The following is an 89,514-nucleotide window of genomic DNA, read 5'->3' on the forward strand; positions in this document are numbered from 1 at the left end:
TAGCTCCACCGTTTCGGGGCCCGCGGCGGGCACCTCGAAAGTCATGAGCAACTGCACGTAAAAGGTAAGCGGGTTCTCGAACGAGACGTAGTAATGAATCATGGAAAAGGAAGGCGGGAGAGGGCGGAAAACCCAAAACAAAGGTACATTTCTCCGGCCGGAAAAATGCGGGAAAATAGCCGTTTCTGGTCTGCCGAAAGAGATGGGGCAATTATCTCTAGCTGCCTAATTCTTAGTGGGTGATAAAGACAGGGAATGGAAAAAGAAGATATAGGCTTTGTCATTTCCGACTCAAGCGCTTACCTTTGCCGGCCCTACCTGTAATTGAGTCACTAGACATACCATGAAACGTACTTTTCAGCCCTCGCAGCGCAAGCGCCGCAACAAGCACGGTTTCCGCTCGCGCATGGAAACTGTTAACGGCCGCCGCGTGCTGGCCTCCCGTCGTGCCAAAGGCCGCAAGCGCCTGACCGTATCCGACGAAGGTCGTCATAAGCGCTAACCCGCTGACCACGGCTGGGGCCGTGCTTCCCACCTCTGGGCTGGTGGAGCGCTCGTACTCGTTTCCGAAAGAAGAACACTTGTGCCGCAAGAAGCTCATTGACGAGCTTTTCGGCCGGGGTTCTTCTTTTGGTTTATACCCCTTGCGGCTCATCTGGCTGCCCACCGAAGCCCCCACCTCCGCACCACCACAGGTACTCGTGAGCGTGAGCAAGCGCAATTTCAAGCGCGCTGTCGACCGAAACTACTTCAAGCGGCTGCTACGCGAGGCATATCGGCTCAATAAATACCGCCTGACAGAGGCCGAAGGAGGCCATGCTGTCGGGCTTTTGGCAATTATCTACACTGGGAAGGAAAAAAAGCCTTTCACGGTGGTTGAAAAAAAATTAATTTCAGGGCTGGAGCGTTTGCTGACCAACGCAACCCCGTTGACCGGGGTAGCGTCTGCTTCGTAGGGTCGTTTATTTGCTCCTCCTGATCTATGCGCAAAAAGTCTATCGTGGCCGGGGCTCTGCTGAGCGGCGCCGCACTGCTGGTTTCCTTCCGCTCCGACAATGAGCGGTATTTCGAAATCGCCAAAAACCTCGACATTTTCGCCACCCTTTTCAAGGAGGTGAATACGTATTACGTGGACGAGGTGCCACCCGCGAAGCTGGTCAAGACCGGCATCGACGCGATGCTTAAGTCGCTGGACCCCTACACCAATTACATTCCCGAAGACGATATCGAGGACTTCCGCACCCTCACGACGGGCCAGTATGGCGGTATTGGGGCGGTAGTGGTGAAGCGCAACAACAAAACCGTGGTGCAGGCTGCTTACGAAGGCTACCCCGCGCAAAAAGCAGGGTTACTGCCCGGCGACGAGATTCTGACTATCAATGGTGTCAACCTTGATAAGAAGAACAACTCCGATATCAGCAAGCTGCTGAAGGGCCAGGCCAACTCGCAGGTGAAGCTCATGGTGACACGCTATGGTCAGCCTGCGCCAGTCGAAGTAAACATCACGCGCGACAAAATTCAGGTCGACAACGTGCCGTACTACGGCATGATTACCAACGATATTGGGTATTTCCAGCTTTCTGGTTTCACGGTAGATGCCGGCAAGGAAGTGCGCATCGCGCTTACTAAGCTCAAGGAGCAAGGCGCCAAGAAAGTGGTGTTCGATATCCGCGACAACCCTGGCGGATTGCTCAATGAAGCAGTAAACATCTCCAACCTGTTCGTGGAAAAGGGCCTCGATATCGTGAGCACGAAAGGCAAAGTGACCGAGTGGAACAAGACCTATAAGGCGCTCGATATGCCGCTCGACACGCAAATGCCGGTGGTTATTATCACGTCGAACCGTTCGGCTTCGGCTTCGGAAATCGTGTCAGGGGTGCTACAAGACTATGACCGCGCCGTGGTAGTAGGCGAGCGGACCTTTGGCAAGGGGCTAGTACAAGCTACCCGGCCGCTGAGCTACAATTCGCAGCTCAAAGTAACGACCGCCAAATATTACATTCCTAGCGGCCGCTGCATCCAGGAAATCGACTACGCGCACCGCGCCGACGATGGCTCGCTGGGCAAAGTACCGGACTCACTACGTACGGCGTTCAAAACGCAAGCCGGCCGCACCGTGTACGACGGTGGCGGCGTAGCGCCCGATGTGGAAGTACAGGACCGCGAAATTGCTGACATCACCCGCGTGTTGTTGCAAAAAAATTACCTCTTCGATTACGCCACGCGCTACCGTGCTGAGCACGCCACCATCACCCCGGCCCGGCAATTCAAGCTCACCGATGCGGACTACCAAAAGTTCACCGAATTCCTGAAGGGCAAGGACATCAGCTACAGCACCGACGCCGAGAAAGCCATCAGCGACCTAACCAAGAAGGTGAAGGAAGAGAAGCACTACGACGACGTGAAAAACGAGCTGGAAGCCATGCGCCGTAAGGTTTCCACCAACAAAAGCAACGACTTGATCCGCTTCAAGCCCGAAATCAAGGACTTGCTGGAGCAGGAAATCGTGTCGCGCTACTATTTCCAAAAAGGCCAGATTGAAGCCACTTTCGACGACGACCCGAATATCCTGATGGCCATGAACGTGCTCAACGACCCAAACCGCTACGCGGCTTTGCTACGGCCCAACGGCCGCGCCGCCAGCGCCGTGAAGGGCGGCAGTACCAGAAGGTAGTTCTGTATTTTGGTATAACGAAAAAGCAGCTTCCTAGTGAAGCTGCTTTTTTCATGGTGGCTTATGAGAGTAACTGCTTACTGCTGGGGGCTGCTGTTCCTTTTTATTGGTTCCTGTAGTGGGAAGACCGAAGGGAAGAAGGAGGTTATTTCAACTGTAGCTGCGGATTCTTGCAGCACCAATTTTAGTATTGACACCATCCGGTTCATCAATTCGCTAACGGAATGCCAGAAGAGACAAGCGTTTTATAAAAGATGCTTCGAGGAAGACTATCAACAAATAGATGACACGGCGAGAGTCGCGGTGCAGGTAATCTGGTGGCGGGTGTTTCGTGGCTTAACCATCCTGCGGCTTGAAAACCGACCTACTATTATTCTGTCCGATACGAGCCAGAAGCGCGAGGTTCACGAGAAGTGGTTTGCTATGTACAAGCGGGATTCTGAAGCGTTGAATACTGATTTCACCGTTGTGCAGGGAAATACATACTCAGGAAAGATACCGCCGTACGTATTCAAGCAAAGTGTGCATCTGTTGTCGGACAACAAACTTCCTGCCGTGATTAAAACGCTGGATTCCATTCGTCTCTGGCATATGAAAAGGAAATATCCGGCGCCGCTGCATGTCGATGGCTCAAGCTGGACGCTGCAAGTGTACCGTAACGGCAAGTACCATGAAGTCACGACGGACCTGGAAGAACACCCGATAAAGGACATTGGCATTCAGCTGTTGCGGTTGACCAATCATCGGAAGCATCCGGATGCAATGATTGCAGAGTAGGCTGTTTATCGTTGGGTGTACCTTTGCCGCATGGCTTCCCTTATTCTCTCTCTTGAAACTTCGTCTCCCGTCTGCTCCGTTGCCTTGCACCAGCTAGACAGTGGCAAATTGGTAGGGCAGTCGGAGTTGCGGCTGGAGAAGTCGCACTCCTCGCACCTGAGCGTACTAATAAGCCAGCTGCTGGAAAACTCGCTGCACACGTTATCGGACGTGGCGGCGGTGGCCGTTTCGGATGGGCCGGGCTCCTACACTGGGCTGCGGATTGGGGCGGCGGCGGCGAAGGGGCTGTGTTACGCGCTGGATATTCCGTTGGTGGCGGTGAGTACGTTGCAGGCGCTGGCGCGGCAAGTGGCGGCCGTCACGGCTGCGGCGGAAGAAGTGCTGTTTTGCCCGATGCTGGATGCCCGGCGGATGGAAGTATACACGGCGCTCTATCGGCACAATGGTACCGAAGTGCTGGCCCCAACGCCACTCGTACTCGATGAAACGGTGCTGGCCGAACAAACTGCCCACCACCGCTTGTTATGCTTCGGAAACGGCGCGGCCAAGTTTCAGTCACTCGCCCAAGACAAACCCAACGTATCCTTTCTGACTGGCATCGAGCCTTCGGCAGTAGCCGTAGGGGCGTTGGCGGTGGAAGCTTACCAGCGCGGCGAGTTTCGGGATGTGGCCTACTACGAGCCGTTTTATTTGAAGGAAGTGTACACCACCACACCAAAAAGCAAAGCGTAGATTTTAGTGCTGGGTTGCTGGTGCTTAGTGCTTAAGTTGTTCAAGTTCTAAGTTCTACAATACCAAGCGCTGGGCACTAAGCACCAAGCACTATATAAAATGGAAGAAATCATCAACCGCGTTGCCACCAGCGCCCTGACTTCGCTGAACCTGGAGGAACTGCAGCACCCCGGCGAGCGGGTTGTGTACGACATCAAGGACAACCTTTTCCACGGCCTGATGCTGCGTGAGAAGGACTTCCGCGAGTTCATCAAAACTCATGACTGGAGCCAGTACGACGGCAAAAACGTAGCCATCATCTGCTCCGCCGATGCTATTGTGCCCACCTGGGCCTACATGCTGTTGGCATCCAAACTGCACGGCCACGCTCACCGCTACGTATTCGGCAACCTGGAGGCGTTGGAGCAGGAGCTATTCCAAGAAGCTATTGCCAATATCAACGCCGAGGACTACCGCGACGCCAAGGTAGTGGTGAAAGGTTGCGGCGAAAAAGCCGTGCCTACCTACGCTTACGTAGCCATTATGCAGAAGCTGCTGCCCGTAGTGAGCAGCGTGATGTACGGGGAACCATGCAGCACCGTTCCGCTCTACAAGCGGCCGAAAGCCTAAATTGACTTCTCAAAAAAAAGCCCGGCAGCATCACTGCCGGGCTTTTTTATTGCTGGTGAATGAAGCAGCTAAGGTTGGCTGACGTTAGCGTGATGCAGCGGAAAGAGCGGCAAGGGGACGAGAGTGTGAAAGCAGTGGCGAGTTTCTGCATCTTTAAGCCACCAAACTCATCCGCATGCCTGATCCTTCTGCTAACTCGCCTTACAAAATCAGTGTTCTGACGGGCATATCCATCGTGGTGGCCAATATGGTGGGCACGGGCGTATTTACTAGCCTGGGGTTTCAGGTGATAGATATTAAGAGCGGGTTTGCACTGCTGATGTTGTGGGCCGTGGGTGGTGTGGTGGCGTTGTGCGGGGCGCTGAGCTACGGTGAGTTAGCGGCGGCGCTGCCCCGCTCGGGTGGCGAGTATCATTACTTGTCGCGCATTTACCATCCGGCAGTAGGATTTCTGTCGGGCTGGGTGTCGGCTACAGTGGGGTTTGCGGCGCCTACTGCGCTGGCGGCTATGGCGCTGGGCAAGTACGCGCGGAGCGTGTGGCCGGGGCTGCATCCGCAGGTGTTGCCCGTGCTGGTGGTGGTGGCCCTCACGGCGGTGCACGCCACCAACAAGCGGGCCGGCAGCCGGCTGCAAGTGCTCGTGACGGCCGTGAAGGTACTGGTGCTGGTGGTGTTTGTGGGTGTGGGGCTAGTGGTGGCCGTGCCGCAGCCACTCTCTTTTGAGCCTTCAGCAGTGGGGTGGCGGGAGCTGTTGAGCCCGGCCTTTGCGGTGTCGTTGGTGTATGTGTCGTATGCTTATTCGGGCTGGAACGCGGCCGTATATGCTACGGGAGAAGTGCAGGAGCCGCAACGGACCTTGCCCCGCATTCTGCTCACGGGCACGGCACTCGTGATGGTGCTGTATGTGGCTCTGAACTTTGTATTTCTGTATTCGACGTCCATTGCCAAGCTGGCGGGACAGGCGGAAGTGGGGTTTGTGGCGGCTACGGAGCTGTTTGGCAGTGCAGGTGGCCGGCTCATGGGCGGGTTGATTGCCATGTTGCTGGTATCAACGATTAGCTCCATGATTTTTGCCGGGCCACGCATTGTACAGGTGATGGGCGAAGACCTACCGCCGCTGCGAGGTCTGGCTCACCTGAGCCCGGCGGGCGTTCCGGTGCGGAGCATGCTGCTGCAAACAGCCCTCACTCTGACGTTCATTCTGACGGCTACTTTCGAGCAAGTCTTACTGTACGCCGGCTTCGTGCTCAACCTATTCACGTTTCTGACGGTGCTGGGCCTGTTTATTCTGCGTTGGCGGCAGCCCGACTTGCCGCGTCCTTACCGCGCCTGGGGTTACCCGGTTACGCCGCTACTCTTTCTGGGCCTCAGCATCTGGACGCTCTGGTTCATCATCCACGACAAGCCTACGGAGTCACTCTACGGAGTGCTGACGGTGTTGGCTGGTCTGGTATTATATTTTCTGAGCCGGCGGAAGTAGCCGCCGAGTCGCTTTAATCTACCCTTATGGTCGCCTCCCTCGCCGCCCGCTGGCACCGTCTCACGGAGCCTCTGCTTCCTGATGAGTCCCGCCGCACTGCCGCCTTTGAGCAACTGGCGGCAGCGTACCAGGAAAAGGGGCGGCACTACCACACGCTCACGCACATTCAGGCGCTGCTCGATGCCACCGACCAGGCCGCCAACCAGCTCCGTGACCCGGAAGTGGTGCAGCTGGCCGTATGGTTTCACGATGCCGTGTACAACCCGTTGCGCTCCGACAATGAAACCCGTAGCGCCGAGCTGGCGCGGCAGTTTTTGGCGGGCACTTCATTGTCTGCGGCGCGGCAGGAGCGGGTAGCTTTCCTCATTGCCCGCACCCAGGACCATACCCAGCCGCAGCCTTCAGACGACGCGGACCTGCTGTTCTTCCTCGACGCCGACCTCGGTATTCTAGGCGCTCCGGAAGCACAGTATCAAGAATACGCCCGACAAATACGGCGAGAGTATCGCCTGGTGCCGGATATGCTTTATCGTCCTGGCCGCCGCAAAGTGCTGGAAAAGATGCTGGCTGCTCCCGCACTGTACCGCACCGCCGTCTACCATACGCGCCTGGAAGACGCGGCCCGCCGCAATTTGCAAACCGAGCTACAAGCTCTGTAAGCCGGCGCTAGCAGCGCCGACACAGTGCTGACGGCAGGCAGTGCTGGCGGCAGTCTTCAGCCGACAAGGTCGGCGCGACTGCCAGCCTCAAAAGCCAGGTCAGTCTTCAGACTGACAACAAAGCCGTTTAAGAAATCAAAAGAACGTCATGCTTGATCTAGCATGACATATCACTTAATGTTGGCGGCTTCTGTCACAGCTTCTACCCATACACCGCTACCTCCAATACCGCAAGTCTGAAGACTTGCCAAGCTTCGTGGCTGGCAGTCGCGCCGACCTTGTCGGCTGAAGACTGCCGCCAGTACTCCTCCGGAACTCTACCCCCAGGACTCAGCGCTTTGGCAACCGTGTTAGGAATAGAACATGCGGCCTCTCCGTGCCAGTTTATACCGCAACGGCGGCAACGGTACGATTGGTGGGTGTGTCTGTGTAGTTCCTGAATCTGCCGTAGTAGCTTTGTTGATGCATTATTTTCGTTTTCTGGGGCTGTTGGTGGCTGCGACTCCCGCGTTGGCTCAAACTCCCGTTGCTCCCGCGCCGGCTGGCATTTTGGCCCCGCTCACTGTTGAAAAAATCATGCGCGACCCGGCGCAGTGGCTCGGCACTTCGCCCTCGAATGTGGCCTGGAGTGAGGACGGCCGCCGGATCTACTTCAGCTGGAACCCTACCAAGGACCGCCGCGACTCGCTCTACCAAGTGGTTTCCACTGGTACGGCCACGCCGCGCAAAGTAAGTTGGCGGGAGCAACGCGCCCTGCCCACCACTGTCGGCCAGTACGATGCTGCTTACACGCGCAAGATCTATGAGCGCGACGGCGACATCTACCTGCTGGACTTAAAAACGCAGAAAACGCGGCGCGTTACAAACACTGCCGACCGGGAGACTAGCCCCGCTTTTGCCTTGCGGGGCAAGCTTGTGAGCTACGTTCGTGCCCAAAACCTCTACACCTGGGACCCTGCTACTGGCGAAACCACGCAACGCACCGACTTTCGCAAGGGCAGTAAACCAGCTAATGCCCGTCCCACCGACAAGTCGGAGCAGTTTCTGCGGGCGCAGCAGCTAGCCTTGTTCGATGTGATTCGGCAGCGCGACCAGGACCAGAAGGCGCGCGAACGGCAGCAGAAAGCACTAGCCAAGCTACGGCCCAAAGCCATCTACTTGGGCCAGCAAGCCGTGGACAATCTACAACTCAGCCCCAATGGACGCTACGTGACGTACACGCTGGAGCAGGAACCCGCGGCGGAGAAAATTGCCTTGGTGCCCAGCTTCGTAACGGCTTCGGGTTTCACGGAAGATATTTCCACTCGCACGAAAGTAGGCGCTCCGCAGACTGCCTATGAGCTAGGACTTTACGACATTGCCCGCGACACCACCTTCGTGCTCGGCTATCGGGAGTTGAAGGGGCTTGATGAGCAGTCCGCTTACCGCAAGGAATACCAACTCCCCGCCAAAGCGCCCCAGCCTGCCGATTCGGCCAAAGCTGCCGCCGCGCCCACCAAAGCTAAGCCTGCCACCGAGTTGCGCCGCGTGCAGCCGTTTGGGCCGTATTGGTCGGAAGATGGGCAACGGGCTTTTCTGGTGATGCGCGCCACCGACAACAAGGACCGGTGGATTGTGGCCCTGGACCCAGCTACGCAAAAAATCAAGCTACTCGACCGCCAGCACGACGACGCCTGGATCAACGGGCCCGGTATTGGCTACGAGGCGGGCAACGTGGGCTGGCTGCCGGACAACCGTCGGGTGTGGTTTCAGAGCGAGGAAACCGGCTACAGCCACCTCTACACCGTGGACGTAACCACCGGCCAGAAAAAAGCCCTTACCAGCGGCAAGTTTGAGATTCAGAAAGCCCAGCTCAGCCGCGACCAGAAAACGTGGTATATCACCGCCAACGCCACCCACCCCGGCGAACAGCACTTCTACCAGCTCCCGCTGAACGGGGGCAAGCTTCAGCAAATTACCAGCCGCCCCGGCGCTCACGATGTGGTGGTGTCGCCGGATGGCCGGACGCTGGTCGTGCGCTACAGCTACACCAACAAGCCCTGGGAACTGTACGTGATGGACAACAAGCCCCAAGCGAAAATGCGTCAGCTGACGCACAGCACCACGCCAGAGTTTGAAAGCTACCCTTGGCGCGACCCCGAAATCATCACCATAAAAGCCCGCGACGGTGTCGATGTGTACGCTCGTCTTTACCGCCCCGCCAACGCCGTAGCCCAGGGTCCGGCGGTGGTTTTTGTGCACGGGGCCGGTTACTTGCAGAACGCGCACAAGTGGTGGAGCCAGTATTTCCGCGAGTACATGTTTCACAACCTGCTGGTGGAGAAAGGCTACACTGTACTCGACATCGACTACCGCGGCTCGGCGGGCTACGGGCGCGACGTGCGGACGGGCATCTACCGCTATATGGGTGGCAAAGACCTCACCGACCACCTAGACGGCGCCAAGCTGCTCACGGAAAAATACGGCGTCAGTCCACAGCGCATTGGCATTTACGGCGGTTCCTACGGCGGCTTCATTACGCTCATGGCCATGTTCACGCAACCCGACGTGTTCCGTGCCGGCGCCGCGTTGCGTTCCGTCACGGACTGGGCGCACTACAACCACGGCTACACGGACAACATCCTCAACGAGCCCTACAACGATTCCCTGGCTTACGCCCGTTCGTCGCCCATCAACTACGCCAGCGGCTTGAAAGGTGCCTTGCTCATGTGCCACGGCATGGTCGATACCAACGTGCATTTCCAGGACATCGTGCGCCTTTCGCAGCGCCTCATCGAGCTGAAAAAAGAGAATTGGGAACTGGCCGTGTACCCGGTCGAGGACCACGCCTTCGTGGAGCCGGCCTCGTGGACCGATGAGTACAAGCGGATCTTGAAGCTGTTTGAAACCAACTTGAAGCCGCCCACAAATGGGAGCAACGGCGGGCAATAAGTGTATGGTTTGCTATAGGAAAAGAAGTATGTTTAGGGGCCCAATACTGTCGGGTATACTCCAATTCATTCTTTCTTTATGAACCACTACTACCAACCTTCCAATCGATTTTCGGTGGGCGGCGTGCTGCTGCTACTAGCCACCGGCGCCATAGCGGCCGTGCTGCTGGCTTTCGTCTACGTGTACGCCGTCTGGTACATTCCCTTTATCTACGTCAATTTCATACTCACCATAGGATTTGGGATAATTCTGGGCGTGGTTCTGGGCCGGCTGGTGCGCGCCGGCAAGCTGCGCAATCCTGGTCTGGCCACCGCGTTGGCGGTAGGCGTGGGCCTGATAGCGTCGTACGTGCAGTGGGCGTTGTATTTAACGCTCGTGTTCAACACGACGAGCGTGGAGTCGTTTGGGCGCCGCGCCTCCATTGCGCAAACTTCCTTCAGCGCCGACACCATGCTGACCATCCTGTTGCAACCCGGCACCATGCTGAGCGCTATAAGCGAGCTGGCTGCTTCGGGTTCCTGGTCGTTGATGGGCGTCACGCCGTCGGGCATTTTTCTGTATTTGATTTGGCTGATTGAAGCGGCTATTATCATAGGAGGGGCCGTGCTGCTGGCCCGGAGTCAGGCTACTGAGCCTTTCTCCGAGAAGGCCAACGAATGGGCTGAGGAAGAAGTGCTGCCCGTACTGGTGGCGCACATCAACAACCCCACTACCACCAAAGCGGCCCTCGAAGCCAACGACTTCGATACTCTGCTTCCCTGCCCGGCCGATGCCGAAACCATGTTTGCTCGGCTCAAGCTGTACTGCGCGCCCAACGATGCGGACTGCGCTTTTCTGACCCTGGAGAACGTGGTTCTGAAGTTTGATGACAAAGGAAAAAGCTCGGAAACTACTACCCATGTAGTAACCCACTTGCGGGTGTCGGCACAGCGTTGCGCGGAGCTGCGTAGCCGCTACCGCACCGCGCCGGTTAACAGCTAGTGCCTTCCTGCATTCCGTGAAGAAAAGCCTTGTGAGTAATGCTCACGGGCTTTTTTGCTATACCATGAAGCACCTTTTCCTATGCGCGGCACTACTTCTGACTGCCGCGCTATCCTTCTTGTTCTCGCCGCCGCCCCAGACCCTCGATGAGTTTTGGGGGCTCTATATTCCGCTGGGTAAGGAAGCGGGTTTCATTCTCAACAAAGATTCCTACGGCTACATCCAGGCGGCCGAAGAGCCCCACCGATTGTTGCAGCAGAACGAGGAACGCCAGTCGCGCCCGTTGTATGTGCTGCTAGGCACGGCCGTGGGCTATCCGTTGCGCGCCGTGCTACCGCTTGTAGTAGACGAAGCCGCCGTACGGGCCGCAGTTGGACCAGATGTGCCCTTGTCGGACTGCGCACTCATTGGTTTCTACCCAGCTTTTGTGTTGCTGAACTTTGGTGTGTTGCTGGGGGCTTTGTTGCTATTCGTGCGGCTCTACCATCCTATCACCGCCGGTCCTACTGATTCGCTGACTGTCTATTGTCTGTTGGCATTTCTGGCATCCAGCCCCATTGTAAAAGCGTTTTTTTGGACGGCTCACCAGCAGATGCTTTGCTTTTTCACCCCGCTCTTTTGCCTGTGGCTGCTGCACTGGTTTCGGCAGCACCCTCCGCAGCCCCGGCGGTGGTTCTGGTGGGCGCTCCTAACTGGCATTCTGCCGCTGCTCTACGGCAATTTTGTGTTGGTGCTGCCGGTTTTGCTCTATGCCTTGTGGCAACAGCTTGGCCGCCGTTGGCCTCGTCAGTCTGAGTGGCTGTTGGTGTGCGGCGTCGTGGGGTTTTTTGTGCTCCCCACCCTGAGCTGGATTTTGGTGCTGAAGCTGCGGGGCGTGGCCTATTACAACCACGAAGTAGTGCGCTACCACCAACTCGTGTGGATACTTGAAGCCGCGCAAACAACACCAAGCGAATTCCTGGGTACTGTTGGCAATAAAGCGCTGGAATTTGTAAGTACACTGCGCGGAATTATAGTGCTGCTGGTGGCGGTACTGTTGTTGTGGCTGATAGTAAGGCGGGGTGGAGAAGAAGTAACGCCATTGGTGAAAGATGCACTGGCGCTGCTGGTACTATTTGCCAGTTTTCTGTTGGCGTTGGGCTACTATAATGAGCGACTGACTTTCACTTTACAGCCGTTGCTGCTATGCCTCGGAGCGGCAGGGGTGGCTCGTTTGCAGTTGCCAGCGAAGCGCGTGCTATTGCTTCTGGCTGCCTTGGGGTGGCACGCGTACCAGGTGCTGTCGTATGGTCCTTTCTCCTAATGCTGCATCTAAGTAAAGACATGTTCTGATGTTCGCTTAGCGCAAAGCTTACTGCAATACGAGAGCAAAAAACGCCGCTCAATGCAGCAAATCAACCCAGCAACACGCTAGGTGCGGCCTTACAACAGGGCGCTTAGGCTGTCCCACTGAAAACGAATAGCTGCCAACTCCCAACTAAATAGTAGCTTTGTGGCCCTGCACAAAAGCCGGGCAGGGGCTGCCGGCCCCTCGCGTACTCTACCTAAAAAGCTGATGCCGTACCTGTTCACTTCCGAGTCTGTTTCGGAAGGCCACCCCGATAAAGTAGCTGACCAGATTTCTGACGCTATTCTCGACGAGTATCTCCGCCAGGACCCTACTGCCAAAGTAGCCTGCGAAACCCTCGTAACCACCGACTTCGCCCTCGTGGCTGGCGAAATCAAATCGACGGCGCACGTAGAGGCCGAGCCCATTGTGCGGGAAGTCATCCGCCGCATCGGTTACAACAAGCCCGAATACCTTTTCAACGCCGATACCTGCGAGGTGATGAACCGCCTGCACGAGCAGTCGGCCGACATCAACCAGGGCGTGGAGCGTGCTAAGGACGAAGAGCAAGGTGCTGGCGACCAAGGCATGATGTTCGGTTATGCCACCAAGGAAACCGCCAACTACATGCCGCTGGCCCTCGATCTTTCGCATCGCCTGCTGCAAGAACTGTCGAAAATTCGCCGCGAAGGGAAAGAAATGACTTACCTGCGCCCCGATGCCAAGAGCCAGGTAACCATCCGCTACGCCGACGATAACACGCCCGAGGCAATCGAAACCATCGTCGTCAGCACGCAGCACGACGAGTTCGACCAGGATGAGCAAACCATGCTCAAGCAAATCGAGCACGACATCAAAACCATTCTGGTGCCGCGCGTGAAGTCGCAGTTGAGCGAAGAAGTACAACAGCTCTTCACCAACGACATCACCTACCACATCAACCCCACCGGCAAGTTCGTCATCGGTGGTCCCCACGGCGACTCGGGCCTAACCGGCCGCAAAATCATCGTGGATACCTACGGTGGCAAAGGGGCTCACGGTGGCGGCGCTTTCTCCGGCAAGGACTCTTCGAAAGTGGACCGTTCGGCGGCATACGCTGCTCGCCACATCGCCAAAAATCTGGTAGCCGCTGGTGTGGCCGATCAAGTGCTGGTACAGGTGGCCTACGCTATTGGCGTGGCTGAGCCTGTAGGCCTATTCGTAACCACTTATGGCACCACCAAAGCCAGCAACGGCAACGGCCACAAGCTCACTGACGGCCAGATTGCCGAGAAAGTGCAGCACCTTTTTGATCTGCGTCCTTATGCCATAGTGCAGCGCCTCGGCTTGCGCAACCCTATTTTCAGTGAGTCGGCGGCGTATGGCCACATGGGCCGGCAGCCCGGCACCAAGCAGGTGCAGGATGCCAATGGCGCAACCCGGACCGTGGAGACGTTCACGTGGGAGAAGCTAGATTACGTAGACAAAATCAAAGCCGAGTTTGCGCTGTAATCTGCGCTTCGCCTGAACACATAGCCTAACAGAAAGCCCCACTTGACTTATCAGGTGGGGCTTTCTGTTTAAAGGGATTGAGGCTTAGAAGTAAGATTTTAGACCTGAGAAGAGATTGTTTAGAGCCTTGTGGCTGTCTTAGTTCTCAGGTCTAAGATCTCACGAATTAATGGCTCGTTACTTTCTCCTTGTACTTCGTGATTTGGCGTTTGAGGCTGTCCGTGGCCGCATCGGCGGCGGCTTCGAATGAAGGCGCGTCTTCTTGCGAAAATAGCGTGGCGCCCGGCACGAGAAGTTTTACTTCTACAGTTTTATTGGCAATACCATCTTTATTATTCAGCTTCAGAATCACTTCGCCTTCTATGACGCGGTCATAGAAAGTTTCGAGCTTGTCGAGGCGTTTCTGGATGAAATCGAGCAGTTTTTGGTCGGCGTCAAAATGCACCGAATGCGTCTGTACTTTCATCGGGTAGAGGGTTTGGGAGGTAAAAAAAGGAACACAACTCAGGCCTTCGGATGGGCCTGTTCAAAAACGGATTTCAGCTTGTCGATGGACAAGTGCGTGTACACCTGGGTGGCCGCCAGATTGGCGTGGCCGAGCAATTCCTTGATAGCGTTTAGGTCGGCGCCTTTGCTGAGCAGGTGCGTGGCAAAGGAGTGGCGCAACACGTGCGGGTGCTGCTGCGACGAGGCGGTAGTTATCTGACTCAAATAGTGCTTCACGGTTCGATAGACTAGCTTTTCATACAACGGTTCACCTTTGTCCGTAACGAGGAGGGCCGTTTGGGTGTTGCCTTCGAACCCAAACTCGCGTTTGCGGGCAGCTATATAGCTTTCCAGCACCACTAGCAACGTAGGGTTCAGGGGCACGATACGCTGCTTGTTGCCTTTGCCCGTCACGCGCACCGTACGGCCGGGCAGGCTTACATCGTCAGGCCGGATGCCAATCAGTTCCGAAAGGCGAATACCCGTGCCGTAAAGCAGTTCCAGTACCAATTGGTCGCGCACTCCAGCAAAGGTGTCTGGGAATTCAAAGGAATTAAGCAGACCGTTTAGGCTGTCTTCAGGCACAAAATCGGGCAGCTTCTTGGCCATTTTGGGGGCCTTGATGCGCAGCATAGGGTTGCGGCTAACGACACCCGTCGTGAGTAGAAACTTGAAATAGGAGCGCAGGCACGCGATTTTGCGGTTCACGGTACGCGGGTCCAGGTTTTGCTGCATGAGCGTCACCACCCACGAGCGAATTAGCGTATGGTCGGCTTGTGCGGGGTTATCAAGCTCGTAAGTGACTTTAAGATAGTCGGCGAACTGCCGCAAATCGGTCTGGTACGAAAGCAGCGTGTGCGGGCTATAGCGCCGTTCCGTTCGTAGGTAGTTGAAAAATAAATCCATACAGTAGAGAGCCGACCGCTAGGGCCGGATAACCAATGTATGGGTTTTGGGGGAAGAAAAAAATCAAAAAATAAAGGACGCGAAAAAGCCGGCCGACGCGCCACGGAGGAGCATCAGCCGGCTTTCAATCCGGAATCGAGCAGAACGCTAGGCGTTGCCTTCGTTGCCGTAGGTCACCTGCTTGTAGATGGCCTTCTGCTTCTGCTTGCGGTTGGTGATGGACGGCTTCTGGAAGAACGTGCGACGACGCAATTCCTTCAGTACGCCCGTGCGCTCAAATTTCTTCTTGAAACGCTTGAGTGCGCGGTCAACCGACTCGTTTTCCTTGATTTGTACGATGATCATATGTCTGTGAGGTTGAGATTTCTTCTCCGAAGGGCCGCAAAGATAGCCACGGATTCGGCAGATTAAAAACGGATTACACAGATTTTTGGCTAACTGCTACGTGCTAGGCCAAAATCAGTATAGTTCAACCAATCAACCCAAGCTAGCCCTGCTTACTTAAGCAGCGTACGCGCAATCACCAGCTTCTGAATTTCGCTGGTGCCTTCGCCAATCGTGCACAGCTTGGCGTCGCGGTAATATTTCTCGGCCGGATAGTCTTTGGTGTAACCGTAACCCCCGAAAATCTGCAATCCTTCATTGGCCACCCGCACCGATACTTCCGAGGCGTACAACTTCGCCATAGCCGACTCTTGGTTTACATTCAGTCCACGGTCCTTCATGTCGGCGGCGCGGTAGGTGAGTAGGCTGGCGGCTTCAATCTCGGTAGCCATATCGGCCAGCTTGAAACTAATGCCCTGGAAATTGCTGATGGGCTGGTTGAACTGTTGCCGCTCCTTGGAGTACTGCAAAGCAGCCTCATAAGCGCCCTGCGCAATGCCCAAGCTAAGCGCCGCAATGCTGATACGGCCGCCATCCAGCACCTTCAGCGCCTGTATGAATCCTTCGCCAACTTTGCCGATAACGTTTTCTTTGGGTACGCGGCAATCGGTGAAAATCAATTCCGTGGTTTCGGAAGCGCGCATTCCTAACTTATCTTCCTTGCGGCCTGTCGCGAAGCCAGGCGTGCCCCGCTCAATAATGAAGGCCGTCATGGCGTGGGAGTCGCCCACTTCGCCGGTGCGCGCAATAACGACGGCTACGTTGCCGCTCTTGCCGTGGGTGATGAAATTTTTGGCGCCGTTGAGAACAAAATAGTCGCCGTCTTCTACGGCCACCGTGCGCATGTTGCCAGCGTCGGAGCCCGTGTTAGGCTCAGTCAGGCCCCAAGCCCCGATCCATTCACCGGAGGCCAGCTTGGGTAGATATTTATGTTTCTGTTCCTCGGATGCGTGTTGCAAGATGTGGCCGGTACAGAGCGAGTTGTGAGCGGCCATGCTCAACCCAATGCTGCCATCGATCTTGGCCAACTCGGCAATAGCCGTAACATACTCGTTGTAGCCGAAGCCGGCACCCCCGTATTCCTGCGGCACGAGCACGCCCATTAGGCCCAGCTCACCCAATTTGTGAAATACTTCAATTGGAAATTCCTGGCTTTCGTCCCACTTCATCATGTGGGGCTTGATGTGTTGCGCGCCGAAGTCGCGCACCATCTGGGCAATCATCGTCTGATTTTCGGTGGCTACCAGTTCCATGGGCGGGGAGTGAAGTTGGTGGGAATAAGAGCATAACCGGATAGACCCGGTTTTGGGTCCGCGAAAGTACGATTTTGATAGTCCACACACGAGTATAGAATTACGGCCGGGAGGGGTTATTTTGAAAGGGACCGTCAATTAGGTTAACTTTGAAGGTTTTTTAGAGAATACGAACCTTTGTGAACGGGACCTTGCCAAGGCCCATTCTATCACTTTTTCGGCTCCGTCCGTCTGCATGCGCCCATCCGCTTTTCGCCGCCTTCTTTTCTTCTGGCTGCTGTGCATATCCTTCGCTGCTTCGATGTCTTCCTGTTCACAGCGAGTTTACAATCAGCGAGTCATGTTTCGCTTGAGCGATGGTAAGGGGTTGGATACAGTTAAGCTGCGGCGGGTGGTAAACCGGGTAAGCCGGAACTACACCATTCAGGTCAATGATTTGCTGGCAGTGCGAGTGTATACCAACAACGGTGAGCGAATCATCGACCCAAATGGAGAGCTGCGATTTGGTGCGCCGGGCGGGTTGCTACCCACCGGATCCAACGGAAGCCGGACGCTAAGCTCGGTGGGGCAGCCTAACGCAGCAACTCAAGGTAGCACGCAGCAAGCCGGAGAATCTGAGTTTCTGGTGCAAACCGATGGTTCCGTGAAATTGCCCCTAGTGAACCGAGTACAAGTGAATGGACTCACCTTGCTGCAAGCTGACAGCCTGTTGCAGATTCGCTACAGCGAATTCTATAAAGGAGTCTTCGTAACTACTCGAGTAACTAATAACAGGGTAGTGGTACTAGGGTCGCCGGGTGGAAAGGTGGTGCCTTTGGTAAACGATAACATGAACCTACTGGAAGTATTGGCCGTGGCGGGTGGTATTGATGGTACTGGCGCGGGAACTGGTTCTTTGTACCGTTCTGGCGGCAAGGCGTCCAACATCCGTATCATTCGTGGTGACCTTAAAAACCCTCAGATAGAGCAAATTGACCTAACGACTATCAACGGCATGCGCCGCGCTAATCTGCAAGTGGAGCCAAACGATATTATTTACGTAGAGCCGGTACGGCGGCCTTTCTACGATGCGTTGAACGATGCAGGGCCCGTACTGAGTTTGGCAGGTATTGCGCTTAATGCTGTTGCCATCATCTTCAGCATCGTACGGTAAGAAGCCCAAACCAACAGCCTCATTGGTTACGTACGAGTTGCATTCTTAAATCCTCACATGGCCCTAAACCAAAATCTTGAGCTAGAAGAGCTTATCCGCAATGCAAACGGCGGAGGCAACCCGGCTGCTCCAGAACCAGAGAGCGGTGAGGACGACGGTGGCGGCATCGATTTCGACACCCTTTTACTGGTTGCGCGGCGCAGCTTGTTGTGGCTGTTATTACTTATCGGGTTAGGTCTGACTGGCTCGTGGCTTTTTCTTCGCTATACCAAACCCGTTTATAAGTCTTCCTCATTACTGAAAATTGACGAAAAGACAGAAGCCGGGCAGTTAGGTTTAGGAGGCGCGCTGGGCGCTAACGTAGAGGAGCGGCAAAGTATGAGTCAGCTCTCGGGCGAAATAGAACTCATTAAGTCGAATATTATTTATCGCCGCCTTAAAGATTCACTCGACCTCGATGTGAATTATTATGTGGAGGGGACCGTGCTGGAAACGGAATTGTATGGCATTTCACCCTTCCGGGTGGAGCACGAAGGTGACGTTCTATTTAATACAAAGTTCAACTTGAACTTCACCTCTTTGCAGAAGTTCCGACTGACGTATCTGCAGGGTGGCCAAGAGCAAGGCGGCGACTATTCCTTGAACCAGCCCATCCGGATTGGTGGAATGGTATTGCGGATTCTGCCAACTCCGGCGCTGAACGCGTCAGCAACAGATGCCAGTTACCATTTTACTATTAATGATGACGGCGCCATCAACAGCTACCTCGACCGTAACCTACTGGTAGAGGTAGTTAACCCGAACGCCAACACGGTGCAGATTTCCTTTCAGGACTTCAATCCGGTTAAGGCTCAGGCTATTGTCAACAAGATTGACACGGTATACTTACAGGAAAAGCTGGCGCAGAAGCAGGCTGCTACCGCCCAGACGTTGCAGTTCCTGGATCAGCAGCTAGCCGAAAACCGCCAAAATCTAGCGGTAGCTGAAGAAAACCTGCAGGATTTTGCTCGGCAGAACAAGACGTACGATGTCCGGTCTAGCATCACAGAAATTACGCAGCGGCTAGAGAAGCAGGAAGAAGAAAGATTGAAGCTAGCCGAGAAAATTCGGTTACTGAACGAGGTAGCGGCAATGGCCGAGCGCGGTACGCTTACCGCACGCGAAGACCTGACCGTGGAGCAAAGCATTCCAACTCTAGCCACGCTGGAAAATGCGCAGCTTTCCCAGCAACTCACTGAACTCAACGGGTTGCAGTGGAATTTGCGTCGTCTATCGCGCTCTTATAAGGAGACGACGGAAGCCGTACAGCAGCAACGCGAAGCAATAGACTACGTGAAAGGCAACTTGCGCCGCACGCTGCGTCAAAGTCAGGAGCTGTTAGCCGCCCAGCTGGCTGCGCTAGACAAGCAGCGCAACAACTTCAATTCGGAGCTGCAAAATCTGCCCCAGAAAGCTACCGAGCTAGCACGCCTCAATCGTCCGTTGGAGCTGTACGAGAAGTCGTACTTGATGCTGATGGATAAGAAAGTGGAGTTCAACATTGCCAAAGCCGGTACTACGCCCGACTTTCAGATTTTGTCGCCCGCAAATCTGCCGGGTGCGCCCATCTCGCCCGTGAAGCTGATGGTATACGCTATTGGGCTAGCTGGTGGCATTGTGCTTGGCTTGGCACTGATAGCGGTGCGCTACTTCATGCACAACACCGTAACCAACGTGCGAGAAGTGGAGCGCGCCACCAGCGCCTCGGTGCTAGGCGTAATTCCAACTTACGACAAAGAGAAGATGGCCGTGTCGAAGATGGTGGTGGACAAAAGCCCCAAGTCGGCTATTTCAGAATCCATCCGCTCCATTCGAACCAATCTGGACTTCATTAGCTCGTCCAAGAAAAAGCGGCTTATTTCTGTCACTTCGACTGTTTCCGGCGAGGGGAAAACCTTTGTGTCCGTGAACCTGGGAGGTATCATCGCCTTGTCGGAGCAGCGTGTCGTGATTCTGGATCTGGACATGCGCAAGCCCAAAGTGAACCTGGCTTTCGGCGCCGAAAACGTCAAGGGAGTCAGCACTATTCTGATTGAGAAGCACACGGTGCAGGAGTGCATTCAACATACTTCCATCCCGACGCTGGATTTCATTTCGGCCGGCCCTACGCCGCCCAACCCATCGGAGCTGATTCTCAACTCCCGGTTCGATGAAATGCTGGCCGAGCTTCATCAGATTTACGATGTAATCCTGATTGATACGCCCCCAGTAGGCCTCGTGACGGATGGCATCCTCATCATGCGCAAGGCCGACATTCCGATTTACATTGTGCGGTCCAACTACTCGAAGAAGTCCTTCCTCAAAAACATCAACAAGCTGCTGCGAGCCAACAATTTCACCCGGCTCTGCACCATTCTCAACGATGCCAGCTCCAGTGGCCTCTATGGCTACGGCTACGGCTATGGCTACGGCTACGGCTACGGCTATGGCCAAGGTTACTACGAGGAAACCAAGCCGACCGAGGGTGTGCTGACGCGCCTGCGGAAACGTTTTTCGTAAAGTGCTTCACCCCATACTATAGCATGGCCTCTTTCTTTCAGAAGCTGTTTGGGGGGCGGACTACGCAGCCAGCACTGCCTGTAGAAGGGCTGACTGTATTGGGCGCCGATATGCATTCCCATCTGCTGCCTGGTCTCGATGATGGCGCCGAAACGGTAGAACACTCAGTGGAGTTGCTGAAGTCGTTGCGGGAGCTGGGTTACCGCAAGCTCATCATGACGCCCCACATCATGGGCGACTTTTACAAGAACACGCCCGAAGGCATCCGGGCGGCGTTGGATACGCTGCAGCAAGCCGCTACGGAAGCGGGTATCACGGATGTAGAGCTGGAATGTGCGGCCGAATACTATCTGGATGAATGGTTTGGCCGGCGCCTCGACCGAGAGGACGAGCTGCTCTCGTTTGGTGGAGAAAACCGGTATCTGCTCTTCGAAACGAGCTATATCAACGAGCCCTTCAATCTGGCCGAAACGGTCTTCCGACTCAAGAGCCTCGGTTACCAGCCGGTGCTAGCTCATCCGGAGCGCTACACTTATTTCTACGGTCGCTTCGATGACCTCGTGAAAGTACGCGAAAACGGGGCGCTGCTTCAGCTGAATCTTAACTCTCTGGCTGGCTATTATTCGGCGGGGGCCAAAAAGATTGCCGAGCGGCTTATTGATGCTGGCCTGGTTGATTTGGTTGGTACCGATGCCCACAACCTCAAGCATGTCAGTACACTGCGCGATAAAACGCTGCCCGCGGAGTACATGCGGAAGTTGCTGGCTTTGCCGCTCCTGAACAACACGTTGTAAAGAGCGAATAGCTGATAAACCGCAGCTCATTTAGTGATTCGACAAATCGAACAAGCAACCCTATGATCTTCGTCACCGGTGGCAGCGGCCTGATAGGTAGTTTCCTGATTCCGGCGCTGGTGGCGCGGGGGCTGCCGGTGCGGGCTCTCTATCGGAAGCACATACCCAAGCTAGAAGGCGCGGGCGTAATAGAATGGGTGGAAGGCGACCTGCGCGACACCACGCTGCTACGGGCGGCTATGCAGGGCGTAACGCACGTATTCCACTGCGCTGGACTCGTATCGTACGCGCCTCAGGACGAAGAAGCCTTGCTGCAAGTGAATGTAGAAGGCACCGCCGCCGTGGTTGATGCCTGCCTGGACCGTCCTGGGGTTCGGCTCTGCCAAGTATCATCGGTGGCGGCGCTTGGGGGTGGCGGCACGACGCCAGAAGACAAGGCCACGACGCCCGATACAGCGCAGGTGCTGGACGAAAATAGCAAATGGGACCTAGGCGCTGAACACGGTGCTTACGCCACATCTAAGTATTTAGCAGAGTTAGAAGTATGGCGTGGCGTATCAGAAAGGTTGCAAGCCGTGATGGTGTGCCCTTCTGTGATACTAGGTCCCGCCGACTGGCAACGGAGCAGCACCCGACTGTTTCGCTACGCCTGGCAAGAGCATACGTTTTACACTCCTGGCAGCGTCAACTTTGTGGATGTGCGCGACGTGGTAACCATGATGCTGCACCTCACGCTGGACACTGATATTTCTGGGGAACGGTACGTGCTTAGCGCGGGCAGTTTACCGTTGCGTGACTTTTTGACTCGGGCTGCCGCTTGTTTCCGTAAGAAGCCACCCACAGTAGCCGTACCCGACTGGGCGGCGGAAAGTATCTGGCGGCTGGAACATCTGCGCGCCTTGGTAACCGGGGCCCGGCCACTTATCACCAAAGACACGGCCCGCGCTGGCCGCCGCCCCATCGTTTACCGCGCCGAAAAAGTGCAACAGGTCACCAGTATTCCGTTTCGTCCCGTTGAAGACACGATAGAATGGTGCTGCCAGGAGCTGAGAACGAAGAATGAGAAGCGTGCTGTCTAGGTATTCAAAACTGACGCGATTCTTCAATGCTGGTTCTCAAACTCCTCGCTATTACCGGATGCTGACTAGGCCCTGAACCTGCGGGCGTCCGGTGCGGTTGTTGTATCTTAGGCCAGATACCTTCCGAAGAAGAAATTGGCCTGAAAAAGCCTGCCGGGGCTGCCGTTTTGACGGACCGGTACTTGATTGTAGCTGCATGAGAATGAATGAAAATTTTGAGGACCGGGATGAAGTATTGGACACCGTGCGCCGTTTCGAGCGAATGGTGGCTCAGAACGAGCCTGTTTTTTTCGACCTGGCCGACTTCGAGAATATCATTGACCATTATACCACCAACACGCAGTACGATAAGGCTTTGCAAGCCTGCGAAGCTGCCATTGCCCAGTACCCGTTTAGCACCGAACTGCTGATTGACCGCTCGCAGGTGCTGGCCATGAAAGGCGAGTACACCGCCGCTAGCACCCAAATCGAAAACGTAGCTCAGCTCGACCCCGACAACCCTGACGTGGCCGTGACCCGTGGCATTATCGCCACTCAGAAAGGCGAGTTTTCGGAAGCGGTAGCGTTTTTTCTGCAAGCCGCAGAACACGCTCCCGACCGTGACGACATCTACTTCAATCTGGGGCTGGCCTACCAGAGTTGGCAGAAGTTTAAGAGCGCGGCCAAATACTACAAGAAAAGCTTGCGCCTCAACCCCGACAACGACGTGGCGGTGCAGGAACTGCTGTACTGCCTAGAGGTGAGCGAACGGCTGGAAGAGAACTTGCCTTTCTTCCAGCGCTTCACCGACGACGACCCGTACTCGACGGTGGCGTGGTACAACCTAGGGCAGGCGTACTACCGCTTGGGCCAGTACGAACAGGCTGCCGCTGCCTTCGACTACGCCATCCTCATCGACGCCAAGTTTTACGAAGCGCATACGTACCTGGCCAGCACCTACGTGAGTCAGGAACGGTACCGGGATGCTATTCGGGAGTTTGAGCTGAGCTACCCGGAAGGCGAGCCGACCCCCGAAGCGCTGTGCAACATTGGCGAGTGCCACGAGAAACTGCGCGAGTGGGATACCGCCCGGCGCTTCTACCAAAAGTCCATCGACCTGGATCCCGACATAGACGAGGCGTGGTTTGGCATCGGCATCATTCTGAACGAGCAGGAACGGTATTTCGAGGCTATTCACTTCTTCCGCAAAGCCACAAACATCTACGGAGAGAGCATCGAGTATTGGCTGGCACTGGCTGCCGCTGAGTACCAAGTAGGCAACGTGGTGAGTGCGCTGGAAGCCTACGAAAAAGCTACCGAAGTAGCGCCCGACAGCAAAGATGCCTGGCTGAACTGGAGCATAATCCTGTATGAACAAGGCAATTTTCAGGGCGCCATCGACTTGATGCGCAACGCTGTGGAAATACAGCCTCTAGAAGCCGAACTGCATTACCGTCTGTGCGCCTATCTGCTGGCCGCCGGCCGCTACCGCGAAGCCTACGAAACGCTGGAAAACGCGCTGACGCTGGACTTCGACAAGCACCGGCTGCTGTTCGAGTACTTCCCGGAGCTAGAGTCGCAGAAGGCGCTGGCACGGCTGATTGACCAGTACCGCAAGTAGAGTGTAGAAGGCTTGGCAACTCACGGACTTGGCTGCGGCCGAGCTTGAGTTGCCAAGCCTTTTTTCGTGCCCAACCTTTTCGCCTACTTTTGCCGAGTTGCTTTTTTCTGGGTCTGAAACTTCGAACGGCAACTCAGACCCCAAGTCCAAGCTTTCAACTGTATGAATTACAATTTGTCGCAACTGCCCGAGCGCACCGCCAAGCCGCGTGAACAGGGCTTCACTATGGTCATGGACAAGGGCCTGAGCGTGCGGGAGGTAGAAGACTTCCTGGAAGTTGGCGCGGTATACACTGACATTGTGAAGCTAGGTTGGGCCACGTCCTTCGTGACCCCCAATCTTAAGCGCAAGCTGGCTGCTTACAAGGAGGCCGATATTCCGGTGTACTTCGGCGGTACTTTGTTTGAGGCCTTCATCATCCGCAACCAGTTCGATGATTACCGCCGGCTGCTGGACGAATACGGCATGGAATACGCCGAAGTATCCGACGGTTCCATCGACCTGGTGCACGACAAAAAGCTCGAATACATCAGCACACTGGCCAAGGACGTGAAGGTGCTGAGCGAGGTAGGGTCCAAGGACGCGGAGAAGATCATTCCGCCCTACAAGTGGATTTCGCAGATGAGAACTGAGTTGGAAGCCGGGGCGCTGAAGGTGATTGGCGAAGCCCGCGAAGCCGGCAACGTCGGTTTGTTCCGTAGCACGGGTGAAGTACGCTCGGGTCTGGTGGAGGAAATCCTGACTCAGATTCCGTTCGAGAAGATTCTGTGGGAAGCTCCGCAGAAGGCGCAGCAAGTGTGGTTTATCAAACTGCTGGGTGCCAACGTGAACCTGGGCAACATTGCACCCAACGAAATCGTGAGCCTGGAAACCATCCGCCTCGGTCTGCGCGGCGACACATTCACCCAATTCCTCGACATGGACAACGTGGACGAGGTGTTCAAGCCCGAAGTGAAAGCACCCGGTCGGCCCGGCACCTCCATGCCGCGCGGCTAGTAGAGATACCGTTTTGTCTGCACACGCGGGCGGTTCGTTTTGAGCCGCCCGCATGCGTGTAATAAGGCTGTATCTTGGGACGTCTGGCTGTAACCTCCCGCATGAAACTACCTCTGCTTCTGTTGTTGCCCGCTGTGTTAGGCGCCTGGGCTGTTTTGGCTCAAAAGCCGGCCTCGCCCGCCCGGCTCGAACAGTTGGGTGAGGTGTCTTCGCAGTTCGTGAAGCCGCGGCAGGTAGACGTGTGGCTGCCGTCTGGCTACGATCAAGGCAAACAGTACCCGGTGCTTTACATGCACGATGGCCAAAATCTATTCGAGCGTAAAAAAGCTTTCGGCGGTGTGGCCTGGGAAGTGGACAGCGTGCTAACACAACTCATCGGCCAAAAGCAAACCCGGTCCTGCATCGTAGTTGGCATTTGGAACACCGACCAGCGCTTCCGGGAATACGTGCCGGCTAAGCCGTACGCCGCCATGCCAGCCGCGGCGCGCGCCAAATTGGAGCAGGAGCGTCCTGGCTCGCCGTTGTCGGATGAGTATCTGAAGTTCATCGTGCAGGAACTGAAGCCGCGCATCGACCGGCAATATCGCACCAGCCCACGGCGCCAGGATACATTTGTGGCGGGCAGTAGCATGGGCGGCCTGGTTTCGTTGTACGCGGCGCTAGAGTACCCGCGGGTGTTTGGGGGCGCGGCCTGCCTTTCCACGCACTGGCCCGTGAGCCTCAAGGAAAACACGCCGGACTTCACCACCGCTATGCTCGGCTACCTGCAAATCTGGCTGCCGCCCCGCCCCAAACCCCGCCTCTACTTCGACTACGGCACCACCACCCTCGATGCTTGGTACGAGCCGCACCAGCAGCGCGTCGATAGTCTGCTTCGCGCCACCGGCTACACCACCAGAAACTGGATAACCCGCAAATACGAAGGCGCCGCCCACAACGAGGCCGCTTGGCAGCAGCGCGTAGCCGTGCCACTGCGGTTTTTGCTTGGGCGTTAGGTACTATCTTACAGCGGCTACCAAGCTCTATCGATGCCACTATGATTGATGAAAGGAAGGATTACTTTCCGGCCCTGACTGGCCTACGTGCGGTGGCCGCTTTTATGGTGCTCATCCATCATTTCAATCCTTTTTCAGCTGCCCGGTTCGGTCAGAGTATTCGCAACCTGGCTTCCGAAAGTCACATTGGCGTCACCGTGTTTTTCGTGCTGAGCGGCTTTTTGATTGGCTACCGGTACGTGGGCGGCCGCCAGATAGCATTGCGCACCTACTTCGCCAATCGGTTTGCGCGCATCTACCCCATGTACTTTCTGCTGACCACGGTTGTATTCGTGCTTATCAGCCGAACCAGCCCGGAAAGCAGTAGCAGTTTGCTCACGCAATATCTGCTGAACATTACTTTCCTGCGGGGGCTATTTCAGGACTACCTGTACAGTGGCATCGCGCAAGGCTGGTCCCTGACGGTGGAAGAAATGTTTTACGTGTCGGCGCCGTTGGCTTTTTGGCTCATTCGGCGCAGCCGGCACTGGTTGTGGGTGCTACCGTTGGTTTTGACCGGGCTTGGAGTGATGCTAGTGCTGGTGAGCCGCCCGCAGCCGTGGCACGGGTTTTTTAGCTCGTTCGATTTCCTGTTTCAATTCACCTACCTGGGCCGAGCAGTGGAATTCTTCACGGGTATCGCGCTGGCGTGGTGGCTGCGCCGGACGGAAATACGTGAGGCGCCCGGCGTGTTCACTTATGTAGGTGTGGCTGGCGTGCTCTTGTGCTTGTGGGGGCTGAGCCTGTTGCATGGCCCCCAAGATGACGACTACGGCGTCATGACACCAGCGGGAATGTTCATCAACAACGTGGTGCTGCCGGTGTTAGGGATTGGACCGTTGTTGTGGGGGCTGGTTCGGGAAGACACGTGGCTGCGCCGGTTGCTGAGCAGCCCGCCACTGCTGCTACTCGGTAAAAGCTCCTACGTGTTCTACCTCATTCATATGGGAATATTTCAGCAGGAACTGCGGGAGCGTCTTTTTAGTCGGGTAGCGCCGTTTCTGGTGCTCTACGTGGCAGCCATCCTGCTATACAAATGGGTGGAAGAGCCCCTCAATAAATGGCTGCGAAGAGTATTAGGCAAGCCCGCAGTACTCGTACCGGAGCCGGAAGTAGTGGCCCGTTAGCTCGTTGAGGCAGCCTCAGTCTTCACCGATCCGCTGCAACCCTGGCAAGCTAAACCAGTAGGAAGAGAATTCAGCTTTCGTCTTCCTGCTATGAAAACTCGTTCTTCCCTCGCCACTGCTTTTGCGGCGCTGTGCTTGCTTGCCGCCTGCAACCAAGGTAAACCTGCTTCTGACACGCCTACCAACACCCCCGCGCCACCCGTAGATGCTACGGACTCCACGGCCCAGACTGGCAGCGTAGCTCCCGAGTTGCCGCCGCCTTACGCCTCGAAGTCCGTTACAAAGCGCAGCAAGGTGATAGGCTGGCCCGCCGGCAAAACGCCGGTAGTACCAGCGGGCTTCGTCATCACGGAATATGCCGGCAACTTCAATAGTCCGCGCTGGGCCTACGTAACGCCCAACGGCGACGTGCTGGTGGCCGAGTCGAACACGGTGCCTAACTCTACCGGCAAGAAGATAGCCGCTAAGCTGAAGCTTGACCCCTCCAAGTCGCTCAAGGAAACCAGTGCTAACCGGATTACGCTGCTGCGCGACACCAACCAAGACGGCCGCCCCGACGTGCGGGAAACTTTCTTGGCGGGCCTCAACCAGCCGTTAGGCATGCTCGTGCTCGGCAACTATTTCTACGTGGCCAATACCGACGGTGTGCTGCGCTACGCCTACAAGCCGGGCCAGACCAAAATCACCGGGCCGGGAGAGAAGATTCTCGACTTACCCGCGAAAGGCTACAACAACCACTGGACGCGCAACCTCATAGCCAGCCCTGACGGCTCGAAGATTTACGTAAGCGTAGGCTCTAGCTCCAACGTGGGCGAAAACGGCATGGAATACGAGCAGCGCCGCGCCAATATTCTCGAAATCAATCCTGATGGCTCCGACGAGAAAATCTACGCCAGCGGCCTACGCAACCCAGTTGGTATGGACTGGGCCCCCGGCACGCGCACACTCTGGACCGCCGTGAATGAGCGCGACGAGCTAGGCGATGACCTCGTGCCCGACTACCTGACCAGCGTGCAGCCCGGTGCCTTCTACGGCTGGCCCTACGCCTATTTCGGCCAGAACGAGGACCCGCGCCGCAAAGGTGAACGGCCCGATCTGGTGAAGAAAACCGTGGTGCCCGAGGTGGCGCTAGGGCCGCATACGGCCTCGTTAGGGTTGGCTTTTTACGAGGGGAAGGAGTTTCCAGGTAGGTACCAAAAAGGCGCTTTCGTGGGCCAGCACGGTTCCTGGAACCGCTCGGAGTTTTCGGGTTACAAGGTGGTGTTCGTGCCTTTCGTGGATGGCAAGCCTGCCGGCAAGATGGAAGACTTCGTGACTGGTTTCGTGGCAAACCCGGCCGATAAAGAAGTGTATGGCCGTCCCGTGGGCGTCACGACGCTGCCCGATGGTTCGCTGCTAGTGCTAGACGATGCGGGCGACAAAGTATGGCGCGTGGCGGCGCAGCAAGCGAAGAGCTAAGCTGCTTGTTGAGGCAGTTGCGAAAAATAAAGGCGGGATGCTGTAATGCATTGCTGGTTCCGGCGAATCAGTAGGTGTCTTTACCATCTCATAATCCTTCCCATGAACCTGCCTCAGAAAATTGTCTTCGCTGCCTCTTTGTTGCTGACTTCGCTTGCCGTTCAGGCCCAGAAGAAAATGGCGAAGTCGGCCGCCAAAACCCCGGTTGTTGCTGCCGATGCTGCGGCTAATTCGCTGCTATGGGAAATATCGGGCAAGGGACTTAGCGCGCCTTCGTACGTGTTTGGCACCATTCACATGATTTGCCCCGCCGATATGAACATGGCCGAATCGGTGAAGCAGGCGGTGAGCAAAAGCAGTCAGGTAGTGATGGAAATGGACATGGACGACCCCGCCCTCGGACAGCAAGCCCAGGCTGGGATGATGATGCAGGGCGGCCAAACCCTCCAGCAACTACTCTCGCCCGCCGACTACACTCGCTTCGGCACCTATCTGCAAGCCAAAGCTCATCTGCCCATCGAGCAAGTAGGAACCATCAAGCCCTTCTTCTTAGGCTCGCTGCTGCTGCCTGCCGTGCTCGGCTGCACGCCCGCCAGCTACGAAGCAGCCTTCGTAGAAATGGCCAAGACGCAGAAGAAAGAAGTGTTGGGCCTCGAAACCATGCAAGACCAGCTCGGCGTCTTCGACAAGATTCCGTACGCCGAGCAAAGCAAGATGCTGACCGACATGATGAATAAGGAGACGGAGATGCAACAGGAAATGCAACAACTCTTGAGCCTCTACAAAGCGCAGAAAGTGGAAGCCCTCTACGAAATGAGCACCAAAAGCCTCTTTGGCTTCACCCAATACAACGACCTGCTGCTCGACGCCCGTAACCAACGCTGGATAGCCGGCATGGAAAAGATGGCAGCTGCTCAACCAACCTTCTTTGCGGTGGGCGCGGCGCACTTGGGCGGTCCTAAAGGCGTACTGGCCCTGTTGCGGCAGCAAGGCTACCAAGTCCGCCCGGTAGTCCAGTAGCGCGGAACTCCGTTCTGCGCACGAGCCAAGCAAGGACCCAGCATCACGACAAACAGCGCTGCATTCCGCTGCTGGCTCTACCTTGCGGCGTATGTTGCACCGCCTGCGCCGTTTGTTGAGCTATTTGTATCCGCTCACGCGCACTGTTCATTCCGATATCAATGGGCCGCTGGAAATCACCTGGCTCAACGGCCGCAAAGTGCTTGATACGCGCCACGCCAACTATTCCTACGGCTCATTGCAGCGGGTGCTGCGTTACGGGCTGCTGTTTGCGGAAGTAGATCCTACAGCGCCGGTGCTGGTGTTGGGTCTTGGCGGTGGGTCTGTGGTGCAAACCCTGCGGCGAGAACAGCAACATACTGGCCTCATCACCGCCATTGAGCTGGACCCAACTATCATTGAGCTGGCTGACGCTGAGTTCGGTATCCGGCCCGATGCGGCCCTACGCATCATCTGTGCTGATGCTTTTGAGTGGCTGCCTACCGCGCCGGATGCCGCTTTCGAGTTGGTCATCATCGACCTGTTCATTGATCTGGATTTGCCTGCTGGTTTGGGCACGAGCTACTTCTGGCAGGAGGTGCGGCGGGTCTTGCGGCCCAATGGCTACGTGTTGTTCAACACCCTGACCAGTGCCGCGTTAGTGGTAGAAGGCGAGGAATTAGTAGCGTATCTGGAAGAGCAGGGCTTTGCGGTGAAAGACATGGAAGTGGAGCAACTCAACCGCCTCCTGATTCTGCGGAAACAGTAGCGGCCGTTGGCTGGTGACGTTAGTCCGGCGGCTTTCCGCTTTCTTTGCGGCTTCATTATCCTCTGGCCCCTCCGCATGGAAATCCTGAAGCACCTGCTCGACTTCGTTCTGCACCTCGATAAGCACTTATCCAATATCATCCAAGACTACGGGGCCTGGACCTACGGCATTCTCTTCCTCATCATCTTCGTAGAAACCGGCGTGGTGGTGCTGCCCTTCCTGCCCGGCGACTCACTGCTGTTTGCGGCCGGCTCTTTGGCCGCGCTGCCCGGCTCGCCCCTCAACGTCTGGCTGATGATTCTGCTGCTCATCGTGGCGGCCGTGCTCGGCGACACGCTCAACTACCACATCGGCGACTATCTGGGGCCGCGTGTGTTTCGGGGAAATTCCCGCTTCCTGAAGCGGCAACACTTGGAACGCACGCAGGCTTTCTACGAGAAGCACGGGGCCAAAACCATCATCATTGCTCGCTTCATTCCGATTGTGCGCACCTTTGCGCCGTTCGTGGCGGGCGTGGGCAGCATGAGTTATGCCAAATTTCTGTCCTACAACGTGGTAGGTGCGGTGCTGTGGGTGCTGCTGCTCACGCTGGCGGGTTATTTCTTCGGGCAGATTCCAGTGGTACAGAAGAATTTCTCCCTCGTAGTGTTAGCCATCATTGGGCTGTCGGTGCTGCCGGCCATCATAGAGTTCTTCAAGGCGCGCCGCACCACCGACGGTACGGCAGTCTAGATAGATATGATTTTAACATTTCGTGAAACCGCCTCTGCTGTTTTGGCCGGGGCGGTTTTTTTTGTTGCTTGATGACTGAAACTATATTTGTCTGCTATGGCTGAGTTTGGACTCATCGGCCGCACCTTGGCTCATTCTTTCTCGCAGACGTATTTCAGCCAGAAGTTCGATAGCCTCGGGCTCACCGATCATCGTTACGAATTATTCGAACTGCCCACGCTCGACACGCTACCCACGCTGCTGAACCAGCGCCCGGAGCTGCGGGGCCTCAACGTAACTATTCCGTATAAGGAGCAGGTTTGGGCATTTCTGGATGAAGTAGCGCCTTCCGCGGCGCGGGTCGGAGCCGTCAACGTCATCGAGTTTGGCCCCGATGGACAGCTCATCGGCCACAACACCGACTACATTGCGTTTCGGGAATCGTTGCAGAATTGGCTGCCCCGCCCGCTACCAACTGGCTTGCGGGCCTTGATACTGGGCAGCGGCGGCGCGTCCAAAGCGGTAGAAACTGCCCTGCGTGAACTGGAAATAGGCAGCTGGGTGGTATCCCGAAATCCTATGGGAGCGGGCCTCACCTACGAAGAGCTGACGCCGCTTCTGCTGGCCGAGCATTCACTCATCATCAACACCACCCCACTCGGCACCTACCCAGCGCTAGAAGAGTGCCCGCCCATTCCCTACGAATTCCTAACCGCCAAGCATTACCTCTACGACCTTATCTATAACCCCCGCGAAACTGAATTTATGCGGCGCGGGGAAACCATCGGGGCACAAACCAAAAACGGCTTCGAGATGCTTTGCATCCAAGCCGAAGAAGCCTGGAAGATTTGGAATAAGTGAATGAAGGTGGTAGGTGACAGGTAGCAGGTGACAAGAAAAAAGTGAGGAGGTAATGGGAAAACGCGGAAGGCATACTGTCGACCTGTCGCCTCTTGTTCTGTTACTTTTTTCCCATCACCTTTTTCCTGTTACGTGTCACCTGTTACGTGTCAACTTAAACCTCAAACTCATTTACTGCTGGCCGTTGCCGCCTTCGCCTTGTTTGGTGTCGTCGTTTTGGATGCCGCGGCGGCGCTTCTGGGGCTGAGTCGAGACGTTGCCGAAACGGTAGTTGTAAGCCAGCCGCACTCCACGCAGGTAGATGTAGTTGTTGCTTTCCTGCCGGAACTGCGGCGTCTCCAGAATCGTGTTTAGGTTGCGGGTGGCCTGCAGAAAGTTATCGGCGGTGAGCGTCAAATCGGCTTTATCCTTGCGCAGGCTTTTGCGCAGACCCACGGAATAGAATGTCCAGGCGGCTTGCTTGCCTTGCAACTGAATACGCGGCGAGTTAAGGCCCCCGAAAAACTGTACCGCCAGCCCCCGCAGCGCCGGCGCCGCCGACTCATCATCGAACTTCGCGAATTTGTAGCTGGAGTTGATGTTCATGTTGTACATCAACCCACTGTTGTTGAGGGCCGCGCCCGTTAGGTCGAGGGCAGGGCTACGTAGCGTGACGTAGTAGAAGTTTAGATTGGCGCTCAGCTCCCACAGCGGCACCGGTTTCACGGAGCCGAACAGGCTGGCTCCGTACGTAGCATTGCGCCCGATGTTGCGGAAAGTCTGGTTCTGCACGCCGTTTTCATCCACGAAACGCACTGTCTCGATGGCGTTGCCGGTGCGCCGCACGTAGGCCGAGCCGTTCAGGACCGAGCCTTTGATAAAGGTGGTGTAATTCAGCTCGTAGCTGTCCGTAAACTCGGGGTTGATGCGGGGGTTGCCGTAGCTGATATTGAGCGAGTCGGCGGCGTTGATGAACGGGTTGAGGTAGAAAATCTGCGGGCGCTGAATCCGGCGCGAATAGGCCAGGCGCACGGTCTGGCCCGGCTTGCCCGGCTGATAGCTCAGGCTCACGTTGGGCAGCAGGTTGGTGTAGTTCTGCGTGAAGCGGCTGGCTTCGCCCTGCGTAAAGCGGCCCGTAATGTCGGTGTGTTCCAGGCGCGCGCCGATCCGGCTGCTCAGCTTCTTGCTAAAGCTAAACCCGTAGGTTGCGTACGCTGATAGCACGTTTTGGTCGTAGTCGAAGGTGTTGGAGCGGGCTTCGCTCCGTTCCAGCCCATTCTGGCCGGTGGGATCTATCTGTACGTCGTAGTTGCTGCTTACCCGGCGCAGGATGCCTTTGGCGCCGGTTTCGAGCGTGGTTGTTTCCGAGAAGGGATGAGTGTAATCGGTTTGCAGCGTGGTTTCGAGGTTGCGACTCAAGTTGTCGCTGCCTTCGCGGTAGGTGGTTTCGCCCTCCGTAGCGCGGTCCGGGAACTGGTCCAGGTCGTAACGCTGGGTGTTGCGGTTGCGTGTATGCTGGCCTAGCACGGTCCATTCCCGCTTGGGCTTGCCCTCAAATGTGCGCGTGTACGAACCACTCACGTCGTAGCTCTGGGTGCGGAAGGCCCGGTCGGTAGCGCGCGTAAACGAAGGAAAGTTGGCCGGCTGATTGAACTGGTCGTAGTCGCCCTTATTGCGGAATAAGTTGCCTTGCACGCTCAGATTGAGGCTGTGATTTTTGCTCGGGTCGTAGTCGAGACCAAGCCGCCCGAAACCGCCGCCGCCTAGCGTAAATCCGTCCCCTTCCTGCCGCAACGACTCCTGGTACTCATCCTGGTCGTTGCGTATGCTCCGCACCAGATTATTGCGGTTGGGGCTGTAAAACGTCCAACCATTCAACGAGCTATTCACCCCAATTTTACCGCGCCGCACGTTCAGCGAAGCATTGGCATTGGAACTGCGCGTGCCCGCCGCCAATCCCGCGCTGCCATTGGTGCCTTCCAGGTTGTTCTTTTTCAGCGTGATGTTGATAATGCCGCCCGTGCCTTCCGCATCGTACTTCGCCGAGGGCGTCGTAATCACCTCCACGCTCTTAATTTGGTCGGCGGGAATCTGCTTCATGGCATCGGCCACCGACGAGGCCACAATGCCGGAAGGCTTGTTGTTGATGAGCACGCGCACGTTGGAACTGCCGCGCAACTCCACGTTGCCGTCGGGGTCCACGTTCACGAGCGGCACTTTACGCAGCACGTCGGCGGCCGTGCCACCCGTGTTGGTCAGGTCCCGGTCGGCGTTGTACACGATGCGGTCGGGCTTGGTTTCTATCACATCCTTCTCGCCCGTTACGGTTACTTCGCCGAGCTTCTGCGCAGTAGCTGTCAGTGTCACTTCGCCGAGGTCCACGGTGCCATCCGTCACCGTCACGGTTTCTACCCGCGTACCGTAGCCCACAAAGCTCATCTGCACCCGGTAGGAACCCGCGGCCAAGCCCTTCAGCACGAAGCGGCCCCGCTCGTCGCACGCCGTCCCATCGATGGGCCGTTCACCAGTAGCGGGCAGCAGGGCCACGGTCGCAAACTCCACTGACTTTTTGGTGGCCGCGTCGAGCACCGTACCCGTAATGCGGCCCGTGCCTTTAGCAGCCTCGGGCAAGGCAAGCCGTGGGGCAGCCGGAGCCGGCGTGGCAGGAGCCCCGGCAGGTCGGGCCCCGGCTGGTGGAGCGGTGGGCGTTTGGCCCAGAGCTGGCACGGCAAGCAAACCACTTAGTAGCAGGGGTAAGCAGTGCTTCATGGCAAACAATAAATAGGAGAGAGGAAAGAAACAGTAGCAAGGAAAGCAGTACGCCGCCAAAGTCTACTCTATGCTCAGAAGGTTGCAGCCGCGCTGCTGAGCAACCCAAATAATACGTTGCTAGGGTTAGCTAAAGAAGAAAAGGGATTTGCTTGCGCGCGCAATTCACTTACCGTGCACAGTTGCTATAGAGCGGAAAGAGCCGAAATATTTTTTCTCGTCTAGGCTAAAAAATAAATCAGTCGGGCCAAAAAGGCAGCCTATCCACACGTCGAATTACGCGTAAAAAATCATTTCCACTGCCTCACTTTTTCTGCTTCAAGGAGCCCCCAATGCTGAATGTTATTTTACGGTGAATAACTAAATAATGCCGCTAGAAGCAATGAAAACGCCATTTATCAGAACACGCATAGGTATAAAAAAACCAGCCACCCGGTGAAAGGTGACTGGTTATTGTTGCAGAGGTGTGCGGGATATCGGAGTAAACGTAGGAAAAATTAATGAAATTATTTCGCTGCCAATTTCTTAGCAATTTCAGCAGTGTAGCGGCCCTGGTAACGGGCGCCTTCCAATTCGTTGTTGCTTGGCTGCCGCTCACCCTGGCCGCCAGCTACGGTGCTAGCGCCGTACGGCGTGCCGCCCGTTACTTCCTCGTGGCCCATTTGGCCCTGCCAAGCATAAGGCAGGCCCACGATAATAAAGCCGTGGTGCAGTAGTTCGGTATGGAAAGCACGGATGGTAGTTTCCTGCCCACCGTGCTGCGTAGCGGTGCTCACAAACACACTGCCCGCCTTGCCAACCAACGCGCCTTTCGCCCACAAGCCGCCCGTGGCATCCATGAATGCCTGCATCTGCCCGCACAAATTACCATAGCGCGTAGGCGTGCCGAAAATAATGGCGTCGTACTCCGTCAGTTCCTCGGGCCGAGCAACGGGAATATGCTCGAAGGCTTGCTTGGCCTGCGTTGCGCCAATCTGGTCGAGTAGTTCCTTGGGCAGCGTTTCGGGCACCTGTTTGATGGTCACTTCATTGCCTTCTATCTCGCGGGCACCTTCGGCTACAGCTTCAGCCATCTTGTAGATGTGGCCATACGTGGAGTAAAACAAAACCAGAGTTTTCATGGGCGTGAGTGTTGCGGGTTGAAAATGAAAGAATGAGTTGGTAAGGTCGGGCTACAGCAGCGGGGCAAGATACCAGTAAAATTGAAACATATGTATCTACACGAAACGCGCTGCCTTTATACTGGCTTACCTAAAGCAAGGTTATGCAGCAACTGCAGGCTAAGCTGTAATTTTTTTCTAGTTGCGGAAAGGCATGCAACCTTTTGAGGGGAGGCTAGGCTCTTGGTGCTGTAGTGGCCTTTGCGGCCAGCAAGTTATCTTTCCGGTCTTTCCTTTTTGCGTATGCATTCTATTGGTATTCACTGCGTGCAGCCCCGGCAGGGGAGTGAGTTCGCCTTAGCGCACGGTTCCCGCGCCAGGGGCCAGGCCCTCCGGTGAGTGCGTTGTCGTCGGCGCTGCGGCCCATGAGTGGGCTGCGCGGCATGCTGGCTACGGAGCCAGCCCGGTCCGAGGCTTCCACACCACCCAGTTCTGCCGTGCGTCCTCTCACGCCTCCTTCCCAATTAAGTGAGGCCGAGCTGATTGACGGCTGCTTGGCCGGTAGCCGCCTGATGCAGAAGCACCTCTACGAGCGGTTTGCGGGCCGGATGATGGCCGTGTGCCTGCGCTACGCCCAAACCACGTTCGAAGCCGAAGACGTGCTGCAGGAAGGATTCGTCACGGTGTTTCGTAATTTGAGCAACTTCCGGCGTGAATGCCCGCTGGAATTCTGGATTCGGCGCATCATGGTGAATGCCGCCTTGCGCCAGCACCGCCGTAACGCGCCGCTTATAGCAGTTAGCGAAGCAGAATACCCGGAAGAACTGGCCGGCGAGGAATTCACGCTTTCCAACTACGGGTTTGAAGACCTGCTGGCGATGGTGCAGGAACTGGCTCCGCGCTACCGCATGGTGTTCAACCTGTTCGCCATTGAAGGATACGGCCACAAGGAAATCGGCGAGATGCTGGGCATTTCCGAAGGCACCAGCAAATCACAGTACTCCCGAGCACGGGCAATTTTGAAGTCTAAAGTCGAGCGCCTCGACGCGCATACCAAGCATGGCACCTTCCGATCCTAAGCATACTCCTGATCCTCAGCCCACCGGCGACCTGGAACACCTGTTCCGGCAGAAGTTCGCGGAAGCCGAGGTGACGCCGCGCGCCAGCCTCTGGGAACAACTCGACCACGAGTTGCTGGTGCAGCAGAATGAAACCTACCGCCGCCGCCTGTCGGGTTACCGTTGGGCTGCGGCTGCTTCGTTGCTACTGCTCGTTGGCGGTGGCACTTGGTTTGGCCTGCATCCTACTACATCTGGTGTAGCCACGCAATCAGCCGTGGTGGCTGGTGCCCGTTCTGGCGCAGAGTCAGCCCGTTCTGGTGCATTCAGCAGCGGATTCGGCGACGTCGCCAGCCAGTCGGCCTCACAAGACGGGGCAGAAAGCGAGGCATTGGCTACCGCTCCTGGCAGTGACCTATCTCAGAATGCCAGGAATACGCTTTCTACTGGAATTGTTGCAAATGCGCAACAGCGCCGCAACAACGGCGGTGCTTCTACTATGCTGGCGCTGAGTCGCGGCGAAAACAGCAGCGAGGCCAACGATGCCCGCTACACCTTAGGGTTGAATGGTAGTCAGGCCAGCCGCGGGGCGCTGAGCCTAACTCCGCTACCGAATGGCTCCAGCATAGCCGCTGTTTCAGTCAACACTAGCTCTCTGTCGGCACTTGGAGGCACCGGGGCTTCGGCACTACCGGGCCGGTCGGCTAGCATAGCCAATAGCGCAGTTGGGTTTGGGTATGCTGAAGCATCACCGCTGGTGCGGCCAGCTACAATACTGCTGGCGGCTCAGCCCACTGCGGCGGCAAATACGCCAGCCGCTAATAAAGAAGAGCAGAACCAACCGGAAAGCACAAAGCGCCGCCGCTGGAAATTCAACGCGGCGTACGCGGCAGCATCTTTCAACCCCAACGCTAATTTTTCGCGCGCTGCTCCCCAGGCAGGGGTAAGCTTTGCTGATGCCAGCTCGTTCCGGTCGTCGGCCGATGCCTACGAAGCGGCGGCGGACGAATACCGGCAGTATTTGCAGGCTGGCCGGGGCCAGCGCGTAGCCTTCGCCGCCGACTATGCCCTCAATGACCATTGGTCCTTGGTGTCGGGTTTGGCCGTGGCGCAGCAAGAGGCGATGTCGGCTACGTCCTGGTATTTTTTGGATGGCAAATCGGCGGAGGCTTCTTTCTTCGAACCGGTGCCGCGCACTCCCAACTCCAGCCTAGCTGTCCCACCCGCCAGGACGCTACGCAACGTGAATTACCGGTATCGCACGGCTAGCCTGCCAGTGAGTGTGCGCTACACCAGCAAGGAAAAGAAAGGCTGGGCTGTCTACGCCAAGTTCGGCGCGGCCGTGAATGTGCTGTTTAGCACACGTTCCGAACTGAAGGGAGTGCCCGAAGCAACCCGTGTTTACGACCTGTCTTCCGCCGATTCGCCCTACCGCAAAGTACAGACCTCCGTGCGCGGCGGCGGTGGCGTCCGGTTTCGTCCCGCCAATGCTGCCTGGAGTCTGGCCGTGGGTCCCGACTTGGAAGCGGGCCTAACGACTATCAACGCCAGCCCTTCCCAACGCTTCCTGCGGCAGAGCCGCCCGTACGCCGTCGGGTTGGAAGCCAGCGTGGAGTTTGGCGGGGGGAAAGCAGTGCCTGTGGTTCACTGAAAGCTTAGAACTGAGATGTGAGAACCTAGAAATGAGACATGAGAAGTGAGATAAGCTTCTGTTTGGCCCACTGTTTGGGAAGTTGATTTACAACAAGGATTCAGTCTCTCAAATGTCTAAGTTCTGAGCGCTAGGTTCTAAGCTCTCATTACTTGCACCAAGATTGCCGCTCTTCTGAAAACCAACTTTATTCCTATGAAAACTCTGCTATTCTTACTCGCCATCTGGGGCGTGCTCGGCCTAGTGCAGTGCAGCAAGGAAACCTTGGCTAGCTCGGCTCAAGGCCAGGAAGTGAAACTAAAAGTGAACGAGTCGGTGCAGTTGAACGGGCCCGGCGAGACAGTACAGTTGGTTCTTAAGCAACTGCAGGATTCTCGCTGCCCCACCAAGACGCAGTGCGTATGGCAAGGGCGAGCTGAGATAGTAGCGGAACTACGCGACGCTGCGGGAACCAGCCAAACCGCCGCGCTTTGCCTCGGCGCGTGCCGCAACGATTCCGTAGCCGTGCAACTCGGCGCCCGTAGCTACGCGGTCAAGTTGCAGCAAGTCACACCGTATCCTACTGGACAGCCGCAGCCAGGCTTGCAGCCGATGGCTTATTTGCGCATCGTGCCCCAGTAGATCTTCCGCAAAAGTTTCTGCTCGTAAAAACCTGCCCAACCTGGGCAGGTTTTTTTGTTTGCCGGGAAACCTAGACTTTGCCGATATAGTTATCCTAGGCTGACTTTTCGGCCAGTTGCCGGTTGGCCTGGCTTCTCTTTTCCTCGCTGCATGAAGTACCAACTTACCTCGGAATTTAAGCCCACCGGCGACCAGCCGCAGGCCATTGCGCAACTGGTGCAAGGCGTCAATAGCGGCGAGCCGGCGCAGGTGCTGCTGGGCGCAACGGGCACGGGCAAAACGTTTACGATGGCCAACGTGATTGCCGAAACCGGCAAGCCAGCCTTGGTGCTTTGCCACAACAAAACCCTGGCCGCGCAGCTCTACGGCGAGTTCAAGCAGTTCTTCCCCAACAACGCTGTCGAGTACTACATCAGCTACTACGACTACTACCAGCCGGAAGCCTATATCGCCAGCACCGACGTTTTCATCGAGAAAGACTTGGCCATCAACCAGGAAATTGAGAAGCTGCGGCTGCACACCACCTCCACGCTGCTCAGTGGCCGCCGCGATGTGATAGTAGTGGCGTCGGTGTCGTGCATCTACGGTATCGGCAACCCGGAGGAGTTCGGCAAAAACGTGATTTTCCTGGCGCCGGGCCTGCGTTACTCGCGCAATAACCTGCTCTACCAGTTCGTGCAAATTCTGTACTCGCGCACCGAGATGGAGTTTACGCGCGGCACGTTCCGAGTGAAGGGCGACACCGTGGACGTATTCCCGGCCTACGCCGACCACGCCTACCGCATTTTCTTTTTCGGCGACGAAATCGAGGCCATTCAGAAGATAGATCCGCAGAGCGGCAAGAAGCTGGCCGACGAGAAATCGGTGACGCTTTATCCGGCCAACCTCTTCGTGACGGGCAAAGAAACGCTGAATCAAGCCATCAAGGAAATTCAGTACGACATGGTGCAGCAGCACGCCTACTTCGAGAAGGAGGGGCGCGACTCGGAAGCCAAGCGTATCATGGAGCGCACGGAGTTTGATTTGGAGATGATTCGGGAGCTGGGTTACTGCTCGGGCATCGAGAACTATTCGCGTTACTTCGATGGTCGCCAGCCTGGTTCTAGGCCGTTCTGCCTGCTCGATTATTTCCCCGACGACTACCTGCTGGTGGTGGACGAAAGCCACGCTACTATGCCCCAGATCCGGGCCATGTGGGGCGGCGACCGAAGCCGCAAAACGGCCCTCATCGAGTACGGTTTCCGCTTGCCATCGGCTCTTGATAACCGCCCGCTCACCTTCAACGAGTTTGAGAGCATGTACCGGCAGGCCGTGTACGTGTCGGCCACGCCCGCCGACTACGAGCTGACGCAGGCCAACGGCGTAGTCGTGGAGCAGATTATCCGCCCCACCGGCCTGCTTGACCCCGAAATCGACTTGCGGCCCAGCGTCAATCAGATTGACGACCTGCTGGACGAAGTGGACAACCGCGTGAAAATGGGCGACCGGGTGCTCGTCACGACGCTCACTAAGCGCATGGCCGAGGAACTGCAGAAGTACATGGAGCGCCTGGGCATCAAGTCCAGCTACGTACACTCCGATGTGAAAACGCTGGACCGGGTGGAAATTCTGCGCCAGCTGCGGCTCGGCGAAATCGACGTGCTGATCGGCGTAAACCTGCTGCGCGAAGGCCTGGACTTGCCCGAAGTGAGCCTGGTCGCCATCCTTGACGCCGACAAAGAAGGCTTCCTCCGCGACCAGCGCAGCCTCATTCAGACCATGGGCCGCGCCGCTCGTAACGACCGGGGTAAGGTGATTATGTACGCCGACCGAATCACGGGTTCTATGCAGCGCGCCATAGACGAGACGAACCGCCGCCGCGCCACGCAGCTAGCATACAACCAAGAGCACGGCATCACGCCGCGCACGGTGCGGAAGTCACGCGAGGCCATTATGGAGCAGACTTCCCTCTCAGATTACCGCATAGTGGAAGCCCAAGGTTATGCTGGCCCGGAGGCCGATGTAGCCCTGGCCATTGCCGCCGAGCCGGTGGTATCCATGATGAACCGCGCCGACCTGGAGAAGCTCATCAAGCAAACCGAAAAGCAGATGGAAGCCGCGGCGAAAGAGTTGGACTTCCTGCAAGCCGCCAAGCTCCGCGACGAACTGGCTGGGCTCAAGCAGGTGCTCAAAACTAAGCGGGAGTAGCCGCGCATTTGAGGCCAGTGGGAAGTAGCACGAAAATCCGTTTCGCGCACGAGCCGCAGGCGAGTTCCTACGCGCTAGATACTTACAGCCGTAGCGCGAAGCTCCAGCTTCGCGCCTCGTTGAACGACAAGCGTTGCAGCCTCATGCGAGTTGTTCAACCTCAGCAACGATACGCGAAGCTGGAGCTTCGCGCTACTGGGCCAAACTGGCGCGCTATCGGATACTCGCCTGCGGCTCGTGCGCGGAACGGATTTCCGCGCTACTGCGTCGCGGCTTCCGCTGGCACCGCCAGAGCCAGCATACCAGCCGCGTTCTGTACCACGCCGTATTGCACGCCAGCTTCCGTGAGTAGGGCGAAGTGCTTGCGGGCGCACTGAATTTTCAGATTCTCGATGCCGTGTCGTTGGTGGTCGTTGAGGGTGGATTTGGTTTCGGCTACGAAGTAGACTTGGCGGTCGGCTTCCAGGACTACGGCCCAGTTGGGAACGTAGCTACCGACAGGCGTTGGAATTTGGTAGCCGCGGGGCAGCTTGAAGAAAAACTTCACGGCCTCATTGGCTTCCAGGTCACGGGCGAATTGGCGCTCCGTTTCGCTGTCGACGGGCACGTAGTTGTAGAGCGTTTTTTCGGGGTGCTGCGTTACGGCGAATAGGTTGCTGAGGAAAGTTTCGGTTTCCTCTTTTTCGAATAACCGCAGCTCGTGCTGCTCATCCAGAAGCTCGTACGTTACACCGTCGGCCAGCAGTTTACTAAGCATGCGTTGCAGCACGCTCACCACGTTGTCCAGGAACAATTGCGGATTTACCTCTAGCTCTCTATACCGCTCCGACTGTTTTAGAACCTCGAAAATGGTCTGGCGCGTGAGATTTACGCGTTGCTGCACGTAGGCATACACGTCGGGAATTGCGTATGATTCGGCGGCTATTTTGCCTGCCACAGAATCTTGCAGCGTGGCCGTTACGCCGCCGTGTTGGCTCATGCCGAGTTGAGCCGATTCACTCACTAGCTTCGGCCGCGCCGTAGGGGGCACCCGGCTTACGTCGCGCAGCTCGGCTACGGCTAGTCGGATTAGGTCCGCGGAATCGTAGTTTACCTGGTAGTGCGTCTTCCGTTGAAGCCGGTTCCAGAGTTCGAAAAACAGCGGGCAGCCGTCTGGGGTCAGCTCTTTCGTGCGCCGGATGGTGGCTACTTCGCGCGCGTTTTTGATTCGGCCCTCAAACTTGACGCTGGTTTCCTCCTCGATTTCGGCCTGCAAGGCCCGCGCGAAGCTCTCGTAGCTTTCATTGGCTATTACGGTCAGCAGGTTCAGGCTCGGATCTTGCACCCGCTGGCCGTTTTCGTTTACGGGCAGGCGCAGGCCGCGGCCTATTTCCTGGCGTTTGCGCAGGGTGGTTTTGGCTTCGCTGAGGGTGCAGATCTGGAATACGTTGGGATTGTCCCAGCCTTCGCGCAGCGCCGAGTGCGAGAAAATAAATTGCACCGGCTCCGTGCGGCTGAGCAGGCGTTCCTTGTCCTTCATGATGAGGTTGTAGGTATCATCGTCGGCTTTGGTGGCGCCGTTGGTGTCCTTCAGCCCCTTTTTGTCCTGGGAGAAATAGCCCGCGTGTACTTGCGGCGCCTCGAAGGGAATCAGGCCCGCGTATTCCGGCAGGCGCGCGTGCCGGACGAAAGCCTCCTCAAACCACACGCCCAGCTTGCCCAGCGTCGGTTGGCCGGCCGCGTCGGTGCCCCGGTAGTTGGCCACTTTATCAATGAAAAACAACGACAGCACCTTGATGCCCCGGGGCTGCAGCTGCTTGAGTCGCCGGAAGTGGTGCCGTACTGTTTGCTCCACCTGAAACTTCATCACGTCCTCAGCGGGGCCAGCTTGCGTTTCACCGGCCCGTACCGCAAAGCCGCCGCTGAACCGCACCAGCCTTTCCGTAGCGTGTATTTCATTCAGAATGAAGCCGGCTTTGTACGTGTCGCGCCCGCCGGAAACGACGAATAGGTCGTCGCCAAGCTTCAGGGTTTTCTCTACGGTACGGACGCCGCTCTTGCCGTTCTGGAAGAAGGCCAGCTTGGCGCTCAGTCCCCGCTTGCCGGGCACGATGGCACGCAGCTCCACGAAGGCTGTATTGTAGTCTGCGCCGCCTGTGATGCCGTCTACTACAATCTGCTTCACCAAGCCCCGGTCGTAGGCCTGCACTGGGTTCAGGCTGTACACCAGATTATAAAGGTTTTTGTGGGTGGCCGAGTAGCGCAGCAGGCACAACGGGTTGAGGTTGGCTAAAGCCACCCGCCGCACCTCGGTTTCCATGTTCTGCGGCTCGTCTACTAGCACGATGGGCCGCGCGCCTTGGATGTACTCGATGGGCCTCACGCCCGTTTCCCGTTTGGTATTGATGATGTTGCTGTCCTTGGTGAAGGCGTCGATATTCATGACCAGCACCTGAAGCGTATTGCTGGTGGCATAGTTGCGCAACGCTCCGAGGCGCGTACTGTCGTAGATGCTGAAGTTGATAGGCACCCGGCCGTAGAGTGCCTGAAAATGCTCGTGGGTTACTTCCAGATTCTTGAGCGCGCCTTCCCGAATAGCCACGCTCGGCACCACTACCACGAATTTGTGGAAGCCGTACTGTTGGTGCAGCTCGTAAATGGTGCGCAGGTAGACGTAGGTTTTGCCGGTGCCCGTTTCCATTTCCACCGTCAGGTTCAGAGCCACCGAGTTGGGTCTGCTGACTTTCCCTACTTCCGTGCGGGCCAGCCGCTCCGACTGGGGCAGCGCGTGCCGGGCCTGCACCTTGCGCAGGTTTTCCAGCAATTGAGTTTCGCTCAGCAGCAGTCGGTTACCTACGCCCTGCTCCGTGAAGCCCAAGGAGCTGCCTTCCTGCTGGAAAGACGCCCCAAGGCTGCCCTGCCCCAGAGGCTGCCCCTCGAATACGTCTACCACCGCCCGCACCGCGTCTAGCTGGTAGTCCTGCGAGCTGTCGAATTGAAGTTTCATATCAGATAATCGGGTTTTTTGCGCCACTGCTTGCTCGTATAAGTCGGCTCATGTCGTAAGTCGACGGCCAGTAAATCGTGCGCTATGGCGTCGGGCGAAACGAGTTGGTACTTGCCGGTTATATGCTGCTTCTTGTAGGGAACGACGAGCCGGTGATACGCTACTTGCGCCGTGTTGCCAGCCTGGTAAGCCAAGGTAACTACCGCACCGCCTTGTCGCTGCGCAATGGTGTTTAGCGAGTTGAAATTGGCCGTGTCGTCTAGGTAAGGCCGCCAGGTAATGAGCGGCTGCACCACTCGTTTCAATTCCAGAAACACGGGCACTGTGCCGGCTAGCGTAAAAGCATCTAGGTCATTTGCTACTAGGTATTTGCTCAAATACGTTCTGGTCCACACTTGAAAAACGTCGTTTATGGACTTGTTGATTTCTTTACCCGCGCCTACGTCTGCGCCAAAGCCTTTGTAGTGGCTTGCCATCAGCCGGGCCATCTCAGCAAAGCTGACTTTCCTGAAACACCGCAGTTCAGGATAAAACAAATCGAACGCGCTGCCGCCTTCCGTGTAAAATACTTGCACGAGTGGTGTGAATCTCTGGCGCAGCTGGTTGAGACTTCCTGCCTCGAAAGCAGCCAAATATTCCTCTCGGTAAGTAGCGGTGCTGGGCTGAATCGCCAAAAAGTAGACGATTCGCTCCTTCAACCGGATGAAGCGCAACGTGACGGAGCCGCTAATACCCAGGCTTTGCGCAAAGCTGCGGTGGCCCGAAACACAGCAGCCATTTTCAGCTAAGAAATCATTCAGCCAATCAGGTTTCACCGTGAGCATGGAAGTGGAGCAGCAGGCCGCGGCAGCCTATAGAATGGTGAAGTCCACGTCTATATCCTGTAGCCTGAGGCGCAGATTGCTCAATTCCACGTCGCCGTGGCGGGTGTTGTAGTCCCGGCCAAGCACCACCAGCTCTTTCGGCCCTGTTGCCTTGATTGCGGCCAAGGCTTCCGGCGTCAGAGCGCCAATGGCCAGGCACAACACTGAATCGATTTGGTAGACGGTGGGCGCCGCGTGAATCTTGGTTGGATTGAGCGTGAGTGGCTTGCCGGCTTTCAGGCAAATTTCAGTGAGCAGCGCTTCGTCGGCTACCGGCTCATCGGCCAGAGAATCGGTGAACAGTTCCAGCTGTTGCAGCAGCGCGGCTTTGCTTTGCGGCTGTTCTTGCCAGATTTTAAAGTTGGTACCGGCCAGTCGGTAGGCGCGGAAACCGAGGCTCAGGACGCTGCTTGCCGGCTGCCGTGCGAATTTAGCGGCTTCGACTTTCAGAGCTGCGGCGGCTTTCTGAATGCGCGCCTTGCTCACGTCGGCAATGTTGGTGTAGCCTAGCTTGGCGGCGCCGCTGTTTGTATCGACTTCCTCCGGTAACTGCACGCAGATGAAGCTACGGTTGCCGCCGTCTTCCAGGTTCTTGGCCAGCACAGCGTGAGCAGTAGTGGCACTTCCCGCGAAGAAATCCAGAATGATGTGTCGCTCGTCGGGTCGGGTGCCTAGTTCCAGCATTTTTTTGAGCAGCCGGGTCGGCTTGGGCGTGTCAAAAGGCAAGCCATTGAACAGGTCCCGCACTTCTTTAGTCGCCTCCTGGTTGTCGCCCACTTCCGTTCGGAACCACAGCGTGGAAGGCGTAATACCTTGCTTCACCTCACTCAGGAAGCGCTTGACCGCCGGAATATTGCCGCCGTCTTTGCCGAAGGAAATCCGGTTGTCTTCTACCAGCTTCAGGAAATTGGCCTTGGAAGTGCGCCAGCAGCTGCCGCTCGGCGGATTCACCACGCGGCCGGAAGGAGTCGTGATGGGGTAGTCGTAGTCGGCGGAGTAGGTTTTCACCAGGAAGTCGCCCGCTTTCCAGGGGCCCCGTGCGTCGTTGTCGGGGTTGGTGTAGCGGGCATTCATCTCGGCGGTGCGCTCCAGCAGGTAGGGTCGCCACAGCTCCTTGTTTTTGGCGTACACCAGCACGTAGTCGTGCATGGCCGAAAACCATTTGGCGTCGTTCTGGGGGCTGTATTTTTTCTGCCAGATCACGCTGGCCACGAAGTTTTCTTCGCCGTACACCTCATCCAGCAACTGCCGCAGATTGGTCACTTCGTTGTCGTCAATCGAGACGAAAATCACGCCGTCTTCGCGCAGCAGATTGCGCGACAAATACAGGCGCGGCAGCATCATAGAAAGCCAGGCCGAGTGGTATTGCCCGTTTTCGCGGCTGTTTTCCCGCCACAGATTTCCTTGGGTCAGGAACCCGGCTTGGTCGGTTAGCTGGGCCCGTTGGTTGTAGTCGGTGCGGCGCTCTGCGTAGTCGTCGCGGTACACGAAGGAATCCTTGCCGGTGTTGTAAGGCGGGTCGATGAAAATCATCTTGACCTTGCCGAAGTAGGACTTCTGAAGCACCCGTAGCACTTCCAGGTTTTCTCCTTCGATGAACACATTTTCGGTTTGCTCGAAGTCCAGACTGCTCTCTTGGTCGGGCACGAGCGTGGCGGTGGTGCGACGCTGAATTTCCTTGTAAGCCTCCGCTTTGCCGGGCCAGTTCAGGCCATAACGTTCCTCGCCCATCTGCACGTTTTCGCCGAGCACCAGCCGCAGCTTGGCTACGTCGAGCTTGCCTTCGGTAAACACTTCGGGCAGGAGCTGCCGCAACTGAGCCAGCTTCTCGGTTGCTACGTCCAAGCTCTGCCCATCGGGGTTGATAACGTGCTTATTTTCAAGGTCGACGGAAGGAAGAGCAGACGCCATAAAGCAGCGGAAGTAAAGCAAGACGTGAATACGCCGCCTCTAAGTTGCACCAACCGTTCCTGCCTTCCAACTAGCCGGCGTCTATATAGAAACCTGGTCCTGGTACCAGATTGGAACCCAGCTGATTCGCCCAGCATAAATGTTTAAGGCCAACCATAGTAGCGCGAAACGAATTTTCGCGCTACTGCTCACCAGCCGTAGCCGGGCGCGGACGGCAACCTCAGCATAACCTTCTCGGATAAGTGAGGTATCGAAAAGCTGACTTTTCCCTTTACGACAACCCCACTGCTGCTGTGCCATGACTACTGATAAGCAACCCGACAATGAGCTGAACGGCGCCATCGACCCTACTCAACTTGGAACAGACCAAGGGCCGGTGTCCCGCCCGGAAGAAGACCCGCGTGATATGTCTACCATTATGGCCAACGCCGGCGACTACGGCGAGGAGCCTGAAACTCGCACCCAAGAATCAGCTACTGACTCGAACACCAGCAACGACGAGCCAACGGCGCGTGGATCGGAGTTTGATGAGCAGCGGCGCCAAGGGGCGGGTGGCATTGGGGACAATTCGGGGGCGGTAGGGCGCGGCCTGGGCGCGGGCCGCGCAGGCTTTAACGGCGATGAAGACCGGGGCTACGAACCAAGCGGCCACCGTGGCGGCTTAGGTACCAGCGGCGGCCGCGAAGACCTTTCCGGCCGAAATTTAGACACCGACCAAAACGCCTTCACCGGCGGCTACGGCGGCGCCGACTACAACCGGCCCACCCAGCCTCTGAGCCACGGCATCGGCCTGGAAAGCCGCAACCCAATCGACGAGTCATCTTCTAGCTCCGACGATAATCCGACCGAAACTGGGTCCCCAATTACCTAAAGTCGGTGAGACATGAGGTACGTACATCTGTTTCAGGATTGTGTAGCGAACAGCATGCCCTCTTGTCATTTGCCCGCTACTTATTATTCCAGCTGCTCCACGTTGCGCATGTAATGGTAGAGCCCCAGCGGGGCGGCATATCGGTAGAAAAGACAACTGTAACATTGTTTGGCAGCCCTGTAGGGGCGACACCCGGCAAAGCCTGTGTCGCCCCTACAGGGCTGCCATACGATAAGGGACTTCAAGACTACCGATATGCCGCCCCTCCGGGGCTTGACCACTCACTTTCTTATGTTGAGGGGTAAATGTGGGGTGACTACAAGTGTGAAACTTCGCTTGAAGTCTGAGGTTGTTTGCTGTCATCCAAGATGACGTCGGTCTGTTTGGCTTCTGGAAGAAAAGCCGAAGTCCGGCACCAGTCCAAGTCAGCAGGCCGATGCGCCCCGCTTAAGCGCGTTGGAACGTATAGCAGCTTTTCCTCAACGCATTTTCAGGTAGACCTATGGCTAAGAAAGTAGCAGAACAACTCGTGGAAATGCTGGTCGAGGCTGGCGTGAAAAGAATTTACGCCGTAACGGGCGACAGTCTGAACGAAGTCAACGACGCCGTGCGGCGCAGTGATGGAAAGCTGCAATGGATTCACGTGCGGCACGAGGAAGTAGGAGCTTTTGCAGCTGGTGCCGAGGCGCAACTCAATGGCTTGGCGTGTTGCGCAGGCAGCAGTGGGCCGGGCCACGTGCACCTCATCAACGGCCTCTACGACGCTCACCGTTCGGGTGCCCCGGTCATTGCCATTGCTTCCACCGAAGCCAGCTTCGAGTTTGGCACCGAGCATTTTCAAGCCACCAATACCATCAAGCTTTTCGACGATTGTAGTTGCTACAATCAGCTGGCCAGCACGCCCCAGCAGTTTGCCCGGATGTTTCAGGCCGGCATTCAGCACGCCATCAGCCGCAAAGGCGTGGCCGTGGTGGGCCTGCCCGGCGACGTGGCCGCCGCTCCCGCCGAAGAAAGCATGACGGCCACCCAGATATTCCGCACCGAGCCCGTCATTCGCCCCTCCGACCAGGAGTTGCAAGCCTTGGCCGACTTGCTGAACCAGCACCAGAAAATCACGCTCTACTGCGGCATTGGGGCTGCCGAGGCGCACGCTGAGCTGATTCAGCTAGCTGGTCTGCTGCACTCGCCCATCGGCTATACCTTTCGCGGCAAGCTCGAAATCCAATACGCCAACCCCTTCGAAGTGGGCATGACGGGTTTGCTGGGCATGCCCTCGGCCTACCACAGCATGCACGAGTCGGATTTGCTGGTGCTGTTGGGCACTGACTTTCCGTACACGGCTTTCATGCCAGTGAACCCTAAAATCGTGCAGGTCGATACGCGAGCCGAGCGGTTGGGCCGTCGTGCTAAAGTAGATCTGGGTTTGTGCGGCTCCATCAAGGACACGTTGCAGGCGCTGCTGCCGCTAGTCCGGCCCAAAACGGACGACAGTTTTCTCAAGGCCCAGCTCGACATCTACCAGCACGTGCAGAAAAACATGCGCACTTACGTTGAGGACATGGGCAAGCGTGACGCCATCCATCCTGAATACGTGAGCGTGGTAATTGACCGGCTGGCCGCCGATGATGCCATTTTCACCGTCGATACGGGCATGAGTTGCGTGTGGGGTGCCCGCTACATCCGGGCCACCGGCCGGCGCGTGATGATGGGTTCCTGGAACCACGGCTCCATGGCCAATGCCATGCCCCAGGCCATTGGTGCCGCGTTGGCGCGGCCGGGCCAGCAAGTCATTGCCCTCTGCGGCGACGGTGGCCTGACCATGCTGCTCGGCGACTTATCGACCATCGTGCAATATCAGCTGCCCGTCAAGATCATCGTGTTCAATAATCGCTCGTTGGGCATGGTGAAGCTGGAAATGGAAGTGGCCGGTCTGCCCGATTGGCAAACCGACATGCCCAACACCGATTTTGCCGCCATCGCCGAAGCTATGGGCATCCGCGGCGTAACGGTGCACGAGCCAGGCCAAGTCCAGCAAGTGTTGGAGCAAGCCCTGGCCCACCACGGTCCCATGCTGGTGAACGTGCTGACCGACCCGAACGCGCTGGCCATGCCGCCCAAAGTGGAGTTGGAGCAAGTGGCGGGCTTCGCCGTATCCATGAGCAAACTCATGCTCAGCGGCCGCATGGACGATGTGCTCGATACGGTGAAAGCCAACTATAAACACATGTGGGAGGTGCTTTAAGTGGGAGAACTTAGATATGAGAAGTTAGGATCTAGATGCTGTACTGCTTGGCCCTGCCGCCCTTACCGGATTATCTGTAGGCCACTTAGATAGCCGAGCCGTATTTGAAGGCGCAAAAAAGCGGGGTAGCTCCGGCTACCCCGCTTTCGTTTCTGGCGCTGTGTACAACCTCACCAAATGGTCAGGCGAAAGTAATGCGGCGCGGTTCTGTGGTATTCACAGTCGGACGGAAAGCTTGCCGCTCAACTTTACGGTTGTCCGCCGCCACCAGTAGCTCCGTAGATTTGGCCGGTGGCATAGCTGGCGTCGCTGGCGGCTAGCTGCACGTAGATTGATGCCAATTCCGCGGGCTGACCAGGGCGACCCATCGGTGTGTCGCCGCCGAAGCTTTTCAGCTTTTCCTGCGTGGCGCCACCACTTACCTGCAATGGCGTCCAGATGGGACCGGGGGCCACTCCATTTACCCGAATTCCCTTGGGGGCCAGCTGCTTCGCCAACGACCGGACGAAGCTGGTGGTAGCGGCTTTGGTCTGGGCGTAGTCGTACAGATTAGCCGAGGGGTCTGTTGCTTGTTCGGAAGTGGTGCCAATGATGGTCGAGCCGGGCTGCAAATGCGGCAGAGCGGCTTTGATAATCCAGAAAGGCGCGTAGATGTTGGTCTTCATCGTCGCGTCGAAGTCCTCTGTTGTCAGGTCTAGAATGGACTGGCGTTGCTGCTGCCGCGCCGCGTTGCTCACCACGATATCCAACCCGCCCAGGCCACGCACTGCCTCGGCTACCAGCCGTTGGCAGAAGGCTTCGTCGCGAAGGTCGCCCGGAATGGCAACTGCTTTCTGGCCCGCGGCTTTGATGAGGGCTACCACTTCCTTGGCATCGGCCTCTTCAGCGGGCAGGTAGTTGAGCGCGACATCGGCGCCTTCCCGCGCGTAGGCAATGGCGGCGGCGCGGCCCATGCCCGAATCAGCGCCGGTAATTAAGGCTTTACGACCTTTCAAACGGCCCGAGCCTTTGTAGCTCTTCTCGCCGTGGTCGGGTACGGGGTCCATTTGGCCAGCCAGGCCCGGCCAGGGTTGAGACTGGCCTTTGAATGGCGGCTTGGGGTATTTCGTATTCGGGTCCAGCAGCTTTTCCGGGGCGGATTCAGCCTCATTCGATGCTGCTTGCACCGACAAAATGGGCGCAATGGCGGCAGCGGCCAGGCCCGCGCTTAAGCCGCCAACTACCTGGCGCCGGCTGAGTTTGTTTTCCTCGTTCATGGTATGGATGGCTCTTGTCGTTTTTGATTGGACTGGTATTCTTGGGTCGGGAATAGCCACATCTATTGCCGCGCTGTTAGCTACTTACCGTCTCAATGAGTTGCTTCTGGCTTGTCGTAGAAAAGCCAGTAGAAGAGAAGTGGAAAAAGGTCTACGCGCCCTTCTAACACAACGTTCTCAACAGTAGTAACTCGATTGTCCAGTTTGCTTCAACGGGTGAAAATTCCTTCTCGAAAACACTACTACAAACGGGAGTTCTGGGCGCTCCTTGCTTCTGAGGGGTATTAGGACGAGCCAATCTTGCTGGTACCAGTTACGGCTGAGGGAGTCTAAACGACATGGCGGCAGCCGTTGTGCCGCCACTGGGCCCATTAAGACAATACCTGCCTCGCTATGTGTCGCCTCCATGAGGCTCTACCTAACGTTATGCTTGTTCTTGCTACCGATATGTCGCCCCGCTGGGGCTATAGCTTACCATCCGATTGATGTTGCTCGTAGCAGCAAGCAGCAGTTAGAGCCGCCAGCTTTTTCTTTATAGCGCTGCCGTTGTTGGTTCGAGGAGGGCAACTGCATTTGCCCTCGTGAATATCTCGGTTCGTTCTTGTACTCAGCAGTGAATCATTCAACTATTTAAGTGGCTGGTCGTACGTCAACGTAGCAAGTAGTAGTTGGAGCGGCGCTTTATAGCCGTTCAAGAATATACAGCGCGGAAGGCGAAACCAAGACAAATGCGGATATATACAATGCGGCGGGTGGTCCTGTTGGGACTAGGGTTGCTGGCTGTGGCCAACTCAGTTGTGGCGCAGAGCAATCCAAGCAGCGGCGGCCAACAAGGCGGCGCGTCCGGCGGCAGCAACAGCCAGCAGCAGCAAGGGTTCGGCGGACCCGCGGGCGGCAGCCAACAGCAACAAGAGCAGCAGCAACGTCGGCAGCGCATGGAGCAAAGCGGCCCGCCCGCAGGTGGCAGCGGTGCCGCGGGTTCATCGGGTGCCCCAGCTGGCGCCAGCGGTGGAGCACCGGCCGCAGCCGGCCAAGCACCCGGTGCCCCGCCACCCAGCAGCCCCGACCAGCCCGGTGAGCCTAGCGGCTCGACAACGCCGCGCGCGCCGGTGGGTGGGAGTGGCGCCTCGCTGTCTAACGTGCAAGTGCCGCAAACCGGGGCGGCGCGCGTGTTGAGCGTCGCGCCGGAGCGGCTGAGCTTGCCGGAGGCCGTGCGCATTGGCCTCGAAAACAACCTGGCCACCTTGGTGGCAACCGAACGCGCCGAAGAGGCGCGCGGCGCGCTTCAGCAAGTGCGTTCCTTTTTGTTGCCCAATATCAGCGGCTCGGCGTATCAGCAAAACCGCACGCTTAATCTGGCCGCGCAAGGTCTGGGCGGTGGAGGCGGGGAGGAGATGATGGGCGGCAACGGCGGCGGTTCACCAATGGGCAGTGGGGGCTCGCCTATTCCTTCTTTCGTCGGGCCCTTCAACACCTTCGATGCTCGCTTGAACTTCTCGCAAAGCATCCTCAATCTGGCCGCGTTGCGCGAGTACAAAAGCAGCAAGGCGGGCGTGCGAGTGGCCGAGCTGAATACGGAACTGGCCCGCGAGCAGGTAGCCACCTACGTCGCCCTTACCTACCTGGCCGCCCAGCGCAGCCAGTTGGAAGTAGCCGCCGCCCGCGCCGATTTGCAACTGGCCGAATCGCTGCGCGAACTGGCCCTGAAACAGCGCAAAGCCGGCATCGCCAACGGCATAGATCTGGTAAGAGCGGAAACCCGCGCCGCCCAGGAGCGCCTGCGCGCGGTGCAAGCCGAAGCCGCTGCCGAGCAAGCCCGCCTCGATTTTGAACGGGCCGTGGGGCTTCCGCAGGGCAGTACCACCGTCCTCACTGATACGCTAGGAACTGGCTCCCAAACTCCGCCTGCGCTGGCCGAAGCCATTCAAATCGCCATCGTTGCCCGGCCCGAAGCGCGCATCGCGGAGCAAACCTTGCAGCAAACCGAGTTGCAGCGCCGAGCCCGCACCGCTGAGCGCCTGCCCAGCGTCGACGCTTTTGGCGACTACGGCCAATCAGCCAACACACCCTTCAAAAACGACCGAATGACCCGCGCCTACGGGGTACGATTGAGCGTGCCCGTGTTCGATGGCGGCTTCACCCGGGGGCGGGTCACGTCGGCGGTGAGCCAGCAGCGGCAAGCGGAATGGCAGCTCGGCAACGCCAAGGGGCAGGTGGAACAGGATGTACGGGAGGCACTGCGGGGCTGGCGGCTGGCTGTGGAGCAGGTGCGCGCCAGCGAGGAACAGTTTGAATTAGCCACGCGAGAGCTGGACTTGGCTACGCAACGCTTCCGGGCCGGCGTGGCCGACAACCTCGAAGTGGTGCGCGCCCAGGCGGGCCTCGCCAATGCCCGCGCCCTGCGCGTGCAAGCCTTGGCGCAATACGGTACGGCCCGCCTCAACTTCGCTGCGGCTACGGGCGCGGCCCAATCATTTCGTTTGTAACCTATCCAGGAGTAGAACAACCAGCAATGGCAACCACCACCCATAACCCCGCCGCCCGCCGCGCCGACCCGTTGGATGCACCCGACCAGCGGCCCCGCGCCCCGCAGCGCCAGCTAGAAAGTCCGGCGAAAGATGCGCCCGACGAGGCCACCAAAAAGCCCGTGTACCGCCGAACCTGGTTTATTGTTGGCGCGGTGCTGCTGGTGTTGCTGGCCCTATTTTTTGGAATTCGCTACTGGCTGCACGCCCGCGCCCATGAGTCCACGGACAATGCTTTCATTGAGGGTGATGCCGTGCGGGTTAGTCCGCGGGCAGCGGGCACGGTGCGCCGCGTGTACGTAACCGACAATCAGTTCGTGAAGGCGGGCACTTTGCTGCTCGAAATCGACCCGAGTGATTACCAGACGCGTCTTGAGCGGGCCCAGGCCGCCGTGGCCAGCGCCCAGGCTCAACAAGCCGCTACGGCCCGCGCCGCCACCTCGCGCCGCAGCGTAATCGACCAGCAGCGAGCCCAGCGGCAGGCCGCCGAAGCCAGCCTGGAACAAGCTTTGGCCGAGCAACGCGCCGCCCAGGCCCAGGCCGACCTCGACGCCGAAGATGAACGGCGCTACCGCGAATTGCTCCAAACCGACGCCGTATCTGAGCAGCGCTACGCCCAGGCCCGAACGGCCGCCCGCACTTCCGCCGCCCAGGCTACGGCCGCCCGCAAACGCACCGAATCGGTGCGCGCGCAGCTTGGGCAAGCCAAGGCTGCCATCACCCAATCCGAAAACGATTACAAGCAGGCCCAGCAGCAAATTGGGGTGGCTGAGGCGCAAATAGCCGAAGCGCAAGCCGCGGCCCGCGAAGCCGAGTTGCAACTGTCGTACACCAAAATCTACGCCCCCGAAACCGGGCGCGTCACGCGCAAAGCGGTGGAGCAGGGGCAGACGCTGGCGGTAGGGCAACAATTGCTGGTACTCACGCAAGGCAACCTGTGGGTGACGGCCAACTTCAAGGAAACCCAGCTCGAAAAGATGCGCGTGGGTCAGCCCGTGGAAATTGAGGTCGATGCCTTCCCGGACCAAAAGCTCCGCGGCCGAATCCAAAGTTTTCAACGCGGCACCGGATCCCGTTTCAGCCTGCTTCCCACCGAAAACGCCACCGGCAACTACGTGAAAGTGGTGCAGCGCATCCCCGTCAAAATAGAATTCGAAGACCAGCCCAACCTGCCCCTGCTGGCTCCCGGCATGTCGGTGGTGCCGGAGGTGGATATAAGTGTGCAACCCGAAGACAACCAAACGAAGAACCAGGCCGCTCAACGCCAAGCAACTGCCGTTTCGCCGCGCCGGGAATAGAAGGAGGAGTGCTTGGTGCCTAGTGCTTGGTTGAGACGTCGTCTGCCTCTGCGTCTTCCGCGCCAACTTCTGCGCCCTCTGTGGGCTAAAAACCAGCCGGTCTGTAAAGGCTAAATCGTCAATTCTAATTCCCCTTCATGACTTCTTCCTGGCACGCTGACCTCGCCGATTTCTTCGCTACCATCAAGCGAGAAGACGAGGCATTCCACCAAAACGGCATCCGCCGGGCCACTTTCTACGCCAACGCCGTGGGGCCGGCCCTGGAAGCCGCCGCCGAGGCGTTACGTTCCCACGGCCGCGAGTGCGAAACGGGCACCGACAACGACCGGCTCTACCTGATTGTGCGGTTGCCGGGCGGGGAAGTGGAGTTTCAGTACGCCGTGCTGGCCGAAGTGAGCATCGAAACCGTGGTGCCCTACGCGCACTGCTGGTTCGAGGAGCCCAATGCCCCTACCAAACAGGAAACCGACGACGCAAACCAAGAAGCCAACGACTCCAAAGACGAGGATTCAGAAGAAGAATCCGAGGAGGGCGGCGAAGAGAAGAAAGACGATAAAAAGGACGACAAGAAGTCTGAGCGCACCAAAACCATTGAGCCGCTCGCGAGCTGGAACGACACCCGCTCCCTCGAAAGCATCACTGCCGACGAAGTGCTGGCCGATTTCCTGGCTCATTACCGCGAAGCCGTAACGCGTCTGCGCGCCCACTTGCACGCCCAGCCAACTCAAGGCAGCTAGGAATTTCGCAAACTGCTTATGAGCCAGGTCAAAACTAGCCCCAAAAAAGCCGCTGCGAAACCAGCCAGCAACAAACCGCCCGGCACCGAGGGCAGCAAGAAGTGGTTTATTGCCGTTACAGTAGCGCTGGCCACGTTCATGGAAGTGCTCGACGATACGAGCGTGTCGGTGGCGCTGGCGCAGATTGGCGGCAACCTGAGCGCGGGGCAAGACGAGGTAACCTGGGTGGTGACGGCCCAGCTCGTGGCCAAAGCCGTGGTGCTGCCGGTGGCCGGCTACCTGGCTACAGTGGTTGGCCGTTCGCGGCTGTTTTCGATTTGCTTGCTGGCCTACGGGGCCTCGTCGCTGCTGTGCGGGCTGGCGCCCTCGCTCAACATGCTGGTGGCGCTGCGGGTGCTGCAAGGCTTGTGCGGCGGCATGTTGTCGCCGATGGCGCAGGCCATTCTCACCGACTCGTTTCCGTCGTCGCAGCGCGGTTTAGCGTTTGCCGCTTATGGCGTGGCCACGGTAGTAGCGCCTACTGTCGGGCCCACGCTGGGCGGCTACCTCGTGGACAATGCCAGTTGGAGCTGGGTGTTTTTCGTAAACGTGCCGGTGGCCGTTATCACGGCTTTTCTGGTGTCGGTGCTGGTGCACGACCCGCCGGCGCTGGTGAAGGAGCGTATTGCGCGCTGGGCCGGGGGCTTGCGCGTCGATTATATCGGGCTGAGCTTGCTGGCCGTGGGCCTTTCCGCCCTGCAATTTGCCCTGAGTCGGGGCGAGCAAGACGAGTGGTTCAGCTCGGGCATGATTACAACCTTCATGGTGGTAGCCGTGGTGGCGCTGGTGGCGGGCGTCATTTGGGAGTTTCACCACGCCGAACCCATCGTGGAGCTGCGCCTGCTCAAAGACCGAACGTTTGCGGCCTCAGTCATGGTGATGTTTGCCGTGGGAGTTGTGCTGTTTGGCAGCTCTACGCAGTTGCCCCTTTTCCTGCAAAACCTGCTCGGCTATCCGGCCGTGACAACTGGCCTAGCTATTTCGCCCGGTGGGGTGGCCGTATTGTTGCTCATGCCGGTGGTAGGTTTGCTCACGGCCAAGGTGCAGGCGCGCTGGCTGGTGCTGTTAGGGCTGGCAATCAGCGCGGCCTCCCTTTACCACTTCACTAACGTCCTCAGCACCACCATCGATTTTCGCAGTGTGGCTTGGGCGCGGGTATATCAAAGCATGGGGCTGGCATTTCTGTTCGTGCCCATCAACGTGGCAGCATACGCGAGCTTGGCCAAAAACAAAACCAACCAAGCCGCCACCATCGTCAACCTGGCGCAGTCGTTGGGCGGCAGCTTCGGCATTGCGGCCGTCACGACGCTGTTGGCGCGCCGGGCGCAGTTCCACCAAAGCCGCCTCATCGATACGCTCGATTCCTTCAACCCGGTCTACGAGCAATCCATCCAGAACCTCACCGCCGCCCTCGCCGGCCTCGACGAAGACCTCACGGCCGCTGCCTTGCGAGCCCAAGGTGCCGTGTATGGTCTGGTGCAGCAGCAAGCCAACGCGCTAGCCTACGTCGATGCCTTCTACGTGCTGGCTATTGCCTGCCTGGTCGCCATGCCCCTCGTGTTCCTGATGCGCCCCAACAAACCCGGCGCCGACGACGCAGCCGCTGCCGGGTAAGTTAATGCCGCGAGCGGTGGAGCAAGCCCGCTACCACGCTGAGCGCACGGCCTTGAAAGGAGCCCAGTGCCCGACGCCTGAACTCGCCGCTGGCTATGCTACGACTGCAGTACTATCCTGCCAACGGTCATAGCGCCACTCCGCGATTGAGGTGGTCCAGCTAAGCTGGACACTTTTCGGACGTGGTTTGGAGGTGGGTTTCGAAGTGGTTAGGTGATTGGTAGCCAAGGGCCGAGTGGCGTCGCTCGGCGTTGTAGTAGGCAATGTAGTGGCTCAGTTCGAGGCGGGCCTCCTCCAAGCCAGGAAAGCTGCCGCCGTCGAGTAGTTCGGTTTTGAGCCGGCTCCAAAAGGACTCGGTCAGGGCGTTGTCGTAGCAGTTGCCGCGCCGGCTCATGCTCGGTTCGGCGCCGTGCCGGGTGAGCAGGTCGCGGAAGCGCGTGGCCGTGTACTGGCTGCCCTGATCCGAGTGCACGATCAGCCCGGGTGCGGGCCGGCGCACCACCAAGGCCCGGCGCAGGGCTTCGCTGACCAGGTCTTCGGGCATCGTTTCGCGCACGTCCCAGCCCACGACCTTGCGCGAGCAGGCATCCTGCCAACTGGCCAGATAGAGCCAGCTGCCCCCTTGTTTGGGCAAGCACGTGATGTCGCCGACCCAGACTTGGTCCGGGGCGGCGGGGCGGGGCTGGCCCAGCAGGCGGTTGGGCGCCACGCGCCGGCCGTGGGCCGAATCCGTGGTGCGGGGCACGAACGAGCGCGGCTGTTGCGCGCGCAGCCCGTGGGCCCGCAGCACGCGCCGGATGCGCCCGCGGCCCACCCGGTGGCCTTCGGCCTGGAGTTCGGCCCGCAAGCGGCGGGTGCCGTAGCGCCGCCCGTGGCGCTGAAATGCCCGCACCACGGCCCGCTCCCACGCCGGCGCGGGTTGTGCCCGGCGCCCGCGCCAGGCGTAGTAGGCGCTGGCCGACACCCGCAACAGCGCGCACAAGCGGCGCACCGGCACTTGGCGGCGGTGGTGCTCGATGAAGCGGTAGCTGCTCACGGGGTCTCGCGGCTGAGCCTGCGCTATAGCAGGCAACTGGCCAAGGCTTTTTTTAAAACGGCCAGCTCGCGCTGCAGCCGCTGGTTCTCAGCCCGCAACGCCCACCACTCCGGGTCTCGCGCCTGCGCCGCGCTGCCCGCCTCGGCCTCGGCTTGCGCCCGCTGCCAGCGGTAGAGCAGCGTCTCGCTGATGCCCAACTGCTGGGCCGCCGCACGGGTAGAGCGGCTTTGCTGGGCTAGGCGCAGGGTCTCGGCCTTGAATGCGGCGGCGTATTTGCGGCGTTTCACCGGCGGGCTGATTTGCAACGTACTTGCCATAATGAAGGGGAAAGTACTTCCGAACTCTGTCCGCCTCAACTAGACCACCTCATCCCCTCATACCGCTAGTTGGTTTTTCAGTAACATTTTCCTGTCTGACGAAGTAACCGATGATGGGCATAAGTTTATGCAAGCCCATACTATTTCGATAGCCGTACCAACTTCGCTCTTCGAAGCAGGCTAGCTGTAGTCTACAGTCGCGAATTGCACTTGTCACTACAGCTAGCCTGCTTTTTCCTACTGCTTCACGTAGACTGGCAATAGCTTCGTTTCTTTTATATGAGATGGATATGACTCTCACTGACCTTACAGGTCAGGTTTGCTTGATGCTGAGCATAGTGAGCAGTGCCGCTGTGCTAGGAGGCAACCTGTTCGACATGTTGGTAAACGAGCCTAATTTGGTGCGCGGATTTCCCGGTAGTCTGACGCATATTCGGCAGTATTGGGTGCACAGTAATCCCGGCGATTTCTTCAAGATACTTACTCCAGTAGTGGTACTTAGCACTCTAGTGGCGCTGATAGCGTTCTGGCCAGCGGCCTACGGCCGCCGTTACTGGCTGCTAGCGGCGTTGCTGAACTACGCAATCACACAGCTTATCACAGTGTTGTACTTCTTTCCACGCAACACGATTATTCGTTCCGGTACTGAGAAAGAGGTGGCCCAACTGCTGACTAGTTTTTCCACCACCCGCTTCTACCTGGAGCTACTGCGCAATTTGCTCACACTGGCTACAGCCGGACTAGGTTTGTGGGCTTTGCAACAGCCGTTGCCCAACAATTAACTGGAAGGTGCCGGCCGGCCAGCGCCGCTGGCGCCTGGCGCGGTCCAAGCACGTTAGCGCAAGACAGCATGTACTGGAACCCCCTGCATTTCCGTCATGTATGTCGTGTATCCTAGGCGTTCCGTGCTAAGGCATACGAGCCGCGACTAACTCTATGCATACACCCTTAGATGCCAAACCACTTCTTGAATGGAACAAGGCGCTCCACCGGCACCAACACCTCGAAGGTTGGCGCGGGCTCAAGGAATAGCTTCAACCGGGTTTTGGAATAGGTATGCGCTTCCTTGATGGCCCCGATACTCACGATGACTTTGCGGTTGACCCGGAAAAATAGGTCACTTGGCAGCAATTGCTCTAACTTTTCGAGTGTATAAGTCAGGGCATAGTGCTTGTTGTCGCGCGTGTGCAAAAACACGTTCTTATTCAGGAAATAAAAGCAGGCGATGTGCTCTGTTTCGATGGACACCATCCGGCTGCCGGAGTACACCATAAACCGTTTTCTGACTGCGGGCTGGCCGTTCTCAGCCAAGTAAGCTAGGGCTTCGTAATCGGGCGGGGAAGAAGGAGTTGCATAGTGCTTCCGGAACTTGCGCAGCGCCGTGGACAGCTCCACTTCGTCGAGAGGTTTGAGCAGGTAGTCAATACTGTGCTGCTTAAAGGCCTCGATGGCATACCGGTCGTAGGCGGTGGTGAAGATGACAGGGTGCTCCACCTGACAGCGCTTGAAAATCTCGAAGCCCGAACCGTCGGCCAGGTGAATGTCGAGAAAAATCAAATCCACTACATGCCGGCTCAAAAACGCCACTGCCGCGTCCACCGAGTCGAGGCGCTGCACCACGTGTACGCCGGGGTCGATGCTGGCTAGCAGCCGCTCCAGCTTGTCGGCAGCCAGGTCTTCGTCTTCCACAATGACAGCGCGGACACTCATTCGGTGGGAATCAAGGGAAGTTTAGCCACATATTGCTGATCGGCCACGTAAAATTCGGGCACAGCGCCAGAAATCAGTCGGTATTTTTCGGTCAAGTTTCGCAAACCCAGGCCCGTCGAGGCGCTACGATCAGTGCGGGGCTGATAGTTGTTGGTCATCACTAGGTGCGCGTCGCCGTTGGTGAGGTGAATGGTAAGCGGGGCGGCCTTGGACACCACGTTGTGCTTCAGTGCGTTTTCGGCCAATAGCTGCAACGACAGCGGCGGAATCAGCCCGTTTAGCGTTTCTTCCGACAAGTAAATAACCACTTGCAGGCTAGCGCCGAACCGAATCTGCTGCATGAAAATGTAGGAATTCAGAAAAGTCAACTCCTGCCGCACGGTCACCACCGGCTCGTCGTTCATTTCTAGCACGTAGCGGAACATGCGCGCGAACTCTTTGATGTAAGCGTCGGCCTGGGCTACATCTTGGTAGATAAGCGACGAGAGGACGTTGAGGCTGTTGAAAAGAAAGTGTGGGTTGACCTGATTTTTTAAGGCTTTATACTGTAAGTCCACGCTTTCTTTTTCAAGTTGTGCTGAAAATAACCGCAGTTCGTCCCGTTCCCGCACCAGTTGCAGGTATTTGGCGACGATGAAAATGGCAGTGTTCACAACCAGCGAAATAACGGATGTCTTGGCCAGTAACACCAGCAGCCCCTCGTTGGCCTCTTGGCCCCGGATGACCAGCCACGTAACAAAGCCGAACGGCACCGTCACGGCCAAACTGTAAGCCGCCACCCAGACCGCTTCTCTCGCCAAGCGGCCCCGGCCGGCTGCTGACCGAGCCAGCACGGCGGCCACGAAGGTATTGCCCAGGGCTAGAGCCAGAAATAGACAGCCAAACGTAATGAGGAACTCCCGAAACGCGTCTGGTATCGAATCAGCGTCGTTAAGCACGTCCTCCAAGCCCATGAGCAAAGCCAACACGAGCGCCAGCACCAGGTAGAAAAGCACGCGCACCTTGTCTGGTGTTGAGAAGCGGGTGGCAGTAGCAGAATTGACGGGCAGCATAGCATGGGAAGCCTTTAAAGCTTGAGGAACTGTGGGCAGTCAAGAGGGTTTTTGTCGCTGGCGCAGGAAACTCATCAAAACCATTATTGCACCGTTAGTGCCTGTTCCCAAACCTCACTGGCTCGAAAGTAGCCTAGTGCATCGGCGCGGGCGTTGCTCACGTTGCGGACATTGCCTTGAATGTTAGCGGGTGGCGGGTCGCCGAACAGGGGGGTAGAGGAAGTTAAGTTAAATATGCCAAATAAGTAATCGTACATACGCCGGGAAATAGCCAACTGCTCTACCCGTACCAAGTCCCCAGCCTGCACGGTAATTTCGCCGTTGGGCCGCAGGCCGGTTAGGGCTTGGCCATCGAAAAACTCGTCCGACGCGATTACCTCGAAGGAGTTGCCGGGGTCGGGGTTCATCTGCAACTCGCCGTTGATGTATAGCTTCCACTGGTAGTAGTTGCGCGCGCCGGCCGGGTCGCGCGTATCCACTTTCACGTAGTTGCCGGCGGGCTGAACGCCAGTGGCTGGCTCGAACTCATAGTAGAGCCGCTCAATCGGGGGGCCAGCTAGCAGCGTTTCCTGCGCCTCGTATGTCTCGTCGTTGTAGCTAATGCGCAACGTATACGTTCGATCCACCTGCGCGGGCAGGCTACGGTGCACATATACACCATTGCCTTCGTGGACGAAGGTAAAATTCGTCGTGCCATCCGAGACGCTGACCGTGGCCGTGGTTACCGGCGGGGGCGAAGCCGCCGCGCCAACAAATTGGGTGGTAGTGGTCAGCGTGATGCGCTGAATGTTCGCGTCCGGTCCCAGACGGTGCTCAATGCCGCCTTCGACTACCAACCGAGGCGTCGTAGATTTCACGTCCACATCCACCACCGTCTCGCAAGCGGTGGCCGGCAGCAACAGGGCAAGCATCGCTCCAGCGCGGCAGCGGGAGCCTAGTAGTGCGAAGCGTTGGAAGATGACTTTCATGGTAAAGAGAAAGGGAGTTAGAATTCAAATTCGTAGGATACACTAGGCACGATGCCGAAGTAAGACAGTTTGGTAGCCTGGGTTTCGCCCGTGCCAATGTCGGCTCCGTTCACTTCCGTAGATTTTTCGCGGAAGTAAATACTAGCAGCGTTGAGGCGGTTGTAGATGTTGTAGACCCCAAAAATCCACTTACTGTGCCAGCGCCGGGTTGTTGGACGTTGGTAGGTTAGAGCAAAATCCAAGTGGTGGAAGGCTGGCAGCCGCTCGGCGTTACGCGGGCCGTACTCGGGCACGAGCAGCCCGTTGAAGGCATAGCGTCCGGTTGGGTACGTGGCCGGCCGGCCCGTACTGTATACAAAACCAGTCGATAAGCTCCAGCGCTCCGACAAGTCGTAGGAGGCCGTCAGAGCCAGATTGTGACGCTTGTCGTAATTGGTGGGATAAAAATCCCCGTTGTTGATACCTGGTCCGCCGCCTTGGCCCCGCACCTGCCGCTCGCTACGAGCCAGCGTATAGCTCACCCAGCCGTCGAACCGACCTGTGTTCTTGCGCAACATCAGTTCCAGGCCGTAGCTGCGTCCCCGGCCGCTCAGAATTTCAGTTTCGATGTAGTTGTTGAAGGCCAAGTTGGCACCGTCCACGTAGTCGACTTGGTTCTGCAGGTCCTTGTAATACACCTCCGCCGACAGGTCGTATGTTTTATTGAGCAGCTCCGTGAAGTATCCTAATCCCACTTGATCAGCCCGGCCCGGCCGCACGTAGGGGCCGCTGGGTGTATAGATATCAATGGGGGTGGGGGAGGTGGTGTTGGAAATCTGATGCAGGTACTGGTACATGCGGTTGTAGCTTAGCTTCACGGCCTGCGTCGGAGTGACAGCGTAGCTCACCGATAGCCGCGGCTCCCATCCCTGAAATACCTTAATGCGGGCGTCAGCACCATATACCCGTTCGCCCGTGGGGGTGCCGTTTTCGTACGCTCCGGTGCTGGCGTTGTATAGCACTGGTTGGTTGTTCTCGTACTGCCTTATGGTTTCTCCGCCTAACCGGGCAAAGTGAGAGTAACGCAAGCCATATTTGAGAGTGAGTTTTGAGCCCAGTTTCTGCTCGTTGCTCACATATAAGGCCGATTCCAACGCGTATTTGCGGTCTAGGCTAGTGGCTGCCACCGTTGAGCCCTCGAGGGGGGTGATTTCGCCCGGCCGGAAATCGTAGTAGGTGCTGCTAAAACCAAAGTCGAGCGTATTGTTGGGCAAGAATAGCGAAGCGTCGCCCTTGGTGCTGTAGTTCAGGATGTTAGAATCCCATGAGTAGGGGTTGGCAGCAAATACCTTCAGGTTGTAGTCGTAGTTGCTGTAAACGGCTGAGAAATTGGCGAACAGCCGCTCGCTGAACAAGTGATTCCAGCGCAACGTAGTTGTAGTACTGCCCCAGGTGGTGCCAAAGGTGCGCGGAATTTCCAGCCGGTCGCGGCCGAAGTATCCCGACAAGAATAGCCGGTTCTTCTCGTTGAGGCGGTAATTGGCTTTTGTGTTCAGGTCATAGAAATACAGGGTATTGTCCCTGAGTTCAGGATCGTTTGAAACCCGCAGAAATACGTCAGCATAGGAGCGCCGGCCGGCAAGCATGAATGAACCCCGGCCCTCTCCCGTGCTGTCCTTGGCGAAGGGGCCTTCTAGGAGCAGCCGACTGGAGATGAGCCCCAGTCCGCCGCTCAGGTGCAACTGCCGGAGGTTGCCCTCTTTCTGCCGTACGTCCAGCACGGAGGATAGACGGCCACCGTACTGGGCCGGAATGCCGCCTTTATAGAGCGTAAAGTCCTTGACGACGTCGGAGTTGAAGATGGAAAAGAAACCGAATAGATGGGACGCGTTATAGAGTATGGCTTCGTCGAGCAGCACTAGGTTTTGATCGGCTGATCCGCCGCGTACGTTGAAGCCGGCCGCGCCCTCGCCGACACTCGATACGCCGGGTAAAAACTGAATGGCTTTGACGATATCTTTTTCGCCTAGCACCACCGGAATTTTGTTGGCCGTCCGAATATCCATGCGGTCCACGCTCATCTCCACGCGGCGTACTGGGTCGTCGGCGGTGCCGGTCACCACCACATCGCTGAGTTGCTGGCCGGCGGCGTGGAGCTGAAAGTTGCGGGTAGTGCTGGCTTGCAGCATCACGTCGGTTTGGCGTAGTGAGGCGTAGCCCAAGTAGCTCACTGTTACAGTGTACCTGCCTTTGGGCACAGTGAGCGAGTAGAAGCCGTAGCCGTTGGTAGCGGTGCCAGCTTTTGCTTCCAGCACCTGGACGCTCGCGCCGGGCAGGTCTTCGCCCGTGGCGGCGTCGCGCACGCGGCCGCTCAACGTGGCGGGGCCTTGGGCCGCGGCGCTGGCAGCCCAAACTACTAGCGCGTGACATACTATCCAGTGTTTCATGATGATTAGGATGAAGAGTTGGCGACAACGACGAGCCAAAACTCCTTCCCACCGTTGTGCAGTCCAACTCGCTGGGAGCGAACCCGGAAAAAACGGCGTCCAACCTAGAAAAACTCGGCGCCAGTTAGGGAAGCAGGGTGCACTGTGGCCCCTTGCCTTGCGCTAGCCCAAACGTGGCTCACGCCACGCTGCGTGGTGAGCAACTTAGCCGCCACCTTCGCCGATGGCACGCCTGAGCTGCGCCTGCCCGATTCGGGTCCGTTTCGCTATCAGGGCCAGTATGAGGACAAAGAAACGGGTCTCTACTATAATCGCTTTCGCTCCAATATGTGAGCACAATAAGTGCCCAGTTGGCCTCATTGCAGATGATCAGCCAACGTATGAGGATGTGGATTCTCAAGAGGATCAGTCCATTATATCAGACGATGATATAAGGCCTGATGGGCCATCGCTTTCTGGGACTATACAGCTCCGGTCTACCAAGCATTTGATCCCGCCGCCGCCATTACCGGCACCAGCATGCGAACCGTGCTGGACGTGCTGCAACTGATTCCGCGGCAAGCCCAGCAACTGCTGGAACGGCACGGCCTGCCGGCCACACCCCGCCCCGGCGAGTGGTACCCTCTCCAGGCCTGGCTCAATGCCTTGCAGGCACTGGAGCAAACGTATGGCTCGACCATGCTTTACCAAGCCGGCTTGCACATGCTCGATAATAGCGAACGGGTGCCGGTAGTCCACAATTTACGCGAGGCCCTGGAAGCCATGGACCACACGTACCGGGCCAACGTGCGCCGGTATAATGTCGGCTATTACCGCGTGGAGGACACCGGCCCCACCAGTCTACAGGTAACATGTTTCACGCCAAATCCCCAGGAGTTTGAACAAGGACTGCTGACGAGCTTGGGTCGAAGGTTTAAGCCCTCCGGCGCTATTTGGGTACAGGTGCTTCCGCTGCCTGCCCCGTTCGGCGCGGCGTCGCAAGTGAAGCTGTTCCGGCTTTCGTGGTAGCTGCGGCAGCACCCGGCAACGTCCTTCTCGTGCATGGAACTTACCCTTGCCTCATCAACCAAGCGCGTGCGGCAGCAAATGGCCCGGTTCGTTTCCCTTAGAAGGCATCAATGACAGCAATGACCGAACCGGAGGAGCCACCGGAGCCCACGCCCAAATCAACCAAGCGCACACTGATTTCATTGCCGAAGCCCGTGGTGTAACGGAGGCCCGCGCCGCCTGCTGCCCGGATACCATCGAGGCGAAAATCAGCCAGCGTAGGCCCCACCTGCCCCACGCCGGCAAACACAACGGCCCGCAAGTGACGGCCAAGCTGGCGGCGCACTTCCGCCTGCGTGGCAAGCAGTTGCCGGTCACGATAACGACCATCGTACAGGCCGCGCAGCAGATCTGCCCCACCCAGACGGGCTAGCTCATGGAAGGGGACGCGGCCATCGTGAAACTGTGCCACGGCTTGCATGGCCAACACGGTACGCGTGCCGGAACCCAGGAGCCGAAAATGGCGGGCGTCGAGCTGGTAGCGCGTGAACCAAAAGTCGCTGCCGAGCCCGCGCGGGTTGAACAGCACCTGCGCATCGATGTAAGTGCCGGTGAAGGTATTAATGGTTTTGTCGCGCGAGTCGTAGACTACCGTGCCGCCCAGGCCATAGGTGGTGCTTTGTTGCAACTCACGGGCGGGTAAATCAGGCAGCAGGTTGGGCCGGTTGTCGTTTTCGGTCCGTTCGCGCTGGGGGCGGATGTCCTGGATATGGGCGTAGCGGAAAACCGGGCCGAAGAATAAGTGCGGGACGGGGGTAGCCCGCAGTACACGTTGTTGTACCGTCGTCAGATCGTAGGCCACGCGGCTCTCATCGTCCTGGTGCGTGTTGTTGCCGCGGCCGTAATAGAAGCTCGGGAAGGTGCTGTATTGGGCGTCGCCACTGAACAGCCACTTTTCGTCAGACAACAGCACATAATGGCTCAGGCGCAAATTGAGGTAATCCTTAAAGCTGTAGAGCACCAAAGGCACGACATAGGATTTGCGCGTAGTAGCAGCCGGCCCAGCCCGGAAATACGGCACCGCCGACAAGCCCAGAATCAGACCGGTTTCAGTCCGGTAGTCCACTTGGGGCTGTAGGTTGAGGCTGGCTTTGTTGGGGTCGAAGGCAACGGGCGCCTTTTTCACTTTTATCTTCACCTTGGCTGGCCTGGCCGCAGAGTCGGGAGAAGCTACTTGAGCATATACCGCCGGAACCAGGCCGAGCAAGAAAAGCGGTGGAAGTAGAAAGCGCATCATCAGCAATGATTTTTTGCCGTCCGTGCCTACTCCGCCGGCCCCTCCACGTACTAGACGCGAAACGGAGATGAGCCGGAGCAGGCACGGAAAAGGCCGTTAGTTGGACAGCTTGATTGGCAGACGTAGAGCCTCCGGGCCTACCTGCACGCGGCAGGCCGTGAAGGATGGCGGGCCGGTTTTGCCCTTGGCGTTGTTGCTGGCACCGTAGGGCTCATTGGGAATACCCAGGAAGTTGGTGTCGAGCTTACCGTTCTCGTTCAGGTCTTCATAGATGAGCACGGCGTAGGCGCCGGGAGCCAGCGAGAGCGGAATGCTCGGCGCAGATCCGGTGTAGGGTACGTTGCGGGCCAACAGCGGCTTTTTATCGTCGTAGGACTTTTCATCGGCAAAAACCTCCACGTGAATGATGCCGGTTTTGCGGTGCGTGTTGCTGATTTCCAGCACAATATTGTTGGCGATGGGCGCAGTCGTCCAGGGTGCTAGCAGCACCAGTAACAAGAGGTTTAGCATGGTAGGAGAGAAAAAAGGAAAAGTGTGGTTAGGCTGCCGGAATGAAAAAGCGTTTGAGGTAGGCTCGCAGGGCCGCGAAGTCGGTGCCGTTGCCACGGAAGCCCACGTGGCCATCTGGCCGTAGCACGAACAAGAGCGGGCGCCGTACGCCACAGGCCCGGTGCGCAAACTGGTCCACGTCCCAAACCTGCCGACTGGGAGTCGTGACAGGCTGCGGGCGCGGCAAAGCGGATACGACGTAAGACCGCACTAACCCTTCGGGGAAGGCCGCGCACACCTCCTGGGCGTAGGTTAGCTGCATTCCGGTCACCTCCGGGTCGCCGGCGTCGAAGGCCAGCAGCGTGAGGTGGCAGCCATAGATGAGCTCGTGTAGCGTGGCGTCGCGCCGTTCAGCCGCGAGGACCACCAGCGCGTCGGGCATCCGGTCGCCAGGATCTAGCGTAGCTCCTCCCCGCGAGGCATTTTCGGAAAGCGGGCTCCAGGGGTAAGCGATATCGAGTTGCGTTTCGTCGCGGTTGTCTACCTCCACTCCCTTTTGCCGGGCCAGCGCCCAGGACCCAAACCAAAGGGTTTTGTATTTCTCAACCGCACCCGGTGCGGTGAGGCGCCGGAAGTTGCGAGCCTGATCGATGGCCAATTCGCGGCGCACCCGCTGGCGCTCCGCGGAGTAAGTATCGAGGAGCGCGGGCGTCGCGTGGCCACGCAGGGTCAGAGCCAGCTTCCAGCCTAGGTTGAATCCGTCTTGAATGCCGGCGTTCATGCCCTGGCCGCCCACGGGAATGGTTATGTGCCCGGCGTCGCCAGCCAGGAACACATTGCCCGCCCGGTACGCCGTAGCCACGCCGTAGGCCAGCTTGCCCACGCTGAACCATACGGGGTTGGTTAGCTCGGCAGTAGGATCTTGGCTAACCTCGCGCAGTAAGGCTATCATCTCCCCGAGCGTAGGCTCGCGCGATAAGTCCACGTTGGCTTCAGGTTCGAGAGTAAATACCCGGTGGTAGCCATCAGGCAGCGGTACCACGCCCACCATGCCGGTGTCGTGCATATAGAAATTGAGGTGACCAGCCGTGGCGGGCCGGGCCGACCGTAAGCGGGCATCTACCTGGCGCAGGGCGCGGCCGGGCAGCGGAGTAGGCTCAAAATCGAGACCAACGAGGCGGCGTACTGTGCTGCGGGCCCCGTCGCAGCCCACCACATAGCGGGCCACCACGTAGTCGGGCCGGCCGGCCAGCGTTACCCGCACCCGGCCGTCGGGTAATGTTTGCACGTCTGCCACGCCGGTGTTTAATTCGACGCTCACGCCGTGCTCGGCCAGGTGTTCGGCAATCTGATGCTCGACCTGTCCTTGGTTGATGGCCTTGACGTAGGGAAATGGGCTGGGGTGCGGCCCGCCCGGCACATAGCCGATGAGCCGGCCGAAGGCGGTAACGACGGTGCGCGTAGCCGTGACCGCGCGGCGCTGAATCCGCGGCCCGTAGCCAATGGCGGCAGCTACTTCCTGGGTGCGGGGCCAGAAGTTGGCGGCTTTGGAGTGCTTTTCTAGCTCCCTTTTGCGGTCTACGATGCGAAACGGGATGCCCCAGCGCACCAGATCGGCCGCCAGCGAAAGGCCCACCGGCCCCGCGCCCACAATGAGAACGTCGGTTTCTGTTATACTTTCCATGGACGTGGATGAAGTGAATGGGTGTAGCAAGCGCTGCACTAGAGCACGTTGAGCCAAGTGCCGATAAGGAGTGCTGCCTGTTGGGCCTCGAACAAGAGCAGACGGCCGGGACTGAGCCGCCCGGCGGGCCGGTAGCGCAGACGGTCGAGCATGTCTTTGTAGTAAGCCAGCAGCAGGTACAGCGCCGGCTGCGCCCGGTGCGGCAGCAGGGGCATAGCATTGGCTGCCAACTCCAGGTCTTCTTCAATACCTAGAGCCAGCGCCAATCTGGTTGCCTCGTTGAGCGAGAGAAGGCTGGAGTATTCCCTCGCACTGGCCCCGTTCGTGCAGCGGTCTTGGTTGGTTTCATGCAACCAGCGGAGCCGGGCAGCGGCCCCGCCCAGGCAGCGGCCCGGCTCTCGTAGAGTGGCATAGTCGGCCGGAGGAAGCTGGAAAAAATGGCAAACGACGCACAGCGCCAATAAGGCTACCAGTCCGGCGGGTTCGTGCTCACACAAGCAAGGCATCTCGTGCCCCGACAACGCATCGAAATAGCCCTCTATCAACGCTTGGTCAAGTTGAAACTGCCGGGCCGTGTGCTGAAAAGCGTGCAGCACCCGGTTGGTACTGTGGTTGTTGTAAAGCGCGGCACTGGTGTCGAGACGGAACTGGTTGAGTAATGGCGTTTCACACCAAGCCTGTCCGCGGGCTTTGGCGTGAAGCGCGTGAGCCGCCGTGTGGACAAACGCGCAGAGGCTATACAGCGGCGGACGTAGCGCGGCAGGCAGCAGCCGGATGCTGAGCGCCAGTACCGGGTTATGCCGCTTAACGATGAGGCGGCAGCAGTCGTAAGAGGAAGCGAGGTACTGCGAATCGGGCGCGTGCATAACAGAAAGGGGCACCTACTATTAGCGAAAAAGGCGTTGAGCAAGCCCTAAAACTCCATGATTACTCCTAGAGTAGGGATGGTGATAGGACTGTTGCTGTCCAGAATCTCAGGGATGCCGTTGCTGCCGTCGCCGCGCAGCGGCTGGCCGTCGGTGGTGGCGAAGCCGGTACCGTCGGTGGTGCGGGCAAATGTGTAGGCGGGCGAGGTAGGCGTGGGCTGGACGAAGGCGTTGGTCACGTCGAAGTAGAAGTCCAGGGTGGTGCGCTTCAGGTTGTACTTCTTGTCGAGGCGGAAGTCGAACTGTTGGAAATCGGGCAGACGCTCGGTGTTGAGCTGGCTGTAGTTGAGCACGCCGGTCCCCAGAGCCTGATAGTTGCTGCGCGATAAATCCAGGTCCAGGGGCGTGTAGGGCGCGCCGCCCGCGTAGCGCAGCTTGAGGCCCATCTCCCAATTCTTCGGGAACTTACGCCCCAGCAGAAACGAGCCGGTGTAGCGCGAATCCCAGGACGAAGGCCGGTACTGACCATTGGTTCCCGTGAACTCGCTCCGAAAGGCAGTAAACGAGGTCACGAAAAAGATTTTCTTCACTAGCTTCTGCTGAAAGAATAGTTCGGCCCCGTATGTGCGGCCCCGGCCGTCGTCGGTCACGTCCTCGTTGCCAAGGGCTGCCAGATTGCCCCCCAGATTGGCCAGTGAAATGCCGTCACGCACCGAGACGGGGTAGTAGGCGTACTTCTTGTAGAAGCCCTCTAGAGTGATGCGCGTGGCGGGCGTGGGCAGCAATTCCAAGCCGGCGACGTAGTGGTCGGAGCGGATGTAGCGCTGGTCTTGGTTAACGGCCCGTCCGGCCTCGTCGCGAAAACCGAGAATGGTGGATACCGGAATCTTGTAGTAGCGCCCTACCGAAGCGTTGAAGTTCAGGCGGTCGGTGAGGGCGAGTGAGGCCGAGGCCCGGGGCGAGAGCGTGCGCCCGAAGTCGTTGCCGTCGTCGGTGAACGAGTTGCCGTCGGTGCGCACCCCAGCCGAGAGCGTGAGCCGGCCGCCGGGCAGCAGCGTTCGGGTCACCTGAGCGAAGGCGCCGTAGCGCCAGAAATCAAGGTCGGAGGCGAAGCGCACGGTTAAACCGGGCTGCACGACACTGCCACTACTGTCGCGCACCTCTCGCAGAATGCGGTTCTGGAACCGATTATCGTAGTGAATATACTGCGCGGAAGCGCCATAAGCGTAGCGCCACGGTCCCACGGTTTTGTTGACGTCGAGGCGCAGCTTGTTTTCCGCTTCGCCGGAGCGGGTGAGCAGGATGCGCTTGGCCTCGTTGCCCTCGTCGCGGTCCTCAAACAGGTCCACTTCGTTGTTGAGCTGGGTGCGGCTCAGGGCCAGGTTGAGGTAGCCATTGGGCACGAGCTGGCGCAAGGCCAGCCCGCCGGTGTAGTTCCACTGGTCAGAGGCGGGCGTGGAGCGCACGAGATACTCATTTTCCGGCGTCCGGTCGTTGGGAGTCTGCACCCCAAACTGGTCCAGGGCCCCGATGCCAAGGGCGGTGAGCGTGGTTTTGGGAGAGAGCTTGGTCGTGATTTTGAACTGCGCGTCCCAGTAGTTGGGCCGAATGGGTAAGTCAATCAGTTCAAATAGCACCTGTAAATACGAGCGGCGGACCGATGCCAGAAAGGTTGTATTCTTGGCTAGAGGGCCTTCTAGCGTGCCGGCCACTTCGGTGCCGCCAGCCCGGATGTTGCCTTGCAGTCGCTCGGGGTTGCCGTCGCGCTGCCGAAACTGGAGGACGCTGCTCAGGGTGTTGTCGTAGCGGGCCTCGAAGGCCGAGCTGCTCAGCGTCACGTCCTCGATAAAGCTCACGTTGAGCACGCCCACCGGGCCACCCGCGCTGCCCTGGGTGGCGAAGTGGTTGATGACGGGAATTTCGACTCCGTCGAGATAGTATACGTTCTCGTTGGGGGCGCCGCCGCGAATGATGATGTCGTTACGAAGGCCGCTGCCCGCCGAGGCGGTGGGCGCGCCCACGCCGGGCAAACTTTGCACCACCCGCGAAATGTCGGCGTTGCCGCCCGGATTGGTGCGGATTTCCTGGGCGCTGAGCTGCTGCACGCTCAGCGGCGTTTCGGCCGAGGCTACCCGGATGGCGCGGTTGGCCGTCACCGTCACTTCCCCTAGCGCCTGGGTGCCGGTATTCAGGCTGATGTTGAGAATATTGGCATTGCCGCTGCTCACACTCACGTTGTAGCGCACCTCCGGCTCGTAGCCCACCGACATGATTCGCACCGTGTAGGTGCCGGCCGGAATGCCGGCCAGTCGGAACTTGCCTTCCCCGTCGGTGCCAGTGCCTAGCTGAGTGCCTTCTATTACCACAGTTGCGCCGGGCAATGCTTCTTGAGTGCCCTTGTCACGGACAGTGCCGCTCAGAATACCGGTGTTTTGCGCCCAGGCTCCGTAGGGTAGCAGGCAGATTAGAAGTAGTGTTGTGCGCAAAAGGAAGGGTACCATGAAGGCAAAGAGAAAATCAAAAAAGAGTGACAAAAACAACGTGACTACGCATTCACGGAGCCCCATATTGAAAATGATGAGTGTGTTGCCGGCGACCCAGCGGCCCAGGAAAGCCGGCTAGAAACAGGCCGGCCTTCACTAGGTATGCCGCAGGTCGTGGCACATCCTCCTTCAGCTAAGCGAGTTCAAGCTCAGTTCCCACGGGCTGCCGCTGGTCGGCTTGGCGCTCGGCGGCTTTGCGCAGCGCGGCCCGGCGGGCCAGCTTGATTTTCAGCGCGTCGATGGCGTAGTAAATCATGGGCACCACGAACACGGTGAGCATGAGCGAGGAAAGCAGCCCACCCATCATCACAATCGCTAACCCATTCTTCCACTCCGCGCCCGCGCCCTTGGCAATGGCAATGGGCGTCATCCCCACTACCATGGCTAGCGTAGTCATCAGAATGGGGCGCATTCGGGTCTGGCCGGCCAGCAACAGGGCTTGGTGAGTGGTCAGGCCCTCCGCTTTTTTCTGGTTGGCATAGTCCACAATGAGAATGGCGTTTTTGGCCACCAGGCCCATGAGCATAATGATGCCGAGCATGGCAAACACACTGAACGTCGACTGCGCCAGGTTCAGCCCCAGGAACGCGCCAATGAGTGCCACCGGGATGGAAAACAGCACCGCGAAAGGATACACGAAGTTGTTGTAGAGAGCCACCATGACCAGGTATACCAGCATCAGCCCAATGCCGAAAGCCGCGAACAAAGCCCCCAACGACTCTTCCTGCCGCTCCGTGTCGCCGTTCCACTGCACGTCCACCGTTTTGGGCAAAGGCCGGGCGGCTAGCGCTTGCTTGATATTAGCGGCCAGCACGCCCACCGAAATGCCGAGGTTAGAGCACTTCACCGTGACGCTGGTGCGGCGGTCTTTGCGCTCCAGCACCGAAGGACCGGTACTACGCGTGAGGGTGGCAAACTGCGTGAGCTTCACTTGCTGGCCCTGCTCATTCACAAAGCTTAGGTTGGCTACATCGGTAGGGTTGCCCCGGTCGAAGGCATCGAGGCGGATGCGGATGTCGTACTCGTTGAGGCCCACGCGGTACTTGGCGTCGTCGTTGCCGGCAAAGGCGGTTTGCAGCGTGGCGCCCACCGTGTTGATGTCGAGGCCGAGCTGGGCCAGCTTCTCACGGTCGATGTTCACCTTCACTTCGGGCTTGCCGTCTTCCACGCTCACCGTTACGTCGTTGGCGCCCGGCACGCTCTCAATCAGCTTGCGCAATTGAGCCCCGGCCCGTACCACCTCGGTCTGCCGGTCGCCGCTGAGCACGATTTGGATGGGGTCGCTCTCGCCGGTGATGCCCACGATGGCAGCCCCGATTTTGACGGCCGGCAGCCGCTGCTGCAACTCCTGCCGCACCTTTATCATGTACTTCTCCGTGCTCAGAGCCCGTGCTTCCGGGGGCACCAGGCCCACCGTGAGCGTGGATTTGGCGTCTTCTGAGGCGCCGCCGGTGGCCGGTACCCCGCCGATGCTGGCAAATACGGAGGCCACTTCGGGCTGCTTCAGCAGGTAAGCTTCGGCCTGCCGGCTGCGCAGGTTGTTTTCCTGCAAAGTGGCGCTCTTGTCGTATTCCAGGGTCATCCGAAACTTGCCCTGGTCGCCCTGGGCCACCAGCTCTTCGCCCAGAATGCCCAGGCTCTGCACCCAGCCCAGCCCGCCGAAGCAGGCCAACACAATAGCCCCTGACAGCAGCTTGTGGCTCAGGCCCCAGCGCAGGGCACGGGCGTACCAGTTGGTGAAGGCGCTGAGCTGATATTCAAACCAAATGAGGGGCTTGTGCAGCCAGTTTTTGGGGTTCAAATGCGTGACTTCACCGAAGAGCGAGGCCAGCCAGGGCGTGAGCGTGAAGCACACTAGCAAGGACATGAGCGTGCTCACCACAATCGTGACCGAGTATTGCCGCAGAATGTCGCCAATGGTCGTGTTAACGAAGGCAATGGGCGTGAACACCACCACATCGACGAGGGTGATGGACAGGGCCGAAAACCCGATTTCGTTGCGGCCGTCGAGGGCGGCCGTTTTCTTGTCCTTGCCCATTTCCAGGTGCCGGTGAATGTTTTCCAGCACCACAATGGAATCGTCCACGAGAATGCCAATCACCAGCGACATAGCCAGCAGCGTCATCAGATTGAGCGAGTAGCCCAGCGCGTACATGGCGATGAACGTGCTGATGAGCGACACCGGAATGGACACCAGCACAATGGCCGCGTCGCGCAAGGAGTGCAGAAACACAAGCATCACCAGCGCCACCAGCACCACGGCAATCACCAGGTCGTGCTGCACAGCGTCGGCGGCTTCGAGGGTGAAGTCGGCCGAGTCGTCGGCGATGGTGAACTTGAGGTTTTGGGCGGCGTATTTCTTTTCCAGCTCGGCGAGGCGGGCCTTCACGTCGCGGCTGATGGCGACGGCGTTGGCGTCCTGCTGGCGCTTGATTTGCAGGCCCAGGCCGTTCACGCCGTTGAGGCGGTTGAGGCTGCTGGCGTCCTTTACCACGTCGGTTACGTCGGCCACGTCGCGCACCCGCACGGCCGAGCCGTCGGGCCGCTCGGCCACGGTTAGAGCCCGGATGTCTTCCACGCTGGCAAATTTGCCGGCCAGGCGCACCGTCACTTGCTCGGCCTGGCCCTTCACGTTGCCGGTTGGGAAGTCGGCGTTGGCACGGTTGATGGCGGCCGTCACTTGCAGCAAGGATAGCCCGTAGAAGTCCAGCTTGTCGCGGTTCACGTTCACCTGAATTTCGCGCTTGCGCCCACCCAGCAAGCTGATGCCGCCGATGCCTTCCACCTGCTGAAGCTGCGGCAGAATCTCGTTGTTCACCTGGTCGTACAGGTCCGCGTCGCCGAGCTTGGACGTAACCGAGAGCTGGATAATGGGCGCGTCGGAAGGGCTGACTTTAGAAATGACCGGCGTTTTCACGTCGCGGGGCAGGTCGGGCAGCAGGTTGTTGAGCTTGCGCTGCAATTCCTGCTGCTTCTCGTCGAGGTCAGTTCCGATTTTGAAGCTGGCCACGATGCTGCTGTTGCCTTCCTGCGAGCGGGTGGTGATGTCCTTAATGCCTTCGGTTTCGGCCACCACGTCCTCCACCTTCTTCGAGACGGAGTTTTCGACGTCTGTAGGCGAGGCTCCCGGATACACCGTGTTGATAGTCAGAATGGGCTCGGCGAAGTCGGGCATGAGCTGGTAGCCCAGCTTGGAGTAGCAGAACAGCCCGCCGAGCAGCAGCACCGCGAACAGCACGATGATGAGCGAGGGCCGCTTGATGGCGATTTCGGTGAGAGTCATGTTTGGTTAGGGACTAGAAGTTGGTAGTTAGGAGCTAGGAGTGGTGGGCGGCCCAAGCCGGCGAACTTGGCCGCTAGTTGCCCACCTGCACCGGCGTGCTGTCGGCGAGGTTGATCTGGCCGTTGGTCACGACCATGTCGCCGGCTTGCACGCCCCGCACCACCTCGATTTGGGTGTCGTTGGCCCGGCCGGTGGTCACGTCGCGCAAGTGGGCTAAGCCGTCTGTTACCACATACACCTGCGGCTTTTTGGCGGAACCAAGCAGCGCTGAGCGCGGCACGAGCAGGGTGGGAGTGGTCCGGCCCTCACCCACAACCACGTTGCCGTACATGCCCGCGCGCAACGGCTGCTGCCGGCTGTTTTGCACTCGAATTTTCACGGCATACTTGTGCGAGGCATCAGCTTTGGCCGCCACAAAGGCCACCTGGCCGCGGAAACGCACGCCCGGATACACGTCACTGGTAACGGCCAGGGCCTGGCCGGGCCGGAAGGCGGCCAGCTCGTTTTCGGGCACATCCACTTTCAGCTCCAACACGTCGAGGGCCACTAATTCGGCCACCGCCGCGCCGGGGGCCACCACCGAGCCCACCTCGGCGATTCGGGCGTTGATGTAGCCCGCGAAAGGTGCCCGAATCTGGCACTGGCTCACCTGCTTGGTTATTTGGCTGAGTTGAGCTTCGGCCACGGCCAGCTGCGTGGTGGCCTGATCTACCTGCGTTTTCGAGACGCCTTCTCCTGTAGCCGCTCCCTGGTAGCGAGTCAGCTGCACGCGGGCATTGTCGGCGTTGGCGCGGGCCGAGCGCTGCTGCGCGAGCAGCAAGTCGCAGTCGAGGCGGCCGATAACCTGGCCGGCTCGCACGTAGTCGCCTTCGTTCACGGGCAGGGCCACTATTTTGCCGCTGCCTTCGGCCCCAATGGTTACTTGCCGCGAGGGCTGAAACTCCCCTAAAAAGGCGGTAGTCTGTCCGAACGGCTGCGGCTGTACGGTTGTGGCCTTCACCAGCACTCGGCTGTTGGCTGGTTTGCGGTACACGTTGGCTTCGACTTCTTCTTTGTTGCCGAGCAAGCGGACCAGCACCAGCGCCACGATACCGGCAATCAAGGCCCCGATGAGAAACTTGCGTAGCGGGCTCATGGCCACGGCACGGCGGCTAGTAGCTTCGGGTACAACGGTAGGGGGCGGCGGGGCCGGGGAAGCCGGAGCAGTCGAGCTTGGCGGCTGGGGGGCGGGAGACTTCATGAGTTGAACGTGAGAGGCCATGTCTAATGCGTGGGCTGGTTAGCGGGTAGTAGGTTGCCAGTGGCTTTGCGCAGGCTCAAGTCGGCCCGCGAAAGGTTGATGAGCGAATTGACGTAGCCGTTTTGGGCGTCGCGCAGGTTGTCTTCGGCCGTGAGCACCTCGCTCAGACCTACCAGCCCGCTGCGGTACTGCAACTGCAAATCGTTGTAGACCTTGGTGGCCAGTTGGGTGGTGCGCTCCTGCTGGCTCAGGGTGAGGCGGTTGGTGGCGAAATCGGCGCGGGCATCGGCCACTTCCCGCTCAATGTTTTGCGATACCTGCACCAGCTGGGTGCGGTAGCGGTCCAAATCCACGTCCTTAGCCTGAATCTGGGCCCGACGGTTGTAGCCATCGAACACCGGAATGTTCAGGTTCAGGCTCACGGTGCTGGTTTTGTACCACTCGCTGTTGAGATTCTCGAACGGATTGAACTTGCCATTGTAGCCGGCGTAGCCGAAGCTGAACCCGCCCGATAAGCTAGGCTGGTAGCCGGCCCGCAAGCTGCGCTTTTCAAGCTCCGCCACCGTTTCCGACTGCTTGATCTGGCGGTAGTCGGTGCGCTGCGTGGGGTCCACGGCCTGCGTTTCGGTGGGTTGCAGGGCCAGTGCCGCCGCCGGGTCAAACGGCTCCACCGCCAATGGCTCGGTGGGAGGCACATTTAGCAAGTACTTGAGCAGGTTGTAGCTTTTAGCCAGGTCGTTGGCCAGGGTCTGGAGCTGGGTTTCGCGGTTTTGCGCATTCACCGCCAGCCGGTTGTAATCGGTTTTAGTACCGAGGCCGTTCTTGAGCAGGTTTTCGGCAATGGCTAGCGTACGGCGGCTCGACGCGAGGTTGGCCTCGTACAACTCCTGCTGCTTGAGCAAGGCCTGAATGTTGTAGTAAGTGGCGGAGACGTTATACACCAGGTCTTCCTGCGAGGCCCGGATTTGCAGCACGTTCAGCTCGCGCACGGCTTGCGTGGCTTTCAGTCCAATAAATACCGAACCGTTGTAGAGTTGCTGGCGCAGGTTGAAGGTAGCCGAGGTGTTTTGCGGCACGGTTAGGGCGCCCGCCACGTATTCTTGGTTAGGATTGCCCAGTAGGAAGCCAGGAAGAAGTTGTTGCGGTACGTCGATGTAGTAGAGGTACTGCCCTGTCACGTCGGCCTGCGGGTAGAGGGCGCTGCGCGCCTGCCGGATGCTGGCATTGGTGCGGGCCAGGTCGTAAGCCGTGATTTTGACTTGCAGATTATTCTGCAAGGCCACCTTCACGCACTGCGTTAGCGAATACACCGGCTGCGCCCACGCCAGGGTTGGACCAAAAACCAGGCACCAGAGGAGGCCTAGAGCAAAAACTCTTTTCATGCGGAAATGAGGTTTGACAATGTTGTTTAATATTCTTGTTAAGAAGAGGGTGTGGACAGGAGCATTCTATTGCTGTTACAACGAGCTGCTATCAATTTTGTTTAACAAGTTTGATAAATCATGTATAAAAAATTTAACGAGCAGGTTTTCGAAAAATCAAGTTGGCAATTTGTCGTTTTTGCTCTTGCAAGAATTGTTTATAGCCTGCTTCGTCCAAGTTGAATATCATTTTCACAATGGGCTTGGCCAACATCGGATAAGTTGTCATCGACATCATGTTGACAATGAAATGTTCGGGCGTAATAGGAGCCAGGGTACCCTTTTCCACCTCAGCGCGCACTTCCTCGCTGAACTGTCCGAGCATGGCTCGACGCACGTGGTCAGGAAACTCGTTGGGCCCTGGCCCGGCCCCGCGGTTGATTTCGGCAATCACGAAACTTTCGAGGTAGGGATACTGCGCTGTTTCGTCAATGATGGTATCAATGAACTGCTCGATTTTTTGACGGAAAGGCAGCTTGGCCGAAAACAGAAAGTGAATTTTGGCGAACATGCTGCCCATAGCGTCGTGCATCACTTGCTCGAAGAGCTGGTCGCGGCTGCGGAAGTAATAGTTGATAAGCGCCCGGTTGACACCAGCCTTATCAGCAATTTCCTGCGTGGTGGCGTGCAGATTGCCTTCAGCGAAGAATATTTCCTTCGCCGTTCGCTTGATGAGGTCTTCTGTTTGAGAGTCTTTTTCCTTAGCGGCCATTGTAGGAGCAAATTTAACAAAATTGTTAACACAAAACAAGCAAATAGATTGCTAAGCCACGGTGTTTATTTGCCGCACATCAAATAACTGCACCGGCTGCTGCTTGCCCCGCAAAGGCACACCACCTAGCGGCAGCAGCTGAAAGTCGCTTACAGGCAAGGACTGCCTTAAGTCGTCGGAAATCAAGAACCGACTGTGTAGCGAATTACACTGGGCCTGAATTCGGGCTGTAGTGTTGAGTACGTCGCCGTGGTAGACGATGTCACGCTTGATATCACCCACTTGTGTGGCCACCACCCGGCCGAGGTGGGCCCCAGCCTTAAACTCCGGCACGATACCATACAGTTGCAGGTAGTACGCCCGCCGCCGGGCGATAGCCGCGCTGAAGGCGAAGAAGCAGGTTAGACAGCGGGCTTGTGTACTGCCAACCACCGTGGGCCAAGTGATAACTGCCTCGTCGCCAACGTACTGATAAATCTCGCCGCGAGCGGCTACTACGGCCGCGCTCAAATCGTAGAAAAAGTCGCTAATGAGCCGGCTGTAGAGCTGCTCACCGAGTTGCTCTGCTAGGCTAGTGGAGTTCTTTACGTCCAGAAACAAGAAAATGCGGTGTTCGGCCACCGGCTGGTGGTAGCGGCCCAGCAGCAGCCCGGCCAGTACCCGTGGGCCTACCACCAGGCTCACTTGATAGAGAACGGTGGTGTTCAGCACGGCAAAAGTGTAAGCCAGTAGAACTTGCGTGAAGGCCCAACTGCTTGGCACAAAGCCAGCCTCGCGGGCTGCAATGATTGTCGGCCACGGCCCGGGCAGCTGACCAAGCACGGCCATGACAGGCACCTGCAATCCGACAAACACGGCTAGTACAGTCAGATGCAGCAAAGCGCCTACCCCAAACGCCACAGGCAGCGGGGTACGGGCCAAAAAGCGCGGAAACACGCGCACTTCCAGTAGCCCAATGAGCAACCCCGCCGGCGCGCCTAGTGCCACTACGCCCACCACGCGAAACCAATCGAATCCATCAGCCAGCAACGCCAGCAGTTCCAATTGGCTCACGAATACCAAGGCGAGCACCAACTCGGTCCGCAGTCTGTACAACTCAAGGGGAGGTGGCTGTATCAGAGTATGCCCGCGCTGTAGCTGCAAGCGCCAGAAAGAAAAATATTGTCTCATGGGATGACATAAATCAAGATAAAACTCAAGTTTAACAAAAAAGTTAAGACACTGTTGACAACAAGCTTCTTTACCTGGCACTATGACTGATACTCTGGGCTCACCCCGCCCAGCTGTTCCTGCCACAAAGCTTACTTGTCTAAACCACCGTTTAAACCAAAAACAAATCAGCCACTTAGCATTACTGCTAAGTGGCTGATTTACAAAGAGCGAGAAACGAGGTTCGAACTCGCGACCCTCAGCTTGGGAAGCTGATGCTCTACCAACTGAGCTACTCTCGCATATAGGACTTGGTACAAGCAAAAATACGCGGCCGAAATCAATTTGCAACCCCTATCCGTATCTTCTGCTTATGCCAGTAGCTAGTTGGGGGTATAAAGCGCCAGAACCCACCCGAAACTTCCTGCCGCGCCAGAAAAACTGACTTTCTGGCTGCCGCAGGGTTGAGAAGGCCACCGGCAAACTTCTATTCACCTGCTAGCTCACCTCTTACGTCACCTATGGCCCCGCTCCCTCCCGTTACACGCCGCCTTGTGGGTATGATGAATGTGCTGGCCGGGAGTATGTTGCTGGTGGCGCTGGTGTTGCGGCTGCTGGTTACTTACTACAATTACCAGCAGGCTGGCATCGCGGCGCTCTACAACCGGCAGTTTCTGCTGACGCTGTTGCTGCTAGCCGGAGGCGTACTGCTGCTGTGGTACGGCTGGCATCTGCTGCGCCGCGATCCTATTCGCTAACGGCAGGCGGCGCGGGCCAGTGCTGATTGCCGCGCACAGGTGGCAGTCGTGGCCGGCTTATCTTTGCGGCCCTTCCCGAAAACTCCCGTATGTCTTCTCCTCTCACCATTACCGTGGCTAAGCGCACGGCCCACGCAGCGGCGGAGCTGGCCGCTCTAGGTCGGCAAACCTTTCAGGATGCCTTTGCGGCCGACAACCGGCCGGAAGACATGGCCGCTTACCTGGCCGCCAATTTCGGACCGGAGCAACAGCTGGCCGAGCTGCAACGATCCGACGTGGTGTTCCTACTGGCCCGTATGCAACAGCAACTGGTCGGCTATGCCAAGCTGCTCGTGGGGTCGCAGCTGGGAATGGCACCTGATAAGGCGGCGGAGGCCCGGTTGGAAATAGAGCGGCTGTACGTGCTCGAAGACTGGATAGGTACTGGTTTGGGTGCTGCCCTCATGCGCCGGGCCCTGGAAGAAGCCCGCCAGCGCAACTGCCGGGCCGTGGTACTAGGCGTGTGGGAGAAGAATCAGCGGGCTATTGAATTTTACCGCCGCTTCGGCTTCAAGGTAATAGGGCAGCACGAGTTCCTACTCGGCTCCGACGTGCAGATTGACCTTATTCTGCGCAAAGGATTCTAGCCTCAGCTGGGGCCGCCCGCGCCCTGGCGCGGCTGAATGGCTGTCTGCTATACCTTTGTGCCCCTCGCCAACCCGCTGCCCGCGTGTCAAAAAACCAATTTGTCCGTTCTTCGCCTTGGTGCCGGCTTGCCGCCTGGCCTTTACTACTACTGCTGGCCGGTGCGCTGCCCAGCTGCTCCCTGGACTCGGAACGCAAAACGGTGGCGCTGCCAACTGGGCACTACGAAGGTGCCGTGACGTTTCAGGGCACGGAGCTGCAAGCGGTACTGGAGCTGCGCGAAGCAACCCCCGGGCAGCTGGAAGCCGACTTGCGCTTTCCTGAGGAAGAAGGACTGAGCTTCCCGGCCGCAAACCTGCGCTACAGCGAGCCGCAGCTACGCTTCGAGCAAGGGCAGCCCGGCGGCATCAGTGTATCGGCCGTCCGCGAAGGCGACTTCCTACGCGGCGTATTCCAGCTCGACAGTATCAAGGCGGACTTCGTGTGGGTGCGCCGAGGCAAAGCCGAACCTCGGCCTTATCAAACCAAGCCTTTACAATTACCCGCTGGTCAGTCCATTCAGGCGCCCACACTGCTCATCCCGCAAGACACCACGACGGAGCGGTACCCAGCCGTAGCCCTATTCACGGAGCCTTCCACTGAGCAAGCCGCTCAGCTGCGCGCCGACCAGCTGGCCCGTCAGGGTTTCGTCACTACCGTCGTAGTTCTGCCGCCCGCCTCGTCTCCCTCGGACTCGGCGGCTTTGGGCCTAGCGGTAGCGGTGATAGAAGCGTTGCGCCGCGATACTGCCGTTGATACGCTCCGCGTGGGACTGTGGGCGCGAGGAGCTAGCGCCGCCGTGGCGTCCGCCGCCACGCTCGTAACGCCCAAAGCCGATTTCGTGGTGCTGGAAAACGTGCCAGTCGCCAGCGTCGCCAAGCCATTCCAGGTACTGAACCGCCAGCGAGTGCGCGTACTAGGTCTTTATGCTGCCGCCGACACATCCTTGAATGCCAAAGAAAGTGCCCGTCGGCTGCGCAATGCCGTGGGGTTGCGGCGTGGTACGCAGGTGCGAATTTTTCCTAAAGCCAATGCCTGGTTCGTAGTACCCGGCAACCTGAGCACCGAGGGCAAATGGACCTGGCCCAAGTCGGCCCCTGGTTACTTGACGGCTGTGGAGGAGTGGCTGAAGTAGCGTCGACCTTCTAAAAGAAAAGAGGTGCCAGTCGACAATCAATCGAATCGTTGTACGTACTCATCTTCCTGAGAGTGCAGCTTACAGCATCAGCAGGCCTTTCTCCCGCAACAATTGCCACGCTTCTGATTCAATAAACCGCTCGAACGACTGCCCAGCTGGGAAGCTGCGGGCGGCGTCTTTCAGGAGCACTTTCGTATCGTAGTCGGTGCTGAGAGTAATGAGCAGTGTGTGCAGCCAGGAGCCTAGAGCGGCGGGTACAGTCACTTCGAAATCTTCGGCTTGCTCGTAGAACGTGAGCACCGCGCGGGGGCCTTTCTTGCCGTTTTCTTGACGCAGCTCCGGCACATTGCCAAGCCAGAACAGACGCTGGTTCTGCTTGGCAAAATCCGGCTTTGCAGGTTCTTGCAGGGCTTGTTGGATGAGCTGGCGCGGGACGGTGGTTTTGGGCACCCGAAAATCAAACCAGAAGCTGAGCGGCTCGTGCAGGGCCACGCCGTGCAGATAGTTGTAGAGGGCTTTGGCCAGGCCCGCGCCGAACTGTTCGTGGTTGGTGCCGGTGGGGTCGTCGTGCCACAGGTCGTTCCATGCGAAGGGGCCGGGCTCGGGGCCGATGGGCATCACTTGGTATTTCGCCGGGTTCTTGCCCACCGGCGAGTGGGCCGTCATCGAAAACCGATGCCAGTAGCCGCTCTGCACAATGCCTGCCGCAAACAACTGTCGCACCACTTCCAGCGAATCCACGGTTTCCTGCGCGGTTTGGGTCGGAAAACCGTACATCAGGTACGCATGCACCATAATGCCGGCCTGCGTGAAGCCGTCCGTCACGCGGGCTACCTGCGCAATCGTGACGCCTTTTTCCATCAGGGCCAGCAGCCGGTCAGAAGCCACTTCCAGCCCGCCGCTCACGGCTATGCAGCCCGAAGCCGCCAGCAGCCGGCACAAGTCGGGCGTAAAGGTTTTCTCGAAGCGGATATTGCCCCACCACGTAATGCTGACCTGCCGCTTTAGAAGTTCGATAGCCAAGTCGCGCAAGGCCAGCGGCGGCGCGGCCTCATCCACGAAGTGAAAGCCAGTTTGGCCAGTCTGGGCAATGATTTGCTCGATTCGGTCCACGAGGAGCGTGGCTGGGGCAGTTTCGTAGCGCGAAATGTAGTCCAGCGTCACGTCGCAAAAGGAGCAGCGTTTCCAGTAGCAGCCGTGAGCTACCGTGAGCTTGTTCCAACGCCCATCGCTCCACAACCGGTGCATAGGGTTCAGCACCTCAATCACCGATAAATACTCGCTCAGCGGCAAGTCCGAATAGTCCGGCGTCCCGACTTCCGGGTGGGGCACGTCGGGGTAAGGGTGATTGACATACTCTACCTCGCCCGCCACGTTGCGCAAAAACGTACGCTGAAGCTTGGGAACTACCACAGCGTCTTGTATGCTGCTGTTTTCTGAAATGTCATGCGAAGCAACGTGAAGCAGTGCGCCTGCTGACGTCGCGAAATCACTAATTACTATACCAGCTGTATGCTCCGCCTCTGCATGACGTTCCTTTTCCGTGCTCAGATATTCCAGCAGCCGCAGCCACGGGCCTTCTCCGTCATCCAGTGTTAGGTAATCAATATAGTCGAAGAAGCGAGGCTCGCGGAGTTGGCGCAGTTCGGTGTTCGGGTAGCCACCGCCCATGAGGGTTTTGGTGGCAGGACGAAGTTCTTTGATGCGGCCCGCCAGCCGCAACGCTCCGTAGAGGTTGCCGGGAAAAGGCACCGTGAAACCCACCACATCCGGCTCTACTTGCGCCACTAGCTCATCAGCCAGCTCTTCCAACATTCGGTCGAGCAAGTTGGGTGCGGCTTGCAAAGCCTCGTGCATGGCGTCGAACGTCGTGGCCGACATAGCCAGCTTCTCAGCGTAGCGCGAAAAGCCGAATTGCGGCCCCACGGTTTTCTTGATTAAGTCGCCGAGGTCTTCCAAATAAAGCGTGGCGAGGTGGCGGGCTTGGTCAGTGAGGCCCATCGTGCCGAAGGCGGCTTCAAGGTCGGCCACGTTGTCGAAGCGGCTGGCTTCGGGCAGGAACCGGCTGTGGCAGATGCGCGGGGCCAGCGTGTTGTCCTTGTTTTGCAGGAAGCGAATGACCGGCCCGATGGTGCTCAGGTAGCGGCGTTGCAACCGCAGCATCCGGCGGGCGTTGTCGCTCAACTCAAAGTCCCCGGCCTCGATTGCCGCAAATACCCGCCGCAGCCCATCCTCCGAAAACAGCTTCAGCACCAGCTCCAATCCTAAGTCAGCCTGCGTTACGGCGTAGCCCCGGCCGCCCAAAAAACCTTTCAGGTAGGCCGTAGCCGGGTAAGGCGTGTTGAGCTGCGTGAGCGGCGGCGTAATGAGCAGAATGCGGAGCGAGTCGGGCACAGCTACAAAAGTACTTTTGAAAGAAGCGAGAAACGAAAAATGAGAGGCGAGACTCGTTCCAACATCAATTGTCGGAACAAAGTCTCACCTCTCACTTCTACTATCTCACTTCTCAACTCACACCAGTTGGTCGAGCGAAAGGCGGTTGGGCATTAGCTCGCGGCGAAATTCGCTCACGGAACGGCCCGTAACCTGGCGGAACTGGTTGCTCAGATGTTGGCCGCTGCTGTAGCGCATTTGGTCCGCTATTTCGCTGAGCGTCATTTCACCGTAGCTCAGCATTTCTTTCACCCGCTCTATTTTCAGGCGAATCAGGTATTTCTCGATAGTGAGGTTGGCCGTCCGCGAAAAAACTTTGCTCAAGTGCGAGTACGTGGCAGCAAACCGGTCGGTAAGGAAAGCCGAGGTAGTGAGGGGCATGCGGGCGGTACGCAGGTGCTCCAGATATTCGGCCAAAGCTCCTTTGATTTGTTCAGTCATTTGCTCGGCCCGGCCCATGAGCACATCGAAACCAGCTTCTCGCAGCAAAGGGGCCACAGTGGCTGGATCAGCGGGAGTGTCTTCATCGAGCTGCGCTTGGCCTAGCACTACCTCGGTGGGGTGGTAGCCAGCTTTTTCGAGGACGTTACGGACGGCTTCCACGCAACGCGGGCAAACCATGTTCTTGATATGAAGCAGCGTTGTTTTCACGGGTTAGGGTTTTTCTACTGACCGGTTTACAGTACGCGAAGGTTTACGAACAGTTGCGGCGGCGGGCGCCGGACGAGGCTTGCGAATGGGCGGGGCGCTGGGCTTTTCCACCCAGTCTTTCCCAAACCAATGCGCTGCGGCCCAGCTTACGAAGGGGACGACCCCTAAAAAAGTCACGGACAGCAGCCAGAAAAGTACGAAAAAAGCGCCGAACAACCGACCGAAAAATCCGTCGCTCACGCCAAACAGATAGCCGATTAAGGCAATGGCCAGCACCAAACTTATGGCGGCCATAATACCAGCGCGGCGCAGCAGCGGACGGTAAGTAACAGGGGCGGCGAAAGGAAGTTTCATAGGTAGTACTAAGGCCAGCAAATATACCGCTTCTGGCCTTGGCGGGTTGCTGATAGGCAGCGGCGGCTGGCAACATGGCTCTGTTTCCGTCGTATCAACTCCTGGTTGCTTTTAGCGGCCCACTCGCTTCACTTCACTCTTTCTTGCATGAAACGCTCCTTACTGCCCGGCCTGCTAGTTACCACCCTGCTGGCTGCCACCCTCACCGCCTGCGACACCGGCACGAAGCCCGGCGATACCAACGTCGAAATCGGGGACCACAAACAGAAAGACTCCCGCACCGGCCAAACCACCAAGGGCGACTCCGTTACGTCTGCTCTGGAGCGCGATACCAGCAACAATCCCACGGGCCGCGAAGTCTACGAAGATGCTGCCAATCGTAAGGACCGCAACAACGACGGTATTGCCGACTAATTTTTCTAACTCGACTAGATAGCGCTTGTCATAGCAGTACCCCCCACGCAGAGGCCCGTTCCACTAGAGCGGGCCTTAGGCGTTTGGGCAATCCGTGAAGCGTAAGTTTGTCAGGTTATATAGGAGCAGTACTGCTCGAAAATGCCTACGTTTGCACCTGTATTGGTTTCTGCCTCCCGTGCTAGGAAGGTGGAATTAAAAGGGAATGCCGGTGTAAGTCCGGAACTGTTCCCGCAGCTGTAAGCTCATTCACAGCTTTTTGGTAGTTAGGCCACTGTTCTTTCGGGGATGGGAAGGCGCCAGAAAGTGAGCAAGTCAGAAGACCTGCCAATGCACTTATTATTCAATGCTTCGGGTAGAAAGCAGCGAATGGTCGGATGCACGCACACATTTTCCCATTCCCCTTCTTTTTACTCCTTTTCCAACCTTTAACCCTTCGGTTGAATGAAAAAGGAGACGACAGTTTGGACTCTGGTCCAAGCCACTTGTCTGTGTATGCTGGCAGGCCAAGCCGCCGCTCAGCAAGACACACTCAAAACCTATAACCTCAACGAGGTTGTAGTAACCGCCACCAAGTTTCCGAAAAAGGAAAGCGAGACGGGCAAAGTTCTCACCGTGATTGGCGAAGAGCAACTGGCCCGCAGTGCTGGCAAAACCATCTCGCAATTGCTCAACGAGCAAGCCGGTTTGGTGGTGAACGGAGCCAACGGCAATCCGGGCCAAAACAAGTCGGTGTACTTGCGCGGGGCCGGCAACGAGTACACGCTCATCCTGCTCGATGGTATTCCGGTCAATGATCCTTCGGGCATTGGCGGTGGCGCCTACGACTTGCGCCTGCTGCCCTTGGACCAAGTGGAGCGCATCGAAATTCTGAAAGGCTCGCAGTCCACGCTTTACGGTACCGATGCCATTGCGGGCGTTATCAACATCATCACCAAAAAAGGCGGCACTCGTCCGGTGGGCGGCTACGCTTCCTTCAGCGGCGGCAGCTACGACACGTACAAGGCTCAAGCGGGCCTGAACGGCCGCGTAAAGGCCTTCGATTACAATGTCGGCTTCACGCACTTCGATACCGGCGGCGTTAGCGAAGCCAAAGACACCACCCGCGCCGGCACCTTCGACTGGGACGGAGCCAAGCAGGATGCTTTCAACGCCAATCTGGGCTTCCAAGTCAGCGAAAAGTTGAGCCTGAAACCCTTTGTGCGGGCCACCAATTTCCGCGGCAAGTACGACGGCGGCTCCTTCACCGACGACACCGTAGCTCGCTACGATTCCAAGCTGTTCAGTACCGGCCTGCTAGGGCAATACACGCTCTCAAAAGGAGCCGTAAACCTGCAATACGCCTTCAACAAGACCAACCGCGACTTCAACACCTCGTACGGCGAGAGCAAATTCCGGGGACGGTTCCACAGCGCCGAGGCTTTTGTGAACTACGACGTAGCCGAACACGGACAAGTGCTGGCGGGCCTCAACTACCAGCAGCAGCAAATGCTCGACACCACGTCTACTGTCTCAGACCCCAAGGTAGATATCATGAGTCCGTACGTGTCGCTGTTTCTGCGCGACCTGGGCGGTTTCAACCTGGAGCTGGGCAGCCGCTACAACCACCATTCCAAATACGGCGACAATTTCACGTACAGCGTAAACCCTTCGTATCTGGTGGCCGAGAAGGTGAAGCTGTTCGCTAATTATTCCACCGGCTTTAAGGCGCCCACCTTGTACCAACTCTACGGCGAGTACGGCGCCAACCCCGACCTGAAGCCGGAGCGCAGCCAAAGCTGGGAAGGCGGCGTGCAGACTTTCCTCCATGATAGCCGGCTGGACGTGCGCGTGGTGGCTTTCCGGCGCCGCATCAAAGACGCCATCCAGTACACCTTCCGGCCCGGCTACATCAACCTAAACCGCCAAAACGACCGGGGGCTGGAAGTGGAGCCCACCTTCCGGCCCACCGACAAGCTAACCATCCGCGGTTTCTACGCCTACGTCACGGGCAAAGTGAGCACGAAGGCTGGGGAGCGGGATACCACGTACGCCAACCTGATTCGCCGGCCCAAACACTCGTTCGGGCTCAACGTGGGCTACCAGATTACGCCGGCGCTGTTCGTGAGCACCAACCTCAAAACGTTCAGCCAGCGCGCCGACCTGTTTTTCAACTCCGAAACCTTCGCCACCGAAGCCGCCACGCTCAACGCCTACCAGCTCTGGGACGTGTACGCCGAGTACCAGCTGCTGGGCAACAAGCTGAAGCTGTTCGTGGACGCTAAGAACCTGCTCGACCAGGAGTACTTCGAAACCTACGGCTACACCACGCTCGGGCGTAATGCCAACGTGGGTGTCAGCTTCACTTATTAACTGATGTTACGCAGTCGTTGGGACGGCCGAGCCGTTTAAGAATGCCATCATGACT

Annotated in this window: 74 protein-coding genes, 1 tRNA gene and 1 riboswitch (1 of these 76 running past the window's edge); of the genes, 44 read left to right on the top strand and 31 right to left on the bottom strand. The window is 57.9% G+C overall.

Annotated elements, in window-relative coordinates:
• Positions 1-102, bottom strand: the 5' portion of a protein-coding gene (locus tag ACYSMN_RS03575) for a M61 family metallopeptidase (RefSeq protein WP_488922466.1). Its footprint begins 1,635 nt before the window's first position; only the first 102 of its 1,737 coding nucleotides appear in the window; the start codon lies at positions 100-102; its stop codon lies off the left edge, out of view.
• 241 nt (positions 103-343) lie between these two features.
• Here ACYSMN_RS03575 and rpmH point away from each other — a divergent pair, with 241 nt between their 5' ends.
• From rpmH to metK, 12 genes are all read left to right on the top strand, one after another.
• Positions 344-502, top strand: coding sequence for a 50S ribosomal protein L34 (rpmH, locus tag ACYSMN_RS03580; RefSeq protein ID WP_488922467.1), 159 nt, complete (start codon positions 344-346; stop codon positions 500-502).
• Positions 503-545: 43 nt separating this feature from the next.
• Positions 546-956, top strand: a complete 411-nt coding sequence (locus ACYSMN_RS03585; RefSeq protein WP_488922544.1) for a ribonuclease P protein component — start codon at positions 546-548, stop codon at positions 954-956.
• Between the two features lie 26 nt (positions 957-982).
• Positions 983-2,674 (top strand): S41 family peptidase, encoded by a 1,692-nt coding sequence (locus tag ACYSMN_RS03590; protein WP_488922468.1) that lies wholly within the window; start codon positions 983-985, stop codon positions 2,672-2,674.
• 63 nt (positions 2,675-2,737) lie between these two features.
• Complete coding sequence (locus ACYSMN_RS03595; protein ID WP_488922469.1) at positions 2,738-3,451, top strand: hypothetical protein; 714 nt, start codon at positions 2,738-2,740, stop codon at positions 3,449-3,451.
• A 30-nt stretch (positions 3,452-3,481) separates the two neighbouring features.
• Positions 3,482-4,183, top strand: a complete 702-nt coding sequence (gene tsaB / locus ACYSMN_RS03600) for a tRNA (adenosine(37)-N6)-threonylcarbamoyltransferase complex dimerization subunit type 1 TsaB (RefSeq protein ID WP_488922470.1) — start codon at positions 3,482-3,484, stop codon at positions 4,181-4,183.
• A 99-nt stretch (positions 4,184-4,282) separates the two neighbouring features.
• Positions 4,283-4,792, top strand: coding sequence for a DUF2480 family protein (locus tag ACYSMN_RS03605; RefSeq protein ID WP_488922471.1), 510 nt, complete (start codon positions 4,283-4,285; stop codon positions 4,790-4,792).
• A gap of 175 nt (positions 4,793-4,967) precedes the next feature.
• Entirely contained in the window at positions 4,968-6,272 is a 1,305-nt protein-coding gene (locus ACYSMN_RS03610) for an APC family permease (protein WP_488922472.1), read from the top strand.
• A 26-nt stretch (positions 6,273-6,298) separates the two neighbouring features.
• Positions 6,299-6,931 carry an HD domain-containing protein gene (locus ACYSMN_RS03615; RefSeq protein ID WP_488922473.1) on the top strand — a complete coding sequence of 211 codons (633 nt, stop codon included), beginning with the start codon at positions 6,299-6,301 and terminating at the stop codon, positions 6,929-6,931.
• Between the two features lie 462 nt (positions 6,932-7,393).
• The gene (locus tag ACYSMN_RS03620; RefSeq protein WP_488922474.1) at positions 7,394-9,862 is read left to right on the top strand and encodes a prolyl oligopeptidase family serine peptidase; all 2,469 of its coding nucleotides are present in this window, start codon (positions 7,394-7,396) and stop codon (positions 9,860-9,862) included.
• A gap of 78 nt (positions 9,863-9,940) precedes the next feature.
• On the top strand, positions 9,941-10,843 hold the full coding sequence (locus ACYSMN_RS03625) for a hypothetical protein (protein WP_488922475.1): 903 nt from the start codon (positions 9,941-9,943) through the stop codon (positions 10,841-10,843).
• Positions 10,844-10,907: 64 nt separating this feature from the next.
• A complete protein-coding gene (locus ACYSMN_RS03630) occupies positions 10,908-12,146 on the top strand; it encodes a hypothetical protein (RefSeq protein WP_488922476.1) in 1,239 nt (412 codons plus the stop codon).
• Positions 12,147-12,398: 252 nt separating this feature from the next.
• Positions 12,399-13,661, top strand: a complete 1,263-nt coding sequence (gene metK / locus ACYSMN_RS03635) for a methionine adenosyltransferase (RefSeq protein WP_488922477.1) — start codon at positions 12,399-12,401, stop codon at positions 13,659-13,661.
• 166 nt (positions 13,662-13,827) lie between these two features.
• Here the strand turns inward: metK and hpf are convergent, their stop codons facing one another.
• The 4 genes from hpf to ACYSMN_RS03655 all read right to left on the bottom strand — a co-directional run bounded on the left by hpf (position 13,828) and on the right by ACYSMN_RS03655 (position 16,690).
• Entirely contained in the window at positions 13,828-14,127 is a 300-nt protein-coding gene (gene hpf, locus ACYSMN_RS03640; RefSeq protein ID WP_488922478.1) for a ribosome hibernation-promoting factor, HPF/YfiA family, read from the bottom strand.
• Positions 14,128-14,165: 38 nt separating this feature from the next.
• Positions 14,166-15,053, bottom strand: a complete 888-nt coding sequence (locus ACYSMN_RS03645; protein WP_488922479.1) for a tyrosine-type recombinase/integrase — start codon at positions 15,051-15,053, stop codon at positions 14,166-14,168.
• A gap of 147 nt (positions 15,054-15,200) precedes the next feature.
• A complete protein-coding gene (rpsU, locus tag ACYSMN_RS03650) occupies positions 15,201-15,398 on the bottom strand; it encodes a 30S ribosomal protein S21 (protein ID WP_488922480.1) in 198 nt (65 codons plus the stop codon).
• Positions 15,399-15,550: 152 nt separating this feature from the next.
• The gene (locus tag ACYSMN_RS03655) at positions 15,551-16,690 is read right to left on the bottom strand and encodes an acyl-CoA dehydrogenase family protein (protein WP_488922481.1); all 1,140 of its coding nucleotides are present in this window, start codon (positions 16,688-16,690) and stop codon (positions 15,551-15,553) included.
• A gap of 340 nt (positions 16,691-17,030) precedes the next feature.
• Between ACYSMN_RS03655 and ACYSMN_RS03660 the strand changes: the two genes are divergently transcribed.
• From ACYSMN_RS03660 to ACYSMN_RS03720, 13 genes are all read left to right on the top strand, one after another.
• Positions 17,031-17,843, top strand: coding sequence for a polysaccharide biosynthesis/export family protein (locus ACYSMN_RS03660; protein WP_488922482.1), 813 nt, complete (start codon positions 17,031-17,033; stop codon positions 17,841-17,843).
• 57 nt (positions 17,844-17,900) lie between these two features.
• Entirely contained in the window at positions 17,901-20,381 is a 2,481-nt protein-coding gene (locus ACYSMN_RS03665) for a GumC family protein (RefSeq protein WP_488922483.1), read from the top strand.
• 23 nt (positions 20,382-20,404) lie between these two features.
• Positions 20,405-21,175: a tyrosine-protein phosphatase gene (locus ACYSMN_RS03670; protein WP_488922484.1), complete on the top strand. Its 771-nt coding sequence runs from the start codon at positions 20,405-20,407 to the stop codon at positions 21,173-21,175.
• A gap of 62 nt (positions 21,176-21,237) precedes the next feature.
• A complete protein-coding gene (locus ACYSMN_RS03675; RefSeq protein ID WP_488922485.1) occupies positions 21,238-22,254 on the top strand; it encodes an NAD-dependent epimerase/dehydratase family protein in 1,017 nt (338 codons plus the stop codon).
• 202 nt (positions 22,255-22,456) lie between these two features.
• A complete protein-coding gene (locus tag ACYSMN_RS03680) occupies positions 22,457-23,854 on the top strand; it encodes a tetratricopeptide repeat protein (protein WP_488922486.1) in 1,398 nt (465 codons plus the stop codon).
• A gap of 162 nt (positions 23,855-24,016) precedes the next feature.
• Entirely contained in the window at positions 24,017-24,850 is an 834-nt protein-coding gene (locus tag ACYSMN_RS03685; RefSeq protein WP_488922487.1) for a phosphosulfolactate synthase, read from the top strand.
• Between the two features lie 101 nt (positions 24,851-24,951).
• The gene (locus ACYSMN_RS03690; protein ID WP_488922488.1) at positions 24,952-25,845 is read left to right on the top strand and encodes an alpha/beta hydrolase; all 894 of its coding nucleotides are present in this window, start codon (positions 24,952-24,954) and stop codon (positions 25,843-25,845) included.
• A 41-nt stretch (positions 25,846-25,886) separates the two neighbouring features.
• On the top strand, positions 25,887-27,011 hold the full coding sequence (locus tag ACYSMN_RS03695; RefSeq protein ID WP_488922489.1) for an acyltransferase family protein: 1,125 nt from the start codon (positions 25,887-25,889) through the stop codon (positions 27,009-27,011).
• A gap of 90 nt (positions 27,012-27,101) precedes the next feature.
• Positions 27,102-28,469: a PQQ-dependent sugar dehydrogenase gene (locus tag ACYSMN_RS03700; protein ID WP_488922490.1), complete on the top strand. Its 1,368-nt coding sequence runs from the start codon at positions 27,102-27,104 to the stop codon at positions 28,467-28,469.
• A 102-nt stretch (positions 28,470-28,571) separates the two neighbouring features.
• Positions 28,572-29,489 carry a TraB/GumN family protein gene (locus ACYSMN_RS03705; RefSeq protein ID WP_488922491.1) on the top strand — a complete coding sequence of 306 codons (918 nt, stop codon included), beginning with the start codon at positions 28,572-28,574 and terminating at the stop codon, positions 29,487-29,489.
• A gap of 91 nt (positions 29,490-29,580) precedes the next feature.
• Positions 29,581-30,237, top strand: a complete 657-nt coding sequence (locus ACYSMN_RS03710; RefSeq protein ID WP_488922492.1) for a spermidine synthase — start codon at positions 29,581-29,583, stop codon at positions 30,235-30,237.
• 75 nt (positions 30,238-30,312) lie between these two features.
• Entirely contained in the window at positions 30,313-30,969 is a 657-nt protein-coding gene (locus tag ACYSMN_RS03715) for a DedA family protein (RefSeq protein WP_488922493.1), read from the top strand.
• A gap of 96 nt (positions 30,970-31,065) precedes the next feature.
• Positions 31,066-31,809: a shikimate dehydrogenase family protein gene (locus ACYSMN_RS03720; RefSeq protein WP_488922494.1), complete on the top strand. Its 744-nt coding sequence runs from the start codon at positions 31,066-31,068 to the stop codon at positions 31,807-31,809.
• Positions 31,810-31,980: 171 nt separating this feature from the next.
• On the opposite strand, the gene ACYSMN_RS03725 is transcribed toward ACYSMN_RS03720, so the two are convergent.
• Complete coding sequence (locus ACYSMN_RS03725; RefSeq protein WP_488922495.1) at positions 31,981-34,557, bottom strand: TonB-dependent receptor; 2,577 nt, start codon at positions 34,555-34,557, stop codon at positions 31,981-31,983.
• Between the two features lie 506 nt (positions 34,558-35,063).
• A complete protein-coding gene (gene wrbA / locus ACYSMN_RS03730; RefSeq protein WP_488922496.1) occupies positions 35,064-35,678 on the bottom strand; it encodes an NAD(P)H:quinone oxidoreductase in 615 nt (204 codons plus the stop codon).
• A gap of 374 nt (positions 35,679-36,052) precedes the next feature.
• On the opposite strand from wrbA, the gene ACYSMN_RS03735 reads away from it, so the two are divergent.
• The 4 genes from ACYSMN_RS03735 (at position 36,053) to uvrB (ending at position 41,174) form a co-directional block, all read left to right on the top strand.
• Positions 36,053-36,736, top strand: a complete 684-nt coding sequence (locus ACYSMN_RS03735) for an RNA polymerase sigma factor (RefSeq protein WP_488922497.1) — start codon at positions 36,053-36,055, stop codon at positions 36,734-36,736.
• A complete protein-coding gene (locus ACYSMN_RS03740; RefSeq protein WP_488922498.1) occupies positions 36,717-38,366 on the top strand; it encodes a hypothetical protein in 1,650 nt (549 codons plus the stop codon). The genes ACYSMN_RS03735 and ACYSMN_RS03740 overlap by 20 nt, the downstream gene beginning before the upstream one ends.
• A gap of 195 nt (positions 38,367-38,561) precedes the next feature.
• Entirely contained in the window at positions 38,562-38,987 is a 426-nt protein-coding gene (locus ACYSMN_RS03745) for a hypothetical protein (protein ID WP_488922499.1), read from the top strand.
• Between the two features lie 150 nt (positions 38,988-39,137).
• Positions 39,138-41,174: an excinuclease ABC subunit UvrB gene (gene uvrB, locus ACYSMN_RS03750; protein ID WP_488922500.1), complete on the top strand. Its 2,037-nt coding sequence runs from the start codon at positions 39,138-39,140 to the stop codon at positions 41,172-41,174.
• A 259-nt stretch (positions 41,175-41,433) separates the two neighbouring features.
• Here uvrB and ACYSMN_RS03755 read toward each other — a convergent pair whose 3' ends face one another.
• Both ACYSMN_RS03755 and ACYSMN_RS03760 read right to left on the bottom strand, forming a co-directional pair.
• Positions 41,434-44,160: a restriction endonuclease gene (locus ACYSMN_RS03755; RefSeq protein ID WP_488922501.1), complete on the bottom strand. Its 2,727-nt coding sequence runs from the start codon at positions 44,158-44,160 to the stop codon at positions 41,434-41,436.
• On the bottom strand, positions 44,157-44,537 hold the full coding sequence (locus tag ACYSMN_RS03760; RefSeq protein ID WP_488922502.1) for a hypothetical protein: 381 nt from the start codon (positions 44,535-44,537) through the stop codon (positions 44,157-44,159). The genes ACYSMN_RS03755 and ACYSMN_RS03760 overlap by 4 nt, the downstream gene beginning before the upstream one ends.
• Positions 44,538-44,555: 18 nt before the next feature.
• Here ACYSMN_RS03760 and ACYSMN_RS03765 point away from each other — a divergent pair, with 18 nt between their 5' ends.
• Positions 44,556-44,948 (top strand): hypothetical protein, encoded by a 393-nt coding sequence (locus tag ACYSMN_RS03765; protein ID WP_488922503.1) that lies wholly within the window; start codon positions 44,556-44,558, stop codon positions 44,946-44,948.
• Between the two features lie 63 nt (positions 44,949-45,011).
• On the opposite strand, the gene ACYSMN_RS03770 is transcribed toward ACYSMN_RS03765, so the two are convergent.
• Positions 45,012-46,934 carry a site-specific DNA-methyltransferase gene (locus tag ACYSMN_RS03770; protein WP_488922504.1) on the bottom strand — a complete coding sequence of 641 codons (1,923 nt, stop codon included), beginning with the start codon at positions 46,932-46,934 and terminating at the stop codon, positions 45,012-45,014.
• A gap of 298 nt (positions 46,935-47,232) precedes the next feature.
• Here ACYSMN_RS03770 and ACYSMN_RS03775 point away from each other — a divergent pair, with 298 nt between their 5' ends.
• Entirely contained in the window at positions 47,233-47,805 is a 573-nt protein-coding gene (locus ACYSMN_RS03775; protein ID WP_488922505.1) for a hypothetical protein, read from the top strand.
• Between the two features lie 502 nt (positions 47,806-48,307).
• Positions 48,308-50,047, top strand: coding sequence for a thiamine pyrophosphate-dependent enzyme (locus ACYSMN_RS03780; RefSeq protein ID WP_488922506.1), 1,740 nt, complete (start codon positions 48,308-48,310; stop codon positions 50,045-50,047).
• A 248-nt stretch (positions 50,048-50,295) separates the two neighbouring features.
• Here ACYSMN_RS03780 and ACYSMN_RS03785 read toward each other — a convergent pair whose 3' ends face one another.
• Positions 50,296-51,303, bottom strand: a complete 1,008-nt coding sequence (locus ACYSMN_RS03785) for an SDR family oxidoreductase (protein WP_488922507.1) — start codon at positions 51,301-51,303, stop codon at positions 50,296-50,298.
• A gap of 728 nt (positions 51,304-52,031) precedes the next feature.
• On the opposite strand from ACYSMN_RS03785, the gene ACYSMN_RS03790 reads away from it, so the two are divergent.
• The 4 genes from ACYSMN_RS03790 (at position 52,032) to ACYSMN_RS03805 (ending at position 57,516) form a co-directional block, all read left to right on the top strand.
• Positions 52,032-53,789, top strand: a complete 1,758-nt coding sequence (locus ACYSMN_RS03790; protein WP_488922508.1) for a TolC family protein — start codon at positions 52,032-52,034, stop codon at positions 53,787-53,789.
• Between the two features lie 26 nt (positions 53,790-53,815).
• Positions 53,816-55,126, top strand: coding sequence for an HlyD family secretion protein (locus tag ACYSMN_RS03795; protein ID WP_488922509.1), 1,311 nt, complete (start codon positions 53,816-53,818; stop codon positions 55,124-55,126).
• A gap of 137 nt (positions 55,127-55,263) precedes the next feature.
• A complete protein-coding gene (locus ACYSMN_RS03800) occupies positions 55,264-55,863 on the top strand; it encodes a hypothetical protein (RefSeq protein ID WP_488922510.1) in 600 nt (199 codons plus the stop codon).
• An 18-nt stretch (positions 55,864-55,881) separates the two neighbouring features.
• The gene (locus ACYSMN_RS03805) at positions 55,882-57,516 is read left to right on the top strand and encodes a DHA2 family efflux MFS transporter permease subunit (RefSeq protein ID WP_488922511.1); all 1,635 of its coding nucleotides are present in this window, start codon (positions 55,882-55,884) and stop codon (positions 57,514-57,516) included.
• 160 nt (positions 57,517-57,676) lie between these two features.
• Here ACYSMN_RS03805 and ACYSMN_RS03810 read toward each other — a convergent pair whose 3' ends face one another.
• Entirely contained in the window at positions 57,677-58,552 is an 876-nt protein-coding gene (locus ACYSMN_RS03810) for an IS3 family transposase (protein WP_488922512.1), read from the bottom strand.
• A gap of 23 nt (positions 58,553-58,575) precedes the next feature.
• The gene (locus tag ACYSMN_RS03815) at positions 58,576-58,869 is read right to left on the bottom strand and encodes a transposase (RefSeq protein ID WP_488922513.1); all 294 of its coding nucleotides are present in this window, start codon (positions 58,867-58,869) and stop codon (positions 58,576-58,578) included.
• 290 nt (positions 58,870-59,159) lie between these two features.
• On the opposite strand from ACYSMN_RS03815, the gene ACYSMN_RS03820 reads away from it, so the two are divergent.
• Positions 59,160-59,651 (top strand): hypothetical protein, encoded by a 492-nt coding sequence (locus ACYSMN_RS03820; protein WP_488922514.1) that lies wholly within the window; start codon positions 59,160-59,162, stop codon positions 59,649-59,651.
• Positions 59,652-59,817: 166 nt separating this feature from the next.
• Here ACYSMN_RS03820 and ACYSMN_RS03825 read toward each other — a convergent pair whose 3' ends face one another.
• From ACYSMN_RS03825 to ACYSMN_RS03840, 4 genes are all read right to left on the bottom strand, one after another.
• The gene (locus ACYSMN_RS03825) at positions 59,818-60,579 is read right to left on the bottom strand and encodes a LytR/AlgR family response regulator transcription factor (RefSeq protein WP_488922515.1); all 762 of its coding nucleotides are present in this window, start codon (positions 60,577-60,579) and stop codon (positions 59,818-59,820) included.
• On the bottom strand, positions 60,576-61,631 hold the full coding sequence (locus ACYSMN_RS03830; protein ID WP_488922516.1) for a sensor histidine kinase: 1,056 nt from the start codon (positions 61,629-61,631) through the stop codon (positions 60,576-60,578). The genes ACYSMN_RS03825 and ACYSMN_RS03830 overlap by 4 nt, the downstream gene beginning before the upstream one ends.
• A gap of 83 nt (positions 61,632-61,714) precedes the next feature.
• Positions 61,715-62,599 carry a DUF4249 domain-containing protein gene (locus tag ACYSMN_RS03835; protein WP_488922517.1) on the bottom strand — a complete coding sequence of 295 codons (885 nt, stop codon included), beginning with the start codon at positions 62,597-62,599 and terminating at the stop codon, positions 61,715-61,717.
• A 17-nt stretch (positions 62,600-62,616) separates the two neighbouring features.
• Positions 62,617-65,025: a TonB-dependent receptor gene (locus ACYSMN_RS03840; protein WP_488922518.1), complete on the bottom strand. Its 2,409-nt coding sequence runs from the start codon at positions 65,023-65,025 to the stop codon at positions 62,617-62,619.
• A 144-nt stretch (positions 65,026-65,169) separates the two neighbouring features.
• On the opposite strand from ACYSMN_RS03840, the gene ACYSMN_RS03845 reads away from it, so the two are divergent.
• A complete protein-coding gene (locus tag ACYSMN_RS03845) occupies positions 65,170-65,358 on the top strand; it encodes a hypothetical protein (protein ID WP_488922519.1) in 189 nt (62 codons plus the stop codon).
• Between the two features lie 186 nt (positions 65,359-65,544).
• Positions 65,545-66,033, top strand: a complete 489-nt coding sequence (locus tag ACYSMN_RS03850) for a hypothetical protein (RefSeq protein ID WP_488922520.1) — start codon at positions 65,545-65,547, stop codon at positions 66,031-66,033.
• A 97-nt stretch (positions 66,034-66,130) separates the two neighbouring features.
• Here ACYSMN_RS03850 and ACYSMN_RS03855 read toward each other — a convergent pair whose 3' ends face one another.
• The 11 genes from ACYSMN_RS03855 to ACYSMN_RS03905 form a co-directional block, all read right to left on the bottom strand.
• Positions 66,131-67,279 carry a BamA/TamA family outer membrane protein gene (locus tag ACYSMN_RS03855; RefSeq protein ID WP_488922521.1) on the bottom strand — a complete coding sequence of 383 codons (1,149 nt, stop codon included), beginning with the start codon at positions 67,277-67,279 and terminating at the stop codon, positions 66,131-66,133.
• 126 nt (positions 67,280-67,405) lie between these two features.
• The gene (locus ACYSMN_RS03860) at positions 67,406-67,819 is read right to left on the bottom strand and encodes a DUF2141 domain-containing protein (protein WP_488922522.1); all 414 of its coding nucleotides are present in this window, start codon (positions 67,817-67,819) and stop codon (positions 67,406-67,408) included.
• Positions 67,820-67,847: 28 nt separating this feature from the next.
• Complete coding sequence (locus ACYSMN_RS03865; protein WP_488922523.1) at positions 67,848-69,482, bottom strand: FAD-dependent monooxygenase; 1,635 nt, start codon at positions 69,480-69,482, stop codon at positions 67,848-67,850.
• A 38-nt stretch (positions 69,483-69,520) separates the two neighbouring features.
• Complete coding sequence (locus tag ACYSMN_RS03870; RefSeq protein ID WP_488922524.1) at positions 69,521-70,363, bottom strand: squalene/phytoene synthase family protein; 843 nt, start codon at positions 70,361-70,363, stop codon at positions 69,521-69,523.
• 32 nt (positions 70,364-70,395) lie between these two features.
• A complete protein-coding gene (locus tag ACYSMN_RS03875; RefSeq protein WP_488922525.1) occupies positions 70,396-72,849 on the bottom strand; it encodes a TonB-dependent receptor in 2,454 nt (817 codons plus the stop codon).
• A 175-nt stretch (positions 72,850-73,024) separates the two neighbouring features.
• Positions 73,025-76,174, bottom strand: a complete 3,150-nt coding sequence (locus tag ACYSMN_RS03880) for an efflux RND transporter permease subunit (protein WP_488922526.1) — start codon at positions 76,172-76,174, stop codon at positions 73,025-73,027.
• Positions 76,175-76,247: 73 nt separating this feature from the next.
• Positions 76,248-77,414: an efflux RND transporter periplasmic adaptor subunit gene (locus tag ACYSMN_RS03885; RefSeq protein WP_488922527.1), complete on the bottom strand. Its 1,167-nt coding sequence runs from the start codon at positions 77,412-77,414 to the stop codon at positions 76,248-76,250.
• Positions 77,415-77,437: 23 nt separating this feature from the next.
• Positions 77,438-78,796 (bottom strand): TolC family protein, encoded by a 1,359-nt coding sequence (locus ACYSMN_RS03890; RefSeq protein WP_488922528.1) that lies wholly within the window; start codon positions 78,794-78,796, stop codon positions 77,438-77,440.
• A gap of 133 nt (positions 78,797-78,929) precedes the next feature.
• Positions 78,930-79,547: a TetR/AcrR family transcriptional regulator gene (locus ACYSMN_RS03895; RefSeq protein WP_488922529.1), complete on the bottom strand. Its 618-nt coding sequence runs from the start codon at positions 79,545-79,547 to the stop codon at positions 78,930-78,932.
• Between the two features lie 51 nt (positions 79,548-79,598).
• The gene (locus tag ACYSMN_RS03900; protein WP_488922530.1) at positions 79,599-80,642 is read right to left on the bottom strand and encodes an adenylate/guanylate cyclase domain-containing protein; all 1,044 of its coding nucleotides are present in this window, start codon (positions 80,640-80,642) and stop codon (positions 79,599-79,601) included.
• A 283-nt stretch (positions 80,643-80,925) separates the two neighbouring features.
• Positions 80,926-80,998 (bottom strand) — tRNA-Gly (locus ACYSMN_RS03905).
• A 219-nt stretch (positions 80,999-81,217) separates the two neighbouring features.
• On the opposite strand from ACYSMN_RS03905, the gene ACYSMN_RS03910 reads away from it, so the two are divergent.
• From ACYSMN_RS03910 to ACYSMN_RS03920, 3 genes are all read left to right on the top strand, one after another.
• Positions 81,218-81,454, top strand: coding sequence for a hypothetical protein (locus ACYSMN_RS03910; RefSeq protein ID WP_488922531.1), 237 nt, complete (start codon positions 81,218-81,220; stop codon positions 81,452-81,454).
• A gap of 89 nt (positions 81,455-81,543) precedes the next feature.
• On the top strand, positions 81,544-82,080 hold the full coding sequence (locus ACYSMN_RS03915; RefSeq protein ID WP_488922532.1) for a GNAT family N-acetyltransferase: 537 nt from the start codon (positions 81,544-81,546) through the stop codon (positions 82,078-82,080).
• Between the two features lie 83 nt (positions 82,081-82,163).
• On the top strand, positions 82,164-83,252 hold the full coding sequence (locus tag ACYSMN_RS03920) for a dienelactone hydrolase family protein (RefSeq protein WP_488922533.1): 1,089 nt from the start codon (positions 82,164-82,166) through the stop codon (positions 83,250-83,252).
• A gap of 81 nt (positions 83,253-83,333) precedes the next feature.
• On the opposite strand, the gene ACYSMN_RS03925 is transcribed toward ACYSMN_RS03920, so the two are convergent.
• The 3 genes from ACYSMN_RS03925 to ACYSMN_RS03935 form a co-directional block, all read right to left on the bottom strand.
• Positions 83,334-85,649 carry a B12-binding domain-containing radical SAM protein gene (locus ACYSMN_RS03925; RefSeq protein WP_488922534.1) on the bottom strand — a complete coding sequence of 772 codons (2,316 nt, stop codon included), beginning with the start codon at positions 85,647-85,649 and terminating at the stop codon, positions 83,334-83,336.
• Between the two features lie 117 nt (positions 85,650-85,766).
• Positions 85,767-86,339, bottom strand: a complete 573-nt coding sequence (locus tag ACYSMN_RS03930) for an AraC family transcriptional regulator (RefSeq protein ID WP_488922535.1) — start codon at positions 86,337-86,339, stop codon at positions 85,767-85,769.
• Between the two features lie 3 nt (positions 86,340-86,342).
• The gene (locus ACYSMN_RS03935) at positions 86,343-86,693 is read right to left on the bottom strand and encodes a hypothetical protein (RefSeq protein WP_488922536.1); all 351 of its coding nucleotides are present in this window, start codon (positions 86,691-86,693) and stop codon (positions 86,343-86,345) included.
• A gap of 147 nt (positions 86,694-86,840) precedes the next feature.
• On the opposite strand from ACYSMN_RS03935, the gene ACYSMN_RS03940 reads away from it, so the two are divergent.
• Together ACYSMN_RS03940 and ACYSMN_RS03945 are read left to right on the top strand one after the other, a co-directional pair.
• The gene (locus tag ACYSMN_RS03940; RefSeq protein ID WP_488922537.1) at positions 86,841-87,107 is read left to right on the top strand and encodes a hypothetical protein; all 267 of its coding nucleotides are present in this window, start codon (positions 86,841-86,843) and stop codon (positions 87,105-87,107) included.
• 146 nt (positions 87,108-87,253) lie between these two features.
• A riboswitch (cobalamin riboswitch) is annotated at positions 87,254-87,453 on the top strand.
• 149 nt (positions 87,454-87,602) lie between these two features.
• Positions 87,603-89,459: a TonB-dependent receptor plug domain-containing protein gene (locus ACYSMN_RS03945; RefSeq protein ID WP_488922538.1), complete on the top strand. Its 1,857-nt coding sequence runs from the start codon at positions 87,603-87,605 to the stop codon at positions 89,457-89,459.
• The last annotated feature ends 55 nt before the right edge of the window (positions 89,460-89,514 follow it).

Source organism: Hymenobacter sp. M1-2 (genome assembly GCF_057808495.1).

Coding starts and splice junctions, on each gene's coding strand:
- rpmH (WP_488922467.1), top strand. CDS start 344: ATGAAACGTACTTTTCAGCCCTCGCAGCGCAAGCGCCGCAACAAGCAC.
- ACYSMN_RS03590 (WP_488922468.1), top strand. CDS start 983: ATGCGCAAAAAGTCTATCGTGGCCGGGGCTCTGCTGAGCGGCGCCGCA.
- ACYSMN_RS03595 (WP_488922469.1), top strand. CDS start 2,738: ATGAGAGTAACTGCTTACTGCTGGGGGCTGCTGTTCCTTTTTATTGGT.
- tsaB (WP_488922470.1), top strand. CDS start 3,482: ATGGCTTCCCTTATTCTCTCTCTTGAAACTTCGTCTCCCGTCTGCTCC.
- ACYSMN_RS03605 (WP_488922471.1), top strand. CDS start 4,283: ATGGAAGAAATCATCAACCGCGTTGCCACCAGCGCCCTGACTTCGCTG.
- ACYSMN_RS03610 (WP_488922472.1), top strand. CDS start 4,968: ATGCCTGATCCTTCTGCTAACTCGCCTTACAAAATCAGTGTTCTGACG.
- ACYSMN_RS03615 (WP_488922473.1), top strand. CDS start 6,299: ATGGTCGCCTCCCTCGCCGCCCGCTGGCACCGTCTCACGGAGCCTCTG.
- ACYSMN_RS03620 (WP_488922474.1), top strand. CDS start 7,394: ATGCATTATTTTCGTTTTCTGGGGCTGTTGGTGGCTGCGACTCCCGCG.
- ACYSMN_RS03625 (WP_488922475.1), top strand. CDS start 9,941: ATGAACCACTACTACCAACCTTCCAATCGATTTTCGGTGGGCGGCGTG.
- ACYSMN_RS03630 (WP_488922476.1), top strand. CDS start 10,908: ATGAAGCACCTTTTCCTATGCGCGGCACTACTTCTGACTGCCGCGCTA.
- metK (WP_488922477.1), top strand. CDS start 12,399: ATGCCGTACCTGTTCACTTCCGAGTCTGTTTCGGAAGGCCACCCCGAT.
- hpf (WP_488922478.1), bottom strand. CDS start 14,127: ATGAAAGTACAGACGCATTCGGTGCATTTTGACGCCGACCAAAAACTG.
- ACYSMN_RS03645 (WP_488922479.1), bottom strand. CDS start 15,053: ATGGATTTATTTTTCAACTACCTACGAACGGAACGGCGCTATAGCCCG.
- rpsU (WP_488922480.1), bottom strand. CDS start 15,398: ATGATCATCGTACAAATCAAGGAAAACGAGTCGGTTGACCGCGCACTC.
- ACYSMN_RS03655 (WP_488922481.1), bottom strand. CDS start 16,690: ATGGAACTGGTAGCCACCGAAAATCAGACGATGATTGCCCAGATGGTG.
- ACYSMN_RS03660 (WP_488922482.1), top strand. CDS start 17,031: ATGTTTCGCTTGAGCGATGGTAAGGGGTTGGATACAGTTAAGCTGCGG.
- ACYSMN_RS03665 (WP_488922483.1), top strand. CDS start 17,901: ATGGCCCTAAACCAAAATCTTGAGCTAGAAGAGCTTATCCGCAATGCA.
- ACYSMN_RS03670 (WP_488922484.1), top strand. CDS start 20,405: ATGGCCTCTTTCTTTCAGAAGCTGTTTGGGGGGCGGACTACGCAGCCA.
- ACYSMN_RS03675 (WP_488922485.1), top strand. CDS start 21,238: ATGATCTTCGTCACCGGTGGCAGCGGCCTGATAGGTAGTTTCCTGATT.
- ACYSMN_RS03680 (WP_488922486.1), top strand. CDS start 22,457: ATGAATGAAAATTTTGAGGACCGGGATGAAGTATTGGACACCGTGCGC.
- ACYSMN_RS03685 (WP_488922487.1), top strand. CDS start 24,017: ATGAATTACAATTTGTCGCAACTGCCCGAGCGCACCGCCAAGCCGCGT.
- ACYSMN_RS03690 (WP_488922488.1), top strand. CDS start 24,952: ATGAAACTACCTCTGCTTCTGTTGTTGCCCGCTGTGTTAGGCGCCTGG.
- ACYSMN_RS03695 (WP_488922489.1), top strand. CDS start 25,887: ATGATTGATGAAAGGAAGGATTACTTTCCGGCCCTGACTGGCCTACGT.
- ACYSMN_RS03700 (WP_488922490.1), top strand. CDS start 27,102: ATGAAAACTCGTTCTTCCCTCGCCACTGCTTTTGCGGCGCTGTGCTTG.
- ACYSMN_RS03705 (WP_488922491.1), top strand. CDS start 28,572: ATGAACCTGCCTCAGAAAATTGTCTTCGCTGCCTCTTTGTTGCTGACT.
- ACYSMN_RS03710 (WP_488922492.1), top strand. CDS start 29,581: ATGTTGCACCGCCTGCGCCGTTTGTTGAGCTATTTGTATCCGCTCACG.
- ACYSMN_RS03715 (WP_488922493.1), top strand. CDS start 30,313: ATGGAAATCCTGAAGCACCTGCTCGACTTCGTTCTGCACCTCGATAAG.
- ACYSMN_RS03720 (WP_488922494.1), top strand. CDS start 31,066: ATGGCTGAGTTTGGACTCATCGGCCGCACCTTGGCTCATTCTTTCTCG.
- ACYSMN_RS03725 (WP_488922495.1), bottom strand. CDS start 34,557: ATGAAGCACTGCTTACCCCTGCTACTAAGTGGTTTGCTTGCCGTGCCA.
- wrbA (WP_488922496.1), bottom strand. CDS start 35,678: ATGAAAACTCTGGTTTTGTTTTACTCCACGTATGGCCACATCTACAAG.
- ACYSMN_RS03740 (WP_488922498.1), top strand. CDS start 36,717: ATGGCACCTTCCGATCCTAAGCATACTCCTGATCCTCAGCCCACCGGC.
- ACYSMN_RS03745 (WP_488922499.1), top strand. CDS start 38,562: ATGAAAACTCTGCTATTCTTACTCGCCATCTGGGGCGTGCTCGGCCTA.
- uvrB (WP_488922500.1), top strand. CDS start 39,138: ATGAAGTACCAACTTACCTCGGAATTTAAGCCCACCGGCGACCAGCCG.
- ACYSMN_RS03755 (WP_488922501.1), bottom strand. CDS start 44,160: ATGAAACTTCAATTCGACAGCTCGCAGGACTACCAGCTAGACGCGGTG.
- ACYSMN_RS03770 (WP_488922504.1), bottom strand. CDS start 46,934: ATGGCGTCTGCTCTTCCTTCCGTCGACCTTGAAAATAAGCACGTTATC.
- ACYSMN_RS03775 (WP_488922505.1), top strand. CDS start 47,233: ATGACTACTGATAAGCAACCCGACAATGAGCTGAACGGCGCCATCGAC.
- ACYSMN_RS03780 (WP_488922506.1), top strand. CDS start 48,308: ATGGCTAAGAAAGTAGCAGAACAACTCGTGGAAATGCTGGTCGAGGCT.
- ACYSMN_RS03785 (WP_488922507.1), bottom strand. CDS start 51,303: ATGAACGAGGAAAACAAACTCAGCCGGCGCCAGGTAGTTGGCGGCTTA.
- ACYSMN_RS03790 (WP_488922508.1), top strand. CDS start 52,032: ATGCGGATATATACAATGCGGCGGGTGGTCCTGTTGGGACTAGGGTTG.
- ACYSMN_RS03795 (WP_488922509.1), top strand. CDS start 53,816: ATGGCAACCACCACCCATAACCCCGCCGCCCGCCGCGCCGACCCGTTG.
- ACYSMN_RS03800 (WP_488922510.1), top strand. CDS start 55,264: ATGACTTCTTCCTGGCACGCTGACCTCGCCGATTTCTTCGCTACCATC.
- ACYSMN_RS03805 (WP_488922511.1), top strand. CDS start 55,882: ATGAGCCAGGTCAAAACTAGCCCCAAAAAAGCCGCTGCGAAACCAGCC.
- ACYSMN_RS03815 (WP_488922513.1), bottom strand. CDS start 58,869: ATGGCAAGTACGTTGCAAATCAGCCCGCCGGTGAAACGCCGCAAATAC.
- ACYSMN_RS03820 (WP_488922514.1), top strand. CDS start 59,160: ATGACTCTCACTGACCTTACAGGTCAGGTTTGCTTGATGCTGAGCATA.
- ACYSMN_RS03825 (WP_488922515.1), bottom strand. CDS start 60,579: ATGAGTGTCCGCGCTGTCATTGTGGAAGACGAAGACCTGGCTGCCGAC.
- ACYSMN_RS03830 (WP_488922516.1), bottom strand. CDS start 61,631: ATGCTGCCCGTCAATTCTGCTACTGCCACCCGCTTCTCAACACCAGAC.
- ACYSMN_RS03835 (WP_488922517.1), bottom strand. CDS start 62,599: ATGAAAGTCATCTTCCAACGCTTCGCACTACTAGGCTCCCGCTGCCGC.
- ACYSMN_RS03840 (WP_488922518.1), bottom strand. CDS start 65,025: ATGAAACACTGGATAGTATGTCACGCGCTAGTAGTTTGGGCTGCCAGC.
- ACYSMN_RS03850 (WP_488922520.1), top strand. CDS start 65,545: ATGCGAACCGTGCTGGACGTGCTGCAACTGATTCCGCGGCAAGCCCAG.
- ACYSMN_RS03860 (WP_488922522.1), bottom strand. CDS start 67,819: ATGCTAAACCTCTTGTTACTGGTGCTGCTAGCACCCTGGACGACTGCG.
- ACYSMN_RS03865 (WP_488922523.1), bottom strand. CDS start 69,482: ATGGAAAGTATAACAGAAACCGACGTTCTCATTGTGGGCGCGGGGCCG.
- ACYSMN_RS03875 (WP_488922525.1), bottom strand. CDS start 72,849: ATGGTACCCTTCCTTTTGCGCACAACACTACTTCTAATCTGCCTGCTA.
- ACYSMN_RS03880 (WP_488922526.1), bottom strand. CDS start 76,174: ATGACTCTCACCGAAATCGCCATCAAGCGGCCCTCGCTCATCATCGTG.
- ACYSMN_RS03885 (WP_488922527.1), bottom strand. CDS start 77,414: ATGAAGTCTCCCGCCCCCCAGCCGCCAAGCTCGACTGCTCCGGCTTCC.
- ACYSMN_RS03890 (WP_488922528.1), bottom strand. CDS start 78,796: ATGAAAAGAGTTTTTGCTCTAGGCCTCCTCTGGTGCCTGGTTTTTGGT.
- ACYSMN_RS03895 (WP_488922529.1), bottom strand. CDS start 79,547: ATGGCCGCTAAGGAAAAAGACTCTCAAACAGAAGACCTCATCAAGCGA.
- ACYSMN_RS03910 (WP_488922531.1), top strand. CDS start 81,218: ATGGCCCCGCTCCCTCCCGTTACACGCCGCCTTGTGGGTATGATGAAT.
- ACYSMN_RS03915 (WP_488922532.1), top strand. CDS start 81,544: ATGTCTTCTCCTCTCACCATTACCGTGGCTAAGCGCACGGCCCACGCA.
- ACYSMN_RS03935 (WP_488922536.1), bottom strand. CDS start 86,693: ATGAAACTTCCTTTCGCCGCCCCTGTTACTTACCGTCCGCTGCTGCGC.
- ACYSMN_RS03940 (WP_488922537.1), top strand. CDS start 86,841: ATGAAACGCTCCTTACTGCCCGGCCTGCTAGTTACCACCCTGCTGGCT.
- ACYSMN_RS03945 (WP_488922538.1), top strand. CDS start 87,603: ATGCTGGCAGGCCAAGCCGCCGCTCAGCAAGACACACTCAAAACCTAT.